The 115343-nt window shown below is 40.0% G+C and carries 119 protein-coding genes, 4 tRNA genes, 1 pseudogene, 1 riboswitch and 1 other annotated feature (1 of these 126 running past the window's edge); of the genes and pseudogenes, 82 read left to right on the top strand and 42 right to left on the bottom strand.

The window, feature by feature from the left end; genetic code table 11:
• From ACU696_RS15055 to ACU696_RS14970, 18 genes are all read left to right on the top strand, one after another.
• A protein-coding gene (locus tag ACU696_RS15055; RefSeq protein ID WP_272686087.1) for a head maturation protease, ClpP-related crosses the window boundary here: on the top strand, positions 1-786 show its 3' portion. 69 nt of this gene lie to the left of the window's left edge; the window shows 786 of its 855 coding nt (coding positions 70-855); its start codon lies off the left edge, out of view; its stop codon occupies positions 784-786.
• 11 nt (positions 787-797) lie between these two features.
• On the top strand, positions 798-2012 hold the full coding sequence (locus ACU696_RS15050) for a phage major capsid protein (RefSeq protein WP_447343145.1): 1215 nt from the start codon (positions 798-800) through the stop codon (positions 2010-2012).
• A gap of 46 nt (positions 2013-2058) precedes the next feature.
• Positions 2059-2352: a DUF7210 family protein gene (locus tag ACU696_RS15045; RefSeq protein WP_447343144.1), complete on the top strand. Its 294-nt coding sequence runs from the start codon at positions 2059-2061 to the stop codon at positions 2350-2352.
• Entirely contained in the window at positions 2352-2678 is a 327-nt protein-coding gene (locus ACU696_RS15040) for a head-tail connector protein (protein WP_123381813.1), read from the top strand. The genes ACU696_RS15045 and ACU696_RS15040 overlap by 1 nt, the downstream gene beginning before the upstream one ends.
• 9 nt (positions 2679-2687) lie before the next feature.
• On the top strand, positions 2688-3014 hold the full coding sequence (locus tag ACU696_RS15035) for a phage head closure protein (protein ID WP_211889663.1): 327 nt from the start codon (positions 2688-2690) through the stop codon (positions 3012-3014).
• Positions 3007-3456, top strand: a complete 450-nt coding sequence (locus ACU696_RS15030; protein WP_071548461.1) for an HK97-gp10 family putative phage morphogenesis protein — start codon at positions 3007-3009, stop codon at positions 3454-3456. Before ACU696_RS15035 ends, ACU696_RS15030 begins: the two co-directional genes overlap by 8 nt.
• Positions 3453-3788 carry a tail completion protein gp17 gene (gene gp17 / locus ACU696_RS15025; protein WP_447343143.1) on the top strand — a complete coding sequence of 112 codons (336 nt, stop codon included), beginning with the start codon at positions 3453-3455 and terminating at the stop codon, positions 3786-3788. Before ACU696_RS15030 ends, gp17 begins: the two co-directional genes overlap by 4 nt.
• A 60-nt stretch (positions 3789-3848) precedes the next feature.
• The gene (locus tag ACU696_RS15020) at positions 3849-4337 is read left to right on the top strand and encodes a phage tail tube protein (protein ID WP_115167100.1); all 489 of its coding nucleotides are present in this window, start codon (positions 3849-3851) and stop codon (positions 4335-4337) included.
• Positions 4337-4717: a phage tail assembly chaperone gene (locus tag ACU696_RS15015; RefSeq protein WP_447343142.1), complete on the top strand. Its 381-nt coding sequence runs from the start codon at positions 4337-4339 to the stop codon at positions 4715-4717. The genes ACU696_RS15020 and ACU696_RS15015 overlap by 1 nt, the downstream gene beginning before the upstream one ends.
• A 23-nt stretch (positions 4718-4740) precedes the next feature.
• Positions 4741-5028, top strand: coding sequence for a phage tail assembly protein T (locus tag ACU696_RS15010; RefSeq protein ID WP_273804906.1), 288 nt, complete (start codon positions 4741-4743; stop codon positions 5026-5028).
• A gap of 40 nt (positions 5029-5068) precedes the next feature.
• Positions 5069-5443, top strand: a complete 375-nt coding sequence (locus ACU696_RS15005; protein ID WP_210846977.1) for a hypothetical protein — start codon at positions 5069-5071, stop codon at positions 5441-5443.
• Between the two features lie 37 nt (positions 5444-5480).
• Positions 5481-8807, top strand: coding sequence for a phage tail tape measure protein (locus ACU696_RS15000; RefSeq protein WP_447343141.1), 3327 nt, complete (start codon positions 5481-5483; stop codon positions 8805-8807).
• Positions 8808-8812: 5 nt separating this feature from the next.
• Positions 8813-9148: a phage tail protein gene (locus tag ACU696_RS14995; protein ID WP_447343140.1), complete on the top strand. Its 336-nt coding sequence runs from the start codon at positions 8813-8815 to the stop codon at positions 9146-9148.
• Positions 9145-9888: a phage minor tail protein L gene (locus tag ACU696_RS14990; protein ID WP_247047101.1), complete on the top strand. Its 744-nt coding sequence runs from the start codon at positions 9145-9147 to the stop codon at positions 9886-9888. The genes ACU696_RS14995 and ACU696_RS14990 overlap by 4 nt, the downstream gene beginning before the upstream one ends.
• Complete coding sequence (locus tag ACU696_RS14985) at positions 9885-10595, top strand: NlpC/P60 family protein (protein ID WP_447343139.1); 711 nt, start codon at positions 9885-9887, stop codon at positions 10593-10595. The genes ACU696_RS14990 and ACU696_RS14985 overlap by 4 nt, the downstream gene beginning before the upstream one ends.
• On the top strand, positions 10592-11200 hold the full coding sequence (locus ACU696_RS14980) for a tail assembly protein (RefSeq protein ID WP_210846973.1): 609 nt from the start codon (positions 10592-10594) through the stop codon (positions 11198-11200). Before ACU696_RS14985 ends, ACU696_RS14980 begins: the two co-directional genes overlap by 4 nt.
• Before the next feature lie 53 nt (positions 11201-11253).
• On the top strand, positions 11254-15888 hold the full coding sequence (gene gpJ, locus ACU696_RS14975; RefSeq protein ID WP_447343138.1) for a TipJ family phage tail tip protein: 4635 nt from the start codon (positions 11254-11256) through the stop codon (positions 15886-15888).
• 64 nt (positions 15889-15952) lie between these two features.
• Positions 15953-17452: a phage tail fiber protein gene (locus tag ACU696_RS14970; protein WP_447343137.1), complete on the top strand. Its 1500-nt coding sequence runs from the start codon at positions 15953-15955 to the stop codon at positions 17450-17452.
• 6 nt (positions 17453-17458) lie between these two features.
• Here the strand turns inward: ACU696_RS14970 and ACU696_RS14965 are convergent, their stop codons facing one another.
• Complete coding sequence (locus ACU696_RS14965) at positions 17459-17692, bottom strand: hypothetical protein (protein WP_447343136.1); 234 nt, start codon at positions 17690-17692, stop codon at positions 17459-17461.
• Between the two features lie 238 nt (positions 17693-17930).
• On the opposite strand from ACU696_RS14965, the gene ACU696_RS14960 reads away from it, so the two are divergent.
• Complete coding sequence (locus tag ACU696_RS14960) at positions 17931-18851, top strand: DUF2971 domain-containing protein (protein WP_447343135.1); 921 nt, start codon at positions 17931-17933, stop codon at positions 18849-18851.
• 86 nt (positions 18852-18937) lie between these two features.
• Here the strand turns inward: ACU696_RS14960 and ACU696_RS14955 are convergent, their stop codons facing one another.
• Positions 18938-19396: a hypothetical protein gene (locus ACU696_RS14955; RefSeq protein WP_447343134.1), complete on the bottom strand. Its 459-nt coding sequence runs from the start codon at positions 19394-19396 to the stop codon at positions 18938-18940.
• A gap of 445 nt (positions 19397-19841) precedes the next feature.
• Between ACU696_RS14955 and ACU696_RS14950 the strand changes: the two genes are divergently transcribed.
• The 9 genes from ACU696_RS14950 to ACU696_RS14910 all read left to right on the top strand — a co-directional run bounded on the left by ACU696_RS14950 (position 19842) and on the right by ACU696_RS14910 (position 24717).
• Complete coding sequence (locus ACU696_RS14950; protein WP_447343230.1) at positions 19842-20555, top strand: LuxR C-terminal-related transcriptional regulator; 714 nt, start codon at positions 19842-19844, stop codon at positions 20553-20555.
• Positions 20522-22354 (top strand): excinuclease ABC subunit UvrC, encoded by a 1833-nt coding sequence (gene uvrC, locus ACU696_RS14945; protein WP_109911211.1) that lies wholly within the window; start codon positions 20522-20524, stop codon positions 22352-22354. Before ACU696_RS14950 ends, uvrC begins: the two co-directional genes overlap by 34 nt.
• A gap of 57 nt (positions 22355-22411) precedes the next feature.
• Positions 22412-22960 (top strand): CDP-diacylglycerol--glycerol-3-phosphate 3-phosphatidyltransferase, encoded by a 549-nt coding sequence (gene pgsA, locus ACU696_RS14940; RefSeq protein ID WP_004263394.1) that lies wholly within the window; start codon positions 22412-22414, stop codon positions 22958-22960.
• A gap of 166 nt (positions 22961-23126) precedes the next feature.
• A tRNA-Gly gene (locus tag ACU696_RS14935) sits at positions 23127-23202 on the top strand.
• A 23-nt stretch (positions 23203-23225) separates the two neighbouring features.
• Positions 23226-23299 (top strand) — tRNA-Cys (locus tag ACU696_RS14930).
• Between the two features lie 7 nt (positions 23300-23306).
• Positions 23307-23393: transfer RNA gene (locus ACU696_RS14925), tRNA-Leu, on the top strand.
• A 127-nt stretch (positions 23394-23520) separates the two neighbouring features.
• Positions 23521-23607, top strand: a tRNA-Leu gene (locus tag ACU696_RS14920).
• A gap of 272 nt (positions 23608-23879) precedes the next feature.
• Positions 23880-24032, top strand: coding sequence for a hypothetical protein (locus ACU696_RS14915; protein ID WP_042851570.1), 153 nt, complete (start codon positions 23880-23882; stop codon positions 24030-24032).
• A 124-nt stretch (positions 24033-24156) separates the two neighbouring features.
• Positions 24157-24717, top strand: coding sequence for a hypothetical protein (locus ACU696_RS14910; RefSeq protein WP_117162027.1), 561 nt, complete (start codon positions 24157-24159; stop codon positions 24715-24717).
• Positions 24718-24743: 26 nt separating this feature from the next.
• On the opposite strand, the gene ACU696_RS14905 is transcribed toward ACU696_RS14910, so the two are convergent.
• Positions 24744-25301: an SMI1/KNR4 family protein gene (locus ACU696_RS14905; protein WP_196719035.1), complete on the bottom strand. Its 558-nt coding sequence runs from the start codon at positions 25299-25301 to the stop codon at positions 24744-24746.
• A 168-nt stretch (positions 25302-25469) separates the two neighbouring features.
• Here ACU696_RS14905 and ACU696_RS14900 point away from each other — a divergent pair, with 168 nt between their 5' ends.
• The 4 genes from ACU696_RS14900 to ACU696_RS14885 all read left to right on the top strand — a co-directional run bounded on the left by ACU696_RS14900 (position 25470) and on the right by ACU696_RS14885 (position 29892).
• A complete protein-coding gene (locus ACU696_RS14900) occupies positions 25470-25784 on the top strand; it encodes a DUF1090 family protein (RefSeq protein ID WP_115167415.1) in 315 nt (104 codons plus the stop codon).
• Positions 25785-25909: 125 nt separating this feature from the next.
• A complete protein-coding gene (gene fabV / locus ACU696_RS14895; protein ID WP_109911334.1) occupies positions 25910-27109 on the top strand; it encodes an enoyl-ACP reductase FabV in 1200 nt (399 codons plus the stop codon).
• Positions 27110-27906: 797 nt separating this feature from the next.
• Positions 27907-29112 carry a nicotinamide mononucleotide deamidase-related protein YfaY gene (locus tag ACU696_RS14890; protein ID WP_115167414.1) on the top strand — a complete coding sequence of 402 codons (1206 nt, stop codon included), beginning with the start codon at positions 27907-27909 and terminating at the stop codon, positions 29110-29112.
• 6 nt (positions 29113-29118) lie between these two features.
• The gene (locus ACU696_RS14885; protein ID WP_109911216.1) at positions 29119-29892 is read left to right on the top strand and encodes a nucleotidyltransferase domain-containing protein; all 774 of its coding nucleotides are present in this window, start codon (positions 29119-29121) and stop codon (positions 29890-29892) included.
• Between the two features lie 5 nt (positions 29893-29897).
• Here the strand turns inward: ACU696_RS14885 and ACU696_RS14880 are convergent, their stop codons facing one another.
• Together ACU696_RS14880 and ACU696_RS14875 are read right to left on the bottom strand one after the other, a co-directional pair.
• On the bottom strand, positions 29898-30329 hold the full coding sequence (locus tag ACU696_RS14880) for a DUF5339 family protein (RefSeq protein WP_198634910.1): 432 nt from the start codon (positions 30327-30329) through the stop codon (positions 29898-29900).
• Between the two features lie 132 nt (positions 30330-30461).
• Positions 30462-30887 carry a universal stress protein gene (locus ACU696_RS14875; RefSeq protein ID WP_004910195.1) on the bottom strand — a complete coding sequence of 142 codons (426 nt, stop codon included), beginning with the start codon at positions 30885-30887 and terminating at the stop codon, positions 30462-30464.
• Positions 30888-31213: 326 nt separating this feature from the next.
• Here ACU696_RS14875 and ACU696_RS14870 point away from each other — a divergent pair, with 326 nt between their 5' ends.
• Positions 31214-31420: a ParD-like family protein gene (locus tag ACU696_RS14870; RefSeq protein ID WP_004910200.1), complete on the top strand. Its 207-nt coding sequence runs from the start codon at positions 31214-31216 to the stop codon at positions 31418-31420.
• Positions 31413-32183, top strand: a complete 771-nt coding sequence (gene map / locus ACU696_RS14865) for a type I methionyl aminopeptidase (protein ID WP_209101374.1) — start codon at positions 31413-31415, stop codon at positions 32181-32183. The genes ACU696_RS14870 and map overlap by 8 nt, the downstream gene beginning before the upstream one ends.
• Positions 32184-32249: 66 nt before the next feature.
• Here map and ACU696_RS14860 read toward each other — a convergent pair whose 3' ends face one another.
• The 5 genes from ACU696_RS14860 to ACU696_RS14840 form a co-directional block, all read right to left on the bottom strand.
• Positions 32250-32681, bottom strand: coding sequence for a carboxymuconolactone decarboxylase family protein (locus ACU696_RS14860; protein ID WP_109911217.1), 432 nt, complete (start codon positions 32679-32681; stop codon positions 32250-32252).
• 106 nt (positions 32682-32787) lie between these two features.
• Positions 32788-33564 carry a DeoR/GlpR family DNA-binding transcription regulator gene (locus ACU696_RS14855; protein WP_109911218.1) on the bottom strand — a complete coding sequence of 259 codons (777 nt, stop codon included), beginning with the start codon at positions 33562-33564 and terminating at the stop codon, positions 32788-32790.
• A 3-nt stretch (positions 33565-33567) separates the two neighbouring features.
• Positions 33568-34551, bottom strand: a complete 984-nt coding sequence (locus tag ACU696_RS14850; RefSeq protein ID WP_109911219.1) for a D-threonate 4-phosphate dehydrogenase — start codon at positions 34549-34551, stop codon at positions 33568-33570.
• Positions 34541-35815: a D-threonate kinase gene (dtnK, locus tag ACU696_RS14845; RefSeq protein WP_209101379.1), complete on the bottom strand. Its 1275-nt coding sequence runs from the start codon at positions 35813-35815 to the stop codon at positions 34541-34543. Before dtnK ends, ACU696_RS14850 begins: the two co-directional genes overlap by 11 nt.
• Before the next feature lie 10 nt (positions 35816-35825).
• Positions 35826-36779 (bottom strand): 2-keto-3-deoxygluconate permease 1, encoded by a 954-nt coding sequence (locus tag ACU696_RS14840; protein WP_109911221.1) that lies wholly within the window; start codon positions 36777-36779, stop codon positions 35826-35828.
• A 427-nt stretch (positions 36780-37206) separates the two neighbouring features.
• Here ACU696_RS14840 and ACU696_RS14835 point away from each other — a divergent pair, with 427 nt between their 5' ends.
• Positions 37207-38151 (top strand): SPFH domain-containing protein, encoded by a 945-nt coding sequence (locus tag ACU696_RS14835; RefSeq protein ID WP_004910213.1) that lies wholly within the window; start codon positions 37207-37209, stop codon positions 38149-38151.
• 229 nt (positions 38152-38380) lie between these two features.
• Here the strand turns inward: ACU696_RS14835 and ACU696_RS14830 are convergent, their stop codons facing one another.
• From ACU696_RS14830 to ACU696_RS14820, 3 genes are all read right to left on the bottom strand, one after another.
• Positions 38381-39124: an ankyrin repeat domain-containing protein gene (locus ACU696_RS14830; protein WP_184957447.1), complete on the bottom strand. Its 744-nt coding sequence runs from the start codon at positions 39122-39124 to the stop codon at positions 38381-38383.
• Between the two features lie 138 nt (positions 39125-39262).
• The gene (locus tag ACU696_RS14825) at positions 39263-40471 is read right to left on the bottom strand and encodes an NAD(P)/FAD-dependent oxidoreductase (RefSeq protein WP_109911222.1); all 1209 of its coding nucleotides are present in this window, start codon (positions 40469-40471) and stop codon (positions 39263-39265) included.
• A 132-nt stretch (positions 40472-40603) separates the two neighbouring features.
• Complete coding sequence (locus ACU696_RS14820) at positions 40604-41146, bottom strand: RrF2 family transcriptional regulator (RefSeq protein WP_004910219.1); 543 nt, start codon at positions 41144-41146, stop codon at positions 40604-40606.
• A 258-nt stretch (positions 41147-41404) separates the two neighbouring features.
• On the opposite strand from ACU696_RS14820, the pseudogene ACU696_RS14815 reads away from it, so the two are divergent.
• A pseudogene (locus ACU696_RS14815) lies at positions 41405-41646 on the top strand (hypothetical protein); the annotation flags it as partial.
• A gap of 51 nt (positions 41647-41697) precedes the next feature.
• Here ACU696_RS14815 and ACU696_RS14810 read toward each other — a convergent pair.
• The 3 genes from ACU696_RS14810 to ACU696_RS14800 are packed head-to-tail and all read right to left on the bottom strand — an operon-like array spanning position 41698 to position 43721.
• Positions 41698-42954, bottom strand: coding sequence for a PTS ascorbate transporter subunit IIC (locus tag ACU696_RS14810; protein WP_036958647.1), 1257 nt, complete (start codon positions 42952-42954; stop codon positions 41698-41700).
• Positions 42955-42965: 11 nt separating this feature from the next.
• On the bottom strand, positions 42966-43253 hold the full coding sequence (locus ACU696_RS14805) for a PTS sugar transporter subunit IIB (RefSeq protein ID WP_004910231.1): 288 nt from the start codon (positions 43251-43253) through the stop codon (positions 42966-42968).
• 21 nt (positions 43254-43274) lie between these two features.
• Positions 43275-43721, bottom strand: coding sequence for a PTS sugar transporter subunit IIA (locus tag ACU696_RS14800; RefSeq protein ID WP_109911223.1), 447 nt, complete (start codon positions 43719-43721; stop codon positions 43275-43277).
• Positions 43722-44093: 372 nt separating this feature from the next.
• On the opposite strand from ACU696_RS14800, the gene ACU696_RS14795 reads away from it, so the two are divergent.
• Together ACU696_RS14795 and ACU696_RS14790 are read left to right on the top strand one after the other, a co-directional pair.
• Positions 44094-45128, top strand: coding sequence for a LacI family DNA-binding transcriptional regulator (locus ACU696_RS14795; protein WP_004910239.1), 1035 nt, complete (start codon positions 44094-44096; stop codon positions 45126-45128).
• A gap of 257 nt (positions 45129-45385) precedes the next feature.
• Positions 45386-46279 (top strand): endonuclease/exonuclease/phosphatase family protein, encoded by an 894-nt coding sequence (locus ACU696_RS14790; RefSeq protein ID WP_196719698.1) that lies wholly within the window; start codon positions 45386-45388, stop codon positions 46277-46279.
• A 71-nt stretch (positions 46280-46350) separates the two neighbouring features.
• Here the strand turns inward: ACU696_RS14790 and ACU696_RS14785 are convergent, their stop codons facing one another.
• Positions 46351-46638 carry a hypothetical protein gene (locus ACU696_RS14785; RefSeq protein ID WP_004910245.1) on the bottom strand — a complete coding sequence of 96 codons (288 nt, stop codon included), beginning with the start codon at positions 46636-46638 and terminating at the stop codon, positions 46351-46353.
• 1056 nt (positions 46639-47694) lie between these two features.
• On the opposite strand from ACU696_RS14785, the gene ACU696_RS14780 reads away from it, so the two are divergent.
• On the top strand, positions 47695-48084 hold the full coding sequence (locus tag ACU696_RS14780) for a hypothetical protein (RefSeq protein ID WP_004910246.1): 390 nt from the start codon (positions 47695-47697) through the stop codon (positions 48082-48084).
• Positions 48085-48207: 123 nt separating this feature from the next.
• On the opposite strand, the gene ACU696_RS14775 is transcribed toward ACU696_RS14780, so the two are convergent.
• Positions 48208-49836, bottom strand: a complete 1629-nt coding sequence (locus ACU696_RS14775) for an FGGY-family carbohydrate kinase (protein WP_123382041.1) — start codon at positions 49834-49836, stop codon at positions 48208-48210.
• 44 nt (positions 49837-49880) lie between these two features.
• Entirely contained in the window at positions 49881-50609 is a 729-nt protein-coding gene (locus ACU696_RS14770) for an SDR family oxidoreductase (protein ID WP_004910250.1), read from the bottom strand.
• A 234-nt stretch (positions 50610-50843) separates the two neighbouring features.
• On the opposite strand from ACU696_RS14770, the gene ACU696_RS14765 reads away from it, so the two are divergent.
• Positions 50844-51878 carry a LacI family DNA-binding transcriptional regulator gene (locus ACU696_RS14765; RefSeq protein WP_115167407.1) on the top strand — a complete coding sequence of 345 codons (1035 nt, stop codon included), beginning with the start codon at positions 50844-50846 and terminating at the stop codon, positions 51876-51878.
• Between the two features lie 51 nt (positions 51879-51929).
• Here ACU696_RS14765 and fetB read toward each other — a convergent pair whose 3' ends face one another.
• Positions 51930-52706, bottom strand: a complete 777-nt coding sequence (gene fetB / locus ACU696_RS14760) for an iron efflux ABC transporter permease subunit FetB (protein ID WP_004910254.1) — start codon at positions 52704-52706, stop codon at positions 51930-51932.
• 9 nt (positions 52707-52715) lie between these two features.
• Positions 52716-53369: an iron efflux ABC transporter ATP-binding subunit FetA gene (gene fetA, locus ACU696_RS14755; protein ID WP_004910255.1), complete on the bottom strand. Its 654-nt coding sequence runs from the start codon at positions 53367-53369 to the stop codon at positions 52716-52718.
• 467 nt (positions 53370-53836) lie between these two features.
• Between fetA and ACU696_RS14750 the strand changes: the two genes are divergently transcribed.
• The gene (locus ACU696_RS14750; RefSeq protein WP_004910258.1) at positions 53837-54598 is read left to right on the top strand and encodes an SDR family oxidoreductase; all 762 of its coding nucleotides are present in this window, start codon (positions 53837-53839) and stop codon (positions 54596-54598) included.
• Between the two features lie 165 nt (positions 54599-54763).
• Here ACU696_RS14750 and tkt read toward each other — a convergent pair whose 3' ends face one another.
• Both tkt and rpiB read right to left on the bottom strand, forming a co-directional pair.
• Positions 54764-56773, bottom strand: a complete 2010-nt coding sequence (gene tkt, locus ACU696_RS14745; protein ID WP_164528923.1) for a transketolase — start codon at positions 56771-56773, stop codon at positions 54764-54766.
• Positions 56774-56809: 36 nt separating this feature from the next.
• Positions 56810-57262, bottom strand: a complete 453-nt coding sequence (gene rpiB / locus ACU696_RS14740) for a ribose 5-phosphate isomerase B (RefSeq protein WP_109911228.1) — start codon at positions 57260-57262, stop codon at positions 56810-56812.
• Positions 57263-57585: 323 nt separating this feature from the next.
• Between rpiB and ACU696_RS14735 the strand changes: the two genes are divergently transcribed.
• The 6 genes from ACU696_RS14735 to crcB all read left to right on the top strand — a co-directional run bounded on the left by ACU696_RS14735 (position 57586) and on the right by crcB (position 63647).
• Positions 57586-58698, top strand: coding sequence for an MDR/zinc-dependent alcohol dehydrogenase-like family protein (locus ACU696_RS14735; protein WP_004910265.1), 1113 nt, complete (start codon positions 57586-57588; stop codon positions 58696-58698).
• A gap of 129 nt (positions 58699-58827) precedes the next feature.
• Complete coding sequence (locus tag ACU696_RS14730) at positions 58828-60099, top strand: MFS transporter (protein WP_115167405.1); 1272 nt, start codon at positions 58828-58830, stop codon at positions 60097-60099.
• An 11-nt stretch (positions 60100-60110) separates the two neighbouring features.
• Positions 60111-61112 (top strand): dihydroxyacetone kinase subunit DhaK, encoded by a 1002-nt coding sequence (locus ACU696_RS14725; protein ID WP_004910269.1) that lies wholly within the window; start codon positions 60111-60113, stop codon positions 61110-61112.
• A gap of 10 nt (positions 61113-61122) precedes the next feature.
• Positions 61123-61776 carry a dihydroxyacetone kinase subunit DhaL gene (gene dhaL, locus ACU696_RS14720; RefSeq protein WP_109911230.1) on the top strand — a complete coding sequence of 218 codons (654 nt, stop codon included), beginning with the start codon at positions 61123-61125 and terminating at the stop codon, positions 61774-61776.
• 159 nt (positions 61777-61935) lie between these two features.
• Entirely contained in the window at positions 61936-62898 is a 963-nt protein-coding gene (locus ACU696_RS14715; protein WP_004910275.1) for a sugar-binding transcriptional regulator, read from the top strand.
• A 164-nt stretch (positions 62899-63062) separates the two neighbouring features.
• Positions 63063-63133: riboswitch (Fluoride riboswitch) on the top strand.
• 133 nt (positions 63134-63266) lie between these two features.
• On the top strand, positions 63267-63647 hold the full coding sequence (gene crcB, locus ACU696_RS14710) for a fluoride efflux transporter CrcB (protein WP_004910278.1): 381 nt from the start codon (positions 63267-63269) through the stop codon (positions 63645-63647).
• A 1-nt stretch (position 63648) separates the two neighbouring features.
• Here crcB and ACU696_RS14705 read toward each other — a convergent pair whose 3' ends face one another.
• Positions 63649-64599 carry a sugar-binding transcriptional regulator gene (locus tag ACU696_RS14705; protein ID WP_004910281.1) on the bottom strand — a complete coding sequence of 317 codons (951 nt, stop codon included), beginning with the start codon at positions 64597-64599 and terminating at the stop codon, positions 63649-63651.
• A gap of 177 nt (positions 64600-64776) precedes the next feature.
• On the opposite strand from ACU696_RS14705, the gene dalD reads away from it, so the two are divergent.
• From dalD to ACU696_RS14675, 6 genes are all read left to right on the top strand, one after another.
• Entirely contained in the window at positions 64777-66165 is a 1389-nt protein-coding gene (gene dalD / locus ACU696_RS14700) for a D-arabinitol 4-dehydrogenase (protein WP_209101381.1), read from the top strand.
• An 11-nt stretch (positions 66166-66176) separates the two neighbouring features.
• Positions 66177-67646, top strand: coding sequence for a xylulokinase (gene xylB / locus ACU696_RS14695; RefSeq protein ID WP_115167400.1), 1470 nt, complete (start codon positions 66177-66179; stop codon positions 67644-67646).
• A 90-nt stretch (positions 67647-67736) separates the two neighbouring features.
• Positions 67737-69026: an MFS transporter gene (locus ACU696_RS14690; RefSeq protein WP_004910288.1), complete on the top strand. Its 1290-nt coding sequence runs from the start codon at positions 67737-67739 to the stop codon at positions 69024-69026.
• 640 nt (positions 69027-69666) lie between these two features.
• The gene (locus ACU696_RS14685; protein ID WP_109911234.1) at positions 69667-70890 is read left to right on the top strand and encodes a hypothetical protein; all 1224 of its coding nucleotides are present in this window, start codon (positions 69667-69669) and stop codon (positions 70888-70890) included.
• A gap of 5 nt (positions 70891-70895) precedes the next feature.
• Positions 70896-72131: a Zn-dependent hydrolase gene (locus ACU696_RS14680; protein WP_109911235.1), complete on the top strand. Its 1236-nt coding sequence runs from the start codon at positions 70896-70898 to the stop codon at positions 72129-72131.
• Between the two features lie 57 nt (positions 72132-72188).
• Complete coding sequence (locus ACU696_RS14675) at positions 72189-73373, top strand: amidohydrolase (protein ID WP_004910295.1); 1185 nt, start codon at positions 72189-72191, stop codon at positions 73371-73373.
• Between the two features lie 127 nt (positions 73374-73500).
• Here ACU696_RS14675 and ACU696_RS14670 read toward each other — a convergent pair whose 3' ends face one another.
• Positions 73501-73677 (bottom strand): DUF2526 family protein, encoded by a 177-nt coding sequence (locus tag ACU696_RS14670; RefSeq protein WP_004910298.1) that lies wholly within the window; start codon positions 73675-73677, stop codon positions 73501-73503.
• A gap of 67 nt (positions 73678-73744) precedes the next feature.
• Positions 73745-74305, bottom strand: coding sequence for a helix-turn-helix domain-containing protein (locus tag ACU696_RS14665; protein ID WP_004910302.1), 561 nt, complete (start codon positions 74303-74305; stop codon positions 73745-73747).
• 82 nt (positions 74306-74387) lie between these two features.
• Here ACU696_RS14665 and ACU696_RS14660 point away from each other — a divergent pair, with 82 nt between their 5' ends.
• A complete protein-coding gene (locus tag ACU696_RS14660) occupies positions 74388-75053 on the top strand; it encodes an AzlC family ABC transporter permease (protein WP_117162016.1) in 666 nt (221 codons plus the stop codon).
• Between the two features lie 2 nt (positions 75054-75055).
• Entirely contained in the window at positions 75056-75373 is a 318-nt protein-coding gene (locus ACU696_RS14655) for an AzlD domain-containing protein (RefSeq protein ID WP_004910308.1), read from the top strand.
• A 143-nt stretch (positions 75374-75516) separates the two neighbouring features.
• Here the strand turns inward: ACU696_RS14655 and ACU696_RS14650 are convergent, their stop codons facing one another.
• Positions 75517-75705, bottom strand: coding sequence for a YegP family protein (locus ACU696_RS14650; protein WP_004263611.1), 189 nt, complete (start codon positions 75703-75705; stop codon positions 75517-75519).
• A gap of 301 nt (positions 75706-76006) precedes the next feature.
• The gene (locus tag ACU696_RS14645) at positions 76007-76312 is read right to left on the bottom strand and encodes a hypothetical protein (protein ID WP_164528922.1); all 306 of its coding nucleotides are present in this window, start codon (positions 76310-76312) and stop codon (positions 76007-76009) included.
• Positions 76313-76581: 269 nt separating this feature from the next.
• Here ACU696_RS14645 and ACU696_RS14640 point away from each other — a divergent pair, with 269 nt between their 5' ends.
• The gene (locus ACU696_RS14640) at positions 76582-77586 is read left to right on the top strand and encodes a luciferase-like monooxygenase (RefSeq protein WP_109911237.1); all 1005 of its coding nucleotides are present in this window, start codon (positions 76582-76584) and stop codon (positions 77584-77586) included.
• A 95-nt stretch (positions 77587-77681) separates the two neighbouring features.
• Here the strand turns inward: ACU696_RS14640 and ACU696_RS14635 are convergent, their stop codons facing one another.
• From ACU696_RS14635 to hxpB, 4 genes are all read right to left on the bottom strand, one after another.
• Entirely contained in the window at positions 77682-78071 is a 390-nt protein-coding gene (locus tag ACU696_RS14635; protein WP_004910319.1) for a YkgJ family cysteine cluster protein, read from the bottom strand.
• A 247-nt stretch (positions 78072-78318) separates the two neighbouring features.
• A complete protein-coding gene (locus tag ACU696_RS14630; protein ID WP_004910323.1) occupies positions 78319-79710 on the bottom strand; it encodes an L-cystine transporter in 1392 nt (463 codons plus the stop codon).
• A gap of 181 nt (positions 79711-79891) precedes the next feature.
• The gene (locus ACU696_RS14625; protein ID WP_004910326.1) at positions 79892-80467 is read right to left on the bottom strand and encodes a metal-dependent hydrolase; all 576 of its coding nucleotides are present in this window, start codon (positions 80465-80467) and stop codon (positions 79892-79894) included.
• A gap of 192 nt (positions 80468-80659) precedes the next feature.
• The gene (hxpB, locus tag ACU696_RS14620) at positions 80660-81325 is read right to left on the bottom strand and encodes a hexitol phosphatase HxpB (RefSeq protein WP_109911239.1); all 666 of its coding nucleotides are present in this window, start codon (positions 81323-81325) and stop codon (positions 80660-80662) included.
• Between the two features lie 295 nt (positions 81326-81620).
• On the opposite strand from hxpB, the gene ACU696_RS14615 reads away from it, so the two are divergent.
• Complete coding sequence (locus ACU696_RS14615; RefSeq protein WP_004910331.1) at positions 81621-82160, top strand: YniB family protein; 540 nt, start codon at positions 81621-81623, stop codon at positions 82158-82160.
• A gap of 289 nt (positions 82161-82449) precedes the next feature.
• Here the strand turns inward: ACU696_RS14615 and ACU696_RS14610 are convergent, their stop codons facing one another.
• The 5 genes from ACU696_RS14610 to ACU696_RS14590 all read right to left on the bottom strand — a co-directional run bounded on the left by ACU696_RS14610 (position 82450) and on the right by ACU696_RS14590 (position 87261).
• Positions 82450-83319, bottom strand: coding sequence for a fructosamine kinase family protein (locus tag ACU696_RS14610; protein WP_004910334.1), 870 nt, complete (start codon positions 83317-83319; stop codon positions 82450-82452).
• Between the two features lie 392 nt (positions 83320-83711).
• The gene (locus ACU696_RS14605) at positions 83712-84578 is read right to left on the bottom strand and encodes a metal ABC transporter permease (RefSeq protein ID WP_042851806.1); all 867 of its coding nucleotides are present in this window, start codon (positions 84576-84578) and stop codon (positions 83712-83714) included.
• Entirely contained in the window at positions 84571-85461 is an 891-nt protein-coding gene (locus ACU696_RS14600) for a metal ABC transporter permease (RefSeq protein ID WP_109911241.1), read from the bottom strand. Before ACU696_RS14600 ends, ACU696_RS14605 begins: the two co-directional genes overlap by 8 nt.
• Positions 85458-86348, bottom strand: a complete 891-nt coding sequence (locus tag ACU696_RS14595) for a manganese/iron ABC transporter ATP-binding protein (RefSeq protein WP_109911242.1) — start codon at positions 86346-86348, stop codon at positions 85458-85460. The genes ACU696_RS14600 and ACU696_RS14595 overlap by 4 nt, the downstream gene beginning before the upstream one ends.
• A gap of 1 nt (position 86349) precedes the next feature.
• The gene (locus tag ACU696_RS14590) at positions 86350-87261 is read right to left on the bottom strand and encodes a metal ABC transporter substrate-binding protein (RefSeq protein WP_004910339.1); all 912 of its coding nucleotides are present in this window, start codon (positions 87259-87261) and stop codon (positions 86350-86352) included.
• A gap of 283 nt (positions 87262-87544) precedes the next feature.
• Between ACU696_RS14590 and ACU696_RS14585 the strand changes: the two genes are divergently transcribed.
• Entirely contained in the window at positions 87545-88198 is a 654-nt protein-coding gene (locus tag ACU696_RS14585; protein ID WP_109911243.1) for a transglycosylase SLT domain-containing protein, read from the top strand.
• Here the strand turns inward: ACU696_RS14585 and ACU696_RS14580 are convergent.
• Positions 88192-88896, bottom strand: coding sequence for a MarC family NAAT transporter (locus tag ACU696_RS14580; RefSeq protein WP_004910345.1), 705 nt, complete (start codon positions 88894-88896; stop codon positions 88192-88194). The genes ACU696_RS14585 and ACU696_RS14580 overlap by 7 nt on opposite strands.
• Positions 88897-89353: 457 nt before the next feature.
• Here ACU696_RS14580 and fos point away from each other — a divergent pair, with 457 nt between their 5' ends.
• The 13 genes from fos to ihfA all read left to right on the top strand — a co-directional run bounded on the left by fos (position 89354) and on the right by ihfA (position 99900).
• The gene (gene fos / locus ACU696_RS14575) at positions 89354-89767 is read left to right on the top strand and encodes a fosfomycin resistance glutathione transferase (protein WP_109911244.1); all 414 of its coding nucleotides are present in this window, start codon (positions 89354-89356) and stop codon (positions 89765-89767) included.
• Positions 89768-89870: 103 nt separating this feature from the next.
• Positions 89871-90269, top strand: a complete 399-nt coding sequence (locus ACU696_RS14570) for a hypothetical protein (RefSeq protein WP_004910352.1) — start codon at positions 89871-89873, stop codon at positions 90267-90269.
• Positions 90270-90371: 102 nt separating this feature from the next.
• Positions 90372-90821 (top strand): methyltransferase family protein, encoded by a 450-nt coding sequence (locus ACU696_RS14565; RefSeq protein ID WP_004910353.1) that lies wholly within the window; start codon positions 90372-90374, stop codon positions 90819-90821.
• Positions 90822-90998: 177 nt separating this feature from the next.
• The gene (locus ACU696_RS14560) at positions 90999-91487 is read left to right on the top strand and encodes a hypothetical protein (protein ID WP_004910356.1); all 489 of its coding nucleotides are present in this window, start codon (positions 90999-91001) and stop codon (positions 91485-91487) included.
• A 257-nt stretch (positions 91488-91744) separates the two neighbouring features.
• Positions 91745-93673: a threonine--tRNA ligase gene (thrS, locus tag ACU696_RS14555; RefSeq protein WP_004910357.1), complete on the top strand. Its 1929-nt coding sequence runs from the start codon at positions 91745-91747 to the stop codon at positions 93671-93673.
• A gap of 3 nt (positions 93674-93676) precedes the next feature.
• On the top strand, positions 93677-94216 hold the full coding sequence (gene infC, locus ACU696_RS14550; RefSeq protein WP_071524538.1) for a translation initiation factor IF-3: 540 nt from the start codon (positions 93677-93679) through the stop codon (positions 94214-94216).
• 420 nt (positions 94217-94636) lie between these two features.
• Positions 94637-95176 carry a translation initiation factor IF-3 gene (infC, locus tag ACU696_RS14545; protein WP_071524539.1) on the top strand — a complete coding sequence of 180 codons (540 nt, stop codon included), beginning with the start codon at positions 94637-94639 and terminating at the stop codon, positions 95174-95176.
• A gap of 95 nt (positions 95177-95271) precedes the next feature.
• The gene (gene rpmI, locus ACU696_RS14540; RefSeq protein WP_004263702.1) at positions 95272-95469 is read left to right on the top strand and encodes a 50S ribosomal protein L35; all 198 of its coding nucleotides are present in this window, start codon (positions 95272-95274) and stop codon (positions 95467-95469) included.
• Between the two features lie 45 nt (positions 95470-95514).
• Entirely contained in the window at positions 95515-95871 is a 357-nt protein-coding gene (gene rplT, locus ACU696_RS14535; RefSeq protein WP_004263714.1) for a 50S ribosomal protein L20, read from the top strand.
• 89 nt (positions 95872-95960) lie between these two features.
• Positions 95961-96090 (top strand) — a sequence feature (Phe leader region).
• Positions 95967-96011, top strand: a complete 45-nt coding sequence (gene pheM / locus ACU696_RS14530) for a pheST operon leader peptide PheM (RefSeq protein WP_123382177.1) — start codon at positions 95967-95969, stop codon at positions 96009-96011. Its footprint overlaps the feature before it by 45 nt.
• 123 nt (positions 96091-96213) lie before the next feature.
• Positions 96214-97197: a phenylalanine--tRNA ligase subunit alpha gene (gene pheS / locus ACU696_RS14525; protein WP_109911246.1), complete on the top strand. Its 984-nt coding sequence runs from the start codon at positions 96214-96216 to the stop codon at positions 97195-97197.
• Between the two features lie 14 nt (positions 97198-97211).
• Positions 97212-99599, top strand: coding sequence for a phenylalanine--tRNA ligase subunit beta (gene pheT, locus ACU696_RS14520; protein WP_164528920.1), 2388 nt, complete (start codon positions 97212-97214; stop codon positions 99597-99599).
• Positions 99600-99603: 4 nt separating this feature from the next.
• Positions 99604-99900: an integration host factor subunit alpha gene (gene ihfA / locus ACU696_RS14515; RefSeq protein WP_004263721.1), complete on the top strand. Its 297-nt coding sequence runs from the start codon at positions 99604-99606 to the stop codon at positions 99898-99900.
• A gap of 56 nt (positions 99901-99956) precedes the next feature.
• Here ihfA and ACU696_RS14510 read toward each other — a convergent pair whose 3' ends face one another.
• Positions 99957-100952 (bottom strand): RhoGAP domain-containing protein, encoded by a 996-nt coding sequence (locus ACU696_RS14510; RefSeq protein ID WP_109911248.1) that lies wholly within the window; start codon positions 100950-100952, stop codon positions 99957-99959.
• 121 nt (positions 100953-101073) lie between these two features.
• On the opposite strand from ACU696_RS14510, the gene btuC reads away from it, so the two are divergent.
• From btuC to ACU696_RS14455, 11 genes are all read left to right on the top strand, one after another.
• Positions 101074-102075, top strand: coding sequence for a vitamin B12 ABC transporter permease BtuC (gene btuC / locus ACU696_RS14505; RefSeq protein ID WP_164528919.1), 1002 nt, complete (start codon positions 101074-101076; stop codon positions 102073-102075).
• 5 nt (positions 102076-102080) lie between these two features.
• Positions 102081-102854: a vitamin B12 ABC transporter ATP-binding protein BtuD gene (btuD, locus tag ACU696_RS14500; protein WP_227024177.1), complete on the top strand. Its 774-nt coding sequence runs from the start codon at positions 102081-102083 to the stop codon at positions 102852-102854.
• Between the two features lie 119 nt (positions 102855-102973).
• Positions 102974-104119, top strand: coding sequence for a UDP-4-amino-4-deoxy-L-arabinose aminotransferase (gene arnB / locus ACU696_RS14495; RefSeq protein WP_447343133.1), 1146 nt, complete (start codon positions 102974-102976; stop codon positions 104117-104119).
• Positions 104119-105111 (top strand): undecaprenyl-phosphate 4-deoxy-4-formamido-L-arabinose transferase, encoded by a 993-nt coding sequence (arnC, locus tag ACU696_RS14490; protein WP_004910377.1) that lies wholly within the window; start codon positions 104119-104121, stop codon positions 105109-105111. Before arnB ends, arnC begins: the two co-directional genes overlap by 1 nt.
• Complete coding sequence (gene arnA, locus ACU696_RS14485) at positions 105111-107096, top strand: bifunctional UDP-4-amino-4-deoxy-L-arabinose formyltransferase/UDP-glucuronic acid oxidase ArnA (protein ID WP_115167381.1); 1986 nt, start codon at positions 105111-105113, stop codon at positions 107094-107096. Before arnC ends, arnA begins: the two co-directional genes overlap by 1 nt.
• Complete coding sequence (gene arnD, locus ACU696_RS14480) at positions 107096-107989, top strand: 4-deoxy-4-formamido-L-arabinose-phosphoundecaprenol deformylase (RefSeq protein WP_115167380.1); 894 nt, start codon at positions 107096-107098, stop codon at positions 107987-107989. The genes arnA and arnD overlap by 1 nt, the downstream gene beginning before the upstream one ends.
• 7 nt (positions 107990-107996) lie before the next feature.
• Complete coding sequence (arnT, locus tag ACU696_RS14475) at positions 107997-109655, top strand: lipid IV(A) 4-amino-4-deoxy-L-arabinosyltransferase (protein WP_109911254.1); 1659 nt, start codon at positions 107997-107999, stop codon at positions 109653-109655.
• Positions 109652-109999 carry a 4-amino-4-deoxy-L-arabinose-phosphoundecaprenol flippase subunit ArnE gene (gene arnE / locus ACU696_RS14470; protein ID WP_209101390.1) on the top strand — a complete coding sequence of 116 codons (348 nt, stop codon included), beginning with the start codon at positions 109652-109654 and terminating at the stop codon, positions 109997-109999. Before arnT ends, arnE begins: the two co-directional genes overlap by 4 nt.
• A complete protein-coding gene (gene arnF, locus ACU696_RS14465; protein WP_004910382.1) occupies positions 109996-110403 on the top strand; it encodes a 4-amino-4-deoxy-L-arabinose-phosphoundecaprenol flippase subunit ArnF in 408 nt (135 codons plus the stop codon). The genes arnE and arnF overlap by 4 nt, the downstream gene beginning before the upstream one ends.
• 81 nt (positions 110404-110484) lie before the next feature.
• Positions 110485-110973: a C40 family peptidase gene (locus tag ACU696_RS14460; protein WP_004910384.1), complete on the top strand. Its 489-nt coding sequence runs from the start codon at positions 110485-110487 to the stop codon at positions 110971-110973.
• Between the two features lie 63 nt (positions 110974-111036).
• Positions 111037-112053 carry a lipoate--protein ligase A gene (locus ACU696_RS14455; protein ID WP_109911255.1) on the top strand — a complete coding sequence of 339 codons (1017 nt, stop codon included), beginning with the start codon at positions 111037-111039 and terminating at the stop codon, positions 112051-112053.
• 236 nt (positions 112054-112289) lie between these two features.
• Here ACU696_RS14455 and ACU696_RS14450 read toward each other — a convergent pair whose 3' ends face one another.
• The 3 genes from ACU696_RS14450 to ACU696_RS14440 all read right to left on the bottom strand — a co-directional run.
• The gene (locus ACU696_RS14450) at positions 112290-112661 is read right to left on the bottom strand and encodes a helix-turn-helix domain-containing protein (protein ID WP_004910390.1); all 372 of its coding nucleotides are present in this window, start codon (positions 112659-112661) and stop codon (positions 112290-112292) included.
• 630 nt (positions 112662-113291) lie between these two features.
• Positions 113292-114320, bottom strand: a complete 1029-nt coding sequence (locus ACU696_RS14445) for a hemin-degrading factor (protein ID WP_123382030.1) — start codon at positions 114318-114320, stop codon at positions 113292-113294.
• 105 nt (positions 114321-114425) lie between these two features.
• Positions 114426-115343, bottom strand: a 918-nt coding sequence (locus ACU696_RS14440) for a TonB-dependent receptor domain-containing protein (protein WP_447343132.1), incomplete at its 5' end; no start/stop codon positions are given.

The raw sequence follows: 115343 nt of genomic DNA, 5'->3' as shown, positions 1-115343 counted from the left end.
CCTAAAGCACTGGATAAGTGGAATAGCGGTATTCGTGCCGCCAGTTCGGATAACACCATTTCGGTATTAGACGTGATTGGTGAAGATTTTTGGGGCGAAGGCGTCACCGCCAAGCGTATTTCTGCTGCACTTCGCGCCATTGGGAACAATGATGTTGTTGTCAACATTAATAGCCCGGGTGGTGACATGTTTGAAGGGCTAGCCATTTATAACTTACTTCGTGCGCACAGCGGCAAAGTCACCGTTAACATTTTAGGTATTGCGGCTTCAGCGGCTTCCATTATTGCGATGGCAGGTGATGAAATACAAATGGGGCGCGGTGCCTTTTTGATGATCCACAACTGTTGGGCTGTCGGTATTGGTAATCGCCATGATTTCGCCAAACTGGCAAATGACCTTGCTCCTTTTGATAAATCGATGGCGGATATCTATGTAGCGCGAAGCGGTCAATCCGATGAAACCGTTAGCCAGATGATGGATAACGAAACGTATATTGGTGCCAGTGATGCGATTGAAAAAGGGTTTGCAGATAGCTTGCTAGCGGTCGATGCTGTTGACGATGGTGACGAAAGCCCACAAGCTGCTATTCGTAAATTAGATGCATTATTAGCAAAATCGAAAACCCCGCGTTCTGAGCGTCGAAAACTCATTAGTGCTTTAACACGAAGTATGCCGAGCGCTACTTCAGATCCCGACGGTACGCCAAGCGCTACCCCCAATATTAACCCTGAATCCCTTTCGGAACTGGAGAAGGCGATCGATGCCTTCGCTAACCTATCAAAATAATTGGAGACATTATGTCTGAAGCAAATGAATTGTTAAAAAACCTGTCGGCTAAAATTGAAAAAGCGACCGGTGAGTTTAATGCGAAAGCCGAAGAAGCATTAAAAGAAGCCCAAAGAGTAGGGGGCTTAAGTGATGAAACGAAAGCCTCTGTCGATAAAATGATGACAGAGCTCAACGCACTACGTGAGTCTGAAAAAACACTGAAAGCTTCCTTAGGTGAGTTGGAGCAACATGTCGCTCAAATGCCGCTAGGTAACGCGGTTCAGGCTGCAAAAAGTATCGGTCAGCAAGTCATTTCAGCCGACGTGTTGAAAGATATTAATTCCAGCATTCAAGCCAGTAAGCGCATTTCGGTTCCCGTTCAGGCTGCACTAACCTCTGTTGATGTGGCTGAGGGCGTGGTCGAGCCCCATCGCTTACCGGGGATTGATGTTGCACCAAAACAACGCTTGTTCATCCGTGATTTAATTGCACCCGGGAAAACGACCTCACCGGCTATTTTCTGGGTACAGCAAACCGGATTTACCAACGCCGCTGCTGTGGCACCAGAAAATACGACCAAGCCGTACAGCAACATCCAGTTTGCAACAAAAATCACGCCAGTTACCACCATTGCACATATGTTCAAGGCCTCTAAGCAGATTTTAGATGACTTCGCACAACTGCAATCATTGGTTGACGCTGAAATGCGTTACGGTTTGAAGTTTGTCGAAGAGCAAGAAATTTTGTTCGGGGACGGCTCTGGCGCTCATTTGCACGGTATCATCCCGCAAGCGTCTAAATTCAAGGCGGAGTTCGAAGTCGATAAACAAAACGGCATTGATGATTTGCGTTTGGCTATGCTCCAAGCACAGTTAGCGCGTTTCCCAGCAACGGGGCACGTTCTGCACTTCATCGACTGGGCGAAGATTGAACTGCTGAAAGATTCACTGGGCCGTTACATTCTGGCGAATCCGTCGGCATTAACAGGTCCAACGTTATGGGGTTTACCGATTGTTGTCACTGAAACTGCAGCATTCAAAGGTAAGTTCTTGACTGGGGCCTTCAATGCGGGTGCGCAGCTGTTTGACCGCGAAGAAACCAATGTGGTGATTTCTACCGAAAACGCCGACGACTTTGAGAAAAACATGATCTCTATTCGTTGCGAAGAGCGTCTGGCGTTAGCGTTAAAACGCCCAGAAGCTTTTGTTTATGGTGACTTCACAGCGCCTGCCTCGGGCGAATAATCAATCTAGGCGGTCGATAAGGCCGCTTTTTCTTTTGGGGTGAAATATGAAACTCTTGATACTACGTGCGATTTACTTTGGCGGTAAAGTGGTCACGGAAGGTGACGAAATTGAAACGCTGGAACTGCATGGGCGCGAGCTTATTCAAAAAGGCTATGCTTCTGAAGTAGTTATCAATCATGCTGCTGAACAGCAGGAACAGCAGGAACAGCAGGAACAGCAGGAACAGCAGGAACAGCAGGAACAGCAGGAACAGCAGGAACAGCAGGAACAGCAGGAACAGCAGGAACAGCAGGAACAGCAGGAAACAAAGCAAACTAAGGCTAAAAAGGAGAAATAATGCTTTCTCTTGAATTAGTTAAAGCGCATTGCAATATTGATTCTGATTTTACCGATGATGATAAGTTACTGACGATTTATACAGGCTCTGCGGTGAAGTATGTGGAACACTATACGCGCAGGACGTTGTATGAAAACGAATCATCAGAAGGCTATCAAGACGATCCTGAGTCGCTGTTGCTAAGTGATGATGTCAAAAATGCCATGCTGTTATTGATTGGTCAATGGTATGAAAACCGCGAAGCCACCAATATTGGTAATATCACCTCAGCATTGCCGTTTGCAACAGAGGCGTTGCTTCAGCCTTACCGTATTTACGGGCTGTAAGGGGGATTTATGCAAGCAGGGCGCTTACGACACAAAGTGACCTTTCAACGTAATGAACTAGTCAAACTACCCTCAGGTGCCCGTGAAAATCAATGGGTTGATATTGCTACGACACGCGCTGAAGTTAAGCCAATTTCAGGTCGCGAGCTTCTTGCGTCAGGTGCCGAAATGTCAGAAATCACCGTTCGCGTTTGGATGCGTTATCGATCTGATATTAACTCAACCTGCCGGATGGTATTTAATGGGCTCAACTATGATATTCAGTCCGTTATTCCTGATGTGAAAAATACCCGGCTTGAATTGCTGTGTAAACAGGGAGTTAAGGCTGATGGATGATTTTAATATTGATTTCAGCGGGTTCCTTGATGTGAGTAAAGAGCTTGAGGAACTCAGCAAAGCTGAGAGTACGAGGGTATTGCGACAAGCGACTTATGCGGGTGCTGCTGTTTTACGTGATGAAGTGAGAGCAAAAGCACCAAGGCGTACTGGAAAGCTAGCCCGAAATATTATGGCCAGCAGCCAGCGCAGTCGCAAAAATGGCGAAGTTTCGGCGGGTGTTTATGTTCGGGGTAGTAATAAAGAGGGGACTAATAGCGATAATTCAATGAAAGCCAAAGACCCAAGAAACGCTTATTACTGGCGATTTTTGGAAGAAGGCACTTCAAAGATGCCCCCCGTACCTTTTATCCGTCCTGCATTCGATAGCAAAGCCGATGAAGCCGCTAGTGCAGCAATCGAAAAACTGAATCAGGCGATTGATGGAGTGCTCAATAAATGACTGATGCCGACTTGCTCAAACTCTTAGATCCTGTATTGCCTGATAAGGTGTTTCCGCTCGTTGTTCCGCAAGATATGCCCGCTATCAGTCCGCCATGGTTAATATTTTCATTCTATGAAGTTGACGAGGATGTGTTCGCTGGACAGGCTGAAACAATGACTAATATTCAAATTGATATTTATGCGAAAAGCCCTGATAAAGCTAGCGAAATACGGGATAAAGCATTTATGGCCATAAAGGTATTAGCACCTACAAATGTCTCCCGAAAATCGGATTATGAATCCGACACGGCTCTATATCGTAAAACGTTAGAATTCCAAGTCTGGAATTAAATTTCAACTCACACCATCAGCCACCTGCGGGTGGTTTTTTTATGTCTATAGGAAACTGATATGACGAGTAAACATGAAAAAACGCAAGGTACCAAAATCAGCGTTTCTAAATTGGCGGCAACAGATATTGCTGCAGTCGAAACAGATTCGTTGCCAATTGATTGCACAACGAAGGAAATTAGCTTCACGGGTGGTCAAAAAGCGGATATTGACGTCACAACATTCTGCTCAAATGAACAGGAAAATATAAACGGTCTCGCAGCTCCAGCTGAGGTCACTATTGGGGGCAACTTTGCAGTTGATGAAGGTCAAGATGTATTGCGTCAGGCTTATGATAGTGATGCAGTTCATGCCTTTAAAGTTGTGTTTCCGTCAGGTTCGGGTTTCGCGTTCCTTGCTGAAGTTCGCCAAAACAGCTGGTCAGCGGCTACAAACGGTGTTGTGAGTGCATCATTTACTCTTCGTCTGAAAGGTAAGCCAACGCCATTAGTGAAAGGAAAAGTAGCGGCTCCAGCAACGCAATCATTACCAACAGGAGGCGGTAAGTAATGGCTAAAGTTAAAAAGTCTAATTTACGTAACTTAGCCCTTAGTGCTTCACAATCATTTCGGACTAAAAAGGTGGTTGTCCCTGAATGGGATAACTTAGAAGTAACCATTCGCGAACCATCCCTTCAGGCGCGTATTAAGTGCAGTGAATTGGTTGAAGTAAAAGAGGGTGAAGAATTAACATCTACCCAAAAATCCTTACGCAATATTGAAGGTGATGTTGCTTTATTTATTAACATTCTTCTTGAAGAGGATGGAACGCCCGTCTTCACTGAAGAAGATATCCCTGCCTTATTGAAAACATACGGTCCAGTTCATGCGCGTTTATTATCTGAAGCGTTTGCGCTAACTATTTCAGTGTTAGAAGCTGAAAAAAAGTAAAAGAACCGGAAACATTCTTTTTAATGACACTGGCGCTCAGGTTAGGAAAAACGCTTAAAGCGTTAATTCATGATCTGGACGCCAGCGAATTAAGAATGTGGATGGCATACGACAAAATCAGTCCTATTGGGGATGGTCGTGGCGATATTCAAACAGCAATGATCACCTCTGCAGTCATGAATGCGGCAGGTGCAAAAGTCTCTCTACGGGATATGATTCCAGTTTGGGATCAGGATGCAGCTAACGAGCCTACTCGTGATAGTAATAATCAAGAGCCGCTTGAAGCATGGTTGAGCAGCATGTCTGAATAGTTATATAGTAGACCCATTATTCATTAATGGAACTACTCAAATGAAAAATCTGCTTTTTGCTACTGTTTTACTATCATTTCTCTCATTGATGGGGTGTGATTCTCAGGATGCAGAATCTAAAAAATTCGTCAAGCAAACCCAAGAAATAATTAAGTCAGAATATAAATCATCATCTTTTGAGTTTAAAAAATCTTATTATTTTAAAGATCACGACAATTCTCTTTCAAATATGGGAATTGTATGCGGAGAAGTTAAGAAAAAAGATCATGACAATGATTATAGTGGATACAGAAAATATTATGCCGTAGTAAGAAGTCACGAGGGAAATATCGCAAAAATGCTATTATTTAAGTTTGATGTGCTTGCGGATGCTTCAGCAATACCATTATGGCTTGAATATTGTGAAAACAACTAGACCGCTCAGGCGGTCTTTCTTTTTTATGGAGACCGCAATGTCTAAGTTACGTGAGCTAATCTTAAAAATCACAGCAAACTCATCTGGCTTTCAGGCGGAAATTAGCAAAGCCTCCAGAATTAGCAGTGATTTTTATAAAAATGCGTCTGGTGGTAGTCGTCAATTGCGGCAAGAGCTAGCTCAGCAAAAAAAAGCACTTTCAGAAATCAACAATCAATTATCTAGCGTTGCCATGACAGCTAAAGCGAGCGCGGGTGCTTTAGTGGGTTTTTTCTCAGCATCAGCAGCAATCTCAACGGTTGATGAGTGGGGGCAAATGTCTGCACGTATCACTATGGCTCTAAAATCCGTGGAAGGTTCAGCGCATAGGTACGATGAAATACAGCAACGATTTTTAACTATTAGTAACCGCAATGGTAAAGCAATAGAAACAACTCAAGAGCTATATATTGGCACCGCATCAGCTATGAAAGAACTCAATTATAATACTACTCAAACGGTTGATTATATTGAGTCAATGTCTTCCGCATTTACCGCCAATGCAACCAGCGCCCAAAAGACAGAGTCAGCTCTTAATGCCATAAATAAAGCCACTATTGAAGGTAAAGTCGCAGGTGAAAACTGGAAAGCGATCATGAATGCTACCCCTTCGGTGCTGGTAGATATCGCTAATGAGCTAGAGCGTACCAATGGGGGGATGAAAGTCACTCAAAGCCAAGTTAAAAAACTGGCTGCAGAAGGTAAAATTTCCTTTAAGTTATTTGCGGATGCCATGATAAATGCAAAGGATGCAAATAATGCACTTGCTGACTCAATGGATAATACTGTTGCTGATGGCTTTATGCGAGTTGCTAACTCAGCAAAAAGTTACTTTGGCGAATTAAATCAAGGGGCAGGGGTAACCAAATCAATAGCTGCTATTTTGGCTAAACTGGGCGATAACTTTGATAAAGTGGCGCTAGCTGGTAGCTTGGTTATTGGTGTTGGATTGTCTAGATATTTTGGGAATCTGACAATAAGCACTAAAAACCTAGCCAAAGAAACGGTCAATAGTTATTTATCTCAAGTTAATCATACAAAGGAGCAAATTCGCAGCCTCGAGGTAACTCAAATGCGAATAAAGGATGAAAGACAGTTACTTATCGATGCCCGAAATACGTTAGCCGCTAAAAAAATGGTGGCAGCAACGGACAAGGAGAGATTAATCCTTGATAAGCAACTAGAAAAAAACACCAAAGCACTAGTGGCCCTTAGTAATCAAGAAGTAGCCGCCAATACAAAGCTTGCTGCATCTCGCAGGGCACTGAATAGCATGACGTCAGTAACATCTACAATAGGTCGAGGGCTATCAAGTGTGCTTTCTTTGGTTGGCGGCTTGCCCGGTGCAATCATGCTGGGGGCAGGGGCATGGTACGCTGTTAAGCAGCAACAGGAAGCAGCTCATCAGTCTGCACTTGAGTATGCTAGCGCTTTAGACGAAATTGTTAAACGCACTAAAGCCATGACACTAACAGAGTCTTCCGATGAGGCGAAGAAAGTTGAGAAAACCCTAGAGGCACAAAGAAAAGAATATGAGCAGCAATTAAGATTAGTACAAAAAATAAGGGCGGATATTAAGGCTGGCGAAAGTCGTGCGGCTCAAAATTTTCCAGACCTACCAACAGCAAGAATGAAAGAGGGAGCTTTAAAAAATCACTTATCCGCTGTGCAATTACTTGCTGTTGAAGAAGATAGATTGATACAAAAAGAAAGAGAATTACAAAAAACTACCGATACGTACAACCTGCTAACAAACCACTCAAATAGTTTAATTCAGAAAGGAAACGAAAATAAGCGTAATAAAATTGCGTTTATGGGGCAAGAGCTTGTTCAGGAGTCCGAATTTAATAGATTATTATCTTTAGGAAATAGCTTATTACAAGCTCGTCAATCTCTTACTCAAAATCAAATGTCTGCTGGACCAATGCGTATTTTGAATGATGAGCAAAGCATGATGATGATTAATGCTGAGCGTGAGCGTAAATTGGCCGGAATGAGTCGACGCGATCAAGTCAAGCAGACTAGTGAATGGGAGCTTGATAAAGCTGGTTTTTCTGGACCAATGCATGAAAGTTACCGACAGCAGTACATAGATGACAAATTAAAGGCTTATGATGATCGCGAAAAAATGAATAATTCGCTTAAATCTGGCACGTCTTTAATGAAAGAAGCGGAACGAGTCACTGAACGCTATAAAGACAAAATGGCTGACCTCAGCGTAGCTACAGAAGTTCAGCGTATTAGAGCCCTGCAAGGGGAAAAAGCGGCGGCACTCTATGCGGCTGGTCATGAAACAGGCGCTAAATGGACGGATGAGCAGCGAAAATCAATTCAATCAGCTTCTGTTCAGCTGGCGGAATGGACACAAAAAGCCGATGAAGCCGTACGTAAACAGCGTGAAATGACGGATGCATTAAAAGAGCTGAACGATGCAACCCGTAAGTATCAGGATGACGCAGCATTAGCTCGAAGCACTGTCGGTATGGGAGATCGCCGTCGAGGTCTTGAGGAAGAAAAACAACAGGTTGAGCGCGTATTCAGTAAAACGGATGGTGGTACCGAAGCGTTAAAAGCAAGGCAGAATGCACTCGATGCACTGAATCAGAAGTATAAAGAGGCTGTATTAGCCGAGGCGGATTGGCGTGCAGGAGTAACGGCAGGTTTAGAAAATTGGGTGGATGATGCGTCCAATTATGCAGGTCAGGCAGCAAGTGCAACTCAATCCGCTATGGGCGGCATGGTCGATAACATTTCTAATATGCTAATCGGTAACAAAGCTGATTGGAAAAGCTGGTCAGTAGATGTACTGAAAAGCGTACAGAAAGTACTCACGAACATGGCCCTCGTTCAGACAATGAAGGCGGCTGGTGGTTATTTCGGTGGTGGTTTCGGTAGCTTTATCAGCTCCATTGTGCCAAATGCCAAAGGCGGTGTTTATGATTCACCAGGCTTAAGCTCGTATAGCGGACAAATTGTTAGCTCTCCGACTTTGTTTGCCTTTGCTAAAGGTGCGGGTTTGATGGGGGAAGCAGGACCAGAAGCGATTATGCCACTGACTCGGGGTTCTGATGGCTCATTAGGTGTGCGTGTTCTTGGCTTAGAAAATGTTCAAAATGGGTCTACATCTATCACTTCCAATAATGCTATCAATATCGATGTTGGTGATATTAACCTGATTAGCGATGGAACCAAGGAGCAGCAACAGCCAGTGGGTGACGTGAGTGGCGCTAGGCAGCAACTCAAAAATGAAATTGTGAGCACTGTCAATGAACAGGCATCAAGAGAAGGCACGCCACTTTGGCTGTTAATTAACAGAAGAAGGTGATCTGTATGATTGAAACGTTCACATGGTGCCCTCGTGTTAACGCCCAAATTGATACGACATTCAGAACTAAAAAAGCACAGTTCGGTGATGGGTATACACAAACGGCAGGCGATGGGATTAATCCACGTTCCGATACGCCATCATTTGAGTTCGTAGGCGAAGAGGCAATGATCAAGCAGATTGTTGCCTTTTTTGATCGTCACGAAGGACACAAGGTATTTATCTTCACTCCGCCATTACGCGAAAAGGGTTTATTCCGTTGTGAGGCATACAAAACATCGGCATTAGGTGCGGGTGTTTATTCTGTATCAGCAACATTTATTGAGGCTTTCAGCTCATGAATATTACATCTGACGTTCAAAAGCTCGAAGCGGGTAATAAAATTCAACTCATTGAAGTTGATGCTAGCGAGTTCGACGGACCTGTATTGCGCTTTCATGGCTATAACCTACGACATACCCCGACTGAAATCGAATCGGCAGAGGATGAATTAAAACCCAAGTCGATTTGGTGGCAGGGCAATGAATATGGCGCATGGCCATACAAAATAGAAGGTATGGCTAAAAGTGGGGACGGGGCTCAGTCACGGCCTAAATTGCAGGTCTCAAATGTGGATAGTGTTATTTCGTCATTGTGCTTACAGTTTGATGATATGGCAAAAGCGAAAGTCACTGTTTATGAGACATTCAGCCATTATCTTGATGCAAAAAATTTCACTGAAGGCAATCCAACCGCTAACCCGAGTGAATTTTTCTCTCAAGTTTATTACATCGACCAAAAGACAAGCGAAGTGGCTGGCGAAGCGATTGAGTTTGAGCTATCTAGCCCGTTTGATTTACAGGGAATTATGATACCCGTTCGCCAGATACATAATCTGTGTTATTGGTGTATGAAGGGGGATTACCGTAGTGGTAATGGGTGTTCCTATTCGGGTAATAAATACTTCAATGAACGGGGTGAGCCTGTCGATGATCCATCACTAGATAAATGCGGTGGGCTAATCAGTGATTGTAAAAAACGTTTTGGTGAAAATGAGCCTTTAGATTTTGGAGGGTTCCCTGCAGCAGGACTAATACGATGATCACAAAGAAATTAACCGAAGCGATATTTCAGCATATTAAGTTGGAATATCCCAAAGAGGCCTGTGGTGTTATTTGCCAAAAAAGCCGAGTCAAAAAATACTTCCCCTGCAGTAACCTTTCCGATAATCCCAATGACCATTTTGAACTTTCACCCGAAGACTATGCCATTGCTGAAGATTGGGGGGAGCCTATTGCAATTGTGCACAGCCATTGTGGGGATGGCGCTACGACTCAACCGAGCGAAATCGATAAATTACAGTGTGATGCGACAGGGATACCGTGGGTGATTGCATCATGGCCAGAAGGTGACATTCGATTCATTCAGCCTCGAGCAGAGCGTGAATTAGAGGGACGGCCATTTGTGCTGGGTCACGCAGATTGTTGGTCATTAATTATGGATTACTACCGGCAAAAACACGGTATTGAGTTGCATAACTACAGCGTCGATAGGCATTGGTGGGAAGAAGGCGAAAACCTGTATATGGATAATTACCAGAAAGCGGGTTTTATCGATGTTACTGGTGAGCCTAAAGAAGGTGATATGGTGATTATGCAAGTGCAAGCCGACGTTCCCAACCATGCAGGGGTAATAGTCGACGGTATGTTACTTCATCATCTATATGGTCAACTTAGTCGACTTGTTCCCTACAGCGATTATTGGCGTGATCGGACGGTTAAAATTGTTCGGAGGAAAGAATTGGCATGAGTGAACTTAAAGCTATTCGTCTTCATGGTCAACTCGGTACCCTATTTGGGCGAGAACATAAATTAGCGATTGATTCCCCTCGTGAAGCCATAAAAGCATTGTCAGTGCTCTACGACGGTTTTGAGCAGTTTTTGGCTAATGCACACCTTAAAGGGCTGGAGTTCGCCGTATTTAAAGGTAAGCGCAATATTACCGAGGATGAGCTACACCTTGATACCTGCGAAGATATTCGCATCGTACCCGTGATTAAAGGTAGTAAACGAGGCGGATTTTTCCAAACTATTTTAGGTGTGGCGATGATTGGTGCCGCAATGATGATAGGCCCAGCGGGGTGGGCGGCATTTGGTGCGGGCGGTGTTTGGGGTGGTGGTCTGGCGCTTGGTGGGGCGGCTGTCGCGTTAGGTGGTGTCATCCAATTATTATCACCTCAACCTCCTGGTCTTTCCATACGGCAGGACGCAGAAAATAAACCTTCGTATGCATTCGGTGGGGCGGTCAATACAACTGCACAAGGCAATCCGGTACCATTATTTTATGGGCTAGACCGACGCGAAATCGGTGGCGCTATTATTTCAGCGGGGATATACACCGAAGATCAGCAATAAATCACTTCAACGTTCTATAGCGGCTTAATTGCCGCTTTTTTTATGGGTGAAATATGAGAATTCAAGGCGCTAAAGGGGGGAGTTCCAAACCTCGGACACCCGTAGAGCAAAAAGATAGCCTGCTATCAGAATCCACAGCAAAAATATTGTTAGCATTATCAGAGGGTGAAATCGCAGGTGGGCTTGACGATACACGTATTTTTCTTGATGACACCCCGATAGCGAATGCCGATGGCTCTAAAAACTTTGAAGGGGTAACGTGGGAGTTTCGTGCCGGCACGGAGCATCAGGAGTATATTCAAGGTATCCCTTCGGTTGATAATGAGTTCAGCGTCGGAATGGAACTTAAAGATGACCAGCCGTACGTTAGAACTATCAACAACTTGCAATTATCAGCGCTACGTATTCGTTTAGCTGTTCCACAATTTATGCAGAACCATGATAATGGTGACACAACCGGGTACCGTGTTGATTATGTGATTGAGCTTTCTACGGATGGCGCAGGGTATAAAGAGGCCGTTAAATCTGCATTTGATGGCAAAACAACCAGTGAATATCAACGCACCCATCGTATTGATTTACCTAAAGCAAATACAGGTTGGCAAGTCCGTGTTCGGCGTTTAACGAAAAACCAGAATAACGCACGTATTGCAGATCGGATTAATGTGGCGGCAGTTACTGAGGTGATTGATGCAAAATTGCGGTACCCAAATACGTCCCTGTTATTCATTACCTTTAATGCCCGTCAATTTAATAACCGTATCCCTAAAATCAGCGTACGCCCCAAAGGGGGAATACTGGTCAAGGTACCAACGAATTATGACCCCATTAATCGGACCTATTCAGGGGTATGGGATGGCACCTTTAAATTAGCGGTAACGAATAATCCAGCATGGGTATTTTATGACTTGGTACTCAATAACCGTTACGGCTGCGGTGACCGGATTAAAGCCTCACAAGTTGAAAAGTGGGACTTATATAAAATTGCACAGTATTGTGATGAATTAGTCCCAGATGGACATGGTGGTGACGGTAAAGAGCCTCGTTTTTTATGTGATGTGTATATCCAATCACAAGAGGCTGCGTATACCGTGTTACGGGATATTGCGGCGATTTTCCGTGGCATGACTTATTGGTCGGATAATAAAGTTAATGCTATCGCTGATATGCCGTCCACTATTTTCCGTACGTTCACCAATGCCAATATCGTCGGGGGTAAGCCATCATATTCCGGTGGCAGTATTCAGAATCGTTATACCCAAGCTTTAGTTTCTTTTACGAATATCGATAACCACAGCAACGATGATGTTGAGCCCGTTGTCGATTTAAAGCTTCGGCGGCGCTATGGTGTTCGTAAATTGGAGTTATCGGCAATAGGGTGTACCCGTCGAAGTGAAGCCAATCGTCGAGGCCGCTGGGCATTATTAACCAATGCCAATGACCGCATGATTTCTTTTGCTACCGGGTTGGAGGGGGCAATACCTTCTCCTGGTCATATTATTGCGGTTGCTGACTCATCACTTGCTGGTCGTAATACGGGGGGCCGTATTTCATCCGTAGAGGGGCGTAAAATTACCCTCGATAGAACGACCTCAATTAAAGCCGGTGATCGCTTAATCGTAAACTTGCCTAATGGCGGCTCAGAGGGGCGAACAGTTACGGCCGTAAATAAAAATGTGGTGACGGTTTCTGTTGAATATTCACAATTACCCCAAAAGGAAGCTGTGTGGGTGGTGGATTCTGACGACTTAGCCGTTCAACTGTATCGAGTGATTAACATCAGTGACAATGGTGATAATACCTACACCATTAACGGTACCATTCATAACCCTGACAATTATGCTCACATTGATTCAGGGGCGCGTATTGATGAACGGCCAATTACAGTTATCCCGCCCAATGTGCAGCCAGCACCGAAAAACGTGCGTATTTCCTCCTATTCACAAGTAGACCAAGGCATTGCATTCACTACACTGCGTGTTGATTGGGAAGCTGCAGAGAGTGCGATTGCGTATGAAGCTGAATGGCGTCGTGATAATGGTAACTGGATAAATGCCCCACGGACATCGACGCTGGGTTTTGAGGTCAATGGTATTTATGCAGGGCGTTATCAAGTTCGCGTACGTGCAATTAATGCATCTGAAATTTCCAGCGTGTGGGCCAATGCAGAAGAAACCCAGCTCAACGGTAAAGAAGGCAATCCACCGAAACCATTAAACCTACGTGCGACCTCAGAGGTTTGGGGCATTACATTGGATTGGGGCTTTGATGTAAATACCAGTGACTCACTCAAAACAGAGCTGCAGTATTCACCTGAAAATATTGCTGATTCTATGCAGTTGCTGGCGGATGTACCTTATCCTCTGAAATCCTATCGTATGTCTGGCCTTAAAGCGGGTGTGCGCTTCTATTTTCGTGCAAGGCTGGTGGATAAAAGTGGTAATCAATCGGAATGGACAAGCTTTGTTTTAGGTGAATCATCAACAGATGTTGAGGGTATTTTGGACGCGGTTGGCGACAAGTTCCTCAGCACCGAAGCTGGCCAGCAAATGCAGGAGCAAATTGAATTCAATAAAGATAATCTCACTGATTTAAAAATTGATAGTGACGATTTTAGGCAGAAGGTTATCAGTATTGATCGCGAATTAGAGGCGGTTAATGAAGCGGTCATGGAAGTTGTTCACTTTTCGACTGAAAATTACTATGAACTCAAGGAAGAATCCGCTAAAGGTAAGGCGTCAATTAAGCAGTTAGAGCAAGTTCAAGCTGACTTCACTGCCTCTCAAGCAAAGTACCAGCAAGAAGTTGCGACTCAATTTGAGCATACGGCGGCTGATGTTCTGAATGTTCAAAATGCGCTAGCAAAATCAAATGAAGCTTTTGCAGAGGATATTAGGCAAGTTCGTGCTGATTTAGGTGAGACCAACGAGGAAGTCGGCACTATTAAAGGCCGTGTCACTACTGTCGAAACGGCAACGGCTGATTTAAAGCAAGCGCAAGCGAAGTTTGAACAATCGACGACAGCCCGGTTCGGTGAAATGACCGGCTATATCACCAACATCAATCAAACTATCACTAATCTTGAATTTTCTTTCTCTGAAGCACTGATGCAAACAAATGCACAAGTGAATGAAACGAATTCAGAGTTATTGAAAACAAAATCCGAAGTCACCCGACTTGCAACGGCAACAGCAACAAATGAGCAAGCGACAGCCGAATTAGCTGAGAGTGTAAAAGCGCAGCGTGAGCAATCAGAAGCTGAATTTGTTGATGTTCGCAAATCAATAGCGGAGAAAGATAAGGCTCAATCTGAGCGCACAGAACAAGTGCGTGCAGAGCTTGGCAAGGATATTAACGCGAACAAAGAGGAAATTGATAAAAATAAGGGGGAATTATCAAACATCAGTGCAGCGGTAACGAAAAATACAACGGCTATTGCTGAAACTGATAAAACACTCACAGAAGTTAATCAGCAGACTGAATCCCGTTTTGAGGATAATGAGGCTTTTATTGCCTATATTCAACAAACAATGGCAAACATGGAAGGCGCTAATGTTGAAACGGTAGGGCAATTAACCGCACAACACAACATACAAGGCACAGAAATACTTAAGGCGAGAGCATCAATCAGAAATATTGAAACGGTTGTTGCTAACGACAAAATCGCATTCGCTCAAAAAATTGAACAGCTTGATGCTCAATTTGGTGATATCAACTCAAGAGTTTCCTCATTACAGAAAGTTGTCGCTGATAATCAAAAATCACAAGCGGAAGTTAACGAATTCATTAAGTCAGAAGTCGGTGAAACCCAAGCTGCTATTGAGAAAATGGCAAAAACAGAAGTGGACTATCAAGGAAATGCTTCTTCTGTTATTTCGTTTAAAACGGCGGTGATGTACAACGGCCAATATTATGATGCTGAAATGATAATAGGTGCTGGTGTTAAAAATGGTCAAGTGGTCACGCAAATTGGTTTCAGTGCGGATACGTTTGCTATCTTTAACCCCGTTAGCGGTAAGTTAGAGACTGCGTTTGCTGTTGAGAATGGGCAAGTCTTTATTGGCTCAGGTCTTATTCAAGATGGTTCAATTACGAATGCGAAAATTGGTAATGTCATCCAGTCCAATGACTTTAAAAAAGGAGAGAAAGGCTGGCAAATACCTAAAAATGGTAACCCTGAATTTAATGATGGAACATTTAGAGGGAAGGTCTATGCAAATGATGGTGAATTTAAAGGAACCGTTTATGTTGAAAGGCTAATCGGGGATAACGCGACAGCGACAACATATAAGCAAGCGTCTAAAAGTGAAATACACGGCAGTAAATATGACCAAGTTATAGAGACTTCGATTATTTATGTCGGTGGTATGCCCTATGATGTCAATCTACTTATGCCCACTATGCAGTTTGAGTCAATTGGCTCGGTACCAGATGCCATTGGTGATGCGTATGTTCAGGTGATTATAGGCGGCACTACCTACACCCCCCAAACAACCGTGATTAGAAATGATAACGGCAAGGAATGGCGTTTAATTTGTTCATTATATGCAACAGTCCCCGCAACCAATAAAGATGTAAAAGTGACCATAAGGTACACAACTTATCATGCTAATCAGTGCACAACTAAAATCCTGCCAGCAATGATACAGGCATGTAAGCACAATTCGTCATCGTTTAAATTCAGTTAGAAACCATTCACTTAAACAAGCCGCTTAATTGCGGTTTTTTTGTATCTAAATTTCGGAGAATCCCATGTACAGCACAGGCACAGTTACCACAACAGCAAATAGCACTAAATTAGTCGGTACCGGCACCAAATGGCTCAATAACATTAATCGTGTATCCGCAGAGCAAGCAATACAGATTCAAATTGGTACCACGGTTTACAATAACAGTATTCAGTCGATTCAATCGGATACTGAACTCACGTTAAATTTCCCATTACCAACCGCAGCAACGGGGGCGAAGTACGTCATTCTCACAACAATGGTTCATTCTGTTTCTGATGCGATGAATAAGATTGTGTCCATGAATGGTGCGAATGTGCAGTTCAGCGACATATTAATGCGCTGGATGACCGAGCAGGGAATTATCACTGTGACATTGCCAGACCAAACAACCCAACAGCTACGCACGACAAAAGAAATGGATAAGCAGCTAGATGGAAAGGTTGATAAAACTACAGGGGAAATGGAGTCAATAACGGTATATAAAAAAGGGATGAATTATCCAACTTTAAGACTGAAAAAAGATGATGGCTCAACTCTTTACTTAGAAGCTAAGCCTGACGAACAATCCGTCATGGCTCAGCTATATGAGCGTGGGCCTGATGGGAAAATCAAATACAGCACTTCGTTTCCTAAGTCCATGGGAACAGCAATGCAAGTTGGTAATTTTGGGCTAGGCGGTGCTGAAAATGGCGGTTTTTTACCAAGTGTTAGTGATTTTAGTAAAAATAAAGTTGGGTTCTATAGCCTTGCACACACAATTGAAGGTATGGCAGAGCTTGGTATAACTGATTTTTATGGCTCAAGTATTATTGCAAAATATTCAGCAGGGAGTAATTCACAAGTATTGCTGTTGCCAAATTATAGTAATAGCTGGCTTCAAATGATACGAAAGGGCAGTACTGGCTCAAAACCGGAGAGATGTATTTTTTACTCAGACAAAAACACAACCAAAGACTCAAACGGCAACTTAAAAGCCGCTTCCCCGGTGGTAAAACTCTTCGCTGATGACATTGAGTTAAACGACGAATCTGAAGGCGTTGAAATGGAGCACCTTGGTATTGGTCATTACCTCATTAAAGGTGTTGTGGGTTTTAATGCAGATGGTGCATGGGGTATCAATAACGGCTTTGTCATTCCTCAAGACCATAACGGTAAAAACATGGTTCTCATTGATTACGAGGTGAGACCTGATGGTGATATTGAAGTTTTTGTTTTCCACCAACAGAACGCAGATATGCCAGAACGTTTCCAGAACAAGCGCATTAAGCACTTTGATGAAGAAGGCGTGCCTGTTTACTTCGAAAACTACGAGCCTTGTGACGTACCTGAATCGCGCTGGATAGACATGCGTGTCGAAATGCCACCTAACTCCCTCTACAATCAAAAGCAAGCTGAAGCAGAGAGACTCGCTAAGCTAGAGGCAGAGCGATTAGCACAAGAAGAAGCTAAACGTGCAGCAGAGGAAGCGGAAAGGGCAGAGCAGGACGCTGCGGAACTAAATATACAAACCTCTGAGCTTTAATTTCTGTTAAGCTTCAAGCAAGTCCCCTTCAACAAACGCGATGACTTGTGCTCTTTTTTGTTGCTCAATCTGCTGACAAATTTGCATTGACTCAAAATTGAGCATGAAGTCATTTATGCTTTGCTTGTTCTCGATTTCATTTTTATAGAAAACGTAAATGTGAGACTTCTCTGTGTGAGTTGTCTCTCTGTTTTCATTGATGCAATTTAGAGCAAATAAAAGTAATTGAGTGGTGTTCATGTGACCTCCGTTTATGAGGCTGAGTGATGTTTGAAAGCAACGGCGTTTTGTAGATAATCATCACTCTGAAAAATCGTGCTGCAAAATGAAGGGGGAGTTGTCATTAATGAACAGTGGAGGTGAAGCTTAGTTACCAATTAAATGATATGTATTTTAGTAATTACTAATATCAATAATTTATATTTACCAGTATTATTCAGTATATATTTAATTTTTAATATTGAATTTTGGAGGAGTGATGTCATTTTACAAATATATGACTACAAATACAGGTAAGATAGTAATTGAAAATAGCACGCTTAGATGGTCAAGCCCAAGTATTTTTAATGATATTGATGAATGCCAATTTTCCCCTTTCTCTGATAGCGAATATAAATCTGACTTTAAGGCGATGATTGGCGTCTTGGCTGATTGCGCGGCAGGCTATTTGATTTATAATATCAATGCATTTTCTCCAAACACACAATTGATGATAGAAATGCTCAAATATGTCGCAAAAAAAAATGGGGACTTGAATATATATCATGCTATAGTTGAGAATATATTAACAGATGCATTCCCTAATATTGGTGATTATTTTCGAGATTATATAAATAGAGTAATTATTAATTGTGCTCGTGTTTTGTGTGTGACACCAAGCTATGCTAATGACCTAATGTGGGCTCATTATGCAGATGAGCATAGAGGCTGCGTATTTGAATTTGATAATTTATATAAAGCGGCTCCACTTAGACTTCGCCAAGGGAACGTACAGTATGTAAATGAACTAAAAAGTTCCACCAGTGCAATTGAACTATTATTATATGGAGAAACAAAGCCTATAAATGAAGCTCTCATTAGAGATGTTTTTTTCTCCAAGAAGATAATATGGAAATATGAAAAAGAATATAGACTCTTTTTTAATGAAGACTTTGGTATGATTGAAGGTAGAGTCAACTTTCAAACCAATGAAAGAACATGGGCTGCTACTGGCCAATCAGAACAATTGTATACAGATGTCGAGTTTTCGCCAGAGTCATTACTTTCAATTACTTTTGGTGTTAGGACTCAATCAGCTGTGATTGATGAGATTATGTCTATTGCACGTAGCAAGAATCCTTTATGTAAGTTTTATAAGATGATAAGGTCTGACGGATCTACGATTCGTCAAAGCATATAAATTTAGTTTTTATTTTTAACGGGGTCAATACTTTGGCCCTCAGCACTCTTTAGGTGTTAAATAAAATTAAATTTATTATCAATCACTTAGATTTTTGAGTGTAGGGATACATTTCTTAATTTTTTAGTATCAACAATCACTTCAGCTTCACCATAATCTTCAGAATAATAAAATATATCCTTTTTAGACAGTTTTGTTGTTAGTACAACCCTATTATTAAGATCAAACCAATCATTATCTTTGTAAAGGTCAAACGCGAAATTAGAAGCAACTTGCTCTGATAATGTCCATGATTGTCCGTAATCACGACTAACTAATTCACTAATATCGCAACCCCGGTATACACAAAAATTATTTGACAGTGTGTTTATTTGGTTCGGCTCTAAAATATCAGCTAGTAAAATTTTAGGGTACCAGCCTTCATTTTCTTGTCTAATATATAAATTTATAAGACCACCATTAACATAAGAAAGAAATGCATGTCTGAAACTATCTAAAATTTTATAAATCTCAGTTTCTTTATCTTGTGATATCTCTTTAATCATTGATTTAAAAGGTTATTAAATAAATTGGTGGTGTCAATGTGGCTCGATGGGGTTCCAATTGTGTTAATGTTTTTTGCCATGAAAATATAGTTTGATATTAAATCAACCGCAGCAGACTGATATTTATTGAGAGATGGCTCTTGCAATTTTGATTCAATAAAATTGATGTCCATGCTCATATTATGAGTTATAAAATGCTTATCTTGGGCGGTAAACATTACATTACCTCACTTTTAAGGTTGATTAGCTTTTCATGCCAAGAGTCGAGAACTTCACGTTTTTCTCTTAAATAGTCATATCTATCATAGTGCTTTTTAGACACTCCTGGTCTTTTATGGTTTTGTACCACTCCTCTCAACTCCCTGAATTTTACCCTAATTACACAAAATACTATTGTGTCCATTGTTGTGTCCATTGGTTGGTTAAGTATATGGTTATTTAAAATATAAATCATTTAATTCAAATAAATATATTAATAATTATAATCGTAATTGACGATAATAATATTGCAATTCGTGGTTTTGAGGCAGTTTTTTCACGTCATATACGCTATAAGGTTGTTGCTTCTTTTCCAGGTGTGGAACATGCGATTACATGGAATAGATGCCAGAAAGCAAATATGATTTTAATCAGTAGTGATAGCTTCCGTTATGATTCACTAAAAACAGTCCAGACACTGCGCAGAACTCAACCGGATGTTGGGATCATTATATACAATGTCAGAAATAATCCGTCATTTTTTTTAAAAGCACTAGATATCGGTATTTTTGGTTTATTAAGTATCAATGTGACAGAAGAAGAGCTCATTGAAGCTATCCAGATTGTGAGTGTTAAACGGCGAATTATCTCTCCGGATATCGCGCAAGACCTTGCTCTCCAGCGGTTAATCTATAGCAATCAACAAGATATATATGATTTATTATCAGGGCGTGAATTGGAAATCATGTTAATGATTACTCAAGGGATACCTATCAAACGGGTGGCAGAGTCGCTTTCCTTAAGCCCTAAAACAGTAAATACCTATCGATATCGAATGTTTAGTAAACTTAATATCTGTAGTGATGTAGAATTAACTCATATAGCCATCAGTTATGGTTTAATTACAGCAAAACAGGGTTTATCCGAGTGTCAGAACAGTTCGAGCCGAAAGCTTTCTTAAAAACAGTCACTAATCAACCTGGTGTATACCGTATGTATGACGCTGGGGAAACGGTCATATATGTAGGGAAAGCAAAGGATCTTAAAAAACGCTTATCCAGTTATTTTCGTGAAAATGTGGGAAGTCGTAAAACAGAGCAGTTGGTTAAGCAAATCGCCTCTATTGATGTGACGGTGACTCATACTGAAACAGAAGCACTATTACTTGAACACAACTATATTAAGTTGTATCAACCACGTTATAACGTATTGCTGCGTGATGATAAATCTTATCCTTACCTATTTTTGAGCAGTGAAACACATCCTAGAATTTCGATGCATAGAGGGGCGAAACATGCGAAAGGTGAGTACTTTGGCCCTTTCCCCAGTTCTTATGCGGTGAGAGAAACACTGGCGTTAATGCAGAAGTTATTTCCGATACGTCAATGTGAAGATAGCATGTATCGAAATCGCTCAAGGCCTTGTCTGCAATATCAAATTGGCCGTTGCTTAGGTCCTTGTGTTAAAGGCTTGGTTTCCGATGAAGACTATAATCAACAAGTTGAATATGTCCGTTTATTTTTAACCGGAAAAGATAAACAAGTTTTGGCGGGTCTCGTTGAGCGTATGGAAAAGGCAAGTTTAGAACTACGCTTTGAAGATGCCGCACGTTTTAGAGATCAAATTCAAGCGGTAAGGGCTGTTACGGAAGAGCAGTATGTATCTGGGGACAGCGATGACCTAGACGTTATTGGCGTTTCTTTTGAGTCTGGCCTTGCTTGCGTGCATGTACTTTTTATTCGTCAAGGGAAAGTCCTTGGCAGCCGTAGCTATTTTCCTAAAATTCCAGCAGATACTCAGCTTGAGGAAGTGGTGCAAACCTTCTTAGGTCAGTTTTATTTACAAGGCAGCGAAAATAGAACGCTACCGGGTGAAATATTATTAGATTTTGCATTAACAGAAAAAGAATTATTAGCGGAGTCTCTTTCTGAGATAGCCGGACGTAAAATTAATATTCAAAGCCAGCCGCGTGGTGTGAGGGCTCGTTACTTAAAATTAGCGAGAACGAATGCATCAATTGCGCTTTCTACAAAATTAGCGCAACACTCGACGGTACAACAACGCATGGCAGCACTAGCAAAAGTCGTTAATTTAGAAAATATTAACCGCATGGAGTGCTTTGATATTTCACATACGATGGGGGAGCAAACCGTCGCCTCTTGCGTTGTATTTGATAAATCAGGGCCAGTTAAATCAGAGTATCGGCGCTATAATATTACAGGGATCACTCCGGGGGATGATTATGCGGCGATGCATCAAGTCTTAACGCGTCGTTATGGTAAACATATTGATGAAAGCAAAGTGCCTGACATCATCTTTATTGATGGTGGTAAAGGCCAACTAGGGCAGGCAAGGGATGTATTTAATTCACTTGAGGTCGATTGGGATAAAAAACACCCATTGCTAATTGGTGTAGCTAAGGGAAGCGACCGTAAAGCGGGGCTTGAAACGTTATTTTTAAAACCTGAAGGTGAAGGTTTTTCATTACCACCAGATTCTCCGGCGTTGCATGTGATCCAGCATATCCGAGATGAGTCGCATAATCATGCGATTACAGGGCATCGACAACGACGAGCAAAGGTCAAAAGTACTAGCGCATTAGAATCTATTGAAGGGGTTGGGCCAAAACGTCGGCAAATGTTGCTAAAATATATGGGTGGGTTACAGCCTTTACGTAATGCAAGTATAGAAGAAATCGCAAAAGTGCCCTCGATCTCATACGCCCTTGCAGAAAAGATTTATAATGCATTGAAACAGTGAGTGTCTTAGGGCAACATATTCATAATATCCAACTTGGTCAAAAAGTTAGTGAGCGTGATGAAATTAAACATACCAACGTGGTTGACATTATTTCGCGTCATCCTAATACCGTTTTTTGTATTAGCCTTTTATCTCCCTGTTACTTGGGGGCCGTTTGCATGTGCGCTTATTTTTGTTATCGCAGCGGTAACTGATTGGTTTGATGGTTTTTTAGCCAGATTGTGGAAGCAAACCACAAAGTTTGGTGCTTTTTTAGATCCAGTTGCTGATAAAGTCATGGTTGCAACGGCGTTAGTGTTAGTCACAGAAAGTTATGATGTTTGGTATGTGACTTTACCTGCGGCAACTATGATTGCACGTGAAATCATTATTTCATCTTTACGTGAATGGATGGCAGAGATAGGTAAACGTAGTAGTGTGGCTGTTTCTTGGATCGGGAAATTTAAAACAACAGCTCAAATGATGTCATTAGTCGGTTTATTGTGGCGCCCAACACCATTAATTGAAAACCTTTCAATTGCACTTATGTATGTGGCTGCTATCTTAACATTTTGGTCAATGTTCCAATATTTAAAGGCTGCATGGGGCGATTTGAGCGAAGCGTGATCGAAATGATTGAAAAAACAGCGAACGATCCAATTATTTCAATAATTGTATTGACTCGATAGGTGAAATCAGTAGAATGCAACGCATCGAACGGCAACATGGTTTACGAAAATAAATAAGTAAATCAGCCAGTTTGAAAAGCATAAGCTGAAAAGTGAAGCTTTACGCGGGAATAGCTCAGTTGGTAGAGCACGACCTTGCCAAGGTCGGGGTCGCGAGTTCGAGTCTCGTTTCCCGCTCCAAATTTCGAAAGAAATTCGGATAAGGCGCGTTAGCAAAGCGGTTATGCACCGGATTGCAAATCCGTGTAGCTCGGTTCGACTCCGGGACGCGCCTCCAAAATTTAGCCCAGGTGGTGAAATCGGTAGACACAAGGGATTTAAAATCCCTCGGCCTTTAGGCTGTGCGGGTTCAAGTCCCGCCCTGGGCACCATCTTAAAGTAATTAAACACCATTAAGTGTTTTATTTTAAGTTAGCATAACCACTATGCATCGTTATTGAATATATGGTTAGTTGGGTAAATTAATAATTTATCCAAGTTTGTGAGAAAGACAATTTGGCCCAGGTGGTGAAATCGGTAGACACAAGGGATTTAAAATCCCTCGGCCTTTAGGCTGTGCGGGTTCAAGTCCCGCCCTGGGCACCATCTCAATTTCAATCAGTGATGATTTGAAATTAACAATTAACCACCTATAGGTGGTTTTTTTGTATCTAATCCTCTTTAAATTCGTTGTATCTACTCAACTAATATCGGTTTGTTAGTTATATTTCTTCTTTATATTCAATGAATTATTTTTATAAGAGCGCAAAAGTTGCTTTGTTGTGTCAGCTAACGCGTAATTCGTGTAAAAAACCGTAAGTCAGACCGTTCTGTTGATGTTTTGTGGCACTATTTTGATTCTTGAAGAGGATCGAGCTATGTCTAACATGAAAACTGAAGTTGTTGTTGTACGATTAACGAAACACGAACGAGCACTACTAGACACAGTAAAAACAAAACCTTTATTAGCGGATTGGCTGAAAGAAATTGCTATGGCAAAGGCTAAACAGCAGGAGAGTAAAGAAGAATAAGATGGCCTTAACTACGCAGAAATCAATTGAGTCATTTAATGTAATGATAGAAAAGTTAATTTTTGATTAATTATTCGTTTTTGGTAGTATCAAATTAGATGACTTAATTGGAATTTGAGAAGTGATGAATAAAGGGATTTTGTTTACGTTAATACTGGTGTTTGCTTCTGGTTGTACAACGAAAAAATTGGATGCCCCCTATGGGTTCAAATGGGGGCAAACCCCCGTTGATATAAAAAAATTGAATTTAAAAGGATTACAATGCACTGAATTTGAAGAGGGAGGTGCTTTATGTTCATCAGAAAACTCTCCTCAAATAGCAAATAAACTGTTTTTATTGATGTTTTCTCGGGAAAAAAATACATTAATGTTAGTTTCTTCTCAAGGAAAAGATAGCCGCGACCAATCAGTCATTTTGGCCGAGTATGATGCGATTAACCAGAAAATGTTTGAAGCATATGGTTTGCCAAAGCAAACAATCGAGCGTTATAAACGGGATATTTATTTCTTAGATAAAATATCTGATGACGAAACAACGCCATTTAAGCGAGTTTATGAAAAAAATGGCATGCAGATTATGGTTGGTATTGTTAGTAATGCCCATTTTCGCAAAATTCACGATAAAAAAGATATTGTTTACTCAGTTATGGTTATCCATAATTTAATACCAACTAAACCGCAATAAGCGGTTATCAAGTTATTTGACACACGCTAATGTTTTTTATTTCGTTTAGTTATCAGCTCGCACATATCTTTTTGCCGCTGGATGAGTTCTTTAATTTCTGTCGCATAAGTGTCGATAAAGCTGCATTCGAGAGTGGTGGCTTCACCATCGAAAACTTCAACAAAAGTTCCATCCTGTTTTACGCCCCAATAATGGTTACCGTCACCCATGATTTTTAATAGTGGCAAAACATCGGTTAGCTCATAAAGTTCAACTAAACTTTCATAGGCATTTTGTATATTAGCCCATTCAGGAAGATCTTCTGCTTCGATTCCTAAAATGACTAAACCTCGATGAAATGTCCACGCTGGGCCAACATCGAATAATTTAGCTTCAGGCCATAATTCTTCTCGGGCCATGATGCAAAGTGCATTAGTTTTTTGCGAAAAGGCTAAAAAATCTTTGGGTAATGCTATTCCTGTGGATGTAGCTAAATTGGCAATTGCTTTATCCGTAGGAGGTTTAGCTGCAACAGCATGAAATTCATTTTTGTTAATATCTTGCAGTATTTCCCACATGCGGTCATGGAATTGATCTGGGGACATGATTATAAATTCCTTCATCTCAACAGTGTATGTTTCAAGAACACCTATCTTTCAATATTTTATACATAAGTGCGATGATTATTTAACTAAGATAAATCTCGTAGATGAAAATACTCATAAATGTTGGACTAGTAGAAATTATTTTATGAGTTATATCAGGAAATTATCATGAGAAAAACGTTATTAGTCGCTCTCTTGGCGCTATTTATCCCATTTTCTTCGCAAGCAGGCTCAAAATACTATGATTGCGGAAAAACGCTCATGAGTTTAGAGCAGCAACTGCGTCACGCTTCATACCATGGTAATAAAAACAAAGTGTCCAAAATCAGGAAGAAAATCCATAAAATTAGTAATAAGTGTTATGATAGCCACTCTGGCGCTACTAGAATATATGACCATTATTCTAGAGGAAAAGAAACTAGCCTTGAGCGGGAATTAGATTCATTACGTCGTGTTATTGAAGCGCTTAACGATTTAAAATAGATAATTAATGAGAAAATAAGCCATAAACTGGTCTGTTCTCCCTATTTATTTTCACTCTGTCTTAAGTAAATGGATAATATCAGGTATATTAGACCCTGATTGTTAGCTACCAAGAAAAAATGACTATGATTATCAAACCTAAAATTCGTGGTTTTATCTGCACTACAGCTCATCCGGCAGGCTGTGAAGCCAATGTGCGTGAGCAAATTGCCTACGTGAAATCACGTGGTGAACTGAAAAACGGCCCTAAGAAAGTTTTAGTTATTGGTGCATCTACCGGTTATGGCCTGGCCTCTCGTATCAATGCTGCATTTGGCAGCGGTGCGGCTACCATCGGTGTATTTTTTGAAAAGCCAGGCAGTGAAGGTAAAACAGGCTCTGCGGGCTGGTACAATTCTGCAGGTTTTGACAAAGCAGCGAAAGAAGAAGGCTTGTATGCGAAAAGCATTAATGGTGATGCTTTTTCTGATGAATGCCGTCAAACCGTTATTGATTTAATTAAACAAGATTTAGGCCAAATTGATTTAGTAGTTTATTCACTGGCCTCACCTGTGCGTAAAATGCCTGAAACAGGTGAAATCGTACGTTCGGCCTTGAAACCTATTGGCGAACCGTACAAATCTGTTGCTCTGGATACCAACAAAGATGTGCTAATTGAAGCCGTTGTTGAGCCCGCAAATGAACAAGAAATTGCAGATACAGTAAAAGTCATGGGCGGCCAAGATTGGGAACTGTGGATGAATGCATTAGATGAAGCAGGTGTTTTAGCTGATAATGCACAATCTGTGGCTTATTCTTATATTGGTACAGATTTAACATGGCCAATTTATTGGCATGGTACATTAGGTAAAGCAAAAGAAGATTTAGACCGTGCGGCTCATGCAATTAACCAAAAATTGCAAGCTAAGGGTGGGGCAGCGTATGTTGCTGTATTAAAATCTGTCGTAACACAAGCCTCTTCTGCAATTCCTGTAATGCCTTTATATATCTCTATTGTCTTTAAAATCATGAAAGAGAAAGGGATCCATGAAGGTTGTATTGAACAAATTCAACGCTTATTTGCCACTAAATTATTCAATGACGCAGTGCCAGATACCGATGAAAAGCATCGTCTACGTTTAGATGATTGGGAATTGCGTGATGATGTTCAAAATACATGTCGTGAAATTTGGCAGCAGTTGAATGATAATAACATCAATGAGCTAACAGATTACCAAGGTTATAAAGCTGAGTTTCTCCGTTTGTTTGGCTTCGGTCTAAACGGTGTTGATTATGATGCTGACCTTAGCGGTGAAGTGAATTTTGAAGTAAAAGAGCTGATTTAGTCGCTTTGTCCTTGATTGTTAATATCTTAGAAACCCGCTAATTGCGGGTTTCTTTTTTAGCTATCTTGTAAATCATATGCTTCTGCTTTATTTTGTTCATTAAATTATTCTACTACGATGGCCTCACCATCACGGATCAGTGTTTTAGAAATAATCGCTCCATTTTCATCAAATTCAGTTACTGTGCCAACAAGTTCTCCATTTTTAAAAGTACCAGTAATGCTTGGTTTTTACTTGGAGTGTTATGGTAGATTTTAAATGGTGCCTTATAGCGCGGTTAATTCGATATCGATACGGCCATTCTCATAGTAGGTTTTGATGTATTTATCCAGACATCCTTTAGATACCCAAGTTTTGAATTTTGGCTGGCCATTATCGTACTCAGTTTCAAATGCGCCTTCAGCAAGATCTTTAGGTGTTTCTGTGGAAGGAAACTCTATCGTTTTTAACTCATTTAATTCCCCAAATTTTGAATCTGAGTTTGAATTGGAATTTGTAGAGCCCCCAAGTTGACATCCGGAAATAAAAATAAAGAAAGTAGTGCGATAGACTTAATTAGTTTTAGCTTGAAAATGTAGCCTCTATTATTACGATAAAAAATAATGGATTCAATTGCATATAAAACTATAGCCTTTTTATGACTCACATATTGTGATAGTTATCCTAAACTATTTGTTTCTAATAGATTATAGGTGACTTTTGAAGAGCAGTTTTGCTGAATAAATATTAATGTTAGTCAGCTTAATAATAAGGTAATTTAGCAAGTTAATGTAATTTGCATAATAAGGGAGTTATGGATGTTAGTTGTTGAAATGTTGAGTACTGGCGATGAGGTTTTACACGGACAAATAATTGATACAAATGCCGCTTGGTTAGCAGACTGTTTTTTTCAACAAGGTCTCCCTTTGAGTAGCCGAACAACTGTTGGTGATGATTTAGATAGTTTAGTCGCTACTTTCCTTGAACGTAGTTTATCTGCAGATGTTCTGATTGTTAATGGTGGGCTTGGGCCAACAAGTGATGACTTAAGTGCTTTGGCAGCGGCTAAAGCTGCGGGAGTTCCATTAGTTGAGCATTCACAGTGGATTGAGGTTATGGAGCGCTATTTTATTGCCAGAGGGCGAGTTATGCCTGAGACAAATCGTAAGCAAGCGCTACTTCCTGCCAATGCGGAATTAATTGATAACCCAGTCGGAACAGCTTGTGGCTTTTCATTAGTTTTGAATGATTGTCTAATTTTTTTTACACCGGGGGTTCCTTCAGAGTTTAAAGTTATGGTGAATGAGCAAATTTTGCCGAGGTTACGTGAACGGTTTACATTGCCAGAGCCACCAATTTGTTTACGTCTAACCAGTTTTGGTCGTAGTGAAAGTAGTCTTGCGAAGCAATTTGATAGCTTACCTTTACCTGAAAATTGTGTTTTAGGCTACCGCTCCTCAATGCCTATTATTGAATTAAAACTGACGGGGCCTGCATCACAAAAAGAATTGATGGAGAGAGATTGGCAACTCGTGAAGCAAGGAGTAGGGGATAATCTGATATTTGAAGGTACTGAAGGTTTAGCACAAAAAATTGGTAACTTATTAAAAGAAAAGAAATTAAACGTAATAGCTAGTGAACAATATAGTGCTGGGTTATTAAATTGGACATTGGATTCAGCAGGAATCGTTATTTCTGACAGTCAAATTTTACCACTTGATGTGGAGCAAACATTAGAAACTCTAGCGCAAAGAGCTCAGAATATAACGATTAACCACCCCTTATCTATTGGTTTAGTGATTGGTGAATATCAGGAGCAGTATCTAAACGTTGCATTATCAACCCCAGATAAGTGTTATGTGCAAAGAATTCACTATTTACCAAATAATCATTCGCAGAAAGAAAAGCAAGAAGTCAGTGTAATGTTAGTACTAGATATGCTGTCTCGCTGGTTAAATGGTCGTGAGGTTATTGGCTATTATGAATGGTTAGTACAAACAGAAACACTTATCTTAGAGAGTTAGTGGGTTATGAAATTAAAAGATTATGCGTATATCCCTGTTCTTGAGGAAAGGCCTTTTCAATCGGAATTTCAGTTAGTAATAACAGAATCTATTTACTGGCTGAGTCACATACTAAAAGAAAAGCTCCATAGCCTATATGTTTATGGCAGTGTTGCAAAGGGCTGTGCAAAACCTCAACAATCAGATTTAGATCTGTGCATCATATTACGTGACGATCTTACCCAATTTGAGACAACCAGACTTAATGAAATACAACTACAACTAACGATTAGTCACACCGAGATAAGCAAAATTGATTTTGATATTGGTATACTTACGGATGTGATGAGTGAGGCTAATTTATATAGTTGGGGATATTGGATTAAGCATCATTGCCGTTGCATTTATGGGCATGATTTAGCTACATATTTTAGCCAACTTATCCCTTCGCGGGAAATAGCAGAAGCAGTTAATGGTGATTTTGTTAATGTACTCAATGATTATATTGACCAAATTAATCATTGTAATGATGACGCTGAACTAAAGTTATTATATCGGGCGGCATCGAGAAAACTCATTCGTTCGACCAACATTTTACGTTGGAAAAAAGACAATGACTGGCCAGAAACATTATCTGAATATACACAGAAATTAGTCCAACGTTATCCTGAACGGCAATTTGAGATAAATTATTTTTTATATCAAGGAACTGTTCCGTTTGCTGATGAGCAATTCGTGGGGAAATTAATCCAGTTTATCAATTGGTTAGATTGTGAGCGCTCTAATAGTATTAATAAATAAACCCGTTATAGCTCATCAGGCTGCAGTGCATTAACGATATAATTAATACTTGAAACACCCTTTTTGCAGGCCTTGTCTTTTAATATAGTCGGAGTTTTATCAATAGCCATTTTTACTGAAGACAGTTGATCTGTGTAGGTTTGTGCCCCAATAATCTCTGGATTATTATTTAAGTATTCAATAACTTCATCAACTTTTTGATAAAATTGGCCACAGGAGTCACCATCAATTTCTAAGGTTTTTAATTCATTTAGCGTATTTGGAATCAGTTGCTTGGTTTGCTGTTGTACCTGCTCGATATACTTTCCTGTTTTTACTTGCTCAACGATAGTCATCACCTGATTTTTCATGTTAAAAAACAAGGTGATAGATGTAATTAAAGCGATGGTAAGAATAATGTTGATGCTTATACTGATCCAGAGAAAGTATCTTTTCATTACATTCCTTGAGTGAAAAATAAACCTGTAATATATAGCCTAGTAGAGTGAATAATGTCGATATGTAAGCTTAACACGAAAAAACAAGGTAACCCAATAATAGGTTACCTAGGTTATTATAATTGATAGTGGTTATCGAACCGTTAAAACAGAAATTTTTGAATTTTGAATAACCATTGATGCTGTCGAACCTAAAAAATATGTGGACATACCGGGACGCTTTGAGCCAATTACAATTAAATCAGCAGAAATTTCTTCAGCAACGCGTAAAATCTCATCTCTTGGTGTTCCCATTAAAACTTGCGCGCTGTACTTATCACTTGAAAGATTAAATTCTTTAATAATCTCAGTGAGTTGTCTTGTTACATTATCTTGTTCACTATCCGCTTTTTCAGCAAAACCAAATCCCATCGTGGTATAGAAAGGGATAGTAGGAATAATCGCTAAAAAATGAATGTGTGCTTTTTCATATTCAGCAAGGTATTGAATATGTGCCATAACTAAATGTGCTAAGCTTTTTTCTGTTATATCAATCGGAACCAAAATCTTATTATACATATTTTTCTCCAGCTTTTATTTATTGAGTTCATGCAGTAATCGGGTCGTTAGTTTATAAAGAGTAGAGCTGTTAAATTAGTAAATGGCCGAGTCAATCAAAATAATGTTAATTTACACATAGGAATTACATACCTCGGGCTCCATCATAGCGGATCAACAAAATAAATACTTTGATGGCGGATTTAACTTAAGAAACTTAATGGTGATATTTATAGGCTGTTTTTCATGCGCTTTGTGCTATACAAAACGTGAGTACTTTGAATCATCACCTTCCTGTTATATGATCTATACATGGTTTGTATACATATCATATTGTTGAGGTTATTTTGGGTATCGTAAAAATTTCAGATGAATTGCATGATTATCTACGCCATGCGAGCCAAGTTATGTCCCGGTCGATTAATTCACAGGCAGAATTTTGGATTAAAATTGGAATGCAAGCTGAATTAAACCCGAATAAGACATTTACTATGTTAATCAATGAAATGTTAGAGAAAGAGTCAATTGAATTAAAAGGAAAGGTTCATGAATAATATTACAATTAAAACAGCAGAAGAAATTGAACTGATGCGTGAGTCTGGACGACTTTTGGCTAGTGTTTTTAAGATGTTGGATTCATTTATCGTACCTGGTATTTCTACGATGGAAATTAATGATAAAGTTGAAAGCTATATTGTTAATGAGTTACAAGCAAGGCCTGCCAGTAAAGGGCAATATGGCTACCAATATGTTTTGAACACGTCTCTAAATGAAGTCGTTTGCCATGGCGTTCCAAAAACAGATGAAATTTTAAAAGCAAAAGACATTATTAATGTTGATATTACGCTAGAGAAAAATGGTTTCATTGCCGATTCAAGTAAAATGTATGTGATGCCGGAAGCTTCACCACTGGCACGTAAGTTAGTTAAAGATACTTATGCCGCTATGTGGGAAGGCATAAAGCAAGTTAAACCAGGCGCAACGTTAGGTGATATTGGTTCTGCTATTCAACATTATGCGGAATCTAAAGGTTATAGTATTGTACGTGAATATTGTGGGCATGGTATTGGCCGTGAAATGCATGAAGACCCGCAAGTTCTTCATTATGGCGTACGAGGGAAAGGGGTAGAATTAAAAGAAGGAATGACATTTACGATAGAGCCAATGATCAACCAAGGTGGAATGAAAATTAAAACAAAAAAAGATGGCTGGACAGTCGTAACGCGAGATAAAAAATTATCTGCTCAATCGGAACATACGGTATTAGTTACTAAAGATGGTTATGAAGTTTTAACACTACGCGATGAAGAAAAATAGCGTTAAAAATAGAGTTTATAAGCTTGCTGCCATTATGGTAACAAGCTTTTTTTATGCAAATTTTTACTATTGTCTCAGTGCTATTGCTATACGATTAAATGCACTCATTAAACCAATAGCGATGGTTAGATCAGAAATTTGAGCATCAGAAAAATGGTGTTTTAATTCATTAAAGAGAGCATCTGATGTACCACTGGTAGCTATATTAACAACCGCTTCTGTCCAAGCTAATGCAGCGCGTTCTAATGAATTAAAATGATGACTGACCTGCCAGCCAGCGAGAGTATCAATTTTTTTGTTACTAACGCCATTTGAACGCAATGAATTTGCATGCATATCTAGGCAAAATGCACAGCCATTGATTTGTGAAACTCTTAAATAGATGAGTTCTATCAGTTCGTTATCTAACCCGCTCTTATCCAATGCATTTTTGCAATCAATAAGCCCTTTATAAGCTTCAGGTGATAAATTGTAATAGGCTAATCTCAGTTCACTCATGAGTGATTCCTTACATATTTTGTTGTCAGATAAAATGCAATGTTTGGTGCGGTTTGGTTGGAAGGTTGCGCTACTTTATTTTATAAAGAAATCACGTTCAATAGCATTAAGTGGCATTTGTGGAAACCAATATTAGATTAGTACGACAAGAATCTATAAATTTTTGATGAATATCGAGAGGAAGTTGGTTGTCTGTAATAATATCTGTGAATTCGTCTATTTGAGCGACACGAAATAATGACCATTTACCGTATTTACTACTATCAGCAAGCATAACAGAACGTGTAGCATTTGTTATTAGATCACGTTTTAGCCCAGCTTTTTCTTCTGTTGGTGTTGTAATTCCTTTTTCTAAACTCCAAGAGTTACAACTAATGAATGCGATATCAGGATAAATACTACGTAATAAAACGCGCCCATGCTCACCAATACAAGATTGGCTACTATCGTCAATTCGTCCACCAACAATTGTGACTTCAATTTGTTTGAATTCAGAAAGAAAAAGAGCAATATGGAGGTCAGAGGTGATAACACGCAGGGGCATATGAGTGAGCTCCCGCGCTAGCTCAAGCATGGTTGTTCCTGCGTCAAGTAAAACTGTGCTACCTGGTTCAATTAAACGGGCTGCTGTTTTCGCAATAGCCCGTTTTTCTCTTAGATTACGCTGGTTTTTTTCCGATGTAGTGGGCTGAACAGGAATGAAACGATTGAGGGTTACACCGCCATGTGTGCGAGAGATAACCCCAGTTTCATCAAGTTTAATGAGATCACGCCGGATAGTAGCCGCTGATACGGATAGTGCTTGTACTAGTTCCTCAACAGTGACGAGGTTATGCTGTTTAAGATACTCAAGTATTAAATCTAATCTATCCATTGTGCTCATTAGTTATACTACATTCATCGCAAGTTTAAGTGAGATGGCCATACTTTCAGGATTTGCTTTACCCGTCCAAGCAATATCAAATGCGGTACCGTGATCGGCTGATGTGCGCAAGAACGGAAGACCCGCAGTGATATTAACACCATCATAAAAACCTAATAATTTCAAAGGAATATGACCCTGGTCGTGATACATGGCAACGACAATGTCATATTGCCCTTGATAGGCTTGTAAAAATACAGTATCTGGAGGACAAGGGCCATAAACATCAATACCTTCAGACCTTACCTGTTCTATAGCTGGTTGTAAATATACGATTTCTTCATCACCAAATAAACCATTTTCCCCAGCATGAGGATTAACGCCTGCGATAGCAATACGCGGTTTTTCATAACCAACGCGTTTTAAAAAGTCTGATGCGATACGAGACACGGTTATGATACGCTCGCTATTTAATGTATCTAAAAATTTACGCAATGCAATATGTGTCGTGACATGGATGACTTTTAATTTTTCTGTATAAAGCACCATGGCATAATCTTTGGTATTGGTTAGCTGGGCAAGAAGTTCAGTGTGACCTGGGTAGTTGTGCCCAGCAAGGTGTAATGCTTCTTTATTTAAAGGTGCAGTAGCAATCGCTTTCACTTCGCCTGCGAGTGCTAGTTCAGTCGCACGTTTAATACAACGAAATGCTAAGTCACCAGCTTGAGCTTGGACCTTGCCCGCAATAAGCGCGCTAGGATCGGCTAAGGGTTCATCAATAATATTGATGGTATCCGCTGAAAATTGAGCTTCTTTGATATTTTGTATCACATTGATTTTTACCTGAGGAACTAACCCCGATTTAATTAATCGCTGCATTGTTGATGCACAACCGATAACAACGGCAGAGGCTCCTGCAAGTTCACCTTCTGCAAGGGATTTGACGATAATTTCTGGGCCAATACCAGCAGGATCTCCCATCGTAATAGCAACAACATTATTTTTCACAATAAATTTCCTCAATATATTTGATGGCTTCGCATAAAGTGGTTATTTGACCAAACCCTCCCGCTTTGGTGATCACGGGTAAATCATCAATTTCACTGTCAATAAAAGTGCCGCAAGGTATACATGGCATTACTTCAGATTGAATTCGATAACCTTTTGCTCCCAAAGTATTGGCAACCGCAATCGCAATATCTCCACCTGTTAAAAAAAGTCCCCCGATGCTGGAAACAGACAGCGTTTTTAAGGTCAGCAAACTAATAAAGTCGCTGATATTTTTTCCCAATTCATTACGTGTCATACCGTAGGTAGTGCATAGGTCATCAATATGATGCCTATCTTGCACATCTCGGCTGGTTCGTATGATGGTGTGTTTTTGTTGGTTTAATGTTTGACTAATTTCTTTGATGAGCGCAGCCATATAGTTATCTTGTGTAGTGGCTGCAAGTACTTGCGTTACATCAACATCAATAACACTGGCATCACAATGCGTTTGTGCATAGTTTACCTGTTCAATTGTTGCGCTGCTCATTGAGCCAGCGACAATAAATAACGGTAGCCCTTGCTTTTTATCCATGAAAATAATCTCAGGCAATGCATTTGCAAAGCCCGCAGCTCCAACGAGTAGGCAAGGTTGAGCTATTGAAAATACAGCCTTAGCAATTAGGGTTAGATCTTCATCATTTTCAGCATCCGTGACGATGATACTGGCTTGCGTTGGCTTTTGTGCTTGTAACCATGTTACGAATTGGCCTGAACGTATTTGGTCTAGATACACTTCAATAACAGGCAGGGTAGTCTGTTGATGGACGATAGTTTGGATGAGTGATGAAACTATTGGTGTTTTAGGGTCAGAAGCAAATTCAGTTTCAACAAGTGCTTTTCCATGAACGAGGCATTCACCATTTAACGTTACGCGTCCTGCCGCAGGAATAGCTGCGGCAACAATAGCAAATTTTAAGCCTGTTTCTGACATAATTGTCTCTATTTCTGCACCGATATTACCGCGAAATGTTGAGTCAATTTTTTTATAAATGACAGGTTTATCCTTCTGAGATAAAAAAGGTTTCAGGCTATTTCGTAGGTTTTCTGAAGCAACTTGTGCATTTAATGCACGACTTTCTGTATTAAGCACAACGACATCAGCAAACCAAGAATGTTTTTGTGTACTATCAAGAAGTATCTCTGTACGCGCATGCTTTTTAGCAAATTGAACACCGGTATCATTTGCCCCTGTAAAGTCATCCGCAATAACTAATAGCTTCATAAATAACTCCTTACTCTTCAGTTTGTTGGGGTTGTCTTGCTTGTTGACGTTTAGCAACCCAAGAGGTCAGGATAGGGGTTAGAATAGCGGTGGTAATCACGGATGCAGCAATCAATGGAGCCGCAGAAAGCGCGATAGCCTCTAAGGATGGGTCGGCTTGTGCGATAGCGAGTGGTGTTGCCACTGCATTTCCTGCGGTACTTGAGGCTGCAGCACCTGCTATACCAGAGCCTCCAACTAGACGGTCTGCTCGAATATTAAACCAGCCGCCAACAAACGTAGTCAGCGCACCGAGTAAAATACCCGCGAGCCCACCTTGTAATAGCATTTCTAAGTTGATCCCTGCGCCTAGTGCAAACGCGAAGAAAGGAATTAATATTGGCCCACCTTTTGTTAGAAAATCGCGCATATGTGGGTCTAGATTTCCTAAGATCATACCAACAATTAACGGAACAAGAACCGCAACTAATGCCATTAAAGGGATATTTGCCATACCAGCTGCGCCTAGCGCGATCATCGTAAAGAAGGGGCCATCATTAAGAGATAAAATTGAGATAGCACCAACGTCTCGTTTATTACCAAACTCCCCAACTAAAGCGGCATATAAACCACCATTTGAATTACTCATTGCTGCAATAATTGCAACACCAGTTAAACCAAAAATCCCTTCCATTCCAAAGAGATAATCGACTCCTAGGCCAAGAGCAATCGCAACGACTAATTTTGTTAAGGTAATTGTACCTCCTTGTAATAAAGCTTGAGGTGCTGCCTTGAAACTAATTCCTGCACCCATACAAAGCAAGAATGCGCCAATAAGAGCAGGAGCACCATTTTTAAATAGTGATGTCGTAAAGCCACCGATTTCGAGAGCTTGAGGAGCAAAGGTGTTGATTAGGGCACCAAGTACTAATGGCACAACCATCATGCCACCAGGTATACGTTCAATCGATTTTTTTATTTGCATGGTTTTCTCCGCCATGATTTATTTTAGTCACAATGATTATATTTAATCAATCAAAAACAACAGTGATCAAGATCGCAATAATCCCCTTTATTATTAATCGGCGTTACATGCTTAAAATTGCTGTTTTTTTGGTTGAAAATAACGATTTATTGATTTTAAGATGGGGTGAACGTCATCTCAACTGATTAAGGTGGTGATTATAAATAATCATTCATATGTTTTATGATTGAAAATAAGCAGTAATAATTTAAAAGGATAAAACTAGCTTTATAAAAAAATTATCTGTAATGACTTAGCAATACATTTTTACCAAGATAGAAACAGTAAATTTAGTGTTTTTAAACTTAGGATTATTAGACTTGTAGTTAGAAAGCAAGTAGTGACAATAGGCGCTTTATTATAATTATTATTTGATAGGGATTAACTCATGCAATTTAAATCAATGATTAAATTGGTTGTTGGCGCTGCATTACTACTAGTTATCGGCCTTGTAGGTATTAACTCATATACCATTGTCCAAGATGGTTCGGTTAAGGTAGGAACATTTTTAGGAAAGGTCGATCCAGTTGCTTATGATGCAGGTTTACATTTTCCAATTAACCCGTTTACAACGTTTGATACGTACTCAACAAAAGATATTCGTGTATCACTAAAAGAGCTAAGAGTACCTTCACAAGATAAACTAAAATCTATTGTTGATATTACGGTAATGCTTCAGTTTGATGGTTCTAAAGCTCCGGTATTACGTATTAATGGTGGTACAGAAAGTGAAGCTTTAGATAAATATGTACGCCAAAAATTGATTTCAACGATTTTGGAATTTGGTAAAGATGTTGCTAATGCGCAAGATCTTTATACAGCAGATACACAAAGAAAATTACAAGAATCTATTCGTGATGCTATTCAAGGGTATGCATCCCCTTATGGCTATACAATAAAAGAAATTATGATCCAAGATATTACTTTGCCTGAAGTTGTACAAGAGCAAGTGGTTAATACTAAAATGCGCCAAGAGCAAATTAACCAAGCAAAAGCAGAGGCAGAAAAAGAGCGTGAATTAGCTCAGAAAAAGGTTGTTATTGCTGAAGCGGAAAGAGAGTCTGCTGAACAACAAGCCATCGCTAGAGAACGTAATGCACAAGCAAGTTCATTTGCGATGCGCCAAGAAGCGGATGCAAAATTGTATGCTGCACAGAAAGAAGCTGAAGCTAATGCGATATTACAACGTACTATTACCCGTGAAATGATCAATTGGAAACAGTTAGAGATTGAACAAATTAAAGCTCACAAATATAAAGGTGAGGTGCCTAATATTGTGGTTGGTGCAGACTATGATGGCAAAATGATTATGGATATGCGTAATAGCCAGTAATTTTCATTAAAAGAATGACTACATTTACAACCTGTTCTATTAAGCTTGAAGTAACCACATAAAGTTGGGCACTTTTAGTCAATTGATTGTATAGCCTGATTTCGATATATAATCGGAATCAGGCTATTTAATATATAGAAGGGTACGTCCAATACTTTTGTTATGCTAAAAATAACTTATTTGCATGATTGGTGAAAATAATTCTGTTATTACCCAATATTCCTATAAATCAATTACAAGATGGTTTACCGGTACGATGATTTAGTGCACCATTATCAATAAGGAATTTTTGCATTTCTGGAAGATTATTTTTACATGCATAAGTTAATGCACTTTGGTCATAAGAAAACATGGTTACATCATCAGTCGTTGTACTTCGGTTAATATCTGCGCCTTGCGATAATAAGTATTTAACCGTTTCCATTCTATTATTACTTGCAGCTACCATGACTAATGTTTCACCATCACTTTCAATTTGCTGATTATTCAAGTCTACTTCGTCTTTCATTAGCTGATGGACTTTTTTTACAACATTGACATTATTACCGAGTACCGCGGATTTTAGTACGTTATATACGTCACCTGTATCGGTTGCCCAAAGATTAGCATTTTGGGATATAAGATAATCAACCATTGCTTCATCACCAATAAAGGCCGCCCATCCCAGAGCCGTTTGGTCTAAGCTACCGGTGTCTTTGGCTTCTATGTCTTGCCCCTCAGTAACCATTTGTTTTACTTTGTCTAAATCTCCCTGCTTTACGGCATCAAACCATTCGGCATTGACGCCTTCACTAGGGCTTTCATAGAAGACTCTCCAAGGTAAACGTTCTTTATTCGCTAGTTCGACCATCGTAGCGTAATCTGTTTTAAAATGCCTATATTTTAAAGGGTTATTATTATTAACAACTTGGGCTTGTGATACTGACCCAAAAGTAAGTAATGAAAAAGCAAATATAATTTTTTTAATATACATATTTAAACCTTATTAATATTTAGTTATTTATCAGTATTGAAAAATAAACGACACAAAGCAATACAAATCATACTTATTGTATTTTTATGCGGTTATTCCGATTTATTTTACTTGAATATATTAAATCTAAATTTTACCTCAAGGAACGATGACATAATCTGGAGCGGCGATAGCAAATAGCTCATTTTTTTCTAATTCAGGCGGGTATATCCACTTAGTATTTATTTCTTGTTTTATTTTTTTCCCTTCCTTTTTAATATAATGTATTTCTCTCTGCCAACCTTCGGTATAAAGAGCCCCCCAAGCCCCTAAATCAAGGCAGGTTACATATTTAGGCTGACTGTAAGGATGAAGAGGAAGCCCTAACAGTTCAGCGGCTGCATTATGCCCTGCAACACGGCCTAAACTTAGGGCATGTTGGCAAGTCATTAAATTATGATTTCCTTGATTATCAGTGGGAGCTTTGACAGTATCTCCTGCGACGAAAACATTTGAGACAGCTTGTGCGTGTAAATAATTATCCGAGATAATCCTATTACTAGCGTCACGTTCACCGCGAATCTGTTCCGTTAGAGAACTTGCTTTTACTCCTGTCGCTAATACGACAGTATTTGATTCTATGTACTCACCGTTTGACAGAGTAACTCCATCATGGCTTAGTGCTTCGACTCGTAATCCCGCGCGTAATTCAACGCCACATTCAATTAAAGCTTGTTGAATTACAGGAGAGATGTCTGCTCCCATTCCGGCTCCCACAGTGGGTTCTGAGTCAATTATAAATACTCGGCTCTTTGTAGATCCACCTAGAATTTTTTTCAGGCGTGTTGGCATTTCCGCGGCGCTTTCTATGCCTGTTAACCCTCCACCTACTACCACAACGGTGTTTCTAGCTAAAGTTTCCGGTTTGTTCTTTAGTGCTTGTAAATGTGTTTCAAGACGATGCGCAGCTTCTAATGAATCAACATCAAAGCCATACTTATCAAATCCAGGAACAGGAGGTACGTTTAATTGGCTACCCGTTGCCAGAATAAAGCGCTCATAAACTAGTGAAGTTTGGTTGCCATTAGCTAGATTAATGGTTAATAATTTTGCATCTGTATCGATATTTTGGATTTTACCTGCAATATATTCAACTCCGACGGCAGCTAGCTGCTTTGAAATATCTGGGGACATATTATCCAGCTTTGCTTCATATAAACGCGGTCGTATAGTGAGGTTAGGCCTTGGTGAAATTAAAATAACTTTGATGCTATTTTCTTTATTAGCTTGTGAAATTACCCGCATTGCTGAAATAGCAGCCCAAAAACCAGCAAAACCCGATCCTGCAATAACAATTTTAGCTGTCATTATTGAATTCCTTTGAAGATTAACGTTAAATGCTCATTTGCAAATTTTAAATAATAAAAACCCGCACCAGTGAAGATGTTATTAATTAAATACAAACGATGTGAATTTAAGGTAAGGCTATAGGATTATATGTTATGTTTTCCCACGACCTCCTTTGTTTGAACGAACTGTTCTAGCCTCAATTTTTTGATCCATCCAGGAGTTTACATCTCTATAAAAGCTATTAGGCGCGATTTGACATAGACGCTGCGCCACATCAGCAAGGGTTTGGTTAGCTAATACATCTCTCATTGCATTTTCAGCTTGAAGAATGACTTTATGTACGGAGCAGGTACCAGAAATAGCCCATTGTGGTAGACCATTTTCTTCGAAAACAGCACAACGGCGCCGTATTTCCTGGCACTCGAAAAGAGGTTTATAGCCTTCTATTGCATCAATTATAGATAGAAATGTAATTTTTTCAGGAGGCAATGCCAATCGATATCCACCTCTAATTCCCTCATTCGAACTCACGATCCCAGCCTTTTCTAACCGAGGCAAAATTTTTGCTAGAAAACTTGGAGAGATGCCTTGTAACTCTGCAAGTTCTCTACTGCTAAGAGAGCGTTCGGGATTATCAACAAACCAAAGTAGACAATGGATACCATATTCAACACTGACAGTAATGTGTGCCATTTATTTAAAGTTCCTAAGCATCTATTTATAAACAAGGACAATACAGGTCTCCGTTTTAATTGTCAATAGAACTAAGATAAGGTTAGTCCGCGTTATTAATGTAAGCTGCAACAAGTTGCATTATGGCATTTGATAAATAGAGCTATGGGGCTACAAGCGCTGTCCTTTGTCGTACATATTTCTATGTATGATCCTTAGTTAGAGGCGCTTCATCTTAAGATTGAACGAATTTTTATTGATATATTGAATGAAAATCTAAATGCGGTTTGGTTTTTGCTGATCTTTTTTGCTATCTGTTCAAATATTCTTATTGGTTACAATATACGCGGAACAAAAGGGAAAAATTGGTTGATACTCATATTGCCATCATTAACCACGTTAGCACTATTTATGATTGCGGAAATTGATGTTCCCGGAGAAGGTATGATCCACGTAACACCGGATGATTTAATATGCTACAGGAGTTTTTATTTAGAGTTGGGGCTTGGCTGGGAAAGTAGGGTAACCGCAAACAACTCCCCACTCGCAAATTTGCGATGGGGAGTCTTACCTTAGCGAACTATAATGCCTAATAAAATTCCGATTGCGCCAAAGTCAGCGTCACTGAATGTCGTATTAGCAATACCAATATCCCCAAGAACAGGTAATAGGAATACAGGTAGGAAGGTAATTAGTAATCCTTGAGCAAATGCACCCAAGATAGCCCCACGACGACCGCCTGTTGCATTACCAAAAACACCTGCAGCAGCACCCACGAAGAAATGCGGTACAACGCCTGGAATAATCACCGTCATATTTAATGCATACAGAACGAACATTCCCAAAACACCAGCAGCGAAACTACTTAAAAAACCGACTAACACCGCGTTTGGTGCATATGGGAAGACAACTGGGCAGTCTAAAGCCGGTTTTGCGTTAGGGACTAATTTGTCAGAGATACCTTTAAACGCAGGAACAATTTCTGCAATAACCATGCGCACACCTTGCAGAATAATATATACACCGGCAGCAAATGTAATGGATTGCATCAATGAGAACATGAACCAATTCTTGCCACCACTGACTTCGCGAACGAAATCACCGCCGGCAAATAAGCATGTAATGATAAAAATAATGAACATGGTGAAAGAGATAGCGACAGGAGTATCTCTTAAAAACAGCAAGCTTTTCGGGACATTCATATCTTCTGTTGAATGTTCTTTGTTACCGAACTTGCTACCAATGAACCCAGCTAAAACATAAGAAATCGTTGAGAAATGACCAATCGCAACGTCATCTGAACCCGTCACTTTTTTCATATAAGGGTGGGCAATTGCAGGGAAAAATACCATACAAAAGCCAACAATTAATGAACCAACAGTCACTAATAGGGTTCCTTCCATTCCTGCGGTAGCTAAGATAACCGCAATCATCATGGACATGAATAAAGTATGGTGCCCTGTAAGGAAAATAAATTTCCAGGGTGTTAAGCGAGCAATCAAGATATTGATTAGCATCGCAAAGAACATAATCATTGCCATTTCACGGCCGAAGCTTTTTTGTGCGATAGACACGATAGCTTCGTTATTTGGAACAACGCCGTTAATACCAAAGGCATGTTGGAAAATGGCTGAGAAATCGCCTAGCGAGCTGACGACTAAGCCTGCACCAGCACCTAAGATCACAAAACCCATGATGGTTTTGATGGTGCCTTTAATACATTCAGTTACTGGTTTTTTCTGCGCGATCAAACCAATAAGTGCGATTAAACCTACAAGAATGGCTGGCTCAGATAAAACATCCTGCATCAGAAAACGAAAAAATGACATAGTGCCTCCGCTTACATTGCACCAAGTTTTTGTAAAGCAACAGTCAGGCGCTCTTTCATTGCAACTTTATCAATCATATTTTCCAGAGCAACGATTTCACCACCAACTTGTTGAGCAACTAATTGTTCTGCAATATCGCTTGTACCAACAAAGATATCGCTTACGGTGCCTTTTGCGGAACCTAAATCCACATGGTCAACATCTGCACTGACTTGCAGATCTTTTAAAATATTCTTAATGCTCATTTCCATCATTAAGCTTGTGCCCAAGCCATTTCCACAAACAACAGTAATTTTCATAATATTTACCTTAATATCTAATTATTCATATTTAGCGATGATTTTAAGAATGTCATCTACGTTTTCTGATTGCATGATGCTGTCAATATCTTCTTGATTATCAAAAAGTTCAGCTAATTTTGCGATGGCGCCGATATGACTATTGCTATCGGTTGCTGCGAGTACAATTAATAATTTGATTGGGTCATTGCCCTCAGAACCAAATTCAACCCCTTGTTTAAGAACGGTTAAACCAAGGGATAATTGGTTCACGCCATCTTCAGGGCGTGCGTGAGGCATGGCAATTCCTGGACCTAATACATAATAAGGACCGATTTTTTCGTGCGATTGAATTATTGCATCAACATATCTCGGTTCAATGAGTTTATTATTAATTAATGGGTTACAGGCGATTTTTATCGCTTCTTGCCAATCACTGGCTCTGTCGACGACTTGAATGACGTTAGGGGTCAGTAATGTCGTTAGCATCGGGTTGCTCCTGGTAGAGTGAAATTATTATCTTTGTAATGGTTGAATGAATAGTAGTGTTCTATGGTAGCGCTATCTAGCTGAATCTTTCATTTTCGTGATAGCGCTATCATTTTAAGAAAATATAGCGAACAAAAACAAAATGAGTACACTTGTCGGCTGATTAACAAATTCAACCTGTGGTAAGTTAATCTGAGCTGGTGATTTTTAGTGTTTCTTTAGATTTCAGAGAACCATATTGGCTATTTTTAGCTCATTTAATCTAGAACACGAAAAAAGCAAAAAAAACACGCTTGATTCGAATGAAAATTGTCCATTGAAGATCAACAACCTTAGGGTTAATAATGAGTTTAGGCTAAGTAAAAGTATTACATGCAAAAAATACGAAAAAGAAAAAATACAGGGCGAGTCACGTTGCAGGATGTCGCAAAATTTGCAGGCGTTGGGTCCATGACGGTCTCTCGAGCTCTGCGTACACCTGAATTAGTATCCGACAAATTACGTGAAAAAATTAATGCTGCGGTTGAAGAACTTGGTTATATACCTAATTCTGCGGCAGGTATTTTGGCTTCTGGTCAAAGCCGTACTGTTGCTGTTTTAATTCCGTCTCTGCGTGATAATGCCAGTTCAGTTTTTCTGCAATCTTTACAAGAAGCGCTGAACAAAAATAATTATCAAGTTGTTATTGGTAGCCATGATTACCAGCAAAAAAAAGAGTCTGAAGTTTTATCGACACTATTACAGAGTAACCCCGCGGCATTGATTATTTTTGGGGCAATAAATTCAGAAAGTGTGTCTAATTATCTAAAGAATTTAGATATTCCAGTTGTCAGTGTTGCAGGGGAGTCGAACCATCCAGTCACGTTGAATATCAAGAGTAACGTTGGTGATGCGGTTAATTTTTTAACTAACTATATGTTACAAAAAGGGTATAAGAAGATAGGCTATATTGGCGCTCAAATGGACAGTAAAATGCAAAGCCAACAATTAAGTGGCTGGAACCGAGCGATGCTGACGTATAACCAAAGTGCAGATCAAAGTATTACAACGCCGTATGTTGCAACGATGGATTTTGGTCGTCAGGCAATTAGTGAGATGTTGACCCGCCAACCAGAGCTTGAAGCTGTGATTTGCAGCCATGAAATGATTGCGCTTGGCGTCATTTTTGAGTGCCAGAGACGTTTAATTCAGATACCTAAAATGTTAGCGATCGCTTGTGTTGAAGGTTCTTCAAATTGTGATCACATTCATCCATCACTGACTTCCGTGCGGATTGATTACAGTAAAATGGCTCGAGAAACAGCGAAAAGACTACAAAAATGGCTTGCTGATGTCGATTGTGATTTTGTTGAACGTAAAGAAGGAGTTGTTTTTCCGTATAAATTTGAAGCAAGACAAAGTGCGTAAAATTTAATTTATTGTTATTAATCACGTTTTATTGAATATCTTGCTTGTCCTTAGTGAATAATAGTGCGGTAACTCACTATTTTGTATAAACAATGGTGGTTTTTTTTTCTCTCGAAATAAGATTGTCGACTTGGTCACTACATCTTTTTTATTCTCTGTTAATGTATGAAAACTGCAAGTTAATGAATTCAGCTTAGCTAGAATTTTATTCAACACTTGCACTATTTTGTCATATTAGATATTCACAGGGGAAAACAATGAAATTACTAAAAACAGTTATTTCCACTACAATTTTAGTTTCTTGCGGTGCGATGGCATCGATGACGGGTTCTGAAGTTTTAAAAGTACAGGATGGAGGAACACCGAATAAAGCTTACACTTCAAACAAACCGACAATTAAAGTTGCAACCTATAACATTGGTAAAAATGAGTTGGCATCAGATGTCAGTAATCTCGATGGATTGAATAAGGCGATTGCGAAAATAGATGCTGATGTGATTGTTTTAACAGAAATTGATAATAAAACAGCCCGCAGTAAAAAAGTTCACCAGTTAGAAGAAATAGCGAAAGCCAATAAGATGGATTTTGCTTTTGGTAAGGCATTGGATTTTGATGGTGGAGAATATGGTGTAGGAATTTTATCAAAATATCAAATCGATAAATCTAAAGTAGTTAATTTACCTTCGGGTGATGCTGAACAACGTGTTGTATTAATATCCCAGATATCAAAACCAGGTTTTGATGCGCCAATTATAGTGATGGGAACGCACCTTGATTGGCAGAAAGATCCAACCATTCGCATTGGACAGGTTCGCCATATTTTAGATGCAAGTATTGGGGATACGGATACGGGATTTGATAATATTGCGGCATCAATAAAAATATTAGCAGGGGATTTTAATTCAACAGTGAATGAACAGCCTATCCAAGAAATTCGTTATATGTGGAACCCAGTTGAATTTAAAGGTATTGATTACCGTAGCTGGCCAGCGGTAAACCCAGCGATAGATATTGACCATATTTTTACATTTAAAGGCCAAGTTTGGGATGTGAAAAATATGGAAATCCCAACAGATAGCAAAGAGTTTCAATGGTCAAGTGTTAGCGACCACCTACCTATAATTGCTGAATTAGAGCTACAAGAGCAATAGAAGTTTAACAGAAAAATTATCGATAAAAGGCCTCATTTAGTTTGTAGGCCTTTTCAACTGTAAATGCTAACTTAATTGGCTAGCAATTTTTTCCTTTCAATATACCGTTTTTCGGCTACTTCCAAATAAGACTCAACTGTTGAGTATATTTGCTGACTCTGTTCGGCTAATTGTTGCGATGCATCTAATGTTGCATCTGTCTGCTGCTTAAATACGGTAAGAAAATCTTGAATGCTATCGAAATGGCCTGCGACGTTAGCATAGTAAAATTGGTATACATAAGACTCCTGAGAGTGGCTTAGCTCTGTGTTGTTTTTGATGTTATTAGTTGCAAGTAATAGTAATTGAATATTTGTCATGGTTTACCCTTTTCTTTGGAAAACAATGCTACATGAGATAAAAAAAATATTTTGTCAAATTTGGCCGGATAATTTTATGTATTGGCTAAAAGAAGCAATTTTTACTAGGAATATTCTGTAATTTAGGTTGGTGGTATATATCAAAAATTGGATAAAAGAAGATATATCGAGAAGTTTAATAGTAAATTACTATATGGATATTGTTAAATATTCTTATGCATTTTGAGGTTGACTATTGATGTTAACTGTTTGGTATCATAACATTAACATTTCATTAATTAACTCTTTGTTTGTTTTTATCTTATTAATCAATTGGTTGTGCGTTATTGCGCTTAAGGTGGAAGCGATAACTCGGCTAATTTAGTTTGAAAAAAGAGATTAATGAACAATAGGTTAAAAATTAAGATGGCAAATGGCATGAATTAATGTATTTTTTATATCAAGTTGAATTTTAAATATTTTTTGTTTTTTAATGGTGAGATCTAGCAAGGATGGCTTATTTGAAAATAACGAATATATTATAATTTAATTTTAATTTACGCTTATATTGAGTTTAAATACTCACAAGGTGAGTTAATTAACATTTAGACATGGCTATTATTAAATTGAATTGTTTTATTACATATTTGGGTTTATTTTTGTTAAGCTATGATGAACAATTAAGGCTTATTATTGTTTCTGTGTTTTGGTAAATGAAACTTCTCTAGTTAAAAAAATACAAATTGAAACAGTTAATGTTTCAAGTACTATTTATATTCTTAGTTTAATACTGGTATACTTACTCATGTGATGTGTAAAATAAAGTATAAATACGAACAGACTTTATAAATTTAATTGTGTTTATTTGCGCTGTTTGTGATGGTTATCGGAGATAGTAATTAGAAAAAACAAGCTATCTAATAAGGTATTCTTATATAGATAAGGCTGGATATTATTAAAATAATTATTATTTACTTACAATTGGCTAATGATAACTACTTAAGTGTATTTTTGGGCGGGGTGATTAGGTCATCCAGGTCAATTGGCTTGTTATTGAATAAATGAGAGCTTAAGAATATGAATATTATAAAGTTGCTCACAATTTTATTGTTAACTGGGGGCTCTTTTATTTTAGGGGTGACATTGAACTATTCCCCTACACCTGATCTTGTGAAAATGGCAAAAAGTAGTGTTGAAGACTATTTATCTTTCCCTGAATCCGCTTCATTTAAAAATGTGAAATATAATTTTATTCGCCAAACTGCGGATAAGGGTGATTTAGGCTACGTTTGTGGTGAAGTGTTTCGGGTTAAGAATGCAAGATTAGAAGGGTATAAAAAATTCATTGTGAAAGCCTATAGTGATAAACAAGGGAAGGTATCCTTGTCAATTCCTATGGTTGAGGGAGATTACGATTTAATGCCAAAAGAAATGGTTGATTCGTTATGGGCAAGATATTGTTTTTAAAACTGAGTGATAGCGTATGCCTTTTATTAAATTAAACGCAATAGGTAATACGAATCCTAAATAAAGAAAGCCGTAAGCCGGCTTTCTTTAGTATAAATATGACTCAACGTCATATTAGCGTGATTAGCCTTTTAATTCTCTAGCACATTGCTGTAAATGCAAGAAAGAGGTAAATCTTGTATCGTGGCGTGCTTTATAAGCTTCATTGGCTTGGTAGGTGAGGTCAATTGCACTAAATTGGTCCATGGCTTGTGCAACATCGTCACAGACTTTTCCTGCAACTGCACCGAGGATAGCTGAACCGAGTAAAACAGGCTCACTGGCTTGTGTTGAAATCACAGGGACACCGCACGCATCCGCAAGTAATTGGCGGATCAACGGGTGTTGGCCAGCACCTCCACTGACGACAATATTTTCAATAACTGCACCGGATTTTGCTTGTGCTTCAATGATTTGTCGTAACCCATAGCCAATGCCACACACACCAGCAACATAGAAAGAAAGTAAATTTTCCATGCTGTTATCCATGGTTAAGCCAGCAATGACGGCTCTGGCATGAGGGTCAGCAAAAGGTGCTCGATTTCCTAAAAACTCAGGGACAACATGTATTTTTTCAGCTAGCTCAACAGACTGCGATGGTGACGATGCTTTTTCTAATACTAAATCCGCTAACATAACAGGCAAGGGTTTACCTTGTTCTTTTGCAGTGAGTTTTGCTTGTGCTGAAGCGGGGTGCAAGGAAAGTAACTGGTCAATTGCAGCACCTGCCGCACTTTGGCCACCTTCATTTAGCCACATACCTGGCACCATTGCACTGAAATAAGGCCCCCATACACCGGGTATAAATACGGGTTCTTTGGTGGTCGTCATCGTGCATGAAGATGTACCAAATACGTAGGCCATATTAGCGGTTGCATCGCCATTAACACCAACGGTACCAATACCGCCAGCATGAGCATCTATCATACCTGCGGCGACAGGAGTTCCTGCTAGTAAGCCCATTTGCTGAGCTGCGGTTTCCGTCAAGCCTTCACCACAAGGCGTTCCTGGCTCGACAATAAGCTGCCCAATACGCGCGAAATTTTCATCTGCGAGTTCAGATAACCCAATTTGTTGAAAGTAATCTGCATCCCAGCGCTTTTCATGGGCTAGATATGTCCACTTACAGGTTACCGTACAGGTTGAACGAGCCAAAGAATTAGTCGATTTCCAAGTTAAAAAATCGGCTAAATCAAAAAATTGCCATGCATTATCATAGGATTGACGTAAATTTTCTTTTAGCCATAAAATCTTAGGCGTTTCCATTTCAGGCGAAATTTTACCGCCAACATAGTTTAAAACCGGATGTTTTAATTGATTAATACGTTCAGCTTGCTCTGTCGCGCGGTGATCCATCCACACAATAATATTGCGCTCAGGGTCATTCGATGGGCTAACTGTAATTGGTTGTGTATCTGTTCCGATGACAACTAGTGAACAGGTTGCATCAAAACCAATACCAGTCACTTGTTGTGGTTTTGCTTTTGATGATGCCATTGCGTGTTTGACACAATAACAAACCGCTTCCCAAATTTCGTTACTTGATTGCTCCGCGAAATTGGCGTTGTCACGAAATAGTGTAATATCATGTTTGGCAGACGCTAACATATTGCCAGACATATCAAAGACACCTGCGCGTGCACTGCCTGTGCCAACATCGATACCAATAACGACTTTATCGTTATCTTTTAATGGTGCATGTGAATTATTCATTTTCCCTCCAAGGTGCTAACTGCAATGAATTGCGAGATGACAAGTTAGAGATCAACACTGTTAGGCACAATAACAAGGTCACGAATAGTGACATTACGTGGGCGAGTTAACATAAATAATACCGCTTCAGCCACTTCAATTGGTTGCATTAAGCTACCATTTGCTAAGGCTTCTTCCATTTTTTCTTTTGGCCAATCATCAAGTAAGGCAGTAACCACAGGGCCGGGTAATACCGCACCAACACGCACACCATGCTCAGAGACTTGACGGCGTGTTGAATGGACGAAGGCTTGAACAGCAAATTTTGATGCGGTGTAAATCGGTTCCCAAATCACAGGAACAACACCTGCAATTGAACTGGTGAATAACACATCGCCTGATTTTTGAGCAATAAAATGAGGTAATACCGCGCGAACACAACGGAAAGCTGCATTAATATTTAAATTTAAAACTTTATCCCATACATCAGGGTCACCTTCAGCAACGGGGCCGCCAATATAGGCACCAGCGTTAGCATGGAAAATGTCTAAACCGCCTGCTTTTTGTAAAATGGCATCTAACATTCCATCAACTTGTTCCGGTTTCATTAAATCGATAACTAATGGAATTGCATTTTCACCTAATTCTTCAACAAGTTGGTTTAATCGCTCTTCTGCGCGGTCAATTAGAACGACTTTTGCACCTGCTTTGATCAGTGTGCGTGCACATTCAAGCCCAATACCTGAGGCAGCTCCGGTAATTGCTGCGACTTTGTTTTCAATAGAAATGGCCATAATTTACTCCAATCGGATATTTTAGCGAAATGTAAGAATGAAAAGCGCCTGAAATTAATGAAACAGCAATGAGTCACGGGGATGGATAGGTGGCTACATGCGATGGGTTGATAGTATTTATTTTGCAGTATATCAACTCATGCATCATCAATTTCAATATTGCTCAATCGATGTAGCAGTATTGCGACTTTTCGACTTTGGTGTCAAGCTAGTAAAAAATGGAGATGAGAATCTGTGACAAAGATCAGACAAAATAAGAAAACAACGATCTATGACCTTGCCGAATTAGCAGGGGTTTCAGCGAGTGCAGTGAGTGCAATACTCAATGGTAATTGGCAAAAAAGGCGAATTAGCGCACAACTTGCTGAAAAAGTGATCCGCATCGCCGAAGAACAAAATTATGCAGTCAATAAGCAAGCCAGCTTATTGCGCAGTAATAAATCCAAAATAATCGGTATGTTAGTTCCGAAGTATGACAACCGCTATTTTGGTTCTATTGTCGAACATTTTGAGGAAATGGCGCGTGAAAGAGGGTTATTTCCTATCATTACCTGCACGCGGCGTGACCCTGAATTAGAAATAGAAGCCGCACGTGCAATGATTTCTTATCAGGTTGATTGGTTGGTTTCAACAGGGGCAACCAATCCGGATAAAATCACTGAAATTTGCCAAGCTTCCGGTGTCTCAACCTTGAATTTAGACTTACCAGGCTTGTTGGCGCCTTCTGTTATTTCAGACAACTATCTTGGTGCAAAAAATTTAACACAACGTATTTTAAGCAAAAATAAATCTCAGACATCAACACATGAAGCTTTAATTTTTATTGGTGGTCGTGAACATGACCACAATACACGAGAACGTATTCGTGGGTTTATTGATGCACATAATGAAAAAGGTATCACAGTTCCACAAGAAAATATCTTGGCCTGCGGTTATGCTCCCGAAAAAGCGGAAAAAGCACTTTCACGATTTTTTGAACAGAATAATGAAGATCCACAGAAAATAGTGAAATGTGGTTTATTTATTAATTCAACTATTTCATTAGAAGGGGTTATTGATTGGTTAGGTAAAAAAGGCTATATCGGTTCGCGTCAACCTCATTTAGGCTGTTTTGACTGGGACCCTTTTGTTGCACTATTAGGTAATGACATCGAAATGGTTAAACAGGATGTGCCAACGATGCTAAATCATATTTTTAAGTTGATAGATAATGAAAATAGCAAAGCACAGTTAATTGAAGTATTACCTGTGGGCGTGGTTAAAGAGTGATGTTAAGTAAGTGCCGCTTATCGTTGATGATAAATAAGCGGCGGAAGGTTATTATTTATTCAGTGTGGTAACCAATAATTGATGGCGTTGGTTATAGAATTTTGTATAAGTCATATACCCAGCCAGTATGGTTGAAAGGCTTGCGGTACCTAACAGCATAAAAGTCACCATAATCTGGTATTTAACTGCTTGTAACGGGTCAACTCCAGCAAAAATCAGGCCAGACATCATACCCGGTAAGCTGACAATTCCTACTGTTTTGGCTGAATCCACCGTTGGGATTAATGATGCTCGGATACTGTCGCGAATAATAGCAGCAGAAGCAATTTTTGGGGTTGCCCCTAAACTTAACATTTCTTGAATTTGTTGTTGTTGGCTTGAAAACCGTTGGCCGAGGTTATTAAAGCATAATCCTACTGCAATCATGGCATTACCTGCAATCATTCCAGTGATAGGAATTACCTGCATGGGTGTAAATGCGATGGCGTTAGTTAATATTAAGATTAACAATGTAAGAAATGTACCAGAGGTAATGGCAATTAATGCGGTAACATAAATTTTATCAATATATTTGCTTCTTTTCTTAGCGTTCCAGGCGGCATTGACGCAAATAAACATCACCAAGGCAATCGTGAGCAATTCGTGATCAACATTAAAAATATATTTTAGAATGTAGCCAGCGATCAATAGTTGAATAATCGCTCGGCAAGTACTCCAGATAATATCTTTTTCAAGGGACAGTTTTTCTTTATGACTAATAAAAATAGCCACAAGGACTAACAGGATAGAAAAGGTTAATGATTCATTGGAAATAGTTGGTTGATGCACAGTGATATCCTATGATTCGTTGTGATGAACAGGAAGGGTAATAACTTCATTGGTATGAGCGATTTCATCTTGATCATGGGTTACCCATAACACGCCTATTTTTTTGTCACTCGTTAAATGATGGATAAATTCATTCACTATAATTTTGTTTTCTTCATCTAGGGCACTGGTGATTTCATCTAACAGTAAGACTTGTGGAAGAAATTGTAAGTTTCTAATAAGAGAAATACGCTGTTTTTCTCCACCGGAGAGTTCGTTGATCCCTTTATCTAAAATAGATTCATGCAGAGAAAATTGATGCAAATCACTGATGACTTTCTCTTTATTAAGCGGCAATTTTCGAATTTGATAGGGAAAAACGAGGTTGTCATACACGGTTTGTCCAAATAAGGTGGGCGTTTGAGTGCAGTATGAAACTTGCTGCCGATAAGTTTCTGGTGAGATGGTATTGATATCTTTCCCTTGAAACTGAATAGTTCCTTGAGTTGGTGAAATTAACGAGGCGATTATTTTTAATAAAGTACTTTTACCGCAGCCAGAAGGTCCTGTAATCAGTTTGAAGTCACCTGCCTGTAAGTTAATCTGCACATTATCAAGAATTGTTTTTTCCTCAATGCTATACCCAATGTTATTAAGTTGTAGTAGTAAGTTACTTTCTTCCATATTATCAATAACCTATAAATTAAATGTGCAGTATTTAGTGTGAATGATATTCATTTCAATATCTTACTCAATAACCCAGTGCTGATATTGTTTAATATCAATTTAGATATAACTAATATTATGCGCCAATTAACCGAAAATTTATAGGGGAATGAAAAAATGTATTTTTACGGAGCAGTTACAACATAGAGGGGTTTTTAGAAGATTTTTACAGTTAAAGATAAAGTACAAATATTCATTTAGATTATTATTTTGAACATATGCCCATTCGGAATTTAGTGAGGTATTTAATTTGAGAGATATCTCTTTTTTTTACATGAATAATATAGAACTTAATCGGCAATAATATTATATTAATAATACCAAGTAATTTAATCTTCGTTTAATATTTTGCTGTCTGTCTAAGACAGCACTATATTTATTTCATCTATATATTCAATATCACATCATGATGTTAAGGAATTAAAATGAAAAAATTTAGTGGCTATAACACCAACTTTTCACTTGATGGTAAGGTCGCTTTAATTACCGGGGGAGCAGCAGGTATTGGGTTGGCGATTGCTCAACTGTATGTTGAAAAAGGGGCTAAAGTTGCCCTAATCGATAAGTCAGATAACGTAATAACGACTGCAGAGAAATTAGGCAATTCAATTGGTATTCAATGTGATATCACAAATTCTACGGCGGTTTCTCAGATGGTAGAACATGTCATTGAGCATTATGGTCGGCTAGATATTGTCGTCAATAGTGCTGGAATTGTAGCACTGGCTCCCGCTGAAAATTTAAGTGAATCCGATTGGGACTTAACCATGAACGTGAACTTAAAAGGGACTTTTTTGGTTTGCCAAGCTGCGGGTAATGTTATGATTAATAATGGAAAAGGAAAAATTATTAATATGGCATCTCAAGCGGGGGTGATTGCCTTAGACCAGCATGCGGCCTATTGTGCGAGTAAAGCGGCAATTATTGGTTTAACCCAAGTATTAGCACTGGAGTGGAGCCCGAAAGGCATACAAACTAACGCCATTTCACCAACCATTGTCATGACAGAATTAGGTAAAAAAGCGTGGGAAGGTGAAAAAGGAGATGAAATGAAAGGAAAAATCCCTGCAAGGCGCTTTGCCGAACCTTCTGAAATTGCGGCATGTGCGCTATTTTTGGCCAGCGATGCATCTGATATGATTACAGGTCATAATTTAGTGATTGATGGTGGCTACAGTATCCAATAATGATATTAAATCAATAATAAAAAAAGCGAGTATAATTAGATATTCGCTTTTTTATTTTGCATGATTTTATTTAAATAAAAAATAAGCCAAATAACATAGGTATTATTTGGCTTGTAATAGGGAATTACAAAGTAGGATAACAGATATTAATTATTGCTATATCAATTAATCATTAGGTTTTAATAATGAAAGCGACATAGTAATAAGTTTTTCTACGGTGAAACCGAAATGTTTAAATAATTGGTCCGCAGGAGCAGACTCACCAAAGCTATTCATACCCATAACTAACCCATCAATTCCTACGTATTTACGCCAGTAATCACTAATACTGGCTTCTATCGCAATGCGATGGCGAATGTGATTGGGTAAAACACGCTGCTGGTATTCTAAGGGTTGTTGGTCGAAGGTATCTGTTGATGGCATCGAAATGACATTCACATTAAAACCTTGTTCTGTCAGTTGTTTCCATGCTTCAACCGCTAACGTGACTTCAGAGCCTGTCGCAATTAATAGTAATTCAGGGGCTTCACTATTACTGCGTAAAATATATCCGCCTCGAGCGATATTGGTGAGCTGTTCGGGAGTGCGCGAATACTGTATTAGGTTTTGACGGGATAACACAAGTGCTGTTGGGTTCTGTTGATGAATGATAGCCTGCTTCCAAGCCACGGCGGTTTCTACTTGGCAACAAGGGCGCCATACTGACAAATTAGGTGTTGCACGTAGTGACACAAGTTGCTCAACAGGTTGATGTGTTGGGCCATCTTCACCTAAGCCAATTGAATCATGGGTATAAATAAGCACTTGCGGTAATTTCATTAATGAGGCCATTCTCACGGCATTTTGTGCATATTCCGAGAACATCAAAAAGGTTGCCGTGTAAGGGCGGAAACCGCCGTGTAATGCAATCCCATTTGCGATGGCGGTCATACCGAATTCTCTGACACCATAATGAATATAGTTGCCAGCAGGTTGTTTATTAATCGGCAGTGAACCAGACCAATAGGTAAGGTTGCTTGGGGCTAAGTCTGCGGAACCCCCGATTAACTCAGGTAAAATAGGGCCAATAATATTTAAGGTATTTTGTGATGCTTTACGTGTAGCTATCGTTGCAGGGTTATCATTTAATTTTTGAATAAAATTATCAATGATATCTGTAAATTTTTCAGGGAGTTGATTAGATAATCGTTGAGTTAGCTGCTCAGCGAGTTCTGGGTATTGTTTTGTGTATTCTCGTAATGCTTGTTCCCAACGTAATTGTTGCTCAGCACCACGTTCTAGGGCATTCCAAGGTTCATATATGTCATCAGGGATCACAAAAGGAGGGTACTCCCAACCCAGTTGTTGGCGAGTCAGAGCTATTTCATCTTGTCCGAGTGGCGCGCCATGAGAATCCGCTGTACCTGCTTTATTAGGAGAACCGTAACCAATTGTGGTTCTACACATAATGAGTGTTGGTTTCGTAGTTTGTTGGTGAGCTTGTTCAATGGCCGCTTTGATTGCGGGTCTAGAATGGCCATCGACTTGGCGAATAACATGCCAACCATAGGCTTCAAAACGCTTTGCTGTATTATCAGTAAACCAACCTTGCGTGTTACCATCAATAGAAATGCGGTTGTCATCATAAAATGCAATGAGCTTATTGAGTTTTAACGTTCCCGCTAATGAGCACACTTCATGGGAAATCCCTTCCATTAAACAGCCATCACCTAAAAATGTGTAGGTATAGTGGTCGACAACGGGGAAACCAGAGCGATTAAATGTAGCTGCTAGGGTTTTTTCTGCGATTGCCATACCAACCGCATTGGCGATGCCTTGCCCCAGCGGGCCTGTTGTGGTTTCAACACCGGGGGTATAGCCTAATTCGGGGTGACCCGGTGTTTTGGAATGGAGTTGTCGGAATTGTTTTAAATCATCAATGGATAACTCATAGCCTGTTAAATGAAGCAAGCTATAGAGCAGCATTGAGGCATGGCCGTTTGATAATACAAAGCGGTCACGGTTAGGCCAATGCGGGTCCGCGGGGTTGTGCTGTAAATAATCTCGCCAAAGAACTTCAGCAATATCAGCCATTCCCATTGGGGCTCCGGGGTGGCCTGAATTAGCTTGTTGTACGGCATCTATTGAAAGAAATCGAATGGCATTGGCTAATTTATTTTGTGGTTGAGTGGACATTACAAAGCTCCCAAAGTAAAAGCGCCTAAAGTAAAACTAACGTTCCCCATTTTCATACTCACTGATTCGAGCCACTTTTGGTGCCGAACGTCCTCCTTCATAATGGGAAGCCAGCCATGTATCAATAATGCTTTTTGCTAATTCAGGGCCAATTACTCGTGCACCAAAGGTAATAATTTGTGCGTCATTACTTTTTTGAGCTCGTTCAGCGGAGTATGTGTCATGGCACAGTGCTGCACGAATTCCCGTGACTTTATTGGCAACAATGGACATACCAATTCCGGTACCACAAATTAAAATACCGCGCTGGTGCTTGCCTTGTACGATCGCAGTGGCAACCGCATGGGCAACATCAGGGTACATTTCGTCTGCAACCCCAGTGTTTAAACAGTAATCAGTCACTTCAATGTTTAGTTCTGCTAAGTGAGCTTTAATCAAATCTTTCATTTCAAATGCAGCGTCATCCGCGCCAATAGCAATAGATAGCATGATAGAGATCCTTATTGTTGAACAAAAGTTCATAAACCAATCAAATGTACTATTTAGAAAATAGGATCTTATGAACAAATAATCAATAGTTGAACATATGTTTTTATTTTTATGATGATGAATTCTGTGATCTACAGCTTTAAATTTAATTTTTTTTGCAAAAAAGGTAAAAAACAGTCGTTTTAAGGCGATTTTATGAGAATTTTTGCACTGAATCACACTTTGACACTCTCACTATGGGCAAGGATGAAGAAAAGAAGGTATGGTTAATTTGTATCTTCATTGAACTTATGTTCATTTTACAAACCGCCGAGGATAGAACTATGTGTGAACACTGTGATTCAAAAGCAACGATGAGCGCAGGCATTCCAGAAAAAATGAAAGCCGTGGTTGCTTATGCACCAAAAGACTACCGTTTAGAAACTGTCGATGTCCCTAAAATTAGTGAAGAAGAAATTTTGGTTCGCGTAGAGGCTTGTGGCATCTGTGCGGGTGATGTGAAAGCTTTTGAGGGTGCCCCTAGTTTTTGGGGAGATGCAGAACAGCCCGCTTATATCAAGGCGCCAATGATCCCTGGGCACGAATTTATTGGCCATGTCGTAGGCTTTGGGTCAAAAGTGGAAGGTTTTGCATTAGGTGATCGTGTTATTTCTGAACAAATCGTACCTTGTTGGGAATGCCGTTTCTGTAAACGCGGCGAATACTGGATGTGTGAAAAACATGACTTGTATGGCTTCCAAAACAATGTAAATGGCGGTATGGCGCAATATATGAAATTCACCAAAGAAGCCATCAACTACCATGTGCCTGTCGAGATGCCAATTGAAGACGCTATTTTGATTGAACCTTACGCCTGTTCTTTACATGCCGTGCAGCGTGCCAATGTCAAATTGGGGGATGTCGTTGTGCTTTCTGGCGCAGGAACATTAGGCCTAGGCATGATTGGGGCAATTAAAAAATCCGGTGCTGGTAAGTTAGTCGTTCTGGATTTATTTGATAAACGCCTTGAATTAGCGAAAGAATTTGGTGCTGATATCGTATTAAACCCGAAACGTGATGATGTCGACAAAATTGTCAAAGAGATGACTGAAGGTTATGGCTGTGACATTTACATTGAAGCAACGGGGGCGCCTAAATCGGTTGAGCAAGGCCTGAAGATGATCCGTAAATTGGGGACTTTTGTCGAGTTTTCTGTATTTAAAGACCCAGTGACAGTGGACTGGAGCATTATCAGTGACCGTAAAGAACTGGATTTATTAGGTTCTCACCTTGGCCCATATTGTTATCCACTAGTGATTGAAGGTATTGGCAATGGTGATTTCCCAACCAAAGGCGTGGTGACGGATATTTTACCTTTAGATAAGTTTGCGGAAGGTTTTTCAATGATGGCGAAAGGCGACCCGCACATTAAAGTGGTTCTCGACCCGAACCTGTAGAGCTGTCGTGGGTTGAAAAAAAGACGAAATTAAAAATATAACGATAAAAATTGGACCTGAATAAATGTCACCCTACCAAGGCTTGTTATTCAGGTCCTAACCCAGCGAATAAGCACTGAGGTCAACAATATGATAATCAATAAACTGTCTAAAGTAACGGGGTTTTCACCAAAGTTACTACTTGGCTATTTTGGCGTCCTGATCTTTATGATGGGGGAAGGCCTAGAACAAGGCTGGCTGTCACCTTTTATAATTAGCCGTGGAATGAGTATTGAAGAATCTTCATTACTATTTAGTGTGTATGGTTTTTTTGCTGCTGTGGCCGCGTGGTTATCCGGCGTATTAGCTGAAATTTATACCGCTCGTCGTGTGATGATTTTTGGTTTTGTGATGTTTGTGATTGGCTCGGTTATTTTCTTATCTGTTGGCTTACCGAGTAACAGCCTGTCTATCATGATCCCGACCTATGCACTGCGTGGTTTTGGTTATCCCATGTTTGCCTACGGCTTCTTAGTTTGGGTAGCCTATGAGGCACCAATTAAAAAATTGGGCTCTGCTGTCGGGATCTTCTGGTTCGTTTATAGCGGCGGGCTGGGTGTTTTAGGGGTGATGTATTCGAGTTATGCGCTGCCAGTGTTAGGTGAAATGGCAACGTTATGGAGTGGACTGATTTTTGTCACTATCGGGGCATTTATTGCTATTGCACTTAACCGCAACAAAGCGGGAGATACACCAGAGGCACCGAAAGAAAAAGTATCGCTCAGCTATGTATTCAAAGGGATCACTATTGCGTTTGAGAACCCAAAAATTGGTTTAGGTGGCATTGTTCGTACCATTAATACCTCGGCAGCATATGGTTTTGTGATCTTTATGCCAATGTTTCTTGCTGACTTTGGTTTTTCCCGCACAGAGTGGTTACATATCTACGCAGCACTTTGGACAGTGAACATTGCTTTTAATCTGATCTTTGGTGTTGTCAGTGACCGCATCGGTTGGCGCAATATTGTAATTTGGTTTGGTTGTGTCGGCTGTATGGTTTGTACCTTAATGTTTTACTACGTGCCTTATTATTTTGGGCACAGTTATACCCTGATGATGATAGCCGCTGGCTTATTTGGTGCGTGCCTCGCAGGATACGTACCACTTTCAGCCATCATGCCGAGTTTAGCGCCTGAAAATAAAGGCGCTGCCATGTCAGTCCTTAATTTAGGCGCCGGTTTAAGTACGTTTGTCGGGCCTGCACTTGTTGGGCTCTTTATTAGTAGCGTAGGTGCGTTTGGCGTGATTTGGATTTTCTCGGGGCTCTATTTATTTAGTGCGATATTGATGAAATTTATTACTGTGCCGGAAGAATTACTTGAACAGTCGGCAAAGATGCAGCTAACACCAGAAAATAAGTAAAAGAGGGAATTATGAACAGAATCATTAATGAACCTGATCTTGTTGTTGAAGATGCAATTCAAGGCTATTTGAAAGCGCACCCTGAATATTTTGCACAAACAGATAACGCGCGGGTTCTAAAATACCCAAAAGCACCAATACAAGGGAAAGTGGGCATTGTCACTGGTGGTGGTTCAGGTCATGAACCTGCGTTTTTAGGCTACGTAGGTGAAAATATGCTAGATGCGGTGGCGATTGGCGAAATTTTCTCCTCGCCAACGGCTGGGGCATTTTTAGATGCGTTCAAAGCCGCAGACAGTGGGGCAGGCGTTGCTTGCTTATATGGTAATTACGCGGGCGATAACATGAACGTTAAGATGGCGATGAAAAAAGCCGAAAAAGCGGGTATGCAAGTCAAAACCGTGGTCGCTACCGATGACGTCGCTTCAGCACCTGCCAGTGAAAAAGAAAAGCGTCGCGGCGTTGCGGGTGAAATTCTTATGTGGAAAGTGGGTTCTGCCGCAGCAAGTAAAGGCTATGATTTAGACGGTGTGATTAATGCGGCACAAAAAGCGATTAATAACTGCCACTCTATTGGTGTTGGGCTAACGTCTTGTACCATACCTGCGGTGGGTCATCCCAATTTTCATATTGAAGATGGGATGATGGAGCTCGGTATTGGTCATCATGGTGAACCAGGCATTGAAATTATGCCAATTCAATCCGCAGCGCAAATGGCAAAAACCATGTTAACGCCAATTTTAGATGATATGCAGGCAAAGCAAGGTGATGAAGTTGTCGTATTAGTTTCAGGGTTAGGTGCCACTCCCGTGATGGAGCTGTACATCTACTATGCAGAGGTTGAAAAACAACTCAGTGAGAAAGGTGTGCGTATTGTTCGTAACTATGTTGGTAACTACTTTACCTCATTAGAAATGATGGGGGTAACACTGACATTAATGAAAGTGGATGATGAATTGAAAACGTTGATGGATGTTCCTGCGTATTCATTGGGTTTAACACAGGTCAAATAAGGAGACAACTATGCAAGTTATTTCAACGGGCAACGGTAAGGAAATTACCCTTGATTTAGTGAACATTATTGTTTCTAACCGTGAATATCTAAGCGAAATTGATGGTGCAATAGGGGATGGAGACCATGGCATCAATATGGCGAAAGGCTTCAACTTATGTGCTAAAGCAATTGCAGACCGTGAATTATCACTCAGTGAAGGGTTTGAAGAAATTTCTGATGCGTTGATGGAAGGCATTGGTGGTTCAATGGGGCCACTTTATGGCAGCTTCTTTATGGGGATGTCAGACAGCATTTCAGGGAAAAATGCGTTATCACAACAAGATTTCCTCGCTATGTTAAAAAATGGGTTATCTGAACTGCAAGATATCAGTAGCGCGACAGTGGGGGACAAGTGCTTAATGGATACATTGATCCCCGCAGTTAATGCTTTTGAAGAGGCAACAAAAGCAGGAAAAAACTTTAAACAAGCGCTTGATGCGATGCAGGCCGCCGCCGTTGCAGGCCGTGATTCCACGGTAGATTTAGTGGCTAAAATTGGCCGTGCAAGCCGCCTTGGTGAGCGTTCAAGGGGCGTGTTAGATGCAGGCGCGACTTCTTGTTGTTTATTATTATGTCAATTAGCGCAAAGTGTTGAAAAACAGAGCGCATTAACCAATGCATAATTGTTTTATATAACTCTTTTCGTGGATATATAGACAAAAACTATTGCTATATATCCACTCTCTTTTATAACTCACTTATTAATTGCCACTAGAAACGCTATACTAAAACCTTATCATCCTTGTTGCGATTAACACCAATAAAGAGGAAACCACTATCTTATGGATAGATCACAAACATCTTCCGAAATCGAGCTACTGACTGAAATTGCGATAGCTTATTATCGTGATGAAATTACTCAGGAAGAGATCGCCAATAAGTTTGGTATATCGCGAATTAAGGTAGGGCGCTTACTTAAGCGAGCAAAAGAAGAAGGGATTGTTGAGATCAATGTTCGCTATCACCCTATTTTTAGCACTCAGCTAGAGCAACAGCTACTTTCTCGCTTCCCGATTTCCCGTGCGTTGATTGCCCTCGACCATCCCGATGAAGAAGAACAACGCTACCAAGTTGGCACATTAGTCGCTAATTATTTATCAACAACATTACGAGACAACATGATAGTCACGGTCGGCCAAGGCCGCAATGTTGCGGTAGTGGCTGATAGCGGTGGGGCAGTTCCTGAAAAAGATTGCCGTTTTATTTGCGGAATTGGCGGAACCCACCGGCCGGGAGATTCCATCAATGCGGACCATATCAGCCGCCGCTTAGCGAAGAAATTTGGTGGAACCAGTGAAACTTTATACGCGCCTGCCTATGTTGAAAATAATGAATTAAAACAATCATTTATGAAAAATGGCACCATTAAGGAAACGCTCGATCGCGCCCGTAAAGCGGATATAGCCCTAATTGGTATTGGCGATATGAATGAAGACAGCTATATGGTCAAACTAGGTTGGTTTACACCGCGTGAAATTGTTGATGCGAGTTTAAATCAAGGGGTAATTGGCGATATTGCCGGTTATGATTTTTTTAATGCGCAAGGGCAGCATGTTGATACAGTGATGAATGACAGAGTGATTGGCCTAAGCATAGATGAACTCAAGAAAATCCCTTGTGTAATAGCGATTGCTTCCGAATCCTCTAAGGCTATGGCCATTATGGGGGCACTGCGTACGGGAGCGATTGATATTATCGCAACGAGTGCGAGTAATGTGCGGACGATTTTGAAGATGTCCCAATAGCTCGTCATACTTCAAGCTGTCGCGTTGTTGACTACGCTCATTCGCATTAGTCACATACTTGTGTATGCTCCTAACGACTCATTCACTTGTGTAATTAGAATCATTCATGCCATCTATTATAAAATGGGTTTACATAACCTAATGAGTTACCTTATTATTTTAAAATATATATGGGAGATGGCATTCCTCCTTTTTACAAAACCGCCCGTAGAGGGCTAATGATGCCTACGTTAACCTATTGATTAGATAGGGTACGTAGGTATTATGTGCCCTAATTTAGGGCATAAATGATCTATACTCGTCATACTTCGAGTATAACTGGGAGACTTTCCTTTCATTTATCCCGCCAAACATTAAAGGAAGTTTCTATGTATGCCTCATTATTTGCAATAGCGATTGGTTCAGTGCTTGGCGGATGGCTAAGATGGTTTGTTAGCTTAAGACTCAATCACCTTTACCCAAACATTCCACTAGGCACTGTCGCGGTCAATTTGCTTGGTGGCTTTGTCATTGGCTTTGCCATTTCGTATTTTGCCAATGCAAATATTAGTCCTGCCTATAAATTATTCATTGTGACGGGCTTCTGTGGTGCATTTACCACCTTTTCGACCTTTTCACTCGAAGTGCTGGTGCTAATCCAAGAAGGTAAATTGGGCTTCGCCATTAGTACCATCGCCATCCACGTAATTGGGGCGTTGATTTTTACCTTACTCGGTATGCTGTGCCATAACTGGCTGACACAGGGATAATTTATTTATTTGCTAATAATTGATGTGCAGTGGCTTCATCGGTCACTAAGCCTGTTACCCAACTGCCATTCATAACAGCTTGAATTGCTTTTGTTTTGTGCGCGCCACCCGCAAATGCGATCACAGGCTTATTCGGGGAGGGGAACAGTGGTACACTGGTGTGAGTGTCATCCAAAGTTGTAGAAAGTCGCTCGCCATTAGCTTGGATAAAATGCCCCAATAACTCCGCGGCTACCCCTTTTTCTAATAGCATTTCCAATTGTTCATCTGTGACAAAACCTTCGGAATTGAGTGGACAGCCTTTGCCGACTTCACCAATACCAATAAAGGTAATATCTGCATTCAGGGCTTTTTCCGTGACTTCCTTATACACGCGATGTTGGCACCACATTGCTTTATCTTCTGGGCTATCGGCGTACAGTGGCGCAGGTAGAATATAGTGTCGGCATTGTAATTTTTCTGCAAAACGTAATGGAATATCATAGCGTGTTGCTGAGCTATCACGGGCAATAGCGCCTATTAATGAAACACATTGGTGCTGGGAGGTTTCTAGGTAAGGAAGGGCATCAATAATACTGCGTAATGTTCTACCTGAACCAATACCAATAATTTGAGGCTTATCGGGGTCGATTAATTGTTCCATGAGCTCAGCACCGGCCACTGAAATCATATCGAGCGTCGCTTCTGTATCAAGTTGCCCTGACGGGACAACAAAGCAATGTGTTAGGTGATACTTTTGCTGGATTTCATTAGCGAGTCTTAAACACTCCGTAATAGGGTGCGTGATTTGCACCTGAACCATACCTTGTTCTTTTGCTAGAGAAATAAGGCGTTGGGCGACTTGTCTCGATAGCCCAAGTTCATGTGCAATTTCCTGTTGTGTTTTGCCTGCCACAAAATATAGCCATGCCGCACGTGCAGCTTGTTCCATTTTTTTTAATTCTTTCTGCATGGACATTCTCCTGCTGGTTTCGCTTATTGTAATTCTGGGCAATTGTTTATTAAAAGGGCAAAAGTCAATACTGTGAGCATTATCGCAGTAATTGTGATCAGATTGAAACTAAAATATAACAAACGGGCATATGCCCAAAAAAATAGCAATTATTTAATTTTAGGTTAAGGAGTCACAATGCTAAAGCAGAAATCAGTGTGGATGCACATCGGTGCTGGGTCATTTCATCGTGCTCACCAAGCGTGGTATTTGCACCGTTTGATTCAACAAGGGGATGATAGTTGGTCAATTGCCTTAGGGAATATTCGCAATGATGCGAATGCATTGCTTGATAACTTAACCAAGCAAAATGGGGAATATACCCTTGAAACAGTCTCACCTGAAGGTGAGCGTCATTATGAAAAAATTACTTCAGTGCGCAAAGTATTACATTGGGATGAGAATTTAAGCCAATTAGTGGAACAAGGCTGTGATAAAGCAACACGTGTTATTGCTTTCACGGTCACGGAGGCGGGCTATTATTTAACCCCACAGCATGAATTAGATGCAGAACAGCCAGACATTAAATCCGATTTAACGGGCAGAATGAGCACAATATACGGTGCATTAACACAAATTTTACGCGCACGTTTAGCGGCTCATGGTGAACCTGTCACTTTGTTAAACTGTGATAATTTGCGCCACAATGGCGAACGGTTTAGACACGGCTTTTTATCGTTTCTACAATTAAAAGGTGAAACTGAGCTATACCAATGGGTGAAAGAAAATACGCGTTCGCCGAACACTATGGTTGATAGGATCACGCCTCGCCCAACACCAGATGTTGCTGAGCGTGTTAAACAGCAAACGGGTTGGGATGATAAAGCACCTATCATGGGAGAAGCATTCATTCAGTGGGTGATTGAAGATGACTTTATTAATGGACGTCCTGCATTAGAAAATGTCGATGTAGAAATGGTTGAGTCCGTTTTACCGTGGGAAGAAGCGAAAATTCGTATTCTGAATGCAAGCCACAGTTGCATTGCTTGGGCAGGAACCTTAATCGGTTTGAGCTTTATTGATGAAAGCACCCGCCAATCTGCTATCAAACAAATGGCATGGAATTATGTGACGCAGGATGTGATCCCGTCATTGTCACCAAGCCCCCTTGATTTAGAACAATACCGTGATGTAGTACTCGCGCGCTTTAGTAACCCGTATATTCAGGATACTAATCAACGTGTTGCTGCCGATGGTTTATCAAAAATTCCGGGTTTTATCACGCCAACTTTACAAGAATGCTATCAGCGCCAGCAGACTCCGGCGGCGACGGCTGTACTACCCGCTTTATTTTTCGTGTTTTTACAGCGTTGGGCTCGTGGTGAATTACCTTATGAGTATCAGGATGGTGTGCTGGATGTCGAGCTATATCAAAAAATGATGAATAGTAGTGATGCATTGTCGCAATTTGTCTCCAGTGAAATGCTATTCGGTTCACTTGCTCATGCTACCGAATTCCACGAATTGATGAGCAACACCGTTGAAAAAGTTGAAAATTGGCTCAAGTCACCTCAACAACCTCTGTAAGGAGAAAGGCGATGTACCTCGGAATTGACTTAGGCACTTCAGAACTTAAGGCTGTATTAATTAATGCTCAGGGTGAAATTGTTGCCTCAAGCCATATGGCATTAACAGTACAAAGGCCACATTCTCAGTGGGCCGAGCAATCGCCAGATAGTTGGTGGGAAGCCACCAATGCGGTTGCCGCTACCTTGCGCCAAAAAGCCCCAGAAGCATGGGCGGCAGTAAAAGCGATTGGCTTATCGGGCCAAATGCACGGTGCGGTATTATTAGACAGCCAGCACCAAGTACTTCGCGACTGTATTTTATGGAATGACACCCGCAGTGCGAAGGAATGTGAATGGCTCATGGAAAATCACCCTGAGTTTCTAACGATTGGCGCTAATTTAGTGATGCCAGGTTTCACAGCACCTAAATTATTGTGGGTTGCACGTCATGAGCCTGAAATATTCAAACAAGTTGCCAAAGTGTTGCTTCCTAAAGATTATTTACGTTGGAAAATGACCGGTCAATTTATCAGTGATATGTCTGATGCTTCAGGCACATTGTGGCTGGATGTGGCTAAGCGTGATTGGTCAGATGAATTATTAGCGGCAACTAATCTAACGCGTGAACAAATGCCGGCTTTAGTTGAAGGAGCTGAAAAAAGTGGTGTGTTACGGGCCGATTTAGCTTCGCAATGGGGTTTAAGTGCAGATGTGATTATTGCTGGTGGAGGGGGGGACAATGCAGCCTCTGCAGTGGGCGTTGGCGCAATTAATGATGGCGATGCTCTGATTTCTTTGGGGACATCTGGTGTTATTTTTGTGGTTAATAATCAACTACAAGCAGCACCACATCAGGGTGTCCATGCTTTTGCTCATGCATTACCAAATCGCTGGCACCAAATGAGTGTGATGTTAAGTGCCGCCAACTGTTTACGGTGGCTTTGCCAACTTCTTTCTACAACTGAAAATCAGCTAATGGAGGAAGTGGGGAAATTGACCGATGACCAGAAGAAGCTAGCGCCTGTATTTTTGCCTTACCTCTCAGGGGAAAGAACGCCTCATAATGACCCCTACGCAATGGGCTCATTTTTTGCGTTAAGAAATGAAACAACGCGTGCTCAGCTTGGTTATGCGGTGATTGAAGGTGTGACCTTCGCCCTGGCGGATGGCATGCAGGTTTTAACGCAAACAGGAACGCAAATTAGTCGGTGTAGCTTAACGGGGGGAGGAGCACGTAGTCCTGTTTGGGCGCAGCTGATTGCTGATGTTATCGATATACCAATTGTGACCCACCCAGCGAGTTCATCGGGAGCTTTAGGTGCGGCTCGTTTGGCATGGCTGGCGGACGGCGGTAATACAGAAACCGTGTGCCAAAAACCAGAGGTGTTAAGTACCTATTTACCGCAGAAACAGTACCAAACTTGGTTAAATCAACGGCTTGATGTTTTCCGTTTATTATACCAACAGCAAAAACAAGCAAGGGAATTATTGCCACAGTAGGCGAGTGTGGCGGTGTTTCCCTACACATCACCGCCACAGCTATCTCTTCGCGATTGATTAAAATAACAAAATTAAAATGAGGAAACTGCAATGGAACAGAAGCAGTATTGGCTTGGTCTACCTAAGCATTTGTTCTGGGGTTTTATTGCTATCGCTATTTTTATGAGTGGTGATGGCTTTGAAATGGCTTTTCTATCAAAACATATTACTGATTTAGGGTTTACACCGGCACAATCAGCGATGGTATTTACTGTCTATGGCTTAATGGCCGCTGTTGCGGCGTGGGCATCTGGTGTTGTGGCTGAAATTATCACCCCCCTAAAAGCCATGATGATCGGGTTCATTCTCTGGATTGTCATGCATGCATTGTTTATGGCGTTCGGTCTGGGCATGAAAAGCTATACCTTGATGCTACTATTTTACGGCATTCGTGGATTAGCTTATCCATTGTTTATTTATTCATTTATGATGATGTTGGTGCAAGTCATTCCTCGAGCACATCTTGCTGCCGCTACCGGTTGGTTCTGGGCGATGTATTCTGTCGGAATTGGTGTCATTGGTAGCTATTTACCTAGCTTTTCAATCCCAATGATGGGGGAAACGGGAACATTATGGATGGCAATTGGTTGGGTCGCTATTGGTGGCGCAATTGCTTATTTTAGCCTGCGTCATATTCCAGTTGATCGCTCTAAAGTTAATTTACCAATGAAAGATAAAATGGCCGAGTTATCCCGAGCTGCGACTATTTTATTCACGAATAAAGATATCTTTATGGCGAGCCTGATCCGGATTATCAACACAATTTCATTGTTTGGTTTTGCGATTATCATGCCATTATTATTTGTTGACCGCTTAGGGTTCACCATCTCTGAATGGTTACAGATTTGGGCCGTTTTCTTCTTTGTGACTATTTTTACGAATATTTTTTGGGGAATTGTTGGTGAACATATTGGTTGGGTTCGCCAGGTCAGATGGTTTGGTTGTTTAGGAATGGCAATATCCAGCTTAATGTTTTACTACTTACCCGTTTATTTTGGTCATAATTTTGCCATCGCATTAATACCTGCCATTTTATTGGGTATCTTTGTGGCTGCTTTTGTTCCAATGACTGCGGTATTCCCAAGTATTGAGCCACATCATAAAGGTGCTGCAGTTTCGATTTATAACCTTTCTGCGGGGTTAAGTAATTTTGCCGCACCAGCAATTGCCAGTTTAGTATTGCCTTTCTTTGATATTGTGGGTGTAGTGTGGGCCTATACAGGTTTGTATATCTTTGCAGGGATACTGACATTCTTTATTAAAGTGCCACAACCCGGTTTTGAAAATAATCGTAAAATAAAACCAGCTAAGGTGGCGACTGAACAACAAACCAGTCATTAATTTACTTTACCTAATATCATCAAGCCCTGTAGATAGTGAATTATCTATGGGGTTTTTTCTTTATTTAATTCACCTCTATTATTGAGACAAACTAAATTGGACATGAAGGGATATCGTCCTTTTCAAAGGTAATATAAAGAGAAACGGTTTAAAAATAAAATAAAGTAGAATATTTCCTATAAATAGAAATCTGAGTCATATTTATAAGGTGATTTTTCATCTTATTGCGATAATTATTGAAAATACAGCGCTGGACAATAGAATATAATTTCATAGATTAAAAAAACAACTATAGTCGATTTGTTTATAAATAATTACTTAAATGACATAAAATATTAGCTTCTAAACCTGCATTTAGAGAATATTAAGGTGCTTGTCCCATTTCAATGTTATATCTGACTATTTAATTCATAGCTTCCCTTTATTCCAAGCTGTTTAAATCCGGTTTTACTCTCTATACATCTGAATTTTCGGTGTTATGATGAATTTTGTTGCAAATTCGTGTGTTTGCAGCGAAATACTCTCTATATTGGTGTTTTATTGCGCCAAATGAAATTTATAATCCAATCTTAATTAAAATTAATAGTTTGTAATACTAAAAAATAATCTAATAAAAAAAGATAATTGCGGGGAAAAAGTTATGTCACAGATGTTAGCTCTGTTTCTGATAGTAGGGATATTATATATAGGGGATGCTATAGCCGTTAGAACTAAGGCGTGGATCCCATCTGTATTTGTATGTGCAGTGCTCTTCCTTTTAGGTTATTGGACTATTTTCCCGAAAGATATTGTGAGTATTGCGGGTATTCCTCAGGTGGTTGCGGTTACCTTGATGTATTTGTTAATTACAAATATGGGGACCTTATTATCGCTAAAAGAATTATTGCGCCAATGGAAAACCATTCTTATCTCTTTAGCTGGGATTCTAGGCATCATTTTATTAACCTTTATTGTTGGTATAACTTTATTTGATTTAAATACGGTATTAGTTGCAGTTCCTCCGTTGGTTGGTGGTATTGTTTCTTCGTTAATTATGTCAAAAGGTGCTGCGGAGGCAGGTCTTGTTGACCTTTCGGTTTTCGCAATTTTAATTTACGTCATGCAGGGGTTTGCAGGTTATCCATTAACTGCGGTGATGCTAAAAAAAGAAGGACGCCGAGTTTTAGAAAAATATCGCAATGGCCAATGGCAAGAAACCTTAACGGTAGACGGGGCAAAAGAGGTCGAAGTTAAAACGGTGGTACCTGAAGATGAAATGCCACGTATGTTTAAAAAAATTCCTAATCACTATAACACGAGCTATTTTAAGTTCTTACGCTTAGCTGCGGTAGGCTATTTGGCTTATTTGGCCTCATCTTATGCTGCCCCTTATGTCAGTATTAGCCCATTTGTATTGTGCTTATTATTTGGTGTTATTGCTTCTTCATTGGGTTTCTTAGAAAGACAGCCGTTACAAAAAGCTAATGGCTTTGGGTTCGCAATTATGGCCTTAATGTTGTTTATTTTTGATACATTAAACCACGCAACCCCCGATATGTTATTACGCCTAGTTTATCCGATGGTGGTGTTAATTAGTGCAGCGGTTATTGGGATGTACCTTGCATCTTGGGTGGTTGGTAAAATATTAGGCGTCACCAAAGAAATGGCATTTGCTGTTGCGCTAACTGCGTTATATGGCTTTCCAGCTGACTACATTATTACTAATGAAGCGATCAACGCGTTAACGAAAGACGAAAAAGAACGCCAAGTATTAACTGGCCATATGTTAGGGCCAATGCTAGTTGGTGGCTTTATTTCTGTGACCATGGTTTCTGTCGTATTAGCAGGTATTATGGTGGCTTATATTGTTCCAATTGCAGGGTAAAAATAATGGAAACAAGTACTTCAAGAATTCAGCGCCATTTAGAACAATTGGCAGAATACACCGCAACGCCGGGTCAGGGTACTACGCGGATGAGCTATAGCGAACAAGATAAACAAGCGCGTGATTATCTAAAACAAGAAATGCGCGCCTTAGGATTACACGTTCGTGAAGATGCTATCGGCAATATTTATGGGCGCTTAGAAGGCCAGCAACCGGATTTGCCTGCAGTCATAGTCGGTTCACATTTTGATTCGGTCCCTCACGGTGGGGCATTTGATGGTCCTGCGGGAATTGTCGCCGGTTTGGATGTTGTGGCGCGTATTCGAGAACAAAATTTAACACCGAAATATCCCTTAGAAGTGATTGCGTTGGTTGAAGAAGAAGGTACCAGTTTTGGTCGTGGTTTGATGGCTTCGAGTGTAATAACCGGCCTGATTGGTACGAAAGAATTATACCAACTTAAAGATAGGCAAGGCGTGAGTGCTGCTGCACGCATGGCCGCGGCTGGGTTCAATGCAGACAATGCAGCGCAAGCGGTTCTTAATCCTAAAAATGTCAAAGCGTTCTTAGAGCTACATATCGAACAAGGCCCAGTGTTAGAACAGGCCAATGAAGATGTAGGGATCGTAGAAACTATCGTAGGCATCAGTCAGTTAGAAATTAAATTGACAGGTAAAGCAGGCCATGCAGGTACCACACCGATGAATATGCGAGCCGATGCATTAGTGTGCGCTAGCCAAATCATTAGCCAAATCCCTGCGCTAGCAACGGCAGTGGGGGATAATACGGTGGCGACTGTGGGGCGGTTAGCGGTATTGCCGAATGGGGCTAATGTCATCCCAAGTGAAGTCACTTTTAGCGTTGATATTCGTTCCAAAAATGATATTGCGTTACGTAAGGTTATTGAGCAAGTTATTGAGTTAACTGAGCAAGTTAGCAATTCATTAGCTATTTCAAGCGATATTGTTCAGCCGTTATATGTTCAGCCAACGGAGCTCAATAGTGATATTCATCAACTGATGCAACAACATGCTAGCGACCAAAACTTACGTTTTCGTTCAATGGTCAGTGGCGCAGGGCATGACACTATGATTTTTGCAGGTATTACTCAAACAGGATTGATATTTGTGCCAAGTCGTAATGGGTTAAGCCATCATCCAGATGAATGGACGGATTATGCACAAATTGCAAGAGGTGCAGATGTGATGTTTGCTACTGTTAAGTCATTAATAGAATGCTAATTAATAAATAAACCAGGTAAATCATCTGGTTGTGTAATAGGGTAAAAAGGTAGAAAAATGATCAACAAAACAATTACAGCGGCAATCAAAAAACACACACCGGAAATGATTGCTTTTCGTCGTGATCTACACGCTCACCCTGAACTACCGTTTGAAGAAATACGTACTACAAAACGTATTGCAGAAGAATTAGACAAAATTGGAATAGCGTATCGATTAACCGAACCGACAGGTGTTATTGCTGAAATTAAAGGCGGTAAGCCAGGTAAAACAGTTGCTCTGCGTGCAGATATAGACGCATTACCCGTTTTGGAATTGAACGATTCATTAGAATATAAATCGACTATTGAAGGTAAAATGCATGCTTGTGGCCATGATGCGCATACGGCAATGCTATTAACCGCAGCTAAAGCGTTGTATGAAGTACGTGAAGAATTAGCCGGTAATGTGCGTTTGATTTTCCAACCCGCAGAAGAAATTGCTCAAGGCGCATTAGCCATGATCAAACAAGGCGCAATCGAAAATGTGGATAACGTTTTTGGTATGCACATTTGGACAACCACACCATCAGGAAAAGTATCTTGTAATGTGGGAGGCTCTTTTGCTTCCGCAGATTTACTAAAAGTCACCTTTAAAGGCCGTGGTGGTCATGGTTCTATGCCAGAGGCCACCATTGACGCTGCGGTTGTTGCTTCTGCATTTGTCATGAATTTACAAGCGATTGTTTCCCGTGAAACGTCTTCTTTAGACTCAGCCGTGGTCACGATAGGTAAAATGGATGTCGGGACACGTTTCAATGTTATCGCTGAAAATGCAGTATTGGACGGCACGGTACGTTGTTTTGATATCGAAACTCGTAACCGTATCGAAGCTGCGATCCGTCGTTATGCAGAGCATACAGCGGCTATTTATGGGGCGACTGCGCATGTTGATTATATCTATGGGACATTGCCTGTTATTAATGAGGAGCGTAGTGCGCTACTGGCTCAGTCAGTGATTTCACAAGCTTTTGGTGAACAAGCTCTGATTAATGAAAGACCGACACCGGGCGGTGAAGACTTCAGCTTCTACATTGAAAATATCCCAGGGTGCTTTGCTTTGTTAGGCACAGGAAATGCCGAAAAAGACACTCAATGGGCGCATCATCATGGCTGCTTTAATATTGATGAAGACACGATGGCGACAGGGGCTGAACTTCATGCGCAATATGCGTGGAGTTATTTACAGCAACAGGAATTTTAATTGAGTATGTTAATGCTATTAGGGCTAGTTATTTTGCCAATACCGGGGTTACCACTAGCCCTACTGCCTATTTATTTTGCCTATTAAGATTGGTTAAAACTGCGAATAGCGGCCTATTGTATGGCTGCTATTTGTCGTGATGAATAAAAATAGCTTCTCTTAAACGCTGTTGTTGTTCAAAACGTTGTTCTTGGTTGATTTGCTGATCATGGGATAGCTGCATTAGCATTTCATTCATATTATGAACTGAGCTTTCTTCAATCAGTTGATTTATTTTTTCAACAATTTCATCATAGTAGGACATAAAGCAGGCTCCAATTAATATTCACTAAAGTTATCATAACGCAAAATTTAATGGGTTAGATAGGTGATTAATTCTGTTTATCGATCACCATAACTGCCATCGTATTGGGTTCTAAGGCTCGCATTATATGCGGCTCATCTCCGGGGTAGTGAATATAGTCCCCAACCTGTAACTCAACAGGGTTATCCAATGGGCCGACTAACGCTCTGCCGGACATAATAATGATGTGCTCGCTGACACCATGCATATGAGGCTCTGAAATACGGTCACGACCGGGCTGGGCAACCACAGTATAAATATCACGTCGCGAATCAGCAGGGGCTGATGAGAGCAAAAAGGCCAAATAGTTCGCGTGTTCAGCGCTGACCGGTATCGCCTCCCCATGACGGATCACAGTGACAGCCTCTTGTTTTTCTTCAATTAATCGCGCAAAAGGAATGTCTAAAGCCACACAAAGTGCCCATAAAGTTTCAATGCTTGGGTTACCGCTACCAGATTCCAATTGAGAAAGTGTAGATTTAGCGATACCGGCTTTGCGAGATAGTTCTGATAGGGATAGCCCGCTTTTTTGTCTTTCACGACTAAGGGCTTTCGAAATCAACTCAATGGGCGGGGAAGGTAGATTCAATGTTAATTTTCCTATTTAGATTGCACTTTATACTATCTATCGACATAATGAACGAATGTATTATATATCGAACGGTCTAGGGATGCTAACTTCAATAAGCTCAACATTAAATCATAGCACAGTGAAAAATATAGCTCTTGTCTGTTTTGCTGACTTAATTGTCGGCATTTCTTATGGCGCATTAGCGCTTTCGCAAGGTTTTGATTGGTGGGTACCACTTACTTTATCTATTTTAGTGCTCGCAGGGGCGTCTGAGTTTTTGTTTATTGGTGTTATTTTTGCAGGAGGTAGCCCGCTTTCTGCTGCACTTGCGGGGTTGTTAGTCAATTCACGACATATCCCTTTTAGTTTTGCAACTAACGAATTAACGGGGAAAGGAGCGAAGTCATTACTGGGCTACCATATTATGAACGATGAGAGTGTTGTATTTGGTTTAGCACAAGAAACTGAATCAGAAAAACGCGCAGCTTTTTGGTTGTGTGGGATCGGTATTCTATTGTGTTGGCCAATAGGGGTCGTGATAGGTGAAGTCTTGGGTAGCTTTATTAGTGATACGCATATATATGGGATGGATGCGATGTTTCCTGCAATTATTTTAGCGCTTTCATTGCCTGCGTTATCGGATAAACGCCTGCGGTTAGCTGCCATTATTGGTGCAGTTATTGCGGTTGCAACCACACCAGTATTACCCGCGGGGATCCCTGTATTACTGGCATTATTGAGCTTGGTTATTTATATAAGGAAATAATAATGACAAATAACCCATGGTTAATTATTAGCGGTATTTTGTTGTTGGCGGCAGGTACTTATTTAATGCGAGCGTCAGGTGCTTTGTTGCGCGGCCGAGTGGTACTTTCTGAAAATAGTAAAATGTTATTTTCAGCAGCAGCCATTGTCATTTTATTCTCAGTGGCAGCGACGTCGACATTATTTTCCGGTGATGAGATTTCTGATTGGCCTAAAATTGTAGGCGTGCTGGTGGCAGGGGTACTAACGTGGTTTAAAAAGCCATTTATTATCATTGTTTTGTCAGCTGCGATTGTGACTGCGTTACTTAGGTTATTCTAAATAAGGTTATTCTAAATAAGGTTATTCTAAATAAGGTTATTCTAATTAGAGTTAATCTGAATAGCGCATATTTATATAGCTTATATAAGCTAGAGCAGATAAAAAAGTGACCCCGACTTGAAGAGAGTTGGGGTCACTGAAATTTACTCAGTGAGATCTTTTATTGTTTCAGAAGAGCCATTTTTTTGGACAGAGGCAATCCCTTTTAGCGCAGATTGCTTGGAAGCATACATTTCACTTTTAGCAATCACTTCATGATTTGCTGCTTTTAAAACGAAATAGTAAGGCTGAGCAACGTCTTTAGTGGATTTTTTTAATTCAAAATACCCCATGTTAAGCTCCTGATTTTCTATTGAAAGGATGTCAAACAAAGTGTTAATAGGTAGCTGATATTAACAATCTGCTTGAATTAAGATTAGTCGCTATTAGGTGTTATTACTAGGGGAAAAGATTCAATTCGGATAAACTTTTTTTAAAAAAAAGCCTCTGGGAAGCAGAGGCAATCGTAGGATATATAGAACTCTTTATTATCTGACTAAAATATCGGCTTTTTCTTGTAACAGCTATCTGGTTGTACTTATCGATATAAAAGGTTTTGCCGATAACTTCATTAATCCTCATTGATACTAACTGTTACTTTGCAGTTGGAGCACCAATTGGTTCTGGTGTTGGCATGGTATTCATTGGTTTAAATTCAGGGACTTCCATCACTGTAACTTTGACAATATAGCGTTTGCCATCTTCAATTTTAGGCGCACTATTGGCCAGTTTTTTTACAGTTTCATTCGGTGTCGTCGTTTGTTCTGCAACGCTGTATACCATATTGTGATGGTTACCCATGTGCTGACGAGGCATTTTTTGGTTCACACCATTTGCTGCCGCAGTAAAACCGACGGTTAATAATGCTAAGGCTAATAAGCTTGTATTTAATTTTTTCATTTCAGTTTCCTCTGTATTGGTGATGAGCAAATCATTGACCAATTCATTTCGTCTCGCAATTGCTTTTACCTCCCCTGACGGAAGCTCCATAATTACTGCACTTTTTATTCAAGCTTATTCCATAATTTTTATAAAACAGTAGGTTAGTAGACGATAATTTACATTTTTAGACCACTTGTGCTAATGCAAATTTCAGTGCTGGAGACATCAAAGGGGATAGTCTAGGATGGTAAGTTAGGTTCAACAAAACTCTAACAAAGTGAGTGTGTATGTCAGATAAAAAAATTTCCCTTTCGTTGCTCGACCTTGCACCAATCATTCAGGGTTCGACAGCGAAAGAGGCCTTTGCTCATTCTCTTGATATTGCCCAACTAGCCGAAAAACTCGGTTATCATCGTTATTGGCTTGCGGAACACCATAATATGACAGGGATTGCAAGTGCGGCCACCTCGGTATTAATCGGCTATCTTGCTGCTAATACGCGCACTTTACGTTTAGGTTCTGGTGGTGTCATGTTACCGAATCATTCACCGTTGGTGATTGCAGAGCAATTTGGCACGCTAAATACACTTTACCCTGAACGTATCGATTTAGGCATAGGGCGTGCACCAGGAAGTGATCAACGGACGATGCAAGCTTTACGTCGCCATATGAACACGGATATCGATAATTTCCCGCAAGATGTAGCGCAAATTATTAATTGGTTTGATGCCATAAACCCAGATCCAGCAGTGCGTCCAGTACCGGGGTTTGGCGAAAAAATTCCAGTTTGGTTGCTAGGGTCGAGTTTATACAGTGCAAGGTTAGCTGCGCAGATGGGGCTCCCTTTTGCTTTTGCCTCTCATTTTGCACCTGATTTGCTATTACAAGCGTTGGATGTTTATCGTGCTAATTTCCAGCCATCGCAGAGACTACCTAAGCCGTATGCAATGGTTTGCATCAATATCATTGCCGCAGAGACTCAACGTGAAGCGGAATTTTTATTTACATCGATGCAGCAAGCCTTTGTCATGCTACGTCGTGGCCAACCCTCTCAACTTCCTGCACCAGTCGAGAGCATGGAAAACATTTGGTCACCTGCCGAGGAATTTGGTGTTCAACAAGCATTAGGGATGTCACTGGTAGGGGATAAAACCAAGGTACGCCATGGGTTGGAAACGATATTGAGGCAAACTCAAGCGGATGAAATTATGGTTAATGGCCAAATTTTTGATCATCAAGCTCGTTTGCACTCTTTTGAGTTAGCGATGCAGGTAATGAACGAAATTATGTAATGTATATAGCTGAGCGGTTAACACCAGTGCAAGGACGCATTTTTCAGACCTGATGCAAAAAAGAGATAACCCAGAAAAATCTGGGTCATTGACGGCTAGCAAGCTATTTGTGGTTGATGAGGCTCTAAGGGGGGTAAACCGTGAGCAGCACGCGCTCTATCGCAGGCTTCGTTGTAAACACCGTCCTGCCAAGATTGTTCGAACTCACGACACGGTGTGGGTCTTTGTGCATAAATCGAACAAGACACACACTCACCAATAGTGCCCTCTAAAGCAGTACAGCGGGTATTTTGTTTTTGATTGGTGCCATGCATACAACTCATAAATGGGGTAATTTGCTCAGTTAAATGTTGTGGTACAACACCACCGCCACTTTCTGCCTCAGCCCAATAAAAAGAGACACGAAAATAGGCACAACATGCACCGCAGCTTACACAAGGGTTTTCAGAAGACGCAGTTTTTAGGATATGGACATTATTAGTCATATTAAAAAACCATAAATGATGTTGATAAAATACCCATAGGAAATGGGTTGACGCAACACAAGCAGGAAGCTCAAGAAAACGTTGCTCAGGCTTTATTATCTTACGTAATTCCAGTTTATTGCAATATTATTTAGCACAAAAAACTGGTTTTTTTAATGTTCACCAAGATTAATAAAATTGACGTATTTGTGATAACCATAAAAAAACCTGCCAGAAGGCAGGTTTTTGTTTGAACTATGATGACAAATTAAACGTGTTTTAAATCTGCGTCATCATTTTGGTTGAATATCGCTTTATCGGTTTCACCCATCAATTGGCTAGTGACAGTACCTGCTGTCATTGAACCACTGACATTCAACGCAGTACGGCCCATATCAATTAATGGCTCAACTGAGATTAACAGAGCAACTAATGTGACAGGTAAGCCCATTGCGGGTAGTACAATTAACGCTGCAAAAGTTGCACCGCCACCAACACCAGCAACCCCTGCTGAACTGATAGTAACAATACCGACTAATGTCGCAATCCACAGTGGATCGAATGGGTTGATTCCCATTGTCGGTGCTACCATTACCGCTAACATTGCAGGGTAGATACCTGCACAACCATTTTGCCCAATCGTTGCACCAAAAGATGCTGAGAAACTAGCAATGGACTCAGGGATACCGAAACGACGTGTTTGTGTTTCAATATTCAGTGGAATACTTGCTGCACTTGAACGACTCGTGAATGCAAAGGTTAACACTGGCCCAGCTTTTTTAAAGAATTTAATCGGGTTTAAGCCTGTTGTCGCAACTAAAATACCGTGTATGACAAACATAATGCCTAATGCAACATAAGAGGCAATAACAAAGGTTCCTAAGTTGATGATGTCATGTAAGTTTGAACTTGCTACAACTTTAATCATCAGCGCCATCACACCATACGGCGTTAAACGCATTACTAAGCGAACTAATTTCATTGCCCAAGCTTGCATAACATCAATTGCAGCTAAGGCTTTTTCACCACGCTCTTTATCATCTTTAAACAATTGTAGTGCGGCAACGCCGAGGAAGGCAGCAAAAATAACGACACTAATAATCGATGTTGGATTTGCTCCAGTTAAATCCGCAAATGGATTTTTTGGAATAAATGATAAAATTAATTGAGGTACGGTTAAGTCAGAAACTTTCCCAATATAATTGCTTTCTATTGCAGATAAGCGAGCAGTTTCAGATTGACCTTGAACTAAACCTTCTGCGGTCAGGCCGAATACATTGGCAATTAAAATACCAACTAACGCAGCAATAGCAGTGGTAAATAACAAAGTGCCAATTGTTAAAAAGCTAATTTTACCCAGTGAAGAGGCTTTATGTAATCTTGCCACCGCACTTAGAATTGAAGCAAATACCAATGGCATAATCACCATTTGTAATAGCTGCACATACCCATTTCCGACAATATTAAACCACAGAATGGAGTCTTTTACCGTTTGGTGGCCACTACCGTACACGAGGTGCAGTATTACCCCATAGGCAACACCGAAAACCAGACCGACTAAAACTTTTTTAGATAGGCTCCAGCCTTTAGCCCCTAGTTTTGCCAACAGTATTAGTAGTGCTACAAAGCCGAGCACATTAATAATTAGAGGAATATTCATTCCGAACTCCAAATCATATTTTTATAAGGTGTGTTACTTGCCCTTTAATCCTTATTTGTTATAAGGATTTAGTTACTTCAAACAACTGGTTATATGTTATCAGCTGATAAAACACATTTCTTATACCAAAAAGTAATAAGATAGTATTATTCATACTTACATTATATGACAAAACTATAAATTATGTAGGGAAGTATGTATCTATTTGATTATGAATGTATTTTATAATCACATCAACGTGATTATAAAAATCGAATTGGTAACCTGCGGGTAATAAGCAGGCACAAACGGTCAAAATAATGGCAACAAAGCGTTCTCCACGTTGGCTATTTTTACCGCGGATCATGGGAAAACAAAAACGTTGGGGGAGTGGCCATAGTAACGGTACCCCCGAAGGCGTGAGCATATCGGCGACTAGATGGCTGATATAACCCAATAAAAAGGCTTGGATAATATCATTTGGGATTGCCCATTCTGTAGGTACCCATTGATAACAAGAAATCATCAATAGAAACCATGCAACTAGGCTATGAGTAAACCCACGGTGCCCGCAAAGCTTGGAAATGGGTAATGAGAAAATCCGCAGTAATCGACCAGGAATTGAGGAGGGGTGGTCAATATCGGGCAATAATGCGCCTAATAAGGCTCCTGGAACCATGTGCAGCCAATCACCATGAGCAATCTCTGGGGTGATTTGAAGTTTATGAGCCATTATTAAAGAGGCGACGGAAAAAAGCAGATGCCCTTCAGCTGTCATGGTGGATAAAATACCATCTGTTTATCTATACAGTTGATTGGCAGTATAAAGTGTTTGAAAAGAATATGATAGTACTAGAAAGGTAAAAAAACTCTTATTTATTAGCAGATAAGGAAAGGATTTTATAAATTAACACAATTCCCCTACCTAAGTTAGATAGGGGAGAACACTTCTTAGACACACAAAGTATTCTTAACGTAAATGTTCAGCCTTTAAGTCATTCAGTGAGGCTAGTTTGATATCGGCTAAACCAAAGCGCGGATCATTAAAATGCTTGCTGTCAGGTACCACAATTGAACGCATTCTGGCCGCTTTTGCAGAAATCATACCGTTAAATGAATCTTCTAATGATGCGCAATTGACCGGTTTAGTTGATAACTCAGCTGCTGCTTTAAGATAAACTTCAGGATGAGGTTTACTCAAGGGCAAATCAGCCGCAGAAATAACCGCAGAGAAATAATCACGAATATCCAGAAGATTTAAAACTTTTTCCAACATGTATAAAGGAGAAGCAGAAGCCAGGGCAATTTTTAAATCCATTGAACGGCAAAGTTCCATGGCATGTTGCACACCGGGTAGAATAGGGCGAGTTTCTTCAACTAAGCCAACAACACGGTCAATGATGCGTTGTGTGGCTTCTTCTTGGCTGCATCCTTGCCAAGGGGAAGCGTGGTACCAAAGCTCCACCACATGGTCAATACGTAAACCTAAGGTATCAGGCAGGGTATCAGCAATTGAAACGTCGACACCCAATTGTGAAAAAATCTCAAGTTCAGCCTGTGCCCAAAAAGGTTCCGAGTCGATCAGTAAACCATCCATATCAAAAATGACCGATTGGATGGGAAGATTATGGTACATGTCAAAACTCCATTCATGTCGTATCTATTAACGAAGGAGCAATGATATCAGTAAACAGGCTTCAAGCGTATTACTTGAGGTCAGTATTAGGGCAATATTGAAGAATTATCGGACAGCATGAAGTAAAAATATAATGATAATTAATAACCATACTATTTTGATTAGTCTGAAAGTCTAAATATAATTATCAATTATGAATTGAAATTTGGAGACGATGACTTTTTTCAGCTATGATTAGCGTTGAAAAATCATTGTAAAAATTTATCAAAAATAATAACGCTGAGGAAAAGCAGTAATGAATTACCATAATGCCAATTATGTCGCAATCGGCAAACGTATTCTGGGTTGGGTTGTTTTTCTGTTAGCATTAATTTCGACATTGGCGTCTTTAATTAAACTGGCTGGCATGAAGGGGCTTGCAGGTGAAGGGATCAATGCAGTCGCTAATGATTTTATTAAATTAATGGCGGAAATGGCCCGTCAAACTACGCCTTTCCTAAATTTCTTTTGGAATAACTCACCAGTACCTCAAGTTGCTAATGGGTTTTCTGGCAGCAATATCGGCTTTATCATCATTTTTATTTTTATTTTTGTTGGGCTTGCATTAAGTGCATCAGGTTTGCGCATGTACCGACAAATTAAGTTTATCCGTGAAAGCTTAGAAGACCACGTGATTATAGAAAAAGCAAAAGGCATAGACATCTCAAAAGAAGAACTAGAAGCTAAGGTAACTATTCCACGTCACACCATTTTCTCTCAATTTTTTCTTCTTTATTTTTGGCCAATTGTATTGGGGGTTGGCTTGTATTTTCTTCTACGCTTCCTTAACTGGTAATTTTCGTCATACTTCGAACCCTAGCTGTGTTGGCTTCTTTTGGCTAGTCGGGGCTCATACTTGTGTATGTTCCCCAAACTATCCTCAATTGCCGCCTTGCCACGGATCGAATTATTTAGAAAATTAAATTTTCGTCATACGTCACGTTATGAGGGTGTTGGCTGCGTTTAGCTACTCGGGTCACATACTTATGTATGCTCCCAGAGATATCTGCACTTGCCGCCTACTCATAACGCGAATTATTTAGAAAATTAACTATTCGTCGTACTTAATATTAAAAAACAGGAGCTTATTTTTCGTTGAGTAGGTTATCAATAATTGTTTGTGCTTGGTGGTAGCTTTGTTCATTACCAAAGATATGGGCTTGATTGAGTAAATAATATAACTGATAGATTGGTTGCCTATCTAAAAATCCATTTGGCAATGGCCAAACACTTTGGTAGCCATCGATAATTTGGATCGGAAGTTCTTGATATAACGGTAACATCGCAATATCACATTCTCTATCGCCCCAATAACAGGCGGGGTCATACAGTACTCCTTCAATATTTTGAGTGATAGCACAGTTTGCTGGCCATAAATCACCATGTAATAAAGAAGGTTGTGGTTGATGTCCTGCAAGTTTGTCCTTAACAATATCGACAATTTGCTGAATATCGCTAAATACCATTCCTTTTTCGGAGGCGAGTTGTAATTGTAAGCCAATACGCTTTTCTGCAAAAAATGAATTCCAACGCTTTTCCCAGCCATTAGGCTGTACAATTGTGCTTAGCATTGTATCAAAATCAAACCCGTAACTAGGCTGCTCTTCCCATTGATGTAGACGTGCTAGTTGTTGACCAAAATGCCATGCATTGGTGTTATCGAAAGGTTTTAGAGGGAAATATTCGAGCAGAAGAAAACTATGGTGCTTATTACTGCCAACACCGTAAACTTTAGGAACGGTTATAGTTTGGCTTTTAGCGAGCATTTCAAGTTGTTCAGCCTCTTGTTTAAATAAAGGCAAAAACTCACGCCGATTTTGTTTAATGAACACGGTGTGTTCGCCATAGTCAATTCTTAACGTATGGTGAATATCACCACCAGAGAGAATGACTTTGTTACGTAGCTCCGCCTCACCTAAGTGTTCACTTAATAAACGACACATTGCTTGCCACATGACTCACCTCGCTCTGCTTTGGTCTTCATTAATATAATACTATAGCGGCAGTTTAGGAATTAACAATGATAATTGCTTAAAAAGAAGCCGCTATCACGAAATAGTTAATTAATTATCAGGTTGATAACTATAATCAGAGAGTGACTCAAATTTAACGTGTGACGAACCAAATGAGAATGTTCAAATAATTGGAAATAAGTAGCTACAGAACTCACATTATCAGCGAGAAGCCTAGCAATGAAAGTTTATGAGGGATAAGTAGGGGCGGGATTAACGTTGTACGACGAAAATGCGTTAAAACATTAGGCTGGTAGTAAGTATTGATTGTTTTAATAAAAAGCTGAACTTACGAATTTGTGAGTTCAGCTTTTTACTTTTAGAGCATTCAATTATCAGGCTGTATGCATACTTTGTGGGTTAGCTTGCCCTTTTTTGCGGGCTAATACGATTTTGCTATACAGTAATGCAATCACAAAATACACAGCCTGTGTAACAACGATAGTTGGTCCGGTTGTTGCGTTGATGTGAAAACTCAGGATAGTCCCAATAACGCTCGATGTTACCGAAGCAATGATAGCGACGATGAGCATTTTCCCAAAACTACGGCATAACACAAAAGCAATGATGCCTGGGGAAATTAGCATTGCAATCACCAAAATAATACCAACTGCTTGCAATGAAGCAACAATGGTGAGAGCGAGTAGCGATAGCAAGCCATAATGGATTAACTTCACAGGCAAGCCAATGACTCGTGCTTGGTTAGGATCAAAGCAATACAACATGAAATCCTTACGTTTCAGTAGGATAATTGCAATGGTTACCCCTGCAAATAGTAATATTTGTTTAAACTCGCTATCGGTTATCCCTAAAATATCACCAAATAGAATATGCGTAAGGTGCTGTTCGGTATCTATTTTAGCAAACATAACCAAGCCGATAGCAAACATGCCTGAGAAGACGATACCCATCACCGTATCTTCTTTTATACGGCTATTTTCCTTTAAATAACCTGTAGCCACAGCACAAAACAAGCCAGATGCAAATGCCCCTATCGCTAATGGGATACCGAGTAAAGAAGCAATAATGATCCCCGGTAAAACGGCATGGGAAATTGCATCGCCCATCAATGACCAACCTTTCAATACTAAAAAGCAAGAGAGGATAGCGCATACCGTTCCGCTGACAATGGCTGTAATCAATGCTTTTTGCATAAAGGGAAATGCAAACGGAGCCATCAGTAAGTCAATGAAATCACTCATGAGATGCTCCTTGTTGGTGTGATTGGTGCAGCCGGGCGACTTCCTGTTTGGCTTTACGTTTTGAGGCAAAAATACCGTGCTTAGGTGCAAAGAAAAATGCCAGTAGGAAAATAATGGTTTGTAAGGTGACTATTAACCCACCTGTAGCACCATTAAGGAAATAACTGATATAAGCACCAACAGCACTGGTTACGGTACCAATCGTGACTGAAATAATGAGTAAGCGTTTAAATTGGTCGGTTAATAAATAGGCAGTTGCACCTGGTGTGACGACCATCGCAATCACAAGGATTGCGCCAACTGTTTGTAAAGCAGCAACAGTACACGCACTTAATAATGTGAAGAAAATAATTTTTAGGCGTAGAGGATTCAAACCTATTGAGCGTGCATGGCTTTCATCGAAAAAAACGGCTAATAAATCTTTCCATAAGCACAACAGGATAATAAATGAAACGCCGATAATAATTTCTACTTGTAATACGTCAGAATCCGCAATACCTAAAATATTACCAAAAATAATACTTTGTACATTAACAGATGTTGGATTCAATGAAACAATCAACAAACCTGCCGCGAAAAAAGTAGAAAAGATAAAGCCAATAACAGCATCTTCACGTAAACGAGTTAGATGCTTTATTAATGTCATGGCAAGTGCCGCAAGGATCCCGGTAAAAAAGGCGCCTGCCGCATAGGGTAAACCTAAAGCATAAGCACCCGCCACCCCAGGAACAACGGAGTGGGAGAGGGCATCTCCCATCAATGACCAGCCTTTCAACATCAAATACGCCGATAAGAATGCACAGACAGCACCAACAATGGCGCTGACCCAAATGGCTTTTATCATAAAATCATATTCAAAGGGCTGTAATAACATCTCAATCATTCGGAACCCTTAGCTTGGTTTTTTCGAACGGGTGCATCATGGTCATGACCATAGAATACAGCCGCTCTTTCATCATCGGTAATGACGGTGACAGAGCGCGGGTCATCATCGTCATGAAGCTCTTGACCAGACAGGTTAATATGACGCAATACACCACCGAAAGCTTGTTGCAGGTTTCGTTGCGTAAATGTCGTTTCAGTAGGCCCGCTCGCTAAAACAGTGCGATTGATTAAGATAACATGGTCGCAGAACTCAGGCACACTGCCCAAGTTATGAGTTGAAACGAGAATGAGATGGCCTTCGTCACGCAAACTACGTAGCAGGTCAATAATGGCATTTTCGGTTTTAACATCAACCCCAGTGAAGGGTTCATCGAGGAGTAAAACTTTACCTTCTTGTGCGAGCGCCCGCGCTAAAAAAACTCGTTTTTTCTGGCCTCCTGAGAGCTCGCCTATTTGTCGATGCTCAAGCCCTGCAAGGTCAACTCGCTCTAATGCCATTTTGACAGCGTCTTTATCTGCTTGTTTAGGGATGCGAAAAAAACCCATTTTGCCATAACGACCCATCATCACGACATCAGAAACGAGAACGGGAAAATTCCAATCTACTTCTTCTGTCTGTGGGACGTACGCAATCACGTTTTCTTTAAGCGCGGTTTTTATCGGTTGATCATTTAATGTCACACTGCCAGAAGATGGGGTGACAAGCCCCATAATAGTTTTAAATAGCGTTGACTTACCACTACCATTTACGCCAACTAAGGCACAAATAGAGCCACCAGAGATAGTAAAGCTTGCGTCATAGATAGCGGTGTGACCATTATTATATGTCACAGTCGCATCATCGACGATAAGATTCGGGTGTTCGAATTGACTTGAGTGATTCATATTACTGTGAAAATCCTTTCGCTATCGTGTCTACAGTCGTATTTAAAAGGTCAATATATGTTGGTACTGGGCCATCAGCAGTTGAAAGTGAGTCTACATATAATACGCCACCGTATTTTGCCCCTGTTTCTTTACTGACTTGGCGAGCCGGTTTGTCAGAAATTGTACTTTCACTGAATACTACAGGGATGTTGTATTTACGGACAGTATCAATTACCTTTTTTACTTGTTGAGGAGAGCCTTGCTCTTCCGCATTGATTGGCCATAAGTAGACTTCTTTAAAGCCGTAATCATTAGTTAAATAGCTAAATGCGCCTTCACTTGAGACTAACCAACGTTCATTTTCAGGAATGCGATTTAAGCGTTCACGCAAAGGGGCGTCAAGCTCAGCAATTTGTTGCGCATATTTTTTTGCATTGGCATTATATGTTTCAGCATTTTCAGGGTCATATTTGACCAGAGCTTGACGAATATTTTCAATATAAATCTTAGCATTAGCAGGAGACATCCATGCATGTGGGTTCGGGTTGTCTTTATACTCACCTTCACGGATTGGCATTGGCTCAATACCTTCAGTGACCACGACAGCAGGGACATTTTTAAAGTTTTCAAAGAAACGTTGGAACCACACTTCCAAATTCATCCCATTCCATAAGATTAAATCTGCGTCATAGGCTTTCATGATATCTTTAGGTGTCGGTTGATAACCGTGAATTTCTGCTCCAGGCTTTGTTATAGACTCGACAATTGCCGCGTCTCCAGCTACATTTTGAGCGATATCTTGAATAATAGTAAAAGTGGTTACGACTTTAAACTTTTTAGCAAAAGCAGGCTGACTAAAAAAGATGATTGCTATCAAAGCAAACATACTAGTTAGTAAAGGTGCAGATAACCGAGATACGTTCTTCTTCATAAAAGTTGACCCTGACATTATTGGTTTAGCGTTTATTAACATACAGTTGTTAAGGTTTATAACAATTATATTTTATATCTCAATTGATAATGATTATCAATATCAATTGAGAAAAATAAATATAAAAAGTGTGGAATAGCATTATTTGTCATTATAGGCTTCTAAGTCCCATGGTTATTTGTATGACTAAAACACGTCCTGAAGTAAAAGTTAAGTAAAAATTATTTTATTTTTCTTAGGATTAGTTATTCTGCCATCGGCTTTCATCGCAGAGGATTCGACAGTGAAAAAAATAATTGGCGGTACTTTTGTGTTACTGCTACTTGCAGGTTGTTCAAGCGAACCAGATAGGCCTATAACAAAACAGCGAATGTTAGAGCCTACCGGGCCAATAACAGCACAAAATACGGTATTTCCAAGAACGCCTTTTGATGAATTTATTCGTGACTCTGCGGCTCGTTACAGTGTTGATGAAACTTTAATTAGAGCGATTATTGAGGTCGAATCTAACTTTAGACCTGAAGTTGTCAGTAAATCCAATGCAATAGGTTTGATGCAGATTAAAGCTTCGACAGCAGGACGTGACGCCTATCGTTACCAAGGGAAATCGGGGGAGCCGAGTTCTCGTGACCTAAAAGATCCACAAAAAAATATCGATATTGGTACAGCTTATATTCGTATTTTAAGGGAACAGCACCTTGCGGGAATAAGCCATCCTCAGACATTATATTATGCAACGGTTGTTGCTTATGTGAATGGGGCTGGAGCGTTATTAAGAACGTTTGATAATGATAAAGGTCGGGCGATAGCGATGATTAATCGCTTATCACCGGAAGAGTTTTATCAGCATGTACAAACAAAGCACCCTGCACCGCAAGCTCCACGCTATTTGTGGAAAGTCAAAAATGCTTACAATGCACTAGCGATGTCTTATTGATATTCTCTCATTAAGTGTGGGAGTTGCGCGACAATTTCAACAATGCCGTTGATAACAAACTGCACTCCCATACAGATTAATAAGAACCCCATCACCCGCGCGATAGCATCAATACCACTGTTTCCAAGCCACCTCATGATAGAAGTTGCGCCTCTTAAACCAATCCAAACGATAAGACTTGCAATAAAAAAAGTAATCACGGGGGCAACTTTTAAGACCCATGGAGCAAAACTCACATTACCTTGTAATGATGCAGTGGAGCTGATGATCATCGCAATAGTTCCCGGGCCCGCAGTACTTGGCATTGCAAGGGGAACAAAGGCAATACTCGGTGATTCTTGGCGTTTTTTGGGGACATTTGGGTCATCAAGCGCATTGGTGGTCTGGTCTTCTCCTACATCACTACTAGGGAATAGCATGCCAAAGCCAATAAATGCCACAATTAATCCTCCGGCAATTCGCAGCCCTGGGATTGATATTCCAAATGTGTTCATGACTAATTGGCCTGCATAAAAAGCGATTGTCATGATTGCAAATACATAAATAGAGGCCAACAGCGATTGATGATCACGCTGTTCTTTTGTCATATTAGCAGAGATGCTTAGCATGACCGCAATTGCAGTTAAAGGGTTGGCAAGAGGAAGTAACAGTACCAGGCCAATACCAACGGCTTGAAATAGCTCAAAAAAGTTTGTCATGGAAGTTAGATTCAAGCTCCTGATTAATGTGAATAAAACACCTTATCCCAAATGATAGCAAAATTTCTTATAGATCTGTAGGTTAGCATTTATATCTAGTAAGGTGTTTTGTGGTAGGAGTACTGCGACAGTACTGATGAGTAAAAGTCAGTATTATTAATTTGTAGATAATTGGAGTTGTTCACATTAACTGTGGATAACCGTGGCCTTGAACTGTGAGTAACTTGTTTTTTTTGTTAAATAACAATTGGATGAGTTGTTGTGGTAAAAGTATTCAATTTTTATAGGCAAAAAAAAACCTTTTTATAGGGGGATAAAAAGGTTAAGGGCATTTCGTAACAGGTTGTCATTAAGTTGATATGGAATGTAGTATATCTGCTGCAATGTTATTTACTGATAATTTATGTAAATTCATTAAAAGAATTCAATGTAACAGACAACCCAAGAGTAAAAAAATATGTTAAACGGAATCAACCATTTAACTTTAGCGGTAACTGACTTAGATAAAAGTATTAGTTTTTATCAATCACTACTTGGTATGAAGTTACATGCGAGTTGGAAAAAGGGCGCCTATATTTCCTGTGGCGATTTATGGTTATGTTTATCATTAGATACAACTCGCCAATTTTTGTCCCCAGAAAAAACGGATTATACACACTATGCCTTTAACGTTGATGCGAAAGACTTTCTTATCGTTGTTGATAGGCTAATGCAAGCGAATGTCATTGTCTGGAAAGAAAATAAAAGTGAAGGAGATTCTTTTTATTTTCTTGATCCGGATGGCCACAAATTAGAATTACATGTAGGCGGTTTATTACAACGCTTAAAGAGCTGCCAAGAAAAACCGTATGAAGAAATGAAATTTTATTAAAAAGAGTTATGGATTTCTTTACAAAGGATTTTTAGTTTTAAAAATAGCTTTACGCAGAGTTGTATATCCTATTTTCAGTTAATTTTGAGTAATAGGAAAAAGAATGAAAAAACTTATAGCGACATTAGCCGGAGCGTCTATGCTATTAGTTTTGGCAGCCGCCATGGTACTAATCGTTTTTCCTCAGCAGTGGAAGCAAAGTATTTATCCGAATATATCTCAAGTCTTACCAACTTCACTCAGTGCTATTTTACCGCAGAGTTTAGCCAGTAATGATATTTGTAATAGCTTAGAGGATAACCTGCAAAGTTTTGCTAACTATCTTAAAGTGAATCAGGATATCGTTGATGTAAAAGGAATGAATAGCTTAGATGAACAACTGGCTAATATTCAAACCAGAATTGATTCTATGCCAAGTGATGTCCGAAATTTAGTTTGCCAGCAGGAATACAGTAAATTAGAAGGTTTAAAAAGTGTGTTTTCATTAGGTTCCAGTAACTAATCTTTTTGCAGTTAATATTACCCCTCTATCTATTCTTCCGCTCAAATTTATATATTCATATATGTTATGCTAATAACATCATGTTGGCTTAAGGGTAATGTAATGAATATATTTAAATTGCCATTATTGAATTGGTTAGTGGCTAATGGCATTGCGGTTTATTTTCTTTTCAGGCAAGGTCTTTTAGACTGGACATTTTCTGGTTGGATGGGAATTTTAGGTATATTAGTTGCGCTGGAGAGTGTGAGTTGGGTCGCGACGAGTCTTTACTACTTTTATAAACATAAAACATCACCAAACCCTACGGTTAAGGCAACGCATTTAGTCACTAATGGGCCTTATCGATTTTCACGTAATCCGATGTATTTAGCTTTTACATCAATGAGCTTGGCTTTAGCTTTTTTCTCGCACTCTTCTTACTTTTTGGTTGCAGGGCTAGTATTTTGGCTGATTACTGATTTATATACGATCCCACAGGAAGAGCGTTTTTTATCTGCATCATTTAAAAATGAGTGGGAAGATTACAGTAAGCAAACGAGACGTTGGTTATAGATTAGTAGAAATGAGACGCTTTATCATTTAATCTGTTTTGTATACTACAAAATTTATACAAAATATATTAAGGATAATAATGAACTATCAGGTTGCGCCATTTTGGATATATTCGGGTAAGCTCGCGTGTTTTATAGTGATTAGCGTATTTTTTGCTTTTTTTCGGTAAGTGGTTTTATGCTTTATTTATTTACCGTTGGGATTGTTTGGGCTGTCGTAGTCTCATTTAAAATTCATGGAATGAAAGAAAAAGGAATAATCTTAAAAAATAGCGATGTTTCTGATTGGATGGTATATGTGAATGGTATTCCAGTCCAAGAAAGAAGACAAACTCTGTCCAATCCCTGTTTTGCAACGATACAGCATGCGAAGTCATTCTTTAGTATTGCCTTTATTATTCGGGCGCTAATTCAAATTATCTTTTGTGTCTATTTATTTTGGCAAATAGAGAAATTAGATAACATTTTTGTACTATTATTCGGGTTAATTGCCACGTCCTACATCGTTTATTCATTATGGCAATCAATTCAATCGGTTATCATTCTTCAACAAAATAAGATAATCAGTGAAGAGTTAATCGCACCTAGTGGATCCCGTTGGTATCGTGTGTTTTTCAAGCAAAAAGAAAAACTATTTCCTGCATTGGATAACTTATTCATCATTTAATCGGGAAGGTGTTGATTTTTCATATGAAGAAGAACAATTCACGGTATTACGCTATCACCATAAAATAGGTCTGTGTTATCATTAGCAGTTGAGTTGCTCACGATGTAACGAAATAGGGCGTTTTAAGTTTCCCATATTTGTGTACATATCTTGCATAGTGAAGTGAGAAATCGTTAGTAACGTATTGATTTATAACTTTGGAATAATCAAGCAAGTGATCTTTCGTGTGGGTCACCACTGCTGATAAGGATTTTTTAATGCCTGTTATTACTCTTCCTGATGGAAGTCAGCGTCAGTTTGACCATCCCGTTTCTGTGATGGATGTTGCTCGAGACATCGGAGCGGGTTTAGCTAAAGCCTGTATCGCGGGTCGAATTAATGGCGAACGCGTTGATGCATGTGAAATAATTGAACATGATGCAAATGTATCCATTATTACGAGCAAAGATGAAGACGGACTCGAAATTATTCGTCACTCTTGTGCTCACCTGTTAGGCCATGCAATCAAACAATTATGGCCAAACACTAAAATGGCGATTGGGCCGACTATCGACAATGGTTTTTACTATGATGTTGATTTAGACCACATGCTGACCCAGGAAGACTTGGAAAAGCTTGAAAAGCGCATGCTTGAGCTTGCCAAAACAGATTATGATGTGGTGAAAAAACGTGTTTCTTGGAGCGAAGCTCGTGAAACATTTGTGGCTCGAGGCGAAGACTATAAAGTTGAAATATTAGATCAAAATATTAGTCAAGATGACCGCCCTGGTTTATATCATCACGAAGAATATGTTGATATGTGTCGCGGTCCACACGTACCGAATATGCGTTTTTGCCACCATTTTAAACTACAAAAAGTGGCTGGTGCATACTGGCGTGGTAACAGCGATAACAAAATGCTGCAACGTATTTACGGCACCGCATGGGCTGATAAAAAACAATTGGCAGCCTATTTATTACGTTTAGAAGAAGCAGCTAAACGTGACCACCGTAAAATTGGTAAACAGTTAGATTTATACCATATGCAAGAAGAAGCGCCGGGAATGGCATTCTGGCATAATGACGGTTGGACAATTTTCCGTGAACTGGAAACCTTCGTACGCACTAAACTGAAAGCTTATAATTATCAAGAAGTGAAAGGGCCATTTATGATGGACCGCGTATTATGGGAAAAAACAGGTCACTGGGATAATTATAAAGACGCTATGTTCACGACGTCATCTGAAAACCGTGAATATTGTGTAAAACCAATGAACTGCCCAGGTCACGTACAAATTTTTAACCAAGGTTTGAAATCATACCGTGACTTACCATTGCGTATGGCAGAATTTGGCAGCTGTCACCGTAATGAGCCATCAGGTGCATTGCACGGCTTAATGCGTGTGCGTGGCTTTACTCAGGATGACGCACATATCTTCTGTACTGAAGAGCAAATCTTAAGTGAAGTCACTAGCTGTATTGAAATGATTTATGATGTTTACGCAACTTTTGGTTTCGAAAAAATTGTTGTAAAACTATCAACCCGTCCTGAAAAACGTATCGGTACTGACGAGATGTGGGACAGAGCGGAAGAAGACTTAGCCAACGCCCTGAAATCAAAAGGTATTGAGTTTGAATACCAACCAGGTGAAGGCGCATTTTATGGCCCGAAAATTGAGTTTACACTGTATGACTGCCTTGACCGTGCATGGCAATGTGGTACTGTCCAGTTAGACTTCTTCTTACCGGGTCGTTTGACAGCTTCCTATGTAGGTGAAAACAACGAACGTATCGTTCCTGTTATGATCCACCGTGCAGTGTTAGGTTCACTAGAACGCTTCATTGGTATCTTAACAGAAGAGTATGCAGGCTTTTTCCCAACATGGTTAGCACCACAACAAGTGGTTGTAATGAACATTACTGATAGCCAAGCAGACTATGTTCAAGAATTAGTAAGCAAGCTGCAAAGTGTTGGCATTCGTGCGAAAGCGGACTTACGTAACGAGAAAATCGGCTTTAAGATCCGTGAGCACACACTGCGTCGCGTCCCTTACATGTTAGTATGTGGTGATAAAGAAGTTGAATCAGGTAAAGTCGCTGTTCGTACCCGTCGTGGTAAAGACTTAGGCAGCCTTGATGTCAACGAATTCATGACAAAACTGCTTGAAGAGATCCGCAGTCGTCAACTCAATCAGATGGAGGAATAAGGTATTAAAGGCGGAAAAAAACTCCCAACAGCGCGTCCAAATCGTATTAACGATGAAATTCGCGCAACAGAAATCCGTGTCACTGGTTTAGACGGTGAGCAACTTGGTGTTATGAGTGTGCGTGAAGCCCTCTTTAAAGCAGAAGAAGCTGGTGTTGACTTAGTCGAGATCAGCCCAAATGCTGAACCACCGGTTTGTCGTATCATGGATTACGGTAAATATCTTTATGAGAAAAGCAAATCTCAGAAAGAACAAAAGAAAAAACAAAAAGTTGTTCAAGTGAAGGAAATTAAATTCCGTCCAGGAACAGACGAAGGTGACTACCAAGTTAAATTACGTAGTCTAATTCGCTTTTTGGAAGATGGTGACAAAGCTAAAGTGACACTGCGTTTTCGTGGTCGCGAAATGGCTCACCAACAGATTGGCTTGGAAGTGCTTAACCGCATCAAAACCGATCTGGATGAACTGGCATCTGTTGAATCATTCCCATCAAGGATTGAAGGACGCCAGATGATCATGGTATTGGCACCAAAGAAAAAATAATTAAGCCAGTATGGTTATAGCGAAGTAATTGCTAGAGTCTAGCAGCGCTCATTTTGGGCGCTGCTTCTCTGTTTTATCCGAGTTTTCTTTTTATTAATGATGAAAGTAATCTCATAGTAGCTAAGATACGGGTGTATTTTATGTCTTGTTATTTGCTTCATTAATGAATAAAGATAATTATGTCAAAGCAATATTTGGCCTCAATAGCCAAGTTTTCAAACAGTTCAGTGTGATTTATTGCAAGATTTACTTGAGTAATCCGGCAATAAGCATTAAAATCCGCGGTCGAATCACTTTGTCAGTGCATAGCGCATGAAGACAAACACAGAATATCGTACACACGTCAGGTATTAACTATTGAGTGACGAGTGTATTTGCTTGAGAGAAGCAAATCTCTTTATCCAATTGGAGGAATGAAGTATTAAAGGCGGAAAAAGAATCCCAACAACACGTCCAAATCGTATTAATGATGAAATTCGTGTTCCAGAGGTCCGTTTAACGGGTTTAGACGGTGAACAGTTAGGCATCATGAGCGCACGCGAAGCGCTTGAAAAAGCTGAAGAAGCAGGTGTAGACCTAGTTGAAATTAGCCCAAATGCTGAACCGCCAGTTTGTCGTATTATGGATTACGGCAAATTCCTTTATGAGAAGAGCAAATCTCAAAAAGAGCAAAAAAAGAAACAAAAAGTTGTTCAGGTGAAGGAAATTAAATTCCGCCCTGGTACAGATGAAGGTGATTATCAGGTCAAACTACGCAACCTGACTCGCTTTCTGGAAGATGGTGATAAAGCTAAAGTTACACTACGTTTCCGTGGTCGTGAAATGGCTCACCAGCAGATTGGTCTGGAAATGCTTAATCGCATCAAAGCTGATCTGGAAGAGCTGGCATCCGTAGAGTCTTTCCCTTCAAGAATTGAAGGGCGTCAGATGATCATGGTGCTAGCACCGAAGAAGAAATAATTAGGCCTGCAAGTAATATTCATTTATAGCAATATAGATGTTATTCGCCTAGTTAATTCGTAGTTAATCACAATGCGAAGTTGGAAATAAAAGAAATGCCAAAGATTAAAACTGTACGTGGCGCAGCAAAGCGCTTTAAAAAAACTGCAGGCGGTGGCTTTAAGCGTAAGCATGCAAACCTTCGTCATATCCTGACTAAAAAGTCAACTAAGCGTAAACGCCATTTACGTCCGAAAGGAATGGTATCTAAGGGCGATCTGGGTCTGGTAGTAGCTTGCCTGCCTTACGCATAAGTAAACAATTTAGTTAATTAAGATAAAAGACGATAGGAGATAGCTATGGCTCGCGCAAAACGTGGTGTAATCGCACGTGCACGTCACAAAAAAATTCTGAAGCAGGCGAAAGGTTACTATGGTGCACGTTCACGTGTTTACCGCGTAGCATTTCAAGCGGTAATCAAAGCTGGTCAATACGCTTACCGTGACCGCCGTCAACGTAAACGTCAGTTCCGTCAACTGTGGATCGCACGTATCAACGCTGCGGCTCGTCAGAATGGTCTGTCTTACAGCCGTTTCATTAATGGCTTGAAAAAAGCTTCAATTGAAATCGACCGTAAGATTTTAGCAGACATCGCAGTTTTCGATAAAGCAGCATTCACTGCTTTAGTTGAAAAAGCGAAAGGCGCTTTAGCTTAATTGTTTGCTTGAAAAGAGGAGGGTAACTTCCTCTTTTCATTTATAGCTATTTGTGTTAATACTTTAGACTCAGATAGTTATTAGGAATTTATTCTATGCATTTTGTGATTTTTCGTTTCTTTTTTTACTTTAGCACCTGAATTTCGGGGGCTTTTGCGCGTAAATAGAAAGAAGAAATGAAAAGTTACGCTAAAGCCTCCTTAGGGAGGCTTTTTTGTTTCTAGTTTTAAATTAAGTGCAGTAAAATCAGTTAAGTATTCATTCATTACCAAATAGAATGTGAAGCTTAAAATATATAGTGAATAACTAGCAAAAAGACCAAGCGGTCATAAAGGGGAAACAATGCCACATCTCGCTGAGTTGGTTGCACAGGCAAAAGCAGCCATTGAACAGGCCCAAGATGTTGCTACGTTGGAGTCAGTGCGTGTTGAATATTTAGGCAAGAGCGGCCATTTCACACTACAGATGAAAACGTTGCGTGATCTGTCTGCTGAGGAACGTCCAGCAGCAGGGGCTGTGATAAATGAAGCTAAAGTACAGGTTCAAGATGCACTGAACGCCCGTAAGGACGCGATGCAAGCTGAAATTCTTAATGCACGTCTAGTGTCAGAAAAAATTGATGTGTCATTACCAGGGCGTCGTATGGAAAATGGTGGGTTACACCCAGTCACCCGTACAATTCAGCGAATTGAAGAGTTTTTTGGCGAATTGGGTTTCTCTGTAGAAACAGGTCCAGAAATCGAAGATGACTACCATAATTTTGATGCGCTAAATATACCTGCTCACCACCCCGCGCGTGCGGACCACGATACTTTTTGGTTCGATGCAAAACGCTTACTGCGTACGCAAACATCGGGTGTGCAAATCCGTACAATGAATGGCCAACAACCACCAATTCGTATCATTGCCCCAGGTCGTGTATATCGTAATGACTACGACCAAACGCATACACCTATGTTCCATCAAACAGAAGGCCTGATTGTTGATAAAGATATCAGCTTTACCAATCTAAAAGGCACATTACATGATTTTTTGAATAACTTCTTTGAAGAAGAAGTCCAAGTACGTTTCCGCCCATCTTATTTCCCATTCACAGAACCTTCAGCAGAAGTTGACGTTATGGGTAAAAATGGTAAGTGGTTAGAAGTATTAGGTTGCGGAATGGTGCATCCAAATGTATTACGCAATGTAGGTATTGACCCAGAAGTCTATTCAGGTTTTGCATTTGGTATGGGAATGGAGCGCTTAACAATGCTGCGTTACGGTGTTTCTGACCTGCGTGCATTCTTCGAAAATGATCTTCGTTTCCTCAAACAGTTTAAATAAGGCGGGTCTATCTCATGAAATTCAGTGAACTATGGTTACGCGAATGGGTAAACCCGGCGATCAGTAGTGAAGCATTATCAGAACAAATCACGATGGCAGGTTTGGAAGTTGACGGTGTAGATGCGGTTGCTGGCCAATTTCACGGCGTTGTTGTTGGTGAGGTGGTTGAGTGTGATCAACACCCAAACGCAGACAAACTGCGTGTCACAAAAGTTAACGTGGGTGGTGAGCGTTTATTAGATATCGTCTGTGGTGCACCAAACTGCCGTCAAGGTTTGAAAGTTGCTGTTGCTACCGTGGGTGCGGTATTGCCCGGTGATTTTAAAATTAAAGCAGCAAAATTACGTGGCGAGCCTTCTGAAGGTATGCTGTGTTCTTATTCTGAGCTGGGTATTTCCGATGATCATAGCGGAATTATTGAATTGCCGCAGGATGCTACTATCGGTACCGATATTCGTGAATATCTAAAACTTGATGATAATGCGATTGAAATCAGCATTACACCTAACCGTGCAGATTGCTTAAGTATTCTTGGGGTTGCACGTGATGTCGCAGTTATTAATAAATTAGCGTTAAATGAACCAGTTATTAATGCTGTATCTGCGACAACAAAAGATACATTCCCAATTCGAGTCGAAGCGCCAAATGCGTGCCCACGTTTTTTAGGGCGAGTGATCAAAGATATTGATGTTTCAGCACCGACACCAATGTGGATGAAAGAAAAGCTACGTCGTGGTGGAGTCCGTTCTATTGACGCTGTTGTGGATATTACCAACTACGTTTTATTGGAATTGGGCCAACCTCAACACGCCTACGATCTAGACCGTTTAGACGGTGCTATTGTTGCTCGTATGGCTAAAGATGGTGAGAAACTGGTTCTTCTTGACGGTAGCGAAGCAACATTGAAATCAGACACCTTAGTAATCGCTGATGAGTCTAAAGCACTCGGGATCGCGGGTATTTTTGGTGGTGAGCACTCAGGCGTTAATAACGAAACCAAAAATATTTTATTAGAGTGTGCGTTTTTTGACCCATTATCGATTACAGGCCGCGCACGTAACTACGGTTTACATACCGATGCTTCACACCGTTTTGAACGCGGTGTTGACCCACAATTGCAGTTTAAAGCGATTGAACGTGCAACCTCACTGATTGTGGATATTTGCGGTGGTGAAGTGGGTGAAATCATTGATGTCACCAGTGAACAGCATTTACCGAAAGCAGCCAATATTAAGCTGACGCGCAATAAATTAGACCGTTTGATCGGCCACTTTATTGAAGATGAGTTAGTCACTGATATTTTGACGCGTTTAGGATGTAAAGTCACGGTTTCGGCTAACACATGGGATGTTGTTGCTCCAAGTTGGCGCTTCGATATGCAAATCGAAGAAGATTTAGTGGAAGAAGTCGCGCGTGTATATGGCTATAACAGTATTCCTGATGTGCCACTGCGTGCCGACCTGGTCATGACTAATCATAAAGAAGCTAACTTACCTTTAAAACGTATTAAAGCGATGTTAGTTGACCGTGGTTATCAAGAAGCAATTACATATAGTTTTGTTGATCCTAAAGTTCAAGCTTTACTGCACCCACAACAAGACGCATTGATTTTACCTAACCCGATTTCTGTCGATATGTCAGCGATGCGTTTATCGCTGTTGACTGGTTTATTAGGAACGGTTGTCTATAATCAGAATCGTCAACAAAATAGAATTCGTTTATTTGAGACAGGTCTGCGCTTTATTCCTGATAATCAAGCAGAATATGGAATCCGTCAGGAACCAATGCTTGCAGGGGTCATCACAGGCAATAGATTTGAAGAACATTGGTCATTAGATAAACAAGTTGTTGACTTCTTTGACTTAAAAGGTGATCTTGAAGCTGTTTTTGAATTGACTGGGAAACTAAATCAAATTACATTTAAATCTGAGGCACACCCTGCATTGCATCCAGGTCAAAGTGCTGGGATTTATCTGGAAAATGAACACATTGGCTTTATTGGTGTGGTCCACCCAGAATTAGAACGCAAACTCGATTTAAATGGTCGTACGGTGGTGTTTGAGGTTCGTAGTGATGCGATAGCACAACGTGTCATCCCTGAAGCTAAGGCGATTTCGCGCTATCCATCGAACCGCCGTGACATCGCTGTAGTCGTGCCAGAAGATGTGGCCGCTGCTGAAGTTTTAGCAGAGTGTAAAAAAGTTGGCATAAATCATATAGTTGGCATAAACTTATTTGATGTGTACTGTGGTGAAGGAATAGCAGATGGCTACAAGAGCCTTGCTATCAGTCTTGTCTTCCAAGATACCCAACGTACCATGGAAGAAGAAGAGATCACTGCTACCGTTGATCTGTGTATTGCTGCGTTAAAACAGCGATTCCAAGCCTCCTTGAGGGACTAAACCTATGGCGCTTACTAAAGCTGAAATGTCAGAAAATTTGTTTGAAAAACTGGGTGTTAGCAAACGTGATGCTAAAGACCTTGTAGAAACTTTCTTTGAAGAGGTTCGCCTTTCCTTAGAAAATGGTGAGCAAGTAAAATTATCTGGATTCGGTAACTTTGATTTACGTGATAAAAATCAACGTCCCGGACGTAACCCAAAAACTGGGGAAGATATTCCAATTACTGCACGCCGTGTTGTTACTTTCCGCCCAGGCCAAAAATTAAAAAGCCGTGTAGAAAAAGCAACACCGAAAGAGTAATTATATCGTTTGATATAGAAAAAGACCGCCTAGGCGGTCTTTTGTTTTTAAGAATTTTAAGCGTGTAATTTAGTGTGAATCAATATCTCAATAAAGGTAATCATTCTATTATTTAATAGGATATTTTCTTTCGAAGGTGTTTTAAATTGTTCTGCTAATAGCCTCGGCGCTACGCATATAGCAAGGTTTTTTGCATCCATTTTTGTTGCTGGGTTTTTAGCAATATCAGCCAAAAGTGAGATAAGCATGTTGAATGGTAATGTCGGTGTTTCCCAATTAATTCTGGTTTTTGTATTGGCTAATATAATTTTTTCTTTTTCGCCAGTAATCCCATTATTTTTCATAAATTCGATAACATCTCGCTGATTTTGAAGAGCATCGCTTAAAGCTCGGTCAGGCGATTTGTTCAAGAAATCGGTGGAATAATCTTGCTTGTCCATGATCTGTCCAAATAATTCTTTATAAGCCAAAGTCATGGATGGTAGGCTGATATTATGTTCATCAATAAATTTTTGAGTAAGTTGCTTACCTGAATTTAAACGTTCAAAGATATTATTCATATCTGTTTTCTTACCTGAAAGTCTGAAGATTCCTTCAGTTGACGCAAACTCAGGATGTAGCCGAATTGCCTTATCTAATTTATTGAACTGATGATGCTTTTTTTGTTCTTCATAAGTTGTTTTTTTTTGAGCTTTAATCGCATTTCTATTTTCTATATATTTCAATATAATATCTATATTATTGGTTGCGGATTGTAATCGATCTTTTTGTATATTTTCAGTTTTTGAAATAATATCCATGCTAATTGAAAGGTTATCGGCATCGTTACTAGTTTTCGGCATGTGAGTGCTATGAGCTTTAATGTTATCTGAACGATATATTGGGTTCTCATATACTTTAAATTTGGTTTTGTTGCTAAATAGCGGATAACAGAATATTTTATTACACATGAATTTTATTTGTTGCCAAAATGAAGGCGGCTTAGGCTCTTGGACAAATGGATTAGTCATTTGTGAGGGAGTTTTAATAGGCAACTTAGTTGAAATGCTCATAGTGTTCCTTTGGTTTTGTGGTTGATGAAGCTCTAATTATCATAGGTAGTTGTTATCGTATTTCTTTCATAAATAGATATAATCGAGAATTCACAACGCTATTTTAAATATTATTAACATAATGAATAATCACTTAATAAATCTTCAAAAAAATCAGCTTCGCTCTGATATGCGATTAGTTATTGTGCTAATAATTTTATTAGTAGTCACCGCAGTGATTGCATTAAGCGTGGGTGAAATTCATCTATGGCCAAATCAATGGATGAATGACACTGCACAACTTTTTGTCTGGCAAATTCGCTTTCCCCGCACACTAGCGGTCATTGTCATTGGCGCAGCTCTTGCAGTCACAGGGGCTATAATGCAAGCTTTATTTGAAAACCCTTTAGCAGAACCAGGCTTATTAGGGGTTAGTAATGGTGCGGGTGTCGCGGTGGTGCTGACTGTATTATTATCATCAGGTGTGACGCATTATTGGCTATTAAGTGTTAGCGCGATTATAGGGGCTTTATTATTTACCTCCATATTGCTTTACTTTGCTCGTCGTAAGAACTTGAATAATTCGAGTTTATTGCTTGTTGGGGTTGCACTTGGTGTGATTAGTGGGGCTTGTATGACATGGATGGTGTATATGAGCAGTAACCTTGATTTGCGGCAGTTACTGTATTGGATGATGGGGAGTTTTAGTGGGGTTGATTGGCGTCAAATTGGCCTTGTTATTGGCTGTTTACCGTTTTTAATTTGGGTGCTCTTCCAAGGTAATATACTGAATTATCTTTCATTAGGTACAGTACAAGCTTATCAATTAGGAATCTCAGTCCATAAATGGCGCGTGATATTAATTATTATTAGTGGTGTATTAATTGGCCTCAGCGTCGCTATTGCGGGTGCGATTAGTTTTATTGGTTTGGTTATTCCTCATATATTGCGATTAAGTGGTTTAACAGATAACCGAGTATTATTAGTTGGTTCTGCTGTAGCAGGGGCATTAGGGTTATTAATTGCAGATATACTGTCTCGGTTATTAATCGCCAATGCCGAAGTTCCTATTGGTGTTATTACGGCTACCTTAGGGGCACCGATATTTATTTTCTTGTTAATTCGTCACCAACAATGGCGGTAGAAGTGATGGATAACAAATTAATTATTGATATTAAAAATATTACCGTCGATACTCGATTGATTAATGTTTCAGCTCAAGTGCGGGCTGGAGAACAAATTCATCTATTGGGTGCGAATGGGGCGGGGAAAAGTACATTATTAGCTGCGATAAGCGGTTATTTACCTGTAGGTGGCGATATTTTAATTGATGGCCGAAGTATACGGCAATATCGTATTGCACAATTAAGCCAACAGCGTGCTTATCTTTCACAATTAGTTAGTTACGTTCCTATACTCAAAGTTTTTCAATACTTTGGCCTTTTTTCACCTGACACCTTGTTTTCCAATGATATTTTTGAGCGCTTATGTTCAGATTTTCAACTGACATCATTATTAAGTAAACCTATTAGCCAACTCTCGGGTGGAGAATGGCAGAGGGTTCGAATTACAGCCGCATTTTTGCAGGTTTGGGATAAACAGCAATGCAAGGGAAAATTCATATTATTGGATGAGCCGACCAATAATTTAGATATTATTCAGCAATCGATGCTTGATAAATGGATTAAATATTTTTGTGATTGCTTAGGAACCGTTATAATGAGTGGTCATGACCTTAGTCATTCATATAAAAATGCATCTTGTATTTGGATGATGAAACAAGGACAGTTAGTCGCAATAGGGAAACCAGAGTGCATAATGACAGAAAATAATTTATCTGACATATTTATGTCTGAAATTAAGTTAAGTCACAGTACATCTCATCAAGTGTGGCAGGTTATAAATTTAGCGGATAAGCAATAAGTTGTTTTTATCACACATTTTTACATGATAATCCCGCAATGTTTGCAGGTGTTGAGGTTCGGTTAAAGTATAATTAACTAGAATATTCTATTCACAATGAAAACTAGGCTATTAACAATATGAGCAATTTCTTACCATTTTCAAAACCAGCAATTGGTGATGAAGAGGTCAAGGCAGTAGAAAACGTTCTGCGTTCAGGCTGGATAACAACAGGCCCACAGAATCATCAGCTAGAAGACGTTTTTTGTAAGCGTTATGGCTGTAAACATGCAATTGCATTGTCATCAGCTACTGCAGGCATGCATGTTGTATTAATGGCATTGGGTATTGGTCCTGGTGATGAAGTCATCACGCCTTCTCAAACATGGGTATCTACAATCAATATGATTGAGTTGCTTGGGGCAACACCGGTCATGATTGATGTTGATCATGATACATTAATGATCCAACCTGATGCCGTAGAAAAAGCGTTAACAGAAAAAACAAAGGCTATTATCCCAGTACACTATGCGGGAGCTCCTTGTGATCTTGACGCATTGCGTTTGATTGCTCAAAAAGCCGGTGTAGCATTAATCGAAGATGCGGCACATGCCGTGGGTACTCGTTATAAAGATGAGTGGATTGGCGAAAAGGGAACGTCTATTTTTTCTTTTCATGCCATCAAAAATGTCACCTGTGCGGAAGGGGGATTAGTCGCAACAGATGACGATGAACTTGCTCAGCGTGTACGTGCACTCAAGTTTCACGGTCTAGGGGTTGATGCGTTTGATAGACAAATGCAAGGCCGTAAGCCGCAAGCCGAGGTTGTTGAGCCCGGTTTTAAATATAATTTATCGGACATTCACGCCGCGATTGCAGTGGTGCAGTTATCACGAGTTGAGCAATTAAATCAGCGTCGTGCGGAACTTACAGCTCGTTATCGTGAGTTGCTGAAAAATTCTCCTTTACAAATGTTGAGTGTCCCTAGTTACTCACATTTACATGCAAATCATTTATTTATGGTACGTGTCGATAAAGCAGCATGCGGTATTGATCGCGATACATTCATGGAAAAATTGAAAGAGCATGATATTGGAACAGGGTTGCACTTTCGTGCCGCGCATACACAAAAATATTATCGCGAAAAATACCCTGAGTTAGTTTTACCTGAATCAACATGGAATAGCGCCACATTGTGTTCGTTACCTTTATTTCCCGATATGACTGATGCAGATGTTGAACGGGTCGTTAAAGCTGTAGAAGCAGTTCTTTTGGAGTCAAAATAGTGTCACACGCAGATGAATTTGATGAGATTAAAAAAGTCTCAGTGGTTATCCCTGTCTATAATGAAGAGCAGAGTTTACCGCAATTGTTAGAACGTACTATCAAGTCATGTAAACAATTAACTCAATCCTATGAATTAATTCTAGTTGATGATGGTAGTAGCGATCGTTCAGCACAAATGCTTACAGAAGCCGCAGAAAATCCAGATAACCACGTTATTGCAATTATTTTAAACCGTAACTATGGGCAGCATTCTGCTATTATGGCGGGTTTTAACCAAGCTGATGGCGACTTAGTGATTACTTTGGATGCGGATTTACAAAATCCACCAGAGGAAATCCCACGTTTAGTGCAAACAGCTATGCAAGGTTATGATGTAGTTGGTACGCGCCGTGCGAATCGCCAAGACTCTTGGTTTCGCAAAACAGCCTCTAAAATGATCAATGCGATGATCACAAAAGCGACAGGGCGTTCAATGGGAGATTACGGCTGTATGTTACGTGCATACCGCCGTCATATCATTCAAGCTATGTTGCAATGTCATGAAAGAAGTACATTTATTCCTATTTTGGCAAATACATTTGCACGTAGAACAATTGAAATTGATGTAGCGCATGCAGAACGCGAGTTTGGTGATTCTAAATACAGCTTTATGAAGCTGATTAATTTAATGTATGACTTATTAACATGCCTGACTACAGCGCCACTACGTTTATTGAGTGTTGTAGGAAGTATTATTGCTGCTGGCGGTTTTTTATTAGCGGTATTGTTAATTGCATTGCGTTTAATTTTTGGCGCAGAGTGGGCAGCAGATGGCGTATTTACTCTGTTTGCAGTACTCTTTATGTTTATTGGTGCACAATTTGTTGCCATGGGGCTACTGGGCGAATACATCGGTAGGATCTACAATGATGTGCGCGCAAGACCTCGTTATTTTATTCAAAAAGTCGTTGGAGCAGATGCGAAATCCGACAAAAATCAGGAAGAAGACTAATGAAAGCTATTGTTTTTGCCTATCATGATATTGGCTGCGTAGGGCTAAAAGCGCTTGAAAAAGCAGGTTTTGATATCCAAGCAGTGTTTACACACACTGATGACCCAAATGAAAACCACTTTTACTCCTCAGTTGCGCGTTTAAGTGCTGACATGGAGCTTCCTGTTTTTGCGCCTGAAAACGTTAATCATCCATTATGGATTGAACGTATTCGCGAAATGAAACCTGATGTGATTTTCTCTTTCTACTATCGTGATATGTTAAGTGAAGAGCTGTTAGCTATCGCGCCTAAAGGTGCGTTTAATTTACACGGCTCATTGCTACCTAAATACCGCGGTCGAGCACCTATTAATTGGGCATTATTAAAAGGTGAAAGCGAAACTGGTGTGACCTTACATAAAATGGTAGCTAAAGCTGACGCTGGCGATATTATTGCTCAAGAAAAAGTGGCGATTACCGATACAGACACTAGCCTGACTTTACATGCGAAAGTACGTGAAGCGGCGGAAGTTTTATTGAATAAAACACTGCCATTAATTGAAGCTGGTAGCTACAAATCAGTTGCACAAGATGAAAGCCAAGCAACATATTTTGGTCGTCGTACCGCTGAAGATGGTTTGATTAATTGGAATAATAGCGCAAAAGAAGTTAACTGCTTAATTCGTGCAGTAACTGAACCTTACCCAGGTGCGTTCACTTATTTAGGCGCACGTAAAATGGTTATCTGGCGCGCACGCGTTTTAGATGATAATCAAGGTAAAGCAGCTGGTACGGTACTTTCGAGTGACCCACTGCGTATTGCTTGCGGCCAAGGCGCTATCGAAGTGATTAGCGGCCAAAGCGAGACTGGTTTATATATGCAAGGTAGCCGCCTTGCTAACGAAATGGGTATCGTAACTGATGTCCGTGTTGGAGCAAAACCAACAGCACAAGTTAAACGCCGCACACGTGTTCTTATTTTAGGTGTGAATGGGTTTATTGGTAACCATTTAACGGAGCGCCTATTAAAAGACGGTAACTACGATATTTATGGTATGGATATCGGTTCTTCTGCGATTGAGCGTTTTATTGGTAACCCACGCTTCCACTTCATTGAAGGTGACGTTAGCATCCATACAGAATGGATTGAATACCACATCAAAAAATGTGACGTTATTCTGCCTCTGGTTGCGATTGCAACGCCAATCGAATATACCCGTAATCCATTACGCGTTTTCGAATTAGACTTTGAAGAAAACTTGAAAGTTGTACGTTACTGCGTGAAATATAACAAACGTATTATCTTCCCATCGACGTCTGAAGTTTATGGTATGTGTGATGATAAAGAGTTTGATGAAGACGAGTCACGCTTAATCGTCGGCCCAATCAATAAACAACGTTGGATTTACTCAGTTTCTAAACAATTACTTGACCGAGTGATTTGGGCATACGGTGCGAAAGAAGGTTTAAAATTCACCTTATTCCGTCCATTCAACTGGATGGGGCCTCGCTTAGATAGCTTGAATTCTGCACGTATTGGTAGTTCGCGTGCGATTACTCAGTTAATTCTAAACTTAGTTGAAGGTTCGCCAATTAAACTGGTTGACGGTGGTGCACAAAAACGTTGCTTTACAGATATTAAAGACGGTATCGAAGCGTTATTCCGTATTATCGAAAACAAAGATGGCAAATGTGATGGTCAGATCATCAATATCGGTAACCCAACTAACGAAGCGAGTATTCGTGAATTAGCAGAAATGTTGTTGGAAAGCTTCGAAAAACACCCTCAACGTGGGAAATTTCCTCCATTTGCAGGCTTCCGTGAAATCGAAAGCAGCAGCTATTATGGCCAAGGGTATCAAGATGTTGAACACCGTAAACCAAGTGTTGAAAATGCACGTCGTTTACTGGATTGGGTCCCAACTATCGATATGAAAGATACCATCGAAGAAACATTAGATTTCTTCTTACAAGGTGCAGTTGAAGAGTTAGGTAATAAAGACTAATGAAAAAAGTTGGCTTGAGAATTGATGTGGATACCTACCAAGGTACCTTGAAAGGGGTTCCACAGCTACTCAAAGTGCTCAAAGAGCATAATATCCAGGCCAGCTTTTTCTTCAGTGTAGGACCCGATAACATGGGGCGCCATTTATGGCGCCTTTTGCGTCCTAAATTTCTGTGGAAAATGCTTAGGTCGAACGCTGCATCCCTTTATGGGTTAGATATCTTATTAGCGGGCACAGCATGGCCGGGTAAAAAAATTGCTAAAGATTTAGGTTATTTGATGAAACAAACTTTGGATGCTGGTCATGAAGTTGGCTTACATGCATGGGACCATCAAGGTTGGCAGGCTAAAGTTGCCAAATGGAGCAAACCGCAACTAACAGAGCAAGTTAAGTTAGGGGTGGATGCGCTGGAGCAAGCCATTGGACACCGAGTGACTTGTTCTGCCGTTGCTGGTTGGCGAGGTGATGAGCGTGTGTTGGAAGTTAAACAAGCGTTTAACTTTGACTACAACAGTGATTGTCGTGGTAAATACCCATTTAGGCCAATTTTAGCCGATGGCTCACTCGGGACGGTTCAAATCCCTGTCACACTGCCGACTTACGATGAAGTCGTAGGGACAGTCGTGAGTGATGATGCATTTAATGATTTTATTCTTCAAGCAATTAAAGAAGATCAAGGCGTTCCAGTTTATACTATCCATACAGAAGTGGAAGGAATGTCCAAATCGGAACAATTTTCACAATTATTGGAACGAATTACACAAGAAGAAATCCAATTCTGTACATTGAGTGAATTACTGCCAGACAATTTGAATTCATTGCCCAAAGGGCGTGTGGTGAGGGCACCATTCCCCGGACGTGAAGGCTGGCTAGGCTGCCAAGAAGAGGAATAAGCAACCTATGTTGAATAACCGAGCGAGCAAAGTAGGAGCCTCTCTGCTGGCTCTTTTTTTTATCCTAACCTATTTGTTGCCGTTGAATAGTCGTTTACTTTGGCAACCAGATGAAACGCGATACGCAGAAATTAGCCGTGAAATGTTACAGCGTGGCGATTGGATTGTTCCTTACATGCTGGATGTACGCTATTTTGAAAAACCAGTGGCAGGTTACTGGATAAACAATATTAGCCAAATGATCTTTGGTGAAACTAATTTTGCTGTTCGCTTTGGTTCGGTTTTTTGTATTCTTCTCAGTGCATTACTTGTCTATCGTATGGCAAAGATGATGTGGCGTAATAACCACGTTGCCTATGTTGCAAGCCTCATTTATATCTCGATGTTCTTAGTGTTTTCCATCGGGACCTACAGTGTACTCGACCCAATGTTGTCTTTATGGATAGCGGCAAGTATGTTTTGTTGCTTGTGGGCAATGAAATCGAGGGAAGTAAAGTCCAAATTAGCGGCGTGGCTTTGTCTTGGGCTAGCTTGTGGCATGGCATTTATGACCAAAGGCTTTTTAGCCCTTGCTATTCCAGTGATTGTCATGCTGCCTGTCACAATCTATCAAAAGCGGTTTCTTGAGCTACTCAAATATGGGCCGCTTGCAATAATTTCTGCGGTTATTATCAGCTTGCCATGGGCTTTGGCGGTTGCAAAACAAGAGCCTGATTATTGGCATTATTTCTTTTGGATTGAGCACATTAAGCGGTTCACGGCAGATGATGCTCAGCATATCGCACCGTTTTGGTATTATATTCCGATTATTATTCTTGGCGCTATTCCATGGGCAGGGCTGTTACCCGGTGCTATCATGAAAGGTTGGAAAGAACGTAAATCTAGTCCTGATATGTTTTTCTTACTGTGCTGGTTTGTTGTTCCCGTCATCTTTTTCAGTATTTCCCGCGGTAAGTTACCAACGTATATGTTGCCGTTTATGGCGCCATTGGCATTGCTTATGGCAAAGTATGGGGTTGACTGCGTTCGTAGTGGTAAAATGAAAGCATTGAAAGCTAATGGGATTATTAATGTTGTATTAGGGATCGCTGCGGTTATAGCGGTAATTGTCGTGAGCACAGTGATCAAAAAGCCGTTATACGAACCTGATGAATGGTCAAAAATGGTGTTAGGTGTCGTTGCCTTTTCTATTTGGGCGATTATCGGTTACCTATGTACGGTATTAAATGCGAAATATTGGTTATGGGCCGCATCGTGCTCTTTGGCCGTGAGTTTGTGTATTGGCAGTGCTCTGCCGAACAATACCATCGATTCTAAATTACCTCAAAACTTTATTCATCAAAATCATGATTTACTGATGAATAGCAAATATCTGATGGCAAGTAATGTTGGGGTCGCAGCCGGTCTTGCTTGGGAAACTCAAAATTCCAATATCTATTTATACAATAGTAGTGGAGAGTTAAGTTATGGGTTGGAATATCCAGATAGCCAACATCGCTTAATAAAACCGGACCAGTTTGCACAATGGCTGACAAAAGCACGTAAAGAAGGGCAGGTAACTGTTGTCTTTTTATTAGGCCGTAAAGAAGGTCTGCCAGATATTCCTAAGCCAGATGAAGTTATTAAAAATTCTCGTATGGCGATTGTGGTTTATCATCAACAATGATTGCACAACTATTACTGTTATTGCTGGTTAGCGTTTTGACCTGTATTGGACAAGTGGCTCAAAAGCAAGCCGTCGTCAATTGGCAGAGTAATAAAACCAATAAAACAGCATCAGCCCTTCGGTGGTTGGTGCTGGCGGTTTTCATGCTAGGGCTTGGCATGTTGTTTTGGTTGAAATTATTGGAAACCATGCCGCTAAGTATCGCGTATCCAATGCTAAGTATTAATTTTGTGTTAATTACGCTAATTGGCCAGTTTGTTTATAAAGAACAAACTGGGCTCAACCACTGGTTAGGGGTTGCTGCCATTATGTTTGGTATTTTGCTAATGAGTATCAGCGCATGAACAAGGGTTATTTATGGGTGATTGGCAGTGCGTTATTAGTTACAGTCGCTCAACTGAGCTTAAAAGCAGGGGTAGTTGAATTACCCTCATTCGCACTTGGCTGGCATTGGCTGCAATTGGATTGGTTACTCGCTAATATTACTAGTTTAGGAATTATTTTTTTAGGGTTAGTTTGTTATGCGTTATCGATGTTATGTTGGCTATTAGCATTAAAATACATAGCATTGAATAAAGCTTATCCGCTTATTAGCTTAAGCTATGTTTTCGTTTATTTATTAGCAGTTTTCTTACCTTGGTTTAATGAACCTGCTACAGGGTTAAAGGCCATTGGTATCTGTTTTATTTTATTAGGGGTATGGCTAATTAGCCGACCTAATAAATCATCAAGTGATAGAATAGAATAATTCTTAGTTGCTTATATTATAGTCTTCACGCACTATAATATAAGCAAGTTATCGTAATCAGATAGATAAATAAGGTGCTTTATGGTTATTAAAATACAACACCTGCCACTATTATTGTGTTTAGTTTTAATTGGTTGTTCATCGACATCCGTTAAAAGAACGCCACCACCGCCGCTAAAAACACAGTTATCTGATCCAATTATGACTATAGCGCAATTAAAAGACCAACTCGAGCAGTGGTATGGTACGCCTTATCATTATGGCGGCATGAATCAAAATGGTGTTGATTGTTCCGGTTTTGTCTATCGCACATTTAATGATCGCTTTGCCATTCAATTACCTCGTACAACGGTAGATCAAACTCAATTAGGCACACGGATTGATAAATCAGATTTGATGCCAGGGGATTTGGTGTTCTTTAAAACAGGTTCAGGAGAGAATGGATTGCATGTGGGTATTTACGATACCGATAATACATTCATTCATGCATCAACGAGTAAAGGGGTGATCCGTTCATCAATGGACAACGTTTATTGGCGAAAAGTGTTTTGGCAGGCAAGGCGTATCTAAATTCGCTATTTTCTTTAGTGATTATGCTATCTTAAGGGCAAGTTTTGTTTTAAGGATAGCCTAATGTCAACAGTACGTTTACTCATCTCTGAATCCTACGATCCTTGGTTTAACCTTGCGGTTGAAGAAACCATTTTCCGACAAATGCCAACCGACCAACGTGTTATGTTTCTTTGGCGAAATGCTGATACGGTGGTTATAGGGCGTGCACAAAACCCGTGGAAAGAATGTAACACTCGGAGGATGGAAGAAGATAATGTTCGTTTAGCACGGCGTAGTAGCGGTGGTGGGGCTGTTTTTCATGATTTAGGTAATACTTGTTTTACGTTTATGGCAGGAAAACCGGAATATGACAAAACAGTTTCTACACAAATTATTGTCGATGGATTGGCACTTGTCGGTATTAACGCACAAATCTCTGGCCGTAATGATTTAGTTTTAGAGACTGAAAGTGGTCCGCGAAAAATATCGGGTTCTGCATACCGAGAAACGAAGGATAGAGGTTTTCACCACGGAACCTTGCTGATTAATGCAGATTTAAGTCGCTTAGCAAACTATCTGAATCCAGATCCGAAAAAATTACAGGCAAAAGGAATTACGTCAGTGCGTTCTCGTGTGGCTAATTTATCTGAGCTTGTCCCCAATATTTCTCATGAAATTGTTTGCGAAGGAATAATTAAAAGCTTTTTTAATTACTTCGGTGAAACGGTCGCTGCTGAGTATATTTCCCCTGAAAAACTACCTGACTTGCCAAATTTCACAGACACCTTTGCAAAACAAAGTAGTTGGGAATGGAATTTTGGGCAAGCCCCGGCTTTCTCTCACTATTCAGATACCCGTTTTCCTTGGGGGGGAATTGAGTTTCATTTTGATATCGAAAAAGGTGTGATAAACCGCTGTCAGTTTTTTACGGATAGTTTAGACCCATCCCCTTTAGAGTGGCTGAGTGAGCAATTGACAGGTAAAGCGTATCAGGCAGAAACAGTACGTGCATTGAGCAAAGAGATGGTTGTGAAATGGCCGCAATTGCAGGAACAGTTGGCTGATTTGGAAAACTGGTTAGCCCATGAATTAAGTTAAAAAAAGAGCCGACATAGTCGGCTCAGACTGCGGATAAACATTTATGTTTAGCTGCGGTCTAATAGGTTATTGAAAATAAAAGAGGAAAATCAATTTTTTGATTTTCGACTGATAACACAAAGCGAGAAAAATCACACTTTTATCTTGCTTTGCCAACAACCTTGAGCCGACATAGTCGGCTCAGACATAGACTTCAAAATTACAAATAACTAATAGGAAGGGATGTTCTAAAATAATTAGTTATGACAACTACAGGTCATAAAATTTTTGCATTCAGGCAATTCACCTGATTGGCGAAATTTTGCAGGCGTTGTATCAAAGTGCTTTTTAAAGATACGGGTAAATGTCGCCTGTGAGCTAAAGCCATATTGCAATGCGATGTCAAGAATAGGTAAGTTACCTTCACGTAATGATTTAGCTGCTTCTAATAAACGACGTTTACGGACGTATTCGCCAAGCGTGCAACCTTTCATTTCTTTGAAAACACGCTGTAAATGCCATTTTGAATAACCGCTTTTATCGGCAATTGTGTCGATTTTGATGCCTTCATTGCGTTGCAACTGACTTTCAAGCCATTTAACAATATCGTTGACTACACTTTCTGACATATTTACCTCCTACTCAAGTAGGCTATTGTTCATTAATAACTAATAATAACTCACGAAATTAGGGTCTATTCTTCCTGTTTTTCCGATATATCGATAGGCCAAACGTGCGGTTTTTAAATGAGAATAGCTATTAGTACAATAGATGTTGATAAAATTAACATTTTAAACATTCATTATTGTATGTTTAAAATTGTTTTAATTCAAATAACTATGTTATTTTTTTTGTTTTACTAGGCGAGTTGAAGGCGTTTTTTTTGTTATGTTCAAAAAAATTGTTCAATCCATTCGAAATTATTAACCAAGTAAATAATTGAAAAATTATTGTTCCATTTATAATCGTTTTTATATAACAATAAACAGGAAATTCCGAGGTAATTGTCATGGTGGGAAATCTCTGTAATGACAATATTTGCAGGGTTAATAACTAATATAAACTACAAGTAAAACGCTTTATGCGGATAATGGAGGATTATTCTCTTTCCATATCAAAAAGTGGCTTATGCCGCTGTCGTGAATTAATGAAGCAAAGGGTTCTATGGTAAATTTCATCTCTAACTTAATCACAATATTTGCTTAAAAAGTATTCGGAAATTTACCATTAGAAGCCCAACAATTTTTTAATACTTTTTATTATAAGCGAGATATAGAAAGAATTTGTTTACTCCATTCTATTTGTTCTGGCGTACCTTCTATACGTTGCCCATACATTTGAATAAGTTGATTACCTTGCTTATCAAAGACCTCTAAACTAGTTACAAACCCATCTTTAGTCGGTTTTCGAGTCACCCAGCATTCGGAGATACCATTTTCAATGAAATGCAATTGAAAGTTATGACCAGAAATATTGAGCGAATTATTTTTTGTTAACTCTTTTATTTTGCCAGTAAAAATCTGAACACAGCCACGATTTCCGACAAAAAGCATCACCTCATTTTGTGCTTGGTATGCAAGAGAAAGCAGATCAGATAAGGCGGTGGTAGGAACTTGCCATGCTAATTCTTGGCTAACCGCACGGAAAACTTGCTGACGACTTAAATTATGTTTTTGTAAAATTCCAAAAAACTGGTGCACATTAGTCATATCTCGCCATTGTTGTTCTAGCTCAGTGGCTAGTTCTTGACTAATTTCTTGTGTTGAAGGTGGGAGAATTTCTTTTGGTACAATAGGTAAGTTATCCAGCGAAGCATAGCGTTCAACAATAGCCTGCCACTCAGCCATATCCGTTTTATCTGTAGCATAAACCTGATGTAATGCGTCCCCATGCTTATCAAAAAATTGCATACTATGGCGTAGCCCTGTTGAGGTTTCTTCAACAAGAGCAAAAGTGGAATCCCATTGTGCAAAAAACATGCGTAAATCGAGTGCTTTAGGATTTAAAAATAGCCCGCCATGGTGACTAAACCGCGGGTTACTATACTCACCGGTTTGAATACTGATGGCATAGTTATTGCGTGTTATTCCCTTCGCTTGGCCGATAGAGACTAAATTTTGCAAGATATCTGCCGGTTTTCCTGATAATCGAAGAACTTTCTCATTTCCTACACGGCAATGAACTAGTTGTGCTTCTGAAACCTGAAGTAAGGCAGCGATTTTGTGAGGGCATAAGTTAGAATGTGATTTTTGAATTTGTTGGTAATCATTGTAGAGGTTTGAGTTCACAAATTTTTCCTTGAAAAATTAAGATTGCCGGGAGAAAGTCATCAACTGATTTGTTTTATTTTAAATACTAGCCAAACCAGTTGATAACATGCGATTTTTAATGCGTTACCATGAGTAATTTACGTTAAGGTGGAAATTTCGACCTTCCTGAGGAACACCCATTGAAGAAACATATTGTTTATCGAATGCGTTCTTCATCGTTAGTGTTGAGCTGAGGCCTTTAATAAATTGGTCGGCTTGATAGTTGAGATAAAAATCATGCAGGCTATAACCTGCCTGTTGAATAACCTCTTTGTGGTAGCGGTCTAAGCCTTTATCCGATTTATGGTGTGATAACTGGTATTTTACATTACCTTCAAATGCAGTTTTTCCCGTAAATTCGCCGATCCAGCCGATATTGACTCCTGTCTCAAGTACGGGAGCATTGAAGCGAGCAACTAGGGTTTCAGGACGTATTGATGAAAGGGAATAATGTGAGCCATCTTCATTACCTTGGGTTAGGTTGTGACTGAGATTAAGCTCAAACCATTGTGTTTTGTAATGGATAAAACTATCAAATCCGCGAATAGTGGCAGAAGGTATATTTACAAAATAAAGTTCTTTCGGAAAATGTTCGGTTCTAAACTTTCTTATGTTAAATATTTCTTCGTATTCTCCTTCAAGAGCAATGTGGTCTTTGGCTTTTGTATAGAAATAAGTTGAACCAAAATGTAGAGAGTCCCTCGCTATTAGCAGATCATCGAAACTGAGTTTTACCCCTGCTTCTATAGTTTTATTGACTTCCGGTAGTAATTCCGGGGAAGGGCGGAAGTCTGATTTCATTCCGATGAAAGGGATCGTGAAATGATTTGAATTGTTATACAGCTCGCTCATGCGTGGGGTGCGGTAACTTTCCGAATAAGAAGAAAAAATATTTACCCAGTGTTGTGGGGTGGCACTGACAGCAAAACGTGACGACCAATTAGTATGAGCATTTTTAGCTATGCGCGTGCTATCTGTTTGATATCGTGTAAAACGAGTGCC

This window comes from Providencia sp. PROV_01 (assembly GCF_053098325.1).
This window is presented reverse-complemented; position numbering and strand designations above follow the sequence as displayed.

Bases quoted from the DNA above. Each gene is read 5' to 3' on its own strand.
- ACU696_RS14605 (WP_042851806.1), bottom strand. From the start codon at position 84,578: ATGAGTGATTTCATTGACTTACTGATGGCTCCGTTTGCATTTCCCTTT.
- ACU696_RS14680 (WP_109911235.1), top strand. From the start codon at position 70,896: ATGGAAACAAGTACTTCAAGAATTCAGCGCCATTTAGAACAATTGGCA.
- ACU696_RS14625 (WP_004910326.1), bottom strand. From the start codon at position 80,467: ATGACAGCTGAAGGGCATCTGCTTTTTTCCGTCGCCTCTTTAATAATG.
- ACU696_RS14965 (WP_447343136.1), bottom strand. From the start codon at position 17,692: ATGAACACCACTCAATTACTTTTATTTGCTCTAAATTGCATCAATGAA.
- gpJ (WP_447343138.1), top strand. From the start codon at position 11,254: ATGAGAATTCAAGGCGCTAAAGGGGGGAGTTCCAAACCTCGGACACCC.
- ACU696_RS15040 (WP_123381813.1), top strand. From the start codon at position 2,352: ATGCTTTCTCTTGAATTAGTTAAAGCGCATTGCAATATTGATTCTGAT.
- ACU696_RS14735 (WP_004910265.1), top strand. From the start codon at position 57,586: ATGTGTGAACACTGTGATTCAAAAGCAACGATGAGCGCAGGCATTCCA.
- ACU696_RS14510 (WP_109911248.1), bottom strand. From the start codon at position 100,952: ATGAGCATTTCAACTAAGTTGCCTATTAAAACTCCCTCACAAATGACT.
- ACU696_RS14635 (WP_004910319.1), bottom strand. From the start codon at position 78,071: ATGACTAATAATGTCCATATCCTAAAAACTGCGTCTTCTGAAAACCCT.
- ACU696_RS14990 (WP_247047101.1), top strand. From the start codon at position 9,145: ATGAATATTACATCTGACGTTCAAAAGCTCGAAGCGGGTAATAAAATT.
- ACU696_RS14820 (WP_004910219.1), bottom strand. From the start codon at position 41,146: ATGGCACACATTACTGTCAGTGTTGAATATGGTATCCATTGTCTACTT.
- ACU696_RS15045 (WP_447343144.1), top strand. From the start codon at position 2,059: ATGAAACTCTTGATACTACGTGCGATTTACTTTGGCGGTAAAGTGGTC.
- ACU696_RS14955 (WP_447343134.1), bottom strand. From the start codon at position 19,396: ATGATTAAAGAGATATCACAAGATAAAGAAACTGAGATTTATAAAATT.
- ACU696_RS14725 (WP_004910269.1), top strand. From the start codon at position 60,111: ATGAACAGAATCATTAATGAACCTGATCTTGTTGTTGAAGATGCAATT.
- ACU696_RS14595 (WP_109911242.1), bottom strand. From the start codon at position 86,348: ATGAATCACTCAAGTCAATTCGAACACCCGAATCTTATCGTCGATGAT.
- ACU696_RS15050 (WP_447343145.1), top strand. From the start codon at position 798: ATGTCTGAAGCAAATGAATTGTTAAAAAACCTGTCGGCTAAAATTGAA.
- ACU696_RS14565 (WP_004910353.1), top strand. From the start codon at position 90,372: ATGAATATATTTAAATTGCCATTATTGAATTGGTTAGTGGCTAATGGC.
- dtnK (WP_209101379.1), bottom strand. From the start codon at position 35,815: ATGAAGCTATTAGTTATTGCGGATGACTTTACAGGGGCAAATGATACC.
- ACU696_RS14880 (WP_198634910.1), bottom strand. From the start codon at position 30,329: ATGAAAAGATACTTTCTCTGGATCAGTATAAGCATCAACATTATTCTT.
- ACU696_RS14670 (WP_004910298.1), bottom strand. From the start codon at position 73,677: ATGTCCTACTATGATGAAATTGTTGAAAAAATAAATCAACTGATTGAA.
- ihfA (WP_004263721.1), top strand. From the start codon at position 99,604: ATGGCGCTTACTAAAGCTGAAATGTCAGAAAATTTGTTTGAAAAACTG.
- ACU696_RS14460 (WP_004910384.1), top strand. From the start codon at position 110,485: ATGGTTATTAAAATACAACACCTGCCACTATTATTGTGTTTAGTTTTA.
- map (WP_209101374.1), top strand. From the start codon at position 31,413: ATGAATAATATTACAATTAAAACAGCAGAAGAAATTGAACTGATGCGT.
- ACU696_RS15030 (WP_071548461.1), top strand. From the start codon at position 3,007: ATGGATGATTTTAATATTGATTTCAGCGGGTTCCTTGATGTGAGTAAA.
- ACU696_RS14685 (WP_109911234.1), top strand. From the start codon at position 69,667: ATGTCACAGATGTTAGCTCTGTTTCTGATAGTAGGGATATTATATATA.
- crcB (WP_004910278.1), top strand. From the start codon at position 63,267: ATGTATGCCTCATTATTTGCAATAGCGATTGGTTCAGTGCTTGGCGGA.
- fos (WP_109911244.1), top strand. From the start codon at position 89,354: ATGTTAAACGGAATCAACCATTTAACTTTAGCGGTAACTGACTTAGAT.
- ACU696_RS14450 (WP_004910390.1), bottom strand. From the start codon at position 112,661: ATGTCAGAAAGTGTAGTCAACGATATTGTTAAATGGCTTGAAAGTCAG.
- ACU696_RS14750 (WP_004910258.1), top strand. From the start codon at position 53,837: ATGAAAAAATTTAGTGGCTATAACACCAACTTTTCACTTGATGGTAAG.
- ACU696_RS14810 (WP_036958647.1), bottom strand. From the start codon at position 42,954: ATGTCATTTTTTCGTTTTCTGATGCAGGATGTTTTATCTGAGCCAGCC.
- hxpB (WP_109911239.1), bottom strand. From the start codon at position 81,325: ATGTACCATAATCTTCCCATCCAATCGGTCATTTTTGATATGGATGGT.
- ACU696_RS15000 (WP_447343141.1), top strand. From the start codon at position 5,481: ATGTCTAAGTTACGTGAGCTAATCTTAAAAATCACAGCAAACTCATCT.
- ACU696_RS14775 (WP_123382041.1), bottom strand. From the start codon at position 49,836: ATGAATAATTCACATGCACCATTAAAAGATAACGATAAAGTCGTTATT.
- ACU696_RS14630 (WP_004910323.1), bottom strand. From the start codon at position 79,710: ATGAATATTCCTCTAATTATTAATGTGCTCGGCTTTGTAGCACTACTA.
- ACU696_RS14645 (WP_164528922.1), bottom strand. From the start codon at position 76,312: ATGAAAAAATTAAATACAAGCTTATTAGCCTTAGCATTATTAACCGTC.
- ACU696_RS15035 (WP_211889663.1), top strand. From the start codon at position 2,688: ATGCAAGCAGGGCGCTTACGACACAAAGTGACCTTTCAACGTAATGAA.
- ACU696_RS14715 (WP_004910275.1), top strand. From the start codon at position 61,936: ATGGATAGATCACAAACATCTTCCGAAATCGAGCTACTGACTGAAATT.
- rpiB (WP_109911228.1), bottom strand. From the start codon at position 57,262: ATGCTATCTATTGCTATTGGCGCGGATGACGCTGCATTTGAAATGAAA.
- ACU696_RS14995 (WP_447343140.1), top strand. From the start codon at position 8,813: ATGATTGAAACGTTCACATGGTGCCCTCGTGTTAACGCCCAAATTGAT.
- ACU696_RS14610 (WP_004910334.1), bottom strand. From the start codon at position 83,319: ATGTGGCAAGCAATGTGTCGTTTATTAAGTGAACACTTAGGTGAGGCG.
- pheS (WP_109911246.1), top strand. From the start codon at position 96,214: ATGCCACATCTCGCTGAGTTGGTTGCACAGGCAAAAGCAGCCATTGAA.
- ACU696_RS14705 (WP_004910281.1), bottom strand. From the start codon at position 64,599: ATGCAGAAAGAATTAAAAAAAATGGAACAAGCTGCACGTGCGGCATGG.
- ACU696_RS14800 (WP_109911223.1), bottom strand. From the start codon at position 43,721: ATGCTAACGACATTACTGACCCCTAACGTCATTCAAGTCGTCGACAGA.
- ACU696_RS14560 (WP_004910356.1), top strand. From the start codon at position 90,999: ATGCTTTATTTATTTACCGTTGGGATTGTTTGGGCTGTCGTAGTCTCA.
- ACU696_RS14835 (WP_004910213.1), top strand. From the start codon at position 37,207: ATGCAATTTAAATCAATGATTAAATTGGTTGTTGGCGCTGCATTACTA.
- ACU696_RS15005 (WP_210846977.1), top strand. From the start codon at position 5,069: ATGAAAAATCTGCTTTTTGCTACTGTTTTACTATCATTTCTCTCATTG.
- rplT (WP_004263714.1), top strand. From the start codon at position 95,515: ATGGCTCGCGCAAAACGTGGTGTAATCGCACGTGCACGTCACAAAAAA.
- ACU696_RS14780 (WP_004910246.1), top strand. From the start codon at position 47,695: ATGAATATTATAAAGTTGCTCACAATTTTATTGTTAACTGGGGGCTCT.
- ACU696_RS14960 (WP_447343135.1), top strand. From the start codon at position 17,931: ATGTCATTTTACAAATATATGACTACAAATACAGGTAAGATAGTAATT.
- ACU696_RS14580 (WP_004910345.1), bottom strand. From the start codon at position 88,896: ATGACAAACTTTTTTGAGCTATTTCAAGCCGTTGGTATTGGCCTGGTA.
- ACU696_RS14825 (WP_109911222.1), bottom strand. From the start codon at position 40,471: ATGACAGCTAAAATTGTTATTGCAGGATCGGGTTTTGCTGGTTTTTGG.
- ACU696_RS14985 (WP_447343139.1), top strand. From the start codon at position 9,885: ATGATCACAAAGAAATTAACCGAAGCGATATTTCAGCATATTAAGTTG.
- ACU696_RS14915 (WP_042851570.1), top strand. From the start codon at position 23,880: ATGTCTAACATGAAAACTGAAGTTGTTGTTGTACGATTAACGAAACAC.
- ACU696_RS15020 (WP_115167100.1), top strand. From the start codon at position 3,849: ATGACGAGTAAACATGAAAAAACGCAAGGTACCAAAATCAGCGTTTCT.
- ACU696_RS14885 (WP_109911216.1), top strand. From the start codon at position 29,119: ATGAAATTAAAAGATTATGCGTATATCCCTGTTCTTGAGGAAAGGCCT.
- ACU696_RS14790 (WP_196719698.1), top strand. From the start codon at position 45,386: ATGAAATTACTAAAAACAGTTATTTCCACTACAATTTTAGTTTCTTGC.
- ACU696_RS14900 (WP_115167415.1), top strand. From the start codon at position 25,470: ATGAGAAAAACGTTATTAGTCGCTCTCTTGGCGCTATTTATCCCATTT.
- ACU696_RS14855 (WP_109911218.1), bottom strand. From the start codon at position 33,564: ATGAGCACAATGGATAGATTAGATTTAATACTTGAGTATCTTAAACAG.
- ACU696_RS14600 (WP_109911241.1), bottom strand. From the start codon at position 85,461: ATGATTGAGATGTTATTACAGCCCTTTGAATATGATTTTATGATAAAA.
- ACU696_RS15015 (WP_447343142.1), top strand. From the start codon at position 4,337: ATGGCTAAAGTTAAAAAGTCTAATTTACGTAACTTAGCCCTTAGTGCT.
- ACU696_RS14860 (WP_109911217.1), bottom strand. From the start codon at position 32,681: ATGAGTGAACTGAGATTAGCCTATTACAATTTATCACCTGAAGCTTAT.
- rpmI (WP_004263702.1), top strand. From the start codon at position 95,272: ATGCCAAAGATTAAAACTGTACGTGGCGCAGCAAAGCGCTTTAAAAAA.
- dalD (WP_209101381.1), top strand. From the start codon at position 64,777: ATGCTAAAGCAGAAATCAGTGTGGATGCACATCGGTGCTGGGTCATTT.
- ACU696_RS14590 (WP_004910339.1), bottom strand. From the start codon at position 87,261: ATGAAGAAGAACGTATCTCGGTTATCTGCACCTTTACTAACTAGTATG.
- ACU696_RS14890 (WP_115167414.1), top strand. From the start codon at position 27,907: ATGTTAGTTGTTGAAATGTTGAGTACTGGCGATGAGGTTTTACACGGA.
- gp17 (WP_447343143.1), top strand. From the start codon at position 3,453: ATGACTGATGCCGACTTGCTCAAACTCTTAGATCCTGTATTGCCTGAT.
- xylB (WP_115167400.1), top strand. From the start codon at position 66,177: ATGTACCTCGGAATTGACTTAGGCACTTCAGAACTTAAGGCTGTATTA.
- arnT (WP_109911254.1), top strand. From the start codon at position 107,997: ATGTTGAATAACCGAGCGAGCAAAGTAGGAGCCTCTCTGCTGGCTCTT.
- ACU696_RS14910 (WP_117162027.1), top strand. From the start codon at position 24,157: ATGAATAAAGGGATTTTGTTTACGTTAATACTGGTGTTTGCTTCTGGT.
- ACU696_RS14455 (WP_109911255.1), top strand. From the start codon at position 111,037: ATGTCAACAGTACGTTTACTCATCTCTGAATCCTACGATCCTTGGTTT.
- tkt (WP_164528923.1), bottom strand. From the start codon at position 56,773: ATGTCCACTCAACCACAAAATAAATTAGCCAATGCCATTCGATTTCTT.
- ACU696_RS14615 (WP_004910331.1), top strand. From the start codon at position 81,621: ATGAATTACCATAATGCCAATTATGTCGCAATCGGCAAACGTATTCTG.
- arnD (WP_115167380.1), top strand. From the start codon at position 107,096: ATGAAAAAAGTTGGCTTGAGAATTGATGTGGATACCTACCAAGGTACC.
- ACU696_RS14690 (WP_004910288.1), top strand. From the start codon at position 67,737: ATGGAACAGAAGCAGTATTGGCTTGGTCTACCTAAGCATTTGTTCTGG.
- ACU696_RS14830 (WP_184957447.1), bottom strand. From the start codon at position 39,124: ATGTATATTAAAAAAATTATATTTGCTTTTTCATTACTTACTTTTGGG.
- ACU696_RS14675 (WP_004910295.1), top strand. From the start codon at position 72,189: ATGATCAACAAAACAATTACAGCGGCAATCAAAAAACACACACCGGAA.
- fabV (WP_109911334.1), top strand. From the start codon at position 25,910: ATGATTATCAAACCTAAAATTCGTGGTTTTATCTGCACTACAGCTCAT.
- ACU696_RS15010 (WP_273804906.1), top strand. From the start codon at position 4,741: ATGACACTGGCGCTCAGGTTAGGAAAAACGCTTAAAGCGTTAATTCAT.
- ACU696_RS14840 (WP_109911221.1), bottom strand. From the start codon at position 36,779: ATGCAAATAAAAAAATCGATTGAACGTATACCTGGTGGCATGATGGTT.
- ACU696_RS14785 (WP_004910245.1), bottom strand. From the start codon at position 46,638: ATGACAAATATTCAATTACTATTACTTGCAACTAATAACATCAAAAAC.
- thrS (WP_004910357.1), top strand. From the start codon at position 91,745: ATGCCTGTTATTACTCTTCCTGATGGAAGTCAGCGTCAGTTTGACCAT.
- ACU696_RS14660 (WP_117162016.1), top strand. From the start codon at position 74,388: ATGCTAACTTCAATAAGCTCAACATTAAATCATAGCACAGTGAAAAAT.
- arnF (WP_004910382.1), top strand. From the start codon at position 109,996: ATGAACAAGGGTTATTTATGGGTGATTGGCAGTGCGTTATTAGTTACA.
- ACU696_RS14730 (WP_115167405.1), top strand. From the start codon at position 58,828: ATGATAATCAATAAACTGTCTAAAGTAACGGGGTTTTCACCAAAGTTA.
- ACU696_RS14875 (WP_004910195.1), bottom strand. From the start codon at position 30,887: ATGTATAATAAGATTTTGGTTCCGATTGATATAACAGAAAAAAGCTTA.
- ACU696_RS14795 (WP_004910239.1), top strand. From the start codon at position 44,094: ATGCAAAAAATACGAAAAAGAAAAAATACAGGGCGAGTCACGTTGCAG.
- btuD (WP_227024177.1), top strand. From the start codon at position 102,081: ATGGATAACAAATTAATTATTGATATTAAAAATATTACCGTCGATACT.
- ACU696_RS14655 (WP_004910308.1), top strand. From the start codon at position 75,056: ATGACAAATAACCCATGGTTAATTATTAGCGGTATTTTGTTGTTGGCG.
- ACU696_RS14640 (WP_109911237.1), top strand. From the start codon at position 76,582: ATGTCAGATAAAAAAATTTCCCTTTCGTTGCTCGACCTTGCACCAATC.
- arnB (WP_447343133.1), top strand. From the start codon at position 102,974: ATGAGCAATTTCTTACCATTTTCAAAACCAGCAATTGGTGATGAAGAG.
- ACU696_RS14980 (WP_210846973.1), top strand. From the start codon at position 10,592: ATGAGTGAACTTAAAGCTATTCGTCTTCATGGTCAACTCGGTACCCTA.
- ACU696_RS14650 (WP_004263611.1), bottom strand. From the start codon at position 75,705: ATGGGGTATTTTGAATTAAAAAAATCCACTAAAGACGTTGCTCAGCCT.
- ACU696_RS14770 (WP_004910250.1), bottom strand. From the start codon at position 50,609: ATGGCCATTTCTATTGAAAACAAAGTCGCAGCAATTACCGGAGCTGCC.
- fetA (WP_004910255.1), bottom strand. From the start codon at position 53,369: ATGGAAGAAAGTAACTTACTACTACAACTTAATAACATTGGGTATAGC.
- ACU696_RS14970 (WP_447343137.1), top strand. From the start codon at position 15,953: ATGTACAGCACAGGCACAGTTACCACAACAGCAAATAGCACTAAATTA.
- arnA (WP_115167381.1), top strand. From the start codon at position 105,111: ATGAAAGCTATTGTTTTTGCCTATCATGATATTGGCTGCGTAGGGCTA.
- btuC (WP_164528919.1), top strand. From the start codon at position 101,074: ATGAATAATCACTTAATAAATCTTCAAAAAAATCAGCTTCGCTCTGAT.
- dhaL (WP_109911230.1), top strand. From the start codon at position 61,123: ATGCAAGTTATTTCAACGGGCAACGGTAAGGAAATTACCCTTGATTTA.
- pheT (WP_164528920.1), top strand. From the start codon at position 97,212: ATGAAATTCAGTGAACTATGGTTACGCGAATGGGTAAACCCGGCGATC.
- ACU696_RS14905 (WP_196719035.1), bottom strand. From the start codon at position 25,301: ATGTCCCCAGATCAATTCCATGACCGCATGTGGGAAATACTGCAAGAT.
- ACU696_RS14805 (WP_004910231.1), bottom strand. From the start codon at position 43,253: ATGAAAATTACTGTTGTTTGTGGAAATGGCTTGGGCACAAGCTTAATG.
- ACU696_RS14570 (WP_004910352.1), top strand. From the start codon at position 89,871: ATGAAAAAACTTATAGCGACATTAGCCGGAGCGTCTATGCTATTAGTT.
- arnE (WP_209101390.1), top strand. From the start codon at position 109,652: ATGATTGCACAACTATTACTGTTATTGCTGGTTAGCGTTTTGACCTGT.
- pgsA (WP_004263394.1), top strand. From the start codon at position 22,412: ATGAAATTAAACATACCAACGTGGTTGACATTATTTCGCGTCATCCTA.